Raw genomic sequence first — 115343 nt, 5'->3', positions numbered from 1 at the left:
ACCTTGTTACTCCCGGCACCGCTGCCATAAAGCTAGGATCGGCCGTATGAAACGGACACCAGCAGAAATCCTTCGCGAATATGGCCCCTTCGCCGGGGTCGAAGCCGTACACGGGGTCAGCTTCGATGGCGAGAACGTCTGGTTCGCCTCCGGCGACAAGCTGAATGCGCTCGATCCCGACAGCGGCAAGACGGTGAAGGCTCTCGACGTCCCCGCGCATGCCGGCACCGCCTTTGACGGCCGGCATCTGTTCCAGATTGCGGAGGATCGCATCCAGAAGATCGATCCGGCCACCGGCACGGTGCTCGCCACCATTCCAGCGCCCGGCGGCGGCAAGGATTCGGGCCTGGCCTGGGCCGAGGGTGCTCTCTGGGTCGGCCAGTATCAGGACCGCAAGATTCACCAGATCGATCCCGAGACTGGCGCCACCTTGCGCACCATCGAATCCAACCGTTTCGTCACCGGCGTGACCTGGGTCGACGGGGAACTCTGGCATGCCACCTGGGAAAATGACGAAAGCGAATTGCGGCATGTCGATCCGGCCACCGGCACGGTCCTCGACAGCCTTGCGATGCCGGCCGGCCTGGTCGTCTCCGGGCTCGAAGCCGATGGGGGCGAGCGTTTCTTCTGCGGTGGCGGCGAAAGCGGAAAAGTCAGGGCCGTCCGCCGGCCTACAAAGGCAAAGCGCGCTCGTGGCTGAACGCCTGTGTGCTCAGACGAGCACGGGCCGCTCGGGCAGGAACAAGTCGGCGAGAACGCCCAGCGCCTGGTCGAGCTGAGCCATCGCGGGAGCGCCGAGGCTTATCCGCACTCCACCGTCCGGTGCTGAGGGATCGGCCATGGCTGCGCGCGCCGGCATCAGGGCGACACCGCGCAGCGCGGCACGGGCGACGAAACGATCCGCCGCTTCGGCCGGCATCGGCAGCCAGGCGTGAAAACCGTCATTGATCCTGAGCGCCGCTTGCTTGGGCAGGCGATCGGCAGCGAAGGCCGAGCGCCGGACGGCATCTGCGCGGATCGAGGAGGCAACGGCTTCCGCCGTTCCGTCCGTCAGCCACATCCCCATGATCTCGGCCTGGAGCGCCGAGGCCATGGTGCTGCTCGCCTGCAGCCTCGCCTCCGCCTCGGCCACGCGATCGGACGGGACGACGAGCGCACCCATGCGAAGCCCCGGGCTCAAGGCCTTGGAGAGGCTGGTGACATGGAAGGTGCGTTCGGGTGCAAGGCAGGCCAGGGGGCGAACGCCGGCTGGCGCGAAAATGCCGTAGACGTCGTCCTCGATGATGATGACGTCGTGGGCACGGCAGAGGCGGACCACGTCCTGGCGGCGTTCGGCGCCCATCGTCGCCGTCGTCGGATTGTGCAGGGTGGGCGTCACATAGAGCACCCGGTGCCGGCCGTGATCGGCGCCGAGCGCCTCGGCCAGGGCACCGGGCGTAAGGCCCTCCCGGTCCATCGCGAGGCCAATGGTCTCGAGGCCGGCCTGCCGCGCCACCAGCAGGGCGCCCGGATAGGTCAATGCCTCGGTCAGCAGATGGGTTCCCGGCGGACAGGCCATGGCCATCGCAATGGCGAGGGCGTGCTGGGCACCATGGGTCAGCACTATACGGTCCGGTCCGGCGTCGACGCCCCATCTGGCCAGCCAGCGTGCCATCAGGCGGCGATGCTCCGGGCGCCCCGCAGGATGGGAATAAGCCCCGAACGTTTCGGCATCGAGGCGCTTTGCCAGTGTCGACAATGTCGCCTGCAGCAACCTGTCGCTCAACATCTGCGGCGGAGCATTGATGCCGAGGTCGATGCTTCCGGTCGCCATGGCCGATATGCCTGCCACGAACATGCCGCGGCCGTGGAGGGATCTGACCAGGCCGCGCTGCTCCAGCTTGACATAGGCCTTGGTGACGGTGCCGACGCCGATGCCGAGGCGCCAGGCAAGATCGCGATGGGCCGGCAGCCGGTCGCCGGCGCCGATCAGGCCGGCGGCGATGTCGTCGGCAAGCGCCGCGGCGAGCCGCTCGAATGGCGGGTCGTCGCCTGGTGTCAGGCGTGGCTCCCAGGGCGACGCAAGCTTCACGATAAACTCGTTAATTGTGTCACATGACACTATTATGCATTTCGAAAATGTGTCACGCCTCTATGGTGCCGTCAATTCCCTGCGGAACCGACGGCCCTTGCCATGACATCCGACCTGCTGACCGCCTTCATCCTCTATGCCTTCGTCACTTCGATCACGCCGGGGCCGAACAACACGATGCTGCTGGCCTCCGGCGCCAATTACGGTCTCTGGGCCACCATGCCTCACCTTCTCGGCATCAATCTGGGCTTCTGCATCCTGGTGCTCGCCGCTGGCTTCGGCATAGGCGGCTTGTTCACGGCCTTCCCGTTCCTTCACACACTGCTGCGCTATGGGGGCGCGGTCTATCTCCTTTATCTCGCCTGGAAGATCGCGAGAGCGGGCGGGCCGGATTCGGAGGGTGGCCGGGATCGACCGATGACTTTCTTCCAGGCAGCGGCCTTCCAATGGGTCAATCCAAAGGCCTGGATCATGGCGATCGGAGCGATTGCGACCTACACGCCGGTCGACGGCTTCTTCGGTTATGTCCTGGTGGTGGCGGCCATTTACGTTCTGGCCAATGGCCCCTGCCTGCTGGTCTGGGCGGCAGCGGGGACCGCTTTGCGCGGTTTCCTGTCGGAACCTGTGCGGCTGCGCGTCTTCAACATGGTGATGGCGTTGGCGCTGGTCGCCTCACTCTATCCGATCCTGGCTGAAGCGGGGCGTTGATCGACGGGAGCATCGACCTCCCTTCAGAGGTCGAAGGTGAGATAATAGGTCACGAAGGAGAACAGCAAGGCAAGCAGCACACTTTCGAGCATCGGCTTGGCTCCGGTGAAAGAGGCCACCAGCATGCCCGTGCTGCCTTAACCTGCGATTTCCGTTTGTTTCGGCGCGGTGGCGATATCGCGGCATTTCGGCGCCTCTCGTCCAGCGGAGCCTGGCCCATCTCGGCCCGTCTCGGTCCGGCAAATCACGAAGGACTGTAAGTCGCGAAGGTGGGTGTTCCAGCCTTCTCGTAGACCTGGATCGTGAGGCCGGCCGGCGTCACCTCGGCCTTCAACGGCCTGAAGCCGAGAGGCTGCCCGCCATCTCTGAAGAGCTTGCGGCCCTGTCCCAGTACGACGGGAGCAACCATGAGCCTTAGCTCGTCCACCAATCCGGCTGCCAATAGCGAGTAGGCGAGCCGCCCGCTGCCATGGATCTGCAACTCGCGACCGGGCTTGGCCTTCAAGGCGGCGATGCCGTCGAAAATGTCGCCAGACAGGATGGTCGATGGAGCCCATGAGGCACGTTCGAGCGATGTCGAGGCCACATATTTCGGAGCGCCATTCAGCTTGCTGGCGATCGGATCGTTCGGATCATCCATTTTCGGCCAATCGCGCGCGAAATTCTCATAGGTTCGGCGCCCGAACAGGAAGCCATCGGCCTCGGCGACCCAGGCGATCACCGAACGCATCAAGGCATCATCGATGAAGGGCACGAACCAGCCGCCGCGGGTGAAACCGTCGGTCGTGTCTTCATCGGGGCTTCCCGGCCCCTGATACACGCCATCGAGGGACAAGAATTCCATCAAGACCAGCTTCATGACATCACCTTTCGCAGCTCGACCCCGGTTTTTCGGGATGTGGGTGAAAACCCATTACCTATCCTCAAGGCTAACTATCAGCCTTCAAAACTTAGCGCAAGGGCTTAGTTTATATCGGCGATGGAACATTCTGTCGGGCGGGCAGGGGAGCGAACGACTCCCACCGAAGGCACGTAGCGGCGCGGGCGCGGCATGCAGTGGCGGGCAGCAGGCCGAGATGAAGGCCATTCTTTCGGATCATAGGTCAATCAAGATAAAACGCCGTGGAAGCTGGTGCTCCACGGCGTCATGGACCGGTGGTCGATCGCGGCTGGGTGAAAGAGCTCGCGGTTCTCGCACCCACCCCAGCGGGACTTTCTATTGGGCGTCGATGCGCTGGCCGATATGGGCGATAGCCTGCTGATAGACGGAGGCGGCATTCCAGGCCTGGATAGCCCCGAAATTCGGCTCGCCCGGCTGGTAGCCCTGGCCGGCACTCCAGCCATGGGCCTTCAGGTAGTTGGCGGTCGAATCGAGGGCACCCGCAGCGGTGTCGAGATTGCCGACGCCATATTGCAGTACGGTCTTGGGCATGAACTGGGTCTGGCCCACTTCGCCATGCATGGAACCGCGGGTCTGCGCCGTGAAGCGGCCGCTGTCGACGAGCTTGAGCGCAGCGTAGAGCTGGTCGGTAAAGAATTCGGGGCGGCGGCAGTCATAAGCCAGCGTTGCCACCGAGGAGAGCATGTTCTGGTTGCCCTTGACGGCACCAAAGCCCGACTCCATGCCCCAGATCGCCAGCAGCGGTCCCGGCGGCACGCCGTAACGGCGCTCGATAGTGGCAAACAACGCACCCTGGGATTTCTTGAGCTGGCGTCCGCGCGCAACGATCGTGTTGCCACCGCGCTTGGCAAGGAACTGGTCCAGGGACAGCCGGAAACTCTTCAAGCCGCGATCGGCGTTGATGGTGGCTGTGGCGTAATGGGTGCTCATCAGCGCGGCGATGCCGGCCTGACCGACGCCCTTGGCGCGTGCCTCGGCGGAAAATTCCTGCTTCCATGCTTCATAGCCGGCTGCAGTCTTGCCGCATTGGGCTGCATAGGCTCCGCCTGAAAGCTGGAACAGGCTCAAGACCGCTCCGGCCAGCGCCGCTACATGTATCCTCGTGCTCATCCAAATCCCTTTTTTGAGAACATCCAGGCTGCCGGCGACTACAGCAGTGACGCCCGGTCAAGTCAATCGATGCAGAACGGTGCCCACATCATGCTTTCGATTTTGGGTTTACGAAGCAGGCCAAAGCTTGTGCCTGTTGTCACCGCATGAGCATTGGGCGAGCGCAGTTGCGCCATCGCATGCTTCTGCGGCGAGCGGCCTTGCCGGATCGCATGCCGTCGACATGGTGGGCTCCCCCCGCCATGGTTGAGCGCGGTGATTTGGCGCAAAACGGTCCGCACGGATACGACCTGCCATTTCCTTACATTGGGATCTATCAATAACCAATTGTTCTAACGATATTTTTTATGTTGAGGGATGGCTGTCAACTTTTCCGGAAAATGCTTTAGATTGCAGCCATGCCGGATTTGTTCAGCCTTCAGAGAATCGAGACCTTCAGACAGGAGGTCAAGAAAAGCCGCTTTCTGGCGACGGCCGCTCCCGTGTCGGGAGAAGAGGCCGCCAAGGCCTTCATCAGGGATCATTCCGACATGGCGGCCAATCACAATTGCTGGGCCTGGCGAGTCGGCCCCCTCTACCGCTTCAACGATGATGGCGAGCCCAGCGGCACCGCCGGCAAGCCGATCCTGCAGGCGATCGATGGCCAGGCCCTGGATGGTGTCGCCGTCGTGGTCACGCGCTGGTTCGGCGGCGTGCTGCTCGGCAGCGGCGGCTTGATCCGGGCCTACGGCGGCACGGCTGCCGCCTGCCTGCGCGCTGCCGAAAAGCTGCCGATCGTCATACGGGTCGAGGCACGCATCTCCTGCGCCTTTACCGACCTGGCGCTGGTACAGGCCCGCTTGTCCGCCCATAAGGCGGTGCAGATCCTGACGCAGGATTATACTGCGACGGGAAGCGAGTTTGTCGCCGCGATCCGCGAACAGGATCTGGTCGATGTTCGGCAGATGGTCGCGGATGTCACGAGCGGTCGCGCAGTCATGTCTATTGCGACGCCAGACGAGCCTCCGGCCTAGCTTGGCTCTGCTTGCCGCTCTCCGGCCTTGCGCTTGCTCTCGGCCTTTTCCTTGCGGGGTTCTGCCGGACTTTCCCGCTCGACGCTGACGGACAGCTTTTGATAGACGCCAAGGCCCACGATCATCGCGGTGCCGCCGAAGAGCAGGAGCGCCGGATAGAGCAATTGCTCCGGGCTTTGCTTGGCTACCTTGAACACCGTTACCAAAGCCTCGAGGAAAACTGCGATCACGATGGCTGACATGAACTTCGTCAAGCTGCGGCGAGCTTCCACAGCATTGCGCATTTCGCGGGCGCGCAGCACCTCCTCTTCGAGGAAATAGCGCGCCACGTCGAAGACCGCGACGCCGACCACCACGAAGCCGATTGAATCGAGTAGCGTATTGTCGAACTGGCCATCGTAATAGGCGGCATGAAAGACCCGAAATCCGGCTATCGCGACAAGACCGCCCGCCAACATCATCAGGCAGATGCTGGCTACGGTGAACACCACCCGGGACAGGACCTCCATGCGACTCCTGCAAAATCTGACCACTCGAGTCCGGCAGCACCCGGAACGCGCTCGAAATCAGCCCCTGCCTCACGAGCCGAGGCGATACGCACGGGCAGGACAAGGGCTCGGCTACCATTTCGTTGGTCAGGGCGGGAAACCGGAAAAACCATCCCTGTTCCCTCTACTGCCAGGTCCGGTTGACGCGTGCGCATCTTGCAATCAAACGCCTGTCGAAGCCGATCGTTCCCAAGCGGTGCAACCGACCACCCGTGCAAGTTCCCGGCTGATCACCCAGCCGGGTCTCGCGATTGTTCGCGTCAATCCGCAACCAGGAACCAGGAGCGGCGGGCGAAGCTAAGACCCACCGTGTAGATGCAGAACGCTGCCACGGCCGTTGCCGGTGCCGACAGCTCCGCATAGGCGCCACCGAACAGATGCAGGCCGATGCCGATGGCCGCGCCGGCAAACCAGGCGGCTAGGCCGAGTGGGTTGAAGGCGGGCACGTGACTGGAGCGATATTCGATCGTATCGCCGGCTAGGCGCCGATAGCGGTCGCTGAGAATGTGGGCCATGGCCACGGCGACCCAGGCCACCACGAAGATGCCCTGATAGGCAAGGGCCTGCAGCAGATAGGCGAAGACATCGGCCAGCATCAGGAGATAGACGATCAGGCCGACGACCACGGCCCAGCCGATGCGCCCGAAGGGCAGCTTGCCGAAGAGCTGGACCAGGGCCTCCATATTGACGGCGGCGAGATAATAATTGGCCGTGTTGATGCGCGTCTGCGTAACCCAGACGAAGAGCAGGCCCCAAACGCCCATCAGCTTGAGCAAAGCGAGCAGGACGGTCACTTCGCTGACGGTGCCGAGATCGGGAACGGTGCCGATCATGAACATGCCGAACAGGCCGCTGACCAGGAACACCATGACATAGAAGGGCATGCCGAAATTGAAGAAGGCGTGATAGCCGGCGTCCTCCTGCCGCCCGAAGCGGGCATAGTCGAAGGTGAACATCATGAGCACCCACACGCCCATGTAATAGACGAAGCACGACCACCAGCCGCCAGCCGGCGCGCCGCCGGCCGGGCCGAGATTGAGCCATTTGTCGCTATAACCATACTCGGCAATGGCCAGACCGACGGCGACCACGAGGCCGAGGATATAGAAGGGCAGCAGCACGCCGTTGAACTTGTCGAGCCAGGTCTGGATGCTGCCGAAGATCAACGGCACCGAATAGAGCACCACGATCAGGGCGGCGATCGCATAGGACACGCCGGGAAAGATGGTGTGGATGCCGACCGCGATGACCGATCCTTCGAACACGGCATAGTAGATAGCGGTTGCGCAGAAGATCAGGGTGGCCAGCCCCGCGCCGACATTGCCGAACAGCACGCGCGAGAACAGGGCGACGGACAGGCCGGTGCGAATGGCAAAGCGGCTGAGCACGGCGTTGATCACGCCATAGGCGATCACCGACATGACCATGCCGATGATGGCGTTGCGGGTGCCGAAGCCCAGCGCCAGGGCCGCGCCGACGACGATATAGAATACGGCGCTGCACACGGCCCACCAGGCCATGGTCAGGGCCATTCTGGGCATGCGGGCATCGGGCGGAACGGCCCGGTTGGAATAGTCGAGCGTGTCGGCTTCGGCGGCCGTGACGGTGCCTGCCATGATGGTTCCCCTCTCACTGATTGTGGAGCGATGTCGTGCTTGGATGGTGATGTTTTTGGATGTTCTTGGGTCGGCGGCCTTTTTGGCCGCTTCGACCGGGAGCTGGAGCAAAGGGTTCTAGCTGGAGGCCAGCACGGCCCGGATACAGGCCAGCAGCGTTGCGCGTTCGGCGCGTGCCGCCAGGGCCGTGGCCATGTCGACCTCGACGAATTGCGTCGGCGTGTTGGGCTGCATCTGGCCGATCAGGTCCATGTCGGCCGAGATCACGGTGCCGAGCATGAAATAGCCGCCGCCGGACACGGCGTCGCGATGCAGGATGATCGGCTCGGTGCCGCTCGGCACCTGGATCGAGCCATAGGGATAGCAGCTGTCGACGATGTTGGAGGGATCCGATCCCGCGCCGAAGGGCGGCTCCCGCTCGACGAAGTGCAGTGGACGCCCGCCCCGGAAGCGATAGCCCATGCGGTCGGCTTCCGGCGCGACCTTCCATTGGTCTTCGAAAAAGGCGCGTCCCGACTGCTCCTGGACGCGGTGCCAATAGAGGCCCGGCAGGACGCGAAGCTGCGCCGGTGTGCCAGGACGGCGGCGCAAGGGCTCGGGCACGCTACGCCCTTCCTTGACCGCGCCCGCTTCGCCGATGGCGAGTTCGTCGCCCTTGGCCAAGGCGCGGCCCTTATAACCGCCGAGAGCACCGATCACGTAGGTAGAACGGCTGCCGAGCGCCAGGGGAACGTCGAAGCCGCCGGCGACGGCGATATAGATGCGTGCGCCCGCCTTGAGGAAGCCGAAGCTGAGCGTCTGGCCGGCCTTGACGCTGAGGGCGGTCCAGGAGGGTTGCTCGACTCCGCCGATCTTGATCGGCATCTCGCCGCCGGTGATGGCGATCGTCGCATCCTTGGTGAATTCGAGTTCGGGGCCGAGGAACACGGCCTCCAGGCAGGCTGCCCCCTCATCATTGCCGACCAGGAGATTGGCGGCACGCAGGGCCAGCCGGTCCATTGCCCCGCCGACGGGAATGCCGAGATGGAAATAACCCGGCCGGCCAAGGTCCTGGATGGTGGTGGACAGGCCTGGATTGAGGACCTTAACGCCCATGGATCATGCCCTCCAGCCTGGCGTTGTAGCCGTCGATATCCTTCTGGAATTCCCGGAGGTCGAAGGTGACCTCATGCATCTGCGGCGCATAGCGGCCGGAAGCGACGTCGGCCGCGATCGCGTCATGCTCGTCGCGCCCGATCGGCTTGAACTTGACGATGTCGCCCGGCCGGAAGAACACCATGAAGTCGCGCAGATAGCCGGTCTTCTGCTCGGGATCGAAGATCGGCATCGGCGTGATGCCGAACATCTGGTAGCCGCCGGCGCCACGCACCGAATAGATGCAGGAAAAACAGCCGCCATGGCCGACCGTCAGCTTCGGCGTGTCGGTGCGGGGCCTCAGATATTTGGGGACCTGGAGCTGTCTTTGCCGCTCGACCATCTGATACATGAAGGGCAGCCCCGCCACGAAGCCGACCATCGAGACGAACCAGGGCGAGCCGCTATGGGCGGTGACGAAATCCTCGACCGAGGCGAGATCGTTGATGCGGGCGGCATATTCGAGATCGGTGACCCCAGGGTCCTGGTGGCGCTCGCGAAACCGCATCAGCGTCTCATGCGTCCAGGGATCCTGATAGAACACCGGGATCTCGATGATGCGGGTGCCGATCACCGGCTCGGCCTTCGCGGCGGCCTCTTCGATGCTCTTCACTTCCGCCAGGATGTCGTCCGGCTTGATGCGATCGGGATCGAAGCGGATCTGGAAGGAGGCATTGGCCGGGCAGATCTCGGTGACGCCGGCAATGCCGGCCTCCCTGATGGCGCGGGTCATGGACAGGCTCTTGAAGAAGGCCTCCAGCGACATGCTCTCGTCGCATTCGACGAACAGGTGCTCATCGCCGCCAAAGGAATATCGGCTTTTCATCGGGCGGCCTCCTTCGCCGGTTCGACTGGCGGCGGCGCAAAACGGTTCTCCAGCCAGCCCTCGAGAAAGCGTGTGTGGAAACGCCCCGCTGCGACGTCGCCGTCGGCGGCCAGGGCCTTGTGCAGGGGAATGGTGGTGGGAATGCCCTCGATCTTCAGGCCGGCCAGTGCCTGCCGAAGCATGGCCAGGCAGGCCGTGCGGTCCTCGCCATGCACGACGAGCTTGCCCAGCAGGGAGTCGTAGAAGGGCGGCACCGCATAGCCCGCAAAGAGCATGGTGTCGAAACGGATGTCCTCCGCCTCTGGCACCGACAATTCCGAGACCACGCCAGGCCAGGGCATGAAGTTCTTGAACGGATCCTCGGCGTTGATGCGGCATTCGATGGCGTGGCCGGCGACGGCGATGTCCTCCTGGCGGACGGAGAGCGGCTCGCCGCCGGCAATGCGCAGCATCTCTTGGACCAGGTCGAGACCGGTGACCATCTCCGTCACCGGATGTTCGACTTGTATGCGCGTGTTTACTTCGATGAAATAGAAGTCCTGGCTGGCTTCGTCATAGAGATATTCCACCGTGCCGGCGCCGCTATAGCCGACCGAGCGGGCGAGGGCGACTGCACTCCGGCACAGGCGTTCGCGCACCTCGGGCGACAGGCCGACGGCGGGTGCTTCCTCCCATACTTTCTGGCGCCGGCGCTGCAGCGAGCATTCGCGCTCATGGCAATGCACGAAGTTCCGGCCGTCGCCGAGGATCTGCACCTCGACATGGCGCGCCTTTTCGATGGCCTTCTCGATATAGAGACCGCCATCGCCGAAGGCAGCGGCCGCCTCGGCGGAAGCCTGGGGGAACTGCCGGCGGAACTCGTCCAGATCGGCGGCGACGCGAATGCCGCGCCCGCCACCGCCGGCCGCGGCCTTGATCATCACCGGAAAGCCGATGCGCGCGACGATGGCCTCGGCGGCTTCCAGATCGGCGACGCGCCCGCCACTGCCCGGCACGGTGGGCACGCCCGCCTTCTCGGCTTCGGCCCGCGCCGCGACCTTGTCGCCGAGCAGGCGGATCGCGGAGCCGGCGGGGCCGACGAATTTCATGCCCGCCGCCACCACGGCATCGGCGAAATCGGCGTTCTCGGCCAGGAAGCCATAGCCCGGATGCACGGCATCGACTTTGGCCGCCCTGGCGGCAGCAAGCACGGCCTCGATGTCGAGATAGGATTTCTTGGCGGCCGGGGGGCCTATCTCGATGGCTTCGTCGGCAAGCCGTACGGCGAGGGAGTCCTTGTCCGCGGCGCTGTAGACTTGCACGGTGCGCAGTCCCAGCGCCTTGGCCGCGCGATTGATGCGTACGGCGATTTCGCCGCGATTGGCGATAAGGACGGAACGGATGTTCATGCCTCCACCTCGGCGAGAACCTGCCCGGCCATCACGGCATCGCCATCGTCGACCAGGAAGCGGATATTGCTGCCGCCGATGCCCGCATTGACCTCGTGGAAGGATTTCATCACCTCGATCAGGCCGATGACATCGGAGGCCGCGACGGACTCCCCGTCCTCCTTGAAGAACGGGCTGTCAGGGGAGGGGCGTCTGTAGAAGACACCGGGCAAGGGTGACATGATCTGCGAAATTGCCATTCTTCATCCCCTCGTGATGGCTCTGGGCAGGTGGGCGAGTTCGCTCGCCGGCATGATCTTGATGCCATCGGCGATCAGGGCCGCGCGCATGGCGCGGGCGATGGCAAGGCTGCCGGGCGTATCGGAGTGAAAGCAGATGGAATCGAAGGCGATGTCGATGTCGTCGCCCTCGACGGTCCGTACCCGCTGTTCCCGGCAGGCTCGCACCACCTTGTCGGCGATCGCCGCCGGATCGAGCTTGCCGGTGCGGCGGGTGAACACGATGGAGCCCGAACGGCCATAGTCGCGGTCGGCATAGAATTCGCGGATCACCGGCTGGCCGGCCTCGACGGCGACGCGATGGGTCAGCGAGACATCCATGCAATAGATGAAAGCGTTGGGAGCGGTGGCCTGCATTGCATGGACGAAGGAGCGCGACAGTTCCTCATTGACAGCCAGCTCCATGTAGAGCGCGCCATGCGGCTTCACATGTTGCAGGCTGGCGCCGTGGCGGCGGGCGAATTCCCGCAACGCTCCGGTCTGGTAGACGATGTCGTTGACGATCTCTTCGGGCGCTCCCTCGATGCGGCGGCGGCCGAAGCCCTGGAGATCGCGATAGCCGGGATGGGCGCCGATGCCAACGCCGTGCTGGGCCGCCAGCCGCACGGTGGCGTCCATCAGCGAGGGGTCCCCGGCATGAAAGCCGGTGGCGATGTTGGCGGAACTGATGAGTTCCATCAAGGCGGTGTCGTCCGCCTCCGCCAGGCGCCATTGGCCGAAGCCTTCGCCCATGTCGCAATTGATGTCGACCGCAGCCAGCGCCAAGCCAGCCTCCCTCTGTGAAATTCATCCTGGGCCGGCATCACGGCCGGTCTTGCTCTGACGTTACGGCGAGACGGTTCGATTGAAAAATTCTATATTCAGATGCCTATTATCTGATTTTCAGAAATAGGCGATTTCCTGACTTCCTCCTAATTCCTCGCATGTGGGGCAGATTTTCCAAAGATTGGGGGCGAAGCATGAAATTCGATGAAGCCTGAATCGGCCGTCTATCGATTTTTCAAATACTGATGTAGATATCGATCTGAAACGCGAAGGGAGTCGCTCATGCCGGTCAGTCTGCGCCAGATCCGCTATTTCGTGGCGACGGCCGAGCATGGCCAGGTGTCCCAGGCTGCGGGCGAGCTCGGCATCTCGCAATCGGCCATCACCACCGCCATCAAGGAGCTGGAACAGATCGTCGGCGTCGAGCTGTTCACCCGCTCCACCCAGGGCATGGACATGACGCCCGCGGGCCGGCAATTCCTGTTCCACGCCTATGAGATCCTGAACAAGGTCGAGGAGGCCACCAGCCTGCTCCTGCCCGCCAATGATTTCGCCGGCCGGCTGACGGTTGCGGCCACCTATACGGTCATCGGCTATTTCCTGCCCAACCATCTCGGCCGCCTGCGCCGCGCCTGGCCCAATCTCGACATCCAGCTCTTCGAGCTCAACCGCGAGGCGATCGAGGACGGGTTGCTGGCCAATCGCTACGACATGGCGGTGCTGTTGACCTCCAACGTGATCAATCCCGATCTGACCACCGAGACGCTGATGAGCTCGCGCCGGCGGCTGTGGGTGCCGGCCCGCCACCGGCTGCTGGCGCAGGGCGCCGTCAGTCTCAAGGAGGTCGCCGAAGAGCCCTATATCATGCTGACCGTGGACGAAGCCGCCCACACGGCGCTGCGTTATTGGAGCCTGTCCTCCTTCCGGCCGAACGTGACGCTGCGCACCTCCTCGGTCGAGGCCGTGCGCTCGCTGGTGGCGGACGGGCAAGGGGTGGCGATCCTGTCGGACATGGTGCTCAGGCCCTGGTCGCTGGAGGGCAAGCGCATCGAGACGATCGTGCCGACCGAGCCGATCCCCTCGATGGATGTCGGCCTGGCCTGGCGGCGGGACGCGGCGTTCACCCCCGCCATGGAAGCCTTCCGCTCCTATTTCCGCCAGGCCTTCTTCCTGCCGCCCAATCGCTAGCGGAGACAGGGCCGCAAACGGGAGGAGCGCAGGAAGAGCGGGCATCGCCGGTCAATCCTTGCAGGTCAGCAGATAGCTGCCGCTTTCGTGTAAGGCTGCAGTCCAGCCGGGCTCGATGACGATGGTGGTGGTGACCTCCTCTATGATGGCCGGCCCGGCAACGGAGACCCCCACGCCCAGCTTCGAGCCGTCATAGACAGGTGTCGACGTTGCCTCGCCTGAGGCCTGGAAGATTGCGGGCCGCTTGCCCTTGAGCGCGAGTTCCAGACTGCCGGTTCCCTCCAGCCTGGGAGGCCTCGGTTTCTCGATCAGCCCGTACAAGGTGGATTCGATGTTTACCACTTCGACAGGATTGTGCCGCTCGCTATAGGTGTAGAGTTCCTCGTGGCGGGCGTGGAAGGCATCCTTGACCTTGTCGATCGTGGTTTCGTCGATCCTGAAATTGTCGATGTCGACGGTGCACTCATGCACCTGGCCGACATAGCGCATTTCCAGGCTGCGCTTGATGGCGATGCGGTCGGCAGCAAAGCCGTCCACCTCCAGGTGGCGGACGCCCTGTGCCTCGATCTCGGCGAAGAGCGTGTCGATCTTCTCGCAGGCGCCTGCAGTGTCCAGGCGCAGGGGCGCTGTCGCCATATAATTGTATTTGACGTCCGAGATGATCTGCCCGAAGGCGCACAGGCCCGAGGCAAGCTTGGGCAGGATGATGGTGTCGATGCCCATCTCGCGCGCCAGAGCGGTGATGTGGGCGGCGGTGGCGCCGCCGGCCCCGACCAAAACGAAGTCGCGCGGATCGTAGCCGCGCTCGACCGACACGCGCCGGATGCCGTTGACCATGCCGCTATTTACGATCGTAAACATGCCATAGGCGGCCTGTTCGATACTGATGCCGAGCGGCTCCGCGACCCTGGCGACGGCTTCACGGGCCTTGGCGACGTCGAGCGGCAACTTGCCGCCGAGCAGGCCCTCGGGATTGAGATAGCCGAGCACGAGATTGGCATCGGAGGTCGTTGGATCGGTTCCGCCGCGCCCGTAGCAGGCCGGGCCGGGTTCCGAGCCGGCCGATTGCGGGCCGACCTGCAGCAGGCCCAGGCTGTCGATCCAGCCGATCGAGCCGCCGCCGGCCCCGAGCGTCTCGACCTGGATCATGGGAACACCGACACGGTAGCGCAGGAAGTCGACGTTCTTGTTGAGGTTGGTCTGGCCGTTGCGCGTCAGTGTGATGTCGAAGGAGGTGCCGCCCATGTCGACGGTGATGACATTCTCCTTGCCGAAGGGCGCGCCGACATAGAGGCCGGCCTGCGGGGCGGAGGCCGGGCCTGAATTGATGGCGTAGACGGAGCGGTCGGTCATCACCTGCCCGACGGCGAGGCCACCATTGGACTGGAAATAGCGTACGGGCTGCCTGGCGCCGAGATCGCGGAAATAGCGATCGACCGCCGTCACGTAGCGCCGCATCACCGGGGCCAGATAGGCATTGGTCACCGCGGTGGAGGTGCGGGTATATTCGCGGATCTGCGGATAGAGTTCGCTGCCGACGGTGAGGATCGCCTCGGGCATCATCTCCCGCACGATCTCGGCGGCGCGGCGCTCATGCCCGGGATTGAGCACGGACCAGACGAAGGAGATCGCTACCGTCTCCACCTTCTCTGCGAGGAACAGGCGGCAGGCCTGGCGCACATCCTCTTCCTGCATCGGGGTGCGCACCGAACCGTCCGAGAGAACACGTTCGCGCACGCCACGCCTGAGATAGCGCGGCACCAGCATGGTGGCCGCCGGATATTCCGGATCGTAGCGAAAGCCGTCTTCCTTGTGGCCGTTGCGGATCTCGATGGAATCCTCGTGGCCCGCCGTGCAGATCAGCCCGGTCTTGCCGCCCCGGTGGGTGATCAGGGCATTGAGGCCGACGGTGGTGCCGTTGATGCACAGGTCGCAGTCGGACACGATGGCAGAAGGCGTCGTGCCCAGGTTCTCGGCGATCTGCCTGAGGCCGTTCTCGATCGCCCTGGTCGGGTCGGAAGGCGTGGAAAGGGCCTTGAACAGTTTGACGTCGCCGCTGGCGCGATTGGCGATGACGAAATCGGTGAAGGTGCCGCCGGCGTCGATGCCGAGACGAAAAGCATGTTCCATGATCGTGTCTTTCAGGCCGCGCGGAGCCGGCGGGTTTCGGCGAGGTCGACTTCCAGCGTCTCGGCATCCTTGATGGCCACGCCGTAGTCGGCGCGGGCGCCCTCGAGGGAGACGAGGCCGTTGCGCACGTCCCAGACCACGTTGTCGACAGGGCGTTCGAACGGGTTGCCATAGCCGCCGCCGCCGGGATTGAGATTGGTGATGGTCTGGCCGGGCCTGATGGTCTCGATGATGTTCTTGCGCTCGACCGTGACCTCACCGCCGCGCCGCAGCTCGACGCGGCCGACCTTCTTGTCGACGAGGGCGGATTTGGCCCCGGCCGCGCCCATGGCCGGAATGCGCCGTCCCTCACCGAAGCCGATGCACAGCATGTCGCCGGTCAGGGGCTCGACCTCCCAGGCCGTACCCGAGCCGCCGCGGAACTTCCCGGCGCCGCCTGAATCGGTCATCAGCGCATAACGATGGATGATGATGGGATAGGAATATTCCAGAAGCTCGACGTCGCCCGAGGTGAGGGCGCCGAAGCAGCATTCCGGGCCGACGGCGTGCCAACCGTCCTGTTGGGGTGTGGCGCCGCCGCCTGAAATGATGGTGGCGAGCACCATGGTCACGAATTCCTCGCCGGTGCGGCCATCCTTGCCTGCGATGTTGAGCCCGTTGGCATGGCCCCAGGAGGCCGCGACCTTGGAGGGCATCGCCTTCTCGAAGGCGAGGCGCACCGCATCGGTCAGCGTCTCCATCGGCGTGGTGGTGCAGTTCATGTGAGGGGCGGGTTCCTGTGCGTTGCACAGCGTGCCCTTCGGCCCGAAATCGACGCTCACGCAGCGATAGAGCCCCTCATTATAGGGCGGGGGCAAGGCGGCGAACATCATCAGGCCGAGATAGACGCCCGAATGGGAATTGCCCTCGTAGGAATTGATGAAATAGGGCACCTGGGGCGGGCTGGAGATGGCGATATGGCAGGCATCGCCTGTGATGGTGACCTTGGCGCCGATCTCGAAGTCGCCGAAACCGTGCCCGGCATCCTCCAGGATGGCCTTGCCCTCATAGGTGCCGTCGGGAACGCTCGCGATCAGCGAGCGCATATGCCGGTCGGCCATGTCGAGCAGCGTGTCGATGCAGGCATCGACGGTCGGCTTGCCATATTTGTCGAGCAGGGCGATCAGGCGCCGCTCGCCGACCTGGCAGGCGCCGATCAGGGCGCGGAAATCGCCTTCCTGGTCGCGCCGTGCCCGCATGTTGGAGAAGATCAGGTTGAGCACATCCTCGCGCGGCTTGCCGCGATCCCAGATCTTCACCGGCGGAATGCGCAGGCATTCGGCATAGATCTCGGTGGCGTTGGGGTTGTAGCCGGCCGGAACGGGGCCACCGATATCGGTGAGGTGGCCCTTGCACACGGTCCAGTAGACCAGTTCGCCCCGATAGAACACCGGCTTGTACATGCAGGTGTCGATGGCGTGGCTGCCGCCGAAGGCCGGATCGTTGTGCAGGAAGAGATCGCCCTCATGGATGTCGTCGCCGAAGAATTTGGCGACCGCCTTCATGGCCGGGATCAGCGAGCCCAGATGGATGGGAATGTCCTGGCCCTGCAGGATCATCTCCGGGCGGGCATTGAAGAGCGCCGTCGAATAGTCATGCGCCAGGTTGAAGACGGAGGAGCGCGCCGTCTTCTCCAGCGCCAGCGTCATTTCGCGCTGGGTGGTCTCCAGGACCCCACGCACCACCGACAGCGTGATCGGATCTACTTTTGCTCGCTCGGTCGACATCCATCCTCCCCAGAGCAAAGCGCGTTCAGGCGTGAACGCTTGCTTGCTCGCACTCTTCGGTTCGACGCGTCTTTGCGATTCTTGGCGATGCCGCCAAAATCGCGAAACGCTCCGGCCGGCCGCCGGTAATGCGGGAGAAGAGTTCGTCTCCCGCCTAATCCCCTGCAGCGGCGTCTGCGCACCGTCGTCACCATCAGCCAAGCAGGTTTGAGGGCAGCCGTCTTTGCAGGGAGAGAGCAATGGTTTGACGCTGAGTGCACAATCGGCCGGGCGGTGGGGCCAGGCGATTGCCATCCCCGTCTCCTACGCCTAGTCTCGGCAGCCGTTCTGCGGAGCTGTCATGAAGACTTCCGTCACCACGAGCGCGACCCGCACCATGGACCGGAGCCGGCACTGGCATCAGGCCATTGCCGGAGCCTATTTTCCGCTCGACCTGACGTTCCGCCATCCGGATCATTTCTTCGGCGACCTCACCATCTGGCAGTTCGGCGACGTGTCGATCTCGCGTCTGTCGTCGGATGGGTTGCAATATCTACGCCTGCCGCATCATTTTCGCGGCGCCCGCAAGGAAGAGTTCCTGGTGACGGTACCCACCCGCTCCCAGGTTTCTTTCTCCCAATGCGGCAGCGAGGTGCGCTGTTCGCCCGGCGGCTTCTTCCTCGAACGCAGCCACGAGCCCTATGAGTTCAGCCACGCAGACCCCGCCGATCTCTGGGTGCTGAAGGTGGCCTCGCAGGCACTGTCGGAGCGCATCCGCAGTCCAGACAGGTTGTGCTCGCTGCAATTCGACGCGGCCAATGGGGCAGGCGGCCTCTTCGCCGACATGCTGCATCTCCTGCCCCAGCGCTTCGAGGCGCTGGACGAAGAGGCGCGCAACGCCGTGGGGCGCCAGCTCATCGACCTCCTGGTGCTGGCCGTCAAGGCGGATGAGCGCATCCTGACATCGGGCAGTTCGACGGTGCGCGAGGCCCATCTCGCCCGGATCGAGGCCTATATCCGGGGTCATCTCAACGATTGGCGCCTCGATCCCGAGATGATCGCACGGGCCTGCGGGGTTTCCATCCGTTATCTGCATGATCTGTTCCGCGACACCGACCAGACGGTGGCGGGCTGGATCCGGGATCAAAGGCTGGCGGCCTGCCGCGCCGCGCTCGAAAATCCCGCCAACGGTCAGACCGCTGCCGAGATCGCCTATCAATGGGGTTTCACCGACCAGGCCCAGTTTTCGCGGAGCTTCAGGGCGCGTTTCGGCCTGCCGCCCGGTGAATATCGCCGGTTGAACCGCCACATTGGCACGTCAGAGGTGCCGCCGGACATGTCCGGCACCGCTTAGCCGGAACACGCCATCCGATTTCTGCCCCCTTGCAGGTTTATAAGCGTGACTCCGCCTGTTCTTCCGATGTTGAACACAGGAGGCCGCCGTGCCGATCAACCGGATTTTGGCGGATGGCCTGGTTTTCGTTTTCCTGGCGTCCGCGACCGCCTTGCTCCTCGATCAACCGAGCGATGCAGAGGCAACTGCCGCCATGCGGGCAATACCCGCGCTGGCCGCCAAGCAGCAACAGACTGCCCATATCAACACTTGTGTGCCGGCCGTCGGTCGTCCGGGCGTCACCTGCACAGCCATGGTGAAGGACGTGCCCCAGGCGCAGGCGAACCAGATCCGTATCTATTTTGCCCGTGGCCCGGACAGCGCCTGGGTCGCCGAGATCATGCACTGAAGCTGGGGTACCGCGCGCCTGGGCGTTTGCTCCCGGGCAATAGTCTTATCTGCGATTGCGATGATGCATGCCCAATGTCCCGCCAAATCACGACTATAGTGCTAAGCGGAAGCACTTTTTTGCTGCCGGCTTGTTGGCGGCAGCGGACACAGGCTGCCGCAATCCTCTACGCCGGGGAGTAGATAGCGCAGGCAGCAGACTTTCCGTCGACGCACAGGCTGCCCCTGTTCCAGGGGATAGCATATCGCTCCGCAGATCGGATTGGGCCGGCCGTCGCCGCCGCAGCGCCGCCGCAGCAAGACGCGGCCTTCCTCCAGGGCGGCGGGGCAGGGAGCCCCCACCTCCAGTACCTGCTGCAACGTCCACTCAAAAATGGCAGCCGCATTGGTCCACAGCAGGCGCTTGGACACGCCGAATTGTCCGGCAAAACTGCGGATCAGGGGTTCGACATGTCCCTCGAACAAGCGCGAAAAGCGTTCGGTGGCACTGCCGGGATGCGGCTTGCCGTCATCGGGAATAACCAGCGCGGCCGTACGCCCGCTTTCGTGCGGAACGATGCCGATCGCATCGAGATCCACGGGTAGTTCCCGGTCGAGCAGCAGGATTGCAGCCGTCGCTGGGATGACTAGCGCTCCGAAATGCCATTGCGTCCACATCGAGACGAGGGCGTTGCGGTCGCCACCTGGATAGGTGCCGGCAAATCGCGACATCAGTTCTTCCGCCACGCCCTTTTCGAGCAGTCGACGACCGGCAATGGCGCCGCTATGTGTGCCCGGGAGCGCCAAGGTCTCCTTGTACCAGTGGAGATTTCCGGCAAAGCAGGGCGCGAGGGATGCGATCATTGGCCGGATGGAACTCCGGCCAGCGCCTCCCGCTGGCCCTTTCGGATATCGGACCGTGCAGCGACGCGATGGCTGAGCATCGCGGCGATCGGTGCGGCGGCCAAAGCGAGCAACGCCGCCAGGCCGAAATAGAGCCCATAGCCCCAATGCTGGGCAATCCAGCCCGATCCCATGCCGCCGGCCATGCTGACCAATGCGTCCATGCATTGTAGCAGCGTGAAGTCGATCCCGGCCTGACGTGGATCCGAGACCGCCATGAACTGGGCATAGAGCGCGACGAAGCCCAGTGCCATAATGCCGGACGAACTCGCCAGGGCGAGGACGAGCAGGAGGGGCTGGCCGACATCACCCTTCCAGGCGGCGTAGGCCAGGCCCGACAGTGCCAGGGCCTGCAGGACGAGAGCCAGCGCCAAGACGACCCGCGCACTCCACAGCCGCACGAGGGCACCACCGATCAGGGCGCAGACGAAGCCGACGGCCATGCCGCCAACGCCATTGACGATGCCGAGCGAGGTGAGGTCGAGGCCACTATCGATCAGGAAGGGGCCCTGCATGCTGACACCCCATTTCTGGGCGATCACATTGACCGCTGCCAATGCCAGGCCCAGATGCATGTCCTTGCGCCGCAGCGCCTGGCGCAAGGAAGGCCGATGGTCGCGCCCGGGGGAAGGCGACGCCGGCGACAGCACGAAGAGCAGGCCGAGCACGATCAGCAGAGCCGCCATGGCAAAGCAGGCGATGCCCCAGCCATATTGGGCGACCAGCACCAGGAAGAGCCCCGACCCGATCGCCGACCCAAGATAGGCGCCTCCGACTTGCGCCGCATTGCCCCAGCCATGATGGCGCTCGGACAGGGTTTCCACCGCATGTCCGTCGCAGGCGATGTCGCTGGTCGAGGTGGCGAAGGCGATCAGCAGCAGCACGGCGAGCAGGGGCATGAAGCCGGTCGGCCCGATCAGCCCTGACAGGATGAGGCCGACGGCCGATATCAGGCCCCCGACCAGCACGATCGAGCGGGAGCGGCTATGCCCCGTGGGCGGCAACCGATAGCGCTCCACCGCCGGGGCCCAGAGGAACTTGAAGGCCCAGGGCAGCACGGCCAGATAGAGCAGGCCGATCTGGTCGAGCGGCAGGTTGCGCTCGCGCAGCACGCTCGGCAGGGCGATGAAGCTCAGCCCGCCAACGATGCTCTGGCCGACATAGAGGCCGCCGACACCGAGCACGACCGCAAGCGGGGAAGACAATGCGCGCCTTGCCGACCTGCCCGGCTTGATGTCGTTCACCAGCGATAGCGCAGGCTGGCGATGACCTTGCGTCCCTCATCGAAATAGCAATAACCGACCGTGCAGACCTGCTTGACCTCGTTGAGCAGATTGGTGGCACTGACCTGCACGCGCATGCCCGCCAGCTTGGGATTGATGTTCTCGAGATCGTAGCGGACCGAGGCATCGACGAAGGTGCGCGGCTTGTTTTCGAGTATCGCGCGATTGAGATTGTCGCCCAGGCTCGAGCCGACATAGCGTACGCCGCCGCCAATGCCGAGACCGGTGGCAGGCCCCTCCTGGAAGGCATAGTCGAGCCAGAGCGAGGCCATGTGATAGGGCACGCTCGAGAGCCGGTTCCCCTCCGTATCGGGCGTGAGCTTGAGGATGCGGGCATCGTTGTAGGAATACGAAGCCTGGACGCTCAGCCCGTTGGTCAGCGAGGCCACACCCTCGATCTCGACGCCGCGCGAGCGCACGTCGAGCTGGACCTGCTTGTTGAGACCATCGACGACCTCATAGACCACGGCGTTGTTCTGACGCATGTCGAAAACGGCGGCGCGCAGCGAGGCGTTCATGTTGGGAATATCGTATTTGACGCCGATTTCCGTCTGTTCACCAGTAGTGGGTGTGGCCACGCTGCCATTGAGCACCGTCCCCGGATTGGGCGTAAAGGAGGTGCCATAGGCAACATAGGGGGCGAGGCCGAAATCGGTGACATAGCTCAAGGCCGCCCGGCCGGTGAACTTGGTGTCGCGGCTCTTGCTTTGCGTCATGCCGCTGCCGACGGTGCCCGTGCTGAAGCGACTGTAAAGCCAGTCATGTCGGCCACCGAGTGTCAGGCGCCAGTTCTGCCATTTGACCTGGTCCTGGATGTAGATGCCGGTCATCGCCAGTGTCTGCTTGGACTGGGTGGTGAGCGGCGGGTCGACCCCGAGCGGCACCCCGCCATATCCTTCTCCTGAGCGGTAGTGCAGGTAGCTGGTATCCAGGCCCGTCAGCAGCGTGTGTTCTACCGGGCCGGTGGCAAAGTGGCTTTCCAGGCTGGTATCGCTGGCGAAGCCGGCGGTGCTCTCGCGTGTCAGGCCGGGACCAAAATAGTAGTATTCCTGGTTGGTGCCGAGCTGCGAATAGCGGGCATTCTGGCGCAGGATCAGCGCGTCGCTGAATTTGTGCTCGAACTCGTAGCCGACGCGCCCCTGCTGCTGGCGAAAGTCGTTGTAGCGCCGGTCGCCCACGAACTGCTTGGTGGCACCGGTCGACTTGTCGGTGACATTGCCCTGGCCGTCGACATAGGGCGCATAGGTGTTGAGATAGGCCTGGGTGCCGCCGACGGTGGAATCCATGTATTCGCCGAGCACCGTGAGCTTGGTCTTGTCGTTCGGCTTCCAGGTGATAGCCGGCGCGATGAAGACCCGGTCGTCCCGGCCGGCGCTGATTTCGGCGCTCGCATTGCGAATGACGCCAGTCAGCCGATAGAACACGGTGTTCTCGGCATCGAGAGGCCCGGACAGGTCGAAATTGCCCTGGAGCCGGCCGAAGGACCCTGTCTGCAATTCGATCTCGCGGAACGGCGTCTCGGTCGGGCGCTTGGAGATGATGTCGACGATACCGCCCGTGCTGCTGGCGCCGTAGATGGAGGCGGCGGGGCCGCGCAGGATGGAGATTGCCTCCACCCCGTAAGGTTCGAGCCGGAACAGACCATTCGGGCTGTTGAGTTGCCTGAGCCCGTCGCGGAACACGCCGGTGTTGGTCATGTCGATGCCGCGGATCATGAACCCGTCATAGCGGGAGTCGAAGCCGTACATGCCCACAACGGCGCCAGGGGTGTAGGCGATCGCCTCGAGCAGATTTTGCGGCTTGCGCTCCTCGAGCTGGGGTTGCGTCACGGTGGAGACGGACTGCGGTACCTCCAGCAGGGGGGTATCGGTCTTGGTGGCACTCCGGCCGGACGTCGCGACATAGCCGGTGGTGTTGATCACGCCCGGTATTCCGCCGCGGCCCTTGCCCTCGACCACCACCGGATCGAGCTCGATCGGTGCAGCGCCGTTGGATTGTGCGTGGACGGCACCGGGCGCCAGAACAAGTGACACGGATGCCAGGAGGAGGGATTTGAGATTCACGGGCCCCAAGCTTTCTTTAGAAAAAGTCGGCCCCGCCTAACAATATCTGTTAACTCAAGTCAACGAGCGCATATTTTAATTATTCTAATTTTAAATTCATCGATATGAGTTTCAAAATATTCAAATTTTAATTCTAATTATTACTATATTACACTGAAGAAATAAAACCAAAAAAATCTTTAAATTTGAAATAGCGAAGAAACGTATATTATATATGTAATTTTATCTCATTTATCAGAGGACGGCACTAACGGGGTAAGGGCAGGGGGGATGTTCCCGCTATCAGGAGTTACGGCTGGCATCGCCGCACACAGATCTGACGAGGAGGGCATCGGGACAATGGGTCCTCGAGCCAGGTCGACGGCACTGGAAGCCTTCGATGTGCCCAGCTATCACACGGCCCCCTGAACGAAGCCTCGCCGGAACGTGTCGCATCCGTCAGGCATGCATGGGGCGCCTTCCTTCGCAAAAGCATGTTTTGGAAGTAAGTCATTCATTATGAAGCGATTAATGTTTTTCCGGCATATCTTGCCACATGTACGCATCGATAGCGAATGACGAGCATGATCAAAGGTCGCAAGGGGCAATTTTGCTCCCGCCGCGTTGCCTGACTCGACCGATGATCGCCGGAGCGAATCCGGGAATCCGTCGCTTCGAATGAGGGCGTCGCCAGGAGATCGCTCGGGTGGGGGATGAATCATGTATGGCGTCGGCGCCAGCGTCCGTTGGTCCGGCATGCTTCCATTTGCGGATCTGACCTTACTTATCGTGGATTTCGATGTAACCTTCCCTACGGATTTCGTCGTACGGTCGAGCCATATTACCATGCTCGACGTGCTGATCGTTGCAAGACTGAGATGATGCGGCTATTTCCATGAAGCAAGTGACTATCCGTGCACGTATAATGCTGAGTTTCGGCATTATCCTCCTGGTCGTTTTGGCGATCGGACTGTTTGCCTATTGGCAGCTCAAGTCGATCGACGACCACGTCACCAGCCTCAAGTCGGACTCCGTGGCCGGGCTACGACAGGCCGCTTTCGTCAAGGACGGGCTTTTTCAAGACTATCTTGCCTTCGTCATGTCGCGCGAGGCGACAGCCAAGCCCTTGACCGAAGATCAGCTTGCCGATGGCCGAACCAAGATGGTTCAGCTTTTCAAGGGCTATGAGGATACGATCATTGCGGACGCCGATCGGCAGCTCTTCTCGCGCTTCAAGGACTCGGTCGATTCTTATCAGAGCTTGAAGGAGGGCTTTCTCAAACAGGCCGGTGGGAATGGGGAGGCCAGGGCCTCTGCCGCTTCGGGCGTCGATGCAGCCTTCAACACGGCCTTCAAGAACCTTACCGACGTGATCGCATTCAACCAGCAACGCGCCTTCGCCATGCCGGACATTGTCGGCAACGAGATCCTGTCCCTGCTGAGCGCCATGATAGTGGCCTTCGCATTGGCCTTGGTGGTCGCCGCCGTCGCGGGCTTTTCGCTGCTGCGCGCCATCACCAGGCCCCTGCTGCAGTTGAAGACATTGATGGACACCATGCGCAAGGGTGACTTCACCCAGCGCATGCAGATCGTTCGACAGGACGAGTTGGGCGATCTCGGCGAAGGCTATAACCGCATGGCCGACGAAGTGATGGAACTCGTCGGCCAGGTCCAGCGCTCGGGCATCCGCGTCAGCACCTCGATGACCGAGATTGCGGCGACGTCCAAGCAGCAGCAAGCCACGGCTTCGGAGGTCGCCGCGACCACCACGGAGATCGGGGCGACCTCGCGCGAGATCGCTGCAACCTCCAGGGAACTGGTCCGGACGATGTCCGACGTCGTGACGGTCTCCGAGCATACCGCCAATCTGGCGTCCGGGGGCAAGGTCGAGCTGGCCCATATGGAAGACACGATGAACCAGGTGATGGGCGCCGCCAGCTCCATCACCGCCAAGCTCGCCGTGCTGAACGAAAAGGCCAGCGACATCAACCAGGTGGTCACGGCGATTACCAAAGTGGCCGACCAGACCAATCTGTTGTCGCTCAACGCCGCGATTGAAGCGGAAAAGGCCGGTGAATACGGGCGTGGCTTTGCCGTGGTGTCCTCGGAAATTCGGCGCCTGGCCGACCAGACCGCCGTCGCCACCTACGACATCGAGCAGATGGTCAAGGAGATCCAGTCCGCCGTATCGGCCAGCGTCATGGGCATGGACAAGTTCTCGGAGGAAGTGCGGCGCGGCCTCCAGGATGTCCATGAGATCGGTGCCAAGCTTTCCGAAATCATCACGCAAGTGCAGGCGCTGACACCGCGCTATGAATCCGTCAGCGAAGGCATGCAGGCGCAGGCGACGGGCGCCGAGCAGATCAGCGAGGCGCTCATCCAGCTGACCGAAGCGACGCAGCAGACAGTGGAATCCCTGCGCCAGTCCAGTTCGGCCATCGATGAACTCAACCATGTCGCCAGCAATCTGAGCGGGAGCATCGCACGCTTCAAGCTCGAGATGGCCTGAGGCAATAAGCGGTTTGCGGCGAGACAGAATTCGTCGCAATCGCAAAGGCGCGCGGAAACAAGGAGTTGGAGCTGCCATGCGCTTTCGCCAAAGCGCACCTTGCTCCAGGAACGACGGAACCGAGAATGCTCTTCCTCTACTTCCGGATCGGCGATGAAGGCTTTGCGATGGCGATCGAGCGGATCGTCGAAGTCGTGCCGTTGACGGAATTGAAGAAGGTGCGTGGGGCGCCGGACGCGGTGGCCGGCTCCTTCGAATATCGCGGCCGCTTCGTACCGGTCATCGATCTGTGTACCCTCGAACTCGGCCGCTCGGCGCGCCGGCGCCTGAGCACCCGCATCATCGTCATGCGCCACCCCCAGGACGATACAGTGCTGCTGGGTCTGATCGCAGAAAAAGCCACGGAGATGCTGCGGCTGGATCCGGCGGAATTCGCCCCTTTCGCCCCGGGTCCGCATGGCCTGGTTCAGCGTGTGGAACTGGAAGACCTGCTTCCTGTCGCGCTTCTGGCGGCCATTCGCGGCCAGCCGGTCACCAGCCAATGAGCGACCCGCGCTTCGAACAATTCCTTGGACGCGCCATCGGGCTGAACGCGGCCTCGATTGGGTCGTCGGCGATCGAGCGCGCCGTGGCGGCGCGCTGCAAGGCATGCAAGCTCGGCGACATCCAGGCCTATTGGGAACTGCTGCAGAATTCCGATGAGGAAGTGCAGGAGTTGATCGAGGCGGTCATCGTTCCCGAAACCTGGTTCTTTCGCGATGCCCAGGCCTTTGCAGCCCTGGCACGGCTGGTGATGCGCGGCCTCCCCCAAGCGGATGCCATTCGCCCCTTGCGGCTCCTCAGCCTGCCTTGTTCGAGCGGAGAGGAACCCTATACGATCGCCATGGCGCTGCTCGACGCGGGCCTGACTGCCGAGCAATTCCGCATCGATGCCATCGATCTCAGCGCTCGTTCGCTCGCTCTTGCCAGGCAGGGCATCTATGGCCGCAACTCGTTCCGGGGGCAAAACCTGGCTTTCCGCGACCGCTATTTTGACGCTACGAAGGATGGGCATAGGCTTCGGGACGCCGTTCGTGCTCCCGTGGAATTCAGCCAGGGCAATATCGTCGCCCCGAATTTCCATGCCGATCCGGCAGGCTACGATTTCGTCTTTTGTCGCAACCTGCTGATCTATTTCGATGCCGCAACGCAAAAGCATGTCATCGGCGTGATCCGACGCTTGCTCGCGCCTGATGGCATTGCCTTTGTCGGCCATTCGGAGGCAGGGCTGATGGGAGCCAATGGCTTCACCTCGGCCAAGATTCCGATGGCGTTCGCCTTTCACAGGGAAAGTGCCAAGCCGGGAGTCACCCAAGCCCGGCCGGTGCCATCGCCGCCCATACACCGGCCGCGGCGGGAACCGCCGCCATTGCCGAAGTCAAGGCCCGTTCTGCCTCAATCCCCTCGGCACGAGGAGAAGAGGGAAGCAGCGCTGCCAAATCTCGAGGAACTGCGCCTCCTGGCGGATCGGGGGCGGCTGCAGGAGGCCGCACTGGGATGCGAAGCGCTGATCCGTCGGGACGGCGCAACCCCCGATGCTCTCGCGCTGCTGGGCTTGATCAGCGATGCCTCCAACGATCTTGGCGCGGCGGAGCGCTATTACCGCAAGGCCCTCTATCTGGATCCCGCCAATGCCGAGGCGCTCGGCCATCTCGCCCTCCTGCTCAAGAAACAGGGCGACCATGGCGGTGCCAAATTGCTTGATGAGCGCCTGCGGCGTCTGGACAAACGGAGAGTGCGATGACGAGCCTGGCCTTCGACGCCCCCTCTGCGGCGATTGACAATTGCTGGCAACGGATCGGCGTACGGGGCGACAAATCGTGCCCCGAACTTCGGCGTCATGCGCATTGCCACAATTGCGAGGTGTTTTCACGAGCGGCCTCTCAACTGCTCGATCGCGACATTCCCGAGGGAGGGGAAGCCGCCGTTACACCGGCCGGAGCGGGCATAATCGCGCGTTCGTCGCATTCCCAATCGGTGCTGGTCTTCCGCCTGGGCAGCGAATGGTTCGCTCTGCCCACATTGGTGCTGGACGAGGTGACCGGCCTACGCCCCATTCATTCGCTGCCACACCGGCGCAATCCCGCGCTGCTCGGCCTGGTCAATGTGCGGGGTGAACTGGTGATTTGCGTCTCGATCGCCCAGTTGCTCATCGGCGCGGAACAGAATTCGCCGCAGGGTCGGCTGATCGTCGCGCACCACGCCGGTTCGCGCTTTGCCTTTCCGGTCGACGAGGTTCAGTACACCCATCTCTATACGGAGGCGGATCTGAAGCCGGTACCGGCAACCGTGGCCCAGTCGAGCTCCGGCTTCACCCGGGGATTGCTGTCCTGGCGCGACAGGAGTGTCGGCCGGCTCGATGAGCATGCACTGTTTGAGGCTCTCGGTCGAGGATTGGCACGATGACCCAGGATCTCAGCCAATTCTCCATGCGAGACCTGTTCCGCATCGAAGCGGAAGGACAGGCCGAAGCCCTGACGACGGCCTTGCTGACGCTCGACAAGGACCCGATGCGGGCCGATCAGATCGAGGCCTGCATGCGAGCTGCGCACTCTCTCAAGGGGGCTGCCCGCATCGTCGAGATCCATGCCGCCGTGACGATTGCACACGCAATGGAAGATCTTTTCGTCCTGGCCCAGCAGCACGGCGCGCGACTGGATCATGACCGCATCGACGTGCTCCTGCGCGGCGTCGACCTGCTCCTGTCTTTTGCCAGATCGCCGGATCTCGAAAGTGGCTCGCGCGACGAGGCCTGGCAGGCCGAAGCCGACCAGTTCGTGCTGGAGCTCAACCAGCCACCGCACGCAGGCCCGCAAACGCCCGAGCCGGCGCCGGTATCCGAGCCCGCCCCCATGCCCGTGCCGGCAACCGACGACGCGGCCTCCGCATCGACCGACCGCGCCTTGCGGGTCAGTGCCGAAAATCTCAACCGGCTTCTCGACCTTGCCGGCGAGTCGCTGGTCGAGTCGCGGTGGTTGGGGCCCTTTGGCCAATCCCTGCAGCGTCTCAAGCGCCTTCAGCTCGAAGCCGCCACCGCCTTGGAGTCGCTGCGCGCCATCCTGCCGACCCACGCCTTGGACGAACGGGCAAGGATGGCTCTCGACAAGGCTCAGCAGCGCCTTCTGGAATGCCGGCAGCATCTGTCGCAACGCCTGGGGGAACTGGAAACCACCGACCATCAGGCCACCACGCTCGCCCACCGGCTCTACGACCAGGCGCTGGCGATACGCATGCGTCCCTTCTCCGACGGCATCGCTGCCTATCCTCGCATGGTGCGCGACATTGCGCGCGAACTCGACAAGAAAGTAAGGCTGGAGATCGTTGGCGAGCGCACGCTGGTGGATCGGGACATCCTGGACAGGCTCGACGCTCCGCTCGGCCATCTCCTGCGCAACGCCCTCGATCATGGCATCGAAAGCCCCCTTGAGAGGCTTGCCGCCGGCAAGGCGGAGGAAGGCGTGGTGCGTCTGGAAGCCTCGCATCGGGCAGGCACGCTGCAGATCACCGTCTCCGACGACGGGCGCGGCGTCGATCTCGAACGGATCCGGCAAACCGTGATTGCACGCAACCTCGCGAGCCCCGATACGGCAGGCAAACTCGGTGCCCAGGAGTTGCTGGAATTCCTGTTCCTGCCCGGCTTCTCCATGAAGGGAGAAGTCACCGTCATCTCAGGGCGGGGGGTAGGGCTGGACGTCGTGCAGGAGATGATCCGCCAGGTTCGCGGCCTGGTGCGGGTAACCTCCGAACTCGGCGAAGGCACACGCTTCAAGCTGGAATTGCCGCTCACGCTTTCGGTGGTTCGCTCTCTGATCGTGGAAATCGGCGGCGAACCCTACGCCTTTCCCTTCGCCCATATCGTACGCGCCATCAAGATCGCGAGCGATCAGGTGCAAACCCTGGAAGGACGGCAGCATTTCAGCCTGGATGGACAACTGGTCGGAGTGGTCGGCGCGGATCAGGTTCTCGGCTGCGCGCCGGCGGACAATGCGGACGGCGAATTGCGCATCGTCGTGGTCGGCAGCCCCGGCGCCATGTATGGCCTGGTGGTCGAGCGCTTCCTCGGCGGTCGCGAACTCGTGGTTCAGCCGCTCGATCCGCGCCTCGGCAAGATCAAGGATATCAGTGCCGCCGCCCTGATGGAGGACGGTTCGCCGCTCCTGATCATCGACGTCGAGGACATCATCCGCTCCATGGAGAAGCTCTCCTCCGCCGATCAGCTTGCCCAGGTCGGGCGGAAATTGGTAGGTCGGCAGGAGGAAAGGCGCAAGCGCGTGCTCGTGGTCGACGATTCCCTCACCGTGCGCGAATTACAGCGCAAATTGCTGGATCATCACGGCTATGAGGTCGAAGTGGCCGTCGACGGCATGGATGGCTGGAATGCCTTGCGCAATGGCCGCTTCGATCTGCTCATCAGCGACATCGACATGCCGCGTATCGACGGGATCGAACTGGTTCACCGCATCCGGCAGGACCCGGATCTCAAATCCTTGCCAGTGATGATCGTATCCTACAAGGATCGAGCGGAGGATCGCCAGCGTGGCCTGGATGCCGGAGCGGATTATTATCTTACCAAAGGCAGTTTCCAGGATGATACTTTGATCGATGCGGTAGTGGATCTGATTGGCGAGGCTGTTGCATGAGGATCGCGATCGTCAACGATTTGCCCCTGGCGGTGGAAGCGATGCGCCGGGTACTCGCCATGGCGCCCCAGCATCAGCTTGCCTGGGTCGCAGCCGACGGCGTGCAGGCGGTGGAGCTGTGCAGCCGGGACCGGCCCGATCTCGTGCTGATGGACTTGATCATGCCGCGCATGGACGGGATCGAAGCCACCCGTCGGATCATGGCCCAGTCGCCCTGCGCCATCCTGATCGTGACCGCCGATGTCGAGACCAATGCGGGCCGGGTTTTCGCGGCGATGGGGGAGGGAGCTCTCGATGCGGTCGACACGCCGCTGCTCGGCTCGCGCGAGACACGGTGGGGCGCGCGTCCTCTGCTGGCGAAAATCGATGTGATCGCCAATCTGGTCAATGAAGGCAATGCCAGGCAAAAGCCAGTCGACCATGCCCGCTCACAGGCCCAGCACCTTGTCGCGATCGGAGCGTCGGCCGGCGGCCCTACCGCGTTGGCGACCGTTCTGAAAGGACTGCCCGGCAATTTCGCCGCCAGCATCGTTATCGTTCAGCATGTCGATGCCCGCTTTGCGCCGGGGCTTGCCAATTGGCTCAGCCAGCATTCCCCCCTTCCAGTCCAGTTGGCAGGCGAGGGGGACCGGGCCTTGCCGGGGCAGGTCCTGGTTGCCGGCACCGACAATCATCTGGTTTTCAAGGTAAACCGACAATTGGGCTATACTCCCAATCCGATCGATCAGGTCTATCGGCCGTCCGTAGACGTCTTTTTCGACAGCGTCGCGCGTTTATGGGCTGGCCCCGTGACCGGCGTCTTGCTGACCGGTATGGGATCGGACGGGGCGCGTGGCCTGAAAGCGCTCCGCGAACTTGGACATCACACTATCGCGCAGGATCAGGCCACGAGCGCAGTCTACGGCATGCCGAAGGCGGCTGCCGCCCTGGATGCCGCGACGGACATTCTGCCGCTGGACAGAATCGCCCCGCGTCTGACCGAGCTGCTCGGCTCTCCGCGCCTGAGAAGAGGAATTGCCCCATGAGCCAGCCAGCAGACGTCAAATCCCACGGCACCGCGTCCCTCGACACCATCCAACAGTCGGTCATGGTCCTTCTGGTCGATGATCAGCTCATGGTCGGCGAAGCCATTCGCCGGGCGTTGATCGACGAGATCGAGATCGAATTGCACTATTGTTCGAACCCGCTGGAAGCCCTGGCCGTCGCCAAGCGGGTGAAGCCGACGGTGATCCTGCAGGATCTGGTGATGCCGAACGTGAACGGCCTGACGCTGGTCCGCCAGTATCGCTCCGATCCCGCCACCAAGGCCATTCCCGTGATCGTGCTCTCGACCGAGGAGGAGGCGACCGTCAAGAGCGAAGCCTTTCGCATCGGCGCCAATGACTACCTCGTCAAGCTGCCCGACCGGATCGAGCTGATTGCCCGTATCCGCTACCATTCGGCTGCCTATCTGACCCAGATCCAGCGCGACGAGGCCTATCGCGCCCTGCGTCGAAGCCAGCAGGAGCTGATGGAGACCAATCTCGAATTGCAGCGCCTGACCAATGTCGATGGCCTGACCGGCCTCAGCAACCGGCGCTATTTCGATCAATATCTCGATACCGAATGGCGCCAGGCCATGCGCGCGAGGGAGCCGATCTCGCTGCTGATCATCGATGTCGATCACTTCAAGCAATATAACGACACCTATGGCCACCTTGCCGGCGACGAGGTGCTGAAAACCGTGGCGACGGCGGTGAGGAGCGCCTTCCAGCGTCCGAAGGACCTGGCGGTACGCATGGGGGGCGAGGAATTCGCCGTGGTGCTGCCGCAAACCCCGGCTGGTGATCTTGCCTTTCTCGCGAAGAAGGTAGTGCAGGCGATCGAGGCGCTCGGGCTACCGCACGCAGCCTCGCCGATCGCTGACAAGGTCACCATCAGCGTTGGTGGGGCAACCCACATTCCCGCTGGCGACGACCAGCCCGAAAGACTGATCGAGGCCGCCGACAAGGCGATGTATGACGCCAAGAGGTCCGGCCGCAATCGAGCTGCCACGGCAACCGGCCTGTAAGAGAGCCGGCGCCCTTCGGCTCGATCGGAAGACGGAATGCGCTAATTGTCTAGTGGCTGGAGCATTTGCGCGCCAGGGCCTGGAGACCGGCGAGCGCGAATGTCTCCAGTGCACGGGACATTGGTTCGATCTCCCGTTCACGCTCCGCCAGGCTCGGGGCGATGGCTTCCAGCACACCGCGTTCCACCGTTGCCAGGACCATGAAAGGGGCGTTGAGCGCCAGTTCTGCCCTTCCAATGTCGGGGTGGTCCTGCGGACGATTGAGCATGCGCGCAAGCAGGTCGCGCAGCCAATGAACCTGGGGCGCCAGGAAGTCCTCGTCCACGATCAGCGCGGAAACCGTGGGCATCACCATCTCACGGGTGACCAGCCTAATCTGCCACGAGCGTTCGGCGGGTGACAACAATCGCCGGGCCATCAAGCCATAATAGGCCTTGAGCTGATCCAGGGGCTCTTCATGTTCCAGGATCGCTGCAAAGGCCTCGGGCGGGATGACGACCTCGCGCCGCGCCTCCGATACCGCCGCTTCATAGAGCGGCCGGATGCCGCCGAAATAATAGTTGACCGCCGCGGTATTGACGCCGGCCAGGTCGCAAATTTCCCGGCTCGTCGTCGCATGGTAGCCCTTGTCGGCAAAGACCCGCCCGGCCGTTTCGATCAGATTTTGGCGCGTCTTGACGCCACGTTCCTGGCTGTCTGACGAAACACGGCGGGCATGCAGGGATCTGGGCATGAAAGCTTGGATACTGTCTCTGAGAAGTAACTTTTTACCCACGGGCTTTAAAATGTCAATTTCATATTCGGATTTGACATTGCTCTGTCGTTCAAGCAACCTCACGCTCTGCTGAGGCGATGGCTGTGCGAAAGTGCACGGGCCGGCGATTCCGCTCTTCTTTGAGTCTCCACCAATCTGCTGGGACCGCGCTACATGACTCTATCCTCCTCAGCGTCCCGCAAACCGATTGAGCCGGTCGGCGACAAGCAGGACGTCGCTGTCGAACTCCCGCTCGATCATGGGGCGTCGGCGCCTGTCGCCCAGATCTATCGGGACGCCAGTGCCCATATCGTCGTGATCTGTGCCAATACCTTGACCCGAACCTGCCTCATGCACTGCCTCACAGGCTCAGAAACCGGCCTGGCCGTGGAGGGCTATGCCGACGTCGAACAGTGGGGCCGGCAGGGGCAGGGGGCCTCTGTCGCCCTATTGTGCGTCACGGGCGTGCGGGAGACCACGATCGCCGTCGAGCGAATGGTGAGGCGAGTGCTGGCCGCCGCACCCGGTATTCGGGTTGTGGTGATTTCCGATACGAGATCGGCCGGCGACGTTGCGAAGGCCCTGGAGCACGGGGCCAGTGGCTTCATTGCCATGGATTCCAATGTCGATGTCGCCATTGCAGCCATCCGCCTGGTGCGTAGCGGCGGCATGTTCGTGCCCTCCCACAGCGTGATGCAGTCTCGGACCCAGCCCGCACCCCTGTCTGACGGCAGGAGATCGCTGCGGGATCTGGTGACCGCAAAGCAACTTGAAGTCATCGGCCTGATCCGCAAGGGGCTGCCGAACAAGGCGATCGCGGCCGAACTCGAGATGAGCGAGTTCACGGTGAAGGTGCATGTCAGGAACATCATGAAGCGCCTGAATGCCCGCAACAGAACCGAGGTCGTGGCTCTGACCAATGCCTATTTTGGGCAAATGCCCGAGCAGGATGATCACACCTGAAGCATGGAGCAGTTGGTGAGGACGTCATTATATATTCTTGCGCGCTGGGAATAAGCGGAGCCATATGCGTAAATTTTCTGAAGCCGTTACATTTGCTTCGGATTAAGATATTTTCCTGGCAAGCAATTGATTTTTATCATTTATCCGGATCCTTCCCTGGTTCCTTCTCGCTATGTTCGAAGAAGCGATCGAGGAAGGCTGCTGCCTCGTCCGAGATGCCGACGATCTTGTTCGTCGCCTGCCGATAGAATTTGAAATTGAGCTCTGCGCCGGGCTGGCCATCCTGCCAGGTGCCGAAAGACTTGAGTTCGCGGCGTCCGAGCGGTCTTTGGGCGAACGCCGTGCAGCGCACGACAATGCTTACGCGAGGGGTTTGCCGCGGGACATTTTGTTTCCTCGCAATCGGTTCGGCAGAGATCACGATGCCGCGGGCGAACAGCCCCCGGCCACCCTCATTTTCGCTGGCAAACAGGAAGATGATATCGTCGGCAGCGATATGCTTGCCCCCATACATCGTCTTCTGCGCACCGAAGCTGAAGCTTGTCGCGTCCGGATCCCGTATCTCGGTTTTAATCGCAAATGCCATGCCAGTGTGCCTCCGGCCTGCAAGCCAATTAGCCTCGTCGAGCCTTGTCGCGCAACGCGGCAGCCGAGACTGGCCAAAGGGAACAGGGCAGGGGTGGCCCAGAAGTGAGAATATCTCTCGCCAGATGTCGGTAAAGCGCGCGCTGCTTCGTCTTCGAAACAAGCAATGGCGGAGAATGCGAAGATTTGTGCCCAGGATCGTTGCTGCGAGAGCAAGACGGGCTGGCTCGGATAACCACCGACGACCTTGGATCTTGAGGCGGTAGGTTTTCCGCTGTCATATGCATATTCTCAACACGGAGAAGAATGATGAAGGCATTGATTGCGGGAGCAGGCATCGGCGGGCTGACCACGGCCTTATTCCTTCATCGGGTTGGGATCGACGTTGAAATTTTCGAGGCTTCAAAGGAGGTTCGAGAGCTGGGCGTGGGCATCAACATGTTGCCGCATGCCGTTGAATTGTTGACGGAACTAGGGCTGATCGACGAACTTGATGCCGCCGGCGTCCGGACGCGCGAATTGATCTATGCGAACCGGTTCGGGCAGGTCGTCTGGCGTGAGTTGCGCGGTATCGAGGCGGGCCTTCCCGCGCCTCAGTTCAGCATTCATAGAGGCAGGCTGCTGGGCTTGATCCATCGAGCCGTGATCGAGCGGATGGGGGCGGGCGCAATCCGCACGGGATGTCGCGTGAACGGCTTCGAGCAGAACAGCGATACCGTCACGGTCCATCTGACGGACAGTGACGGCAGGCCGGCACAAGCGGTCGGCGACTTGCTGGTGGGTGCCGACGGCATTCATTCGGCGGTGCGCGCCGCGCTCCATCCCGGGGAGGGGCAGCCGATCTGGAGCGGCATCATGCTCTGGCGCGGGGCCACCCCCTGGCCGAAATGGCAGGACGGTCGCACCATGGCGATCGCTGGTGGCAACTTTGCGAAGTTCGTCTTCTATCCAATTGAAAAAGATAAACAAAATTCAGGAAATCTCCTCACCAACTGGGCGGTGATGGCTCGGGCAGGCCATGATCGGACGCAGGGTTTCTCCCTGGGGAACTGGAGCAGGCCGGGCTTGCTCGAAGAAGTGCTGTCATTCGTCCGTGACCGCTTCCACCTCGATTATGTCGATCCAGCCGCGATCATCCAGGGTACGGACGCATTCTACGAATATCCCAATTGTGATCGGGATCCGCTCCCACGCTGGTCGTTCGGGCGCGTCACCCTGTTGGGAGACGCTGCCCATCCGATGTATCCGGTGGGCTCGAACGGAGCGAGCCAGGCCATCCTCGATGCCCGCTCCTTGTCGCAACATCTCCGCGCCGCGGGTACGATCGAGGCGGCTTTGACAGCCTATGATGCAGAGCGGCGGCCCGTTACCGCCAAGATAGTCCTGGCGAACCGCAAGGGCGGCCCGGAAGGCGTGATCGACATGGTGGAAGCCAGGGCACCAGACGGCTTTGACGACATCGAAGCCGTCGCAACCCACGAGGAGCGCGAGCGCATCGTGCGCGGCTATGCGTCCCTGGCAGGATTTGCGCGCTAGGTGCAGCCCGATCCGCCAATTTCCTCAACTTTTTGAAATTGAGCTTGGTGCCGGGCTGGCCGAGGCACCCGTTGCTGAGGCATTTGAGCTCGCGGCTCGTTTGGGTAAACGCGACGCGGCGCTCCCGGATTTGTGGCTCCAATAGACCGTCGAGTTCGCAGCCGATCCATCTTCGCTGCTCCGGATTGGCCAAAACCTATCTGGCCGCACGCGAGACCTGCGTCAAATAGGTCAGACTATATTTTCACAGTCATACGCTGGGCCTCTGGACTGTTCGGGCGCCTCACGGCAGATAGTTCGAGCAATGTGTTGGAGGGAATCCCCCGTGTATTTGAAATGGTCCATTCCGAAATCGGTGCTGGTGCTTCTCGCCATGACCGGTGTTGCTCACGCTGAAGGCGAGCTCAACATCTATAATTGGGGAAACTACACCAACCCCAAGCTCATCAAGAAGTTTGAGGAGCAATACAAGGTTAAGGTCACCATCACCGACTATGACTCCAACGATACGGCTCTGGCCAAGGCTCGCCAAGGCGGCTCCGGCTTCGACATCGTCGTGCCCTCGCAGACATATCTGCCGATCTGGATCAAGGAGGGACTGCTGCTGGAAACCAATCCTGGCCAGATGGAGAATTTCAAGAACGTCACGCCGGAATGGGCCAATCCCGATTTCGATCCCGGCCGCAAATATTCCGTGCCCTGGGCCTGGGGCACGATCGGCGTCGTGGTCAACACCGACACATACAAGGGCGATATCAACACCTGGGATATCATCTTCAAGACGCCGGACGAGTTGAAGGGCAAGGTCAACGTCGTTCCAGAGATGAAGGACGTCGTTACGGCCGCCATCCGCTATGTCGGCGGCGAGCAATGCACCGGCGACAGGCAGGTATTGAAGAAAGCCCGTGACCTTCTGACGGCTGCCAAGCCGAACTGGATCGCCATGGAATACAATGCCATCGAAAAGATGGGGGCAGGCGACTTCAAGGCCTCGTTGACCTGGAACGGGGCGGCCCTGCGCACGCGCCTCGCGCATCCCGAGATCCATTACGGCTATCCCAAGGAAGGCTTTACCTACTGGTCCGACAATGTAGCGGTGCTGAAGGAGGCCAAGAATGTCGACAACGCCAAATTGTTCCAGAATTTCATCATGGATCCCGAGAACGCGGCGTTGAACTCGGTCTTCCACCATTATGCGAACGGCATCGCGGGCTCGGAAAAATTCATGCCGGCCGAGATGCAGGACGCCCCGGAGATCGTCGTTCCCGCGGAAGCCAAGGCGCACGGCACCGTGGCTTTGATATGCCCTCCGGAGGTCGATGTACTTTACAAGAAGATCTGGACCGAACTCCGCAAGTAAGCAGTCCAGGCGAGGGCGGCGACATCGACGCTGCCCGTTCTTGAAGCGGCACAGATCAAAGTGCGGTAGGAGCCAGTTGCCCCTGCGATATCAGTCATAGTACGAATTCACCCTCGCTCTTGCTCGAGGGGTCTCATGCGCGTTCATCCTGCCGTTGCGTGTCTTCTTATTACCACGGTTCTTGTTGCAACGAATCTTGGAGGCTGTGCAACTCCGATCCGAACTTCCCCAGGAACGGTAAAAACTTTGCCTGTTGCCGTCATAAGCAAGGGCCTCGGTGGAATTTTGCATGGATCTGTCCGTATAGAGCAAACCCAGGGCTCCTACTCGGTGAGCAATGGCAGGCTTTCGTGCTCCGGTACATATGCTCTGTCGGGAGTCAGGGAAAGGATCTATGTTCCGGTTCTTTGCAGCGATGGCCGCAAAGGCTATGCCGCCGTTCACAATGGGCCAAGTCTAATGAGCGGGTCTGGCTCCTTCACCTTGAGCGATGGAACCACGGGTGAGTTCGTGTTTGGCAAGGAGACCGGCAAATCCTAGACCTGTATCGCCTCGACGGTGATCGCTTCGCGAGCTGTCGCGCGCCGAGGCCGCGCCTCTGAAAAGATACCCCGTCCAATGAGGAGGGGGTGGCCCTTCCATCGTGGCGCTACCGACTTTATTCGCATAACATATCTTATGGAACATAAATCCATTCCCCAGCCTGGCCAAAAGCCCGATAAACCGGGCTTTTGGCGGCTATCTGCCAAGGCCGCGCAATTCGGCTCGCCTCGATCGACGGGCACCAATAATCAATATCTTGAGCCACTCAGCCATGAGCGATTCAAGAAAGGCGCTGGACCCCATATAGGCGGTTCGCAAGACTGCGGCATGTGCGATGACCCGCCCGCTATGCTTTGTCCTCAGTGAGCCGACCCGTCGCGCAACATGGCGCGCTTCTACGGCGTGTTCGTCCAGCCGACCTTGTTTGGCGCAGTCGCACTGTGGTCCGCAACTGGAGACGGATCGGCATGCTGGGACGGTTCAGGATTGAAACTTTCGACGACCTGCCGGCGCTCGAACGTGCCTGTCCGTATCGTCCGTAAGAAGCGCGCCTCGCTATGCCGACCTGGCTCGCAAGAACATGAGCCAATGCACGCGTCGCCCGAGATACGTCGCCCCAGGGCCTTGAATAAATTTTTAATTAATTTAAATTATTACAATATGTTACATAATATATCTAAAGTTAAACTATAGGCTGAGGGATTCAGCCATCCGTTGCAACAGGACGAGCGTGCGCTCGACATCGGGCTGTTCCGAGGTCGTTCGGCGGATATGGGGACAAGTGAGCACTGCCAGGGCGTGTCTTTCGGCCGAGAGGATCGGCACGCTGATATCATTCACGCCGAAGATCTGCTGGCTTTCGTCGATGCGGTACGCGGCTTTGCGATAGGAGGAGAGCTGCGCCTCGAGCCCCGCGTAGATCGTCGCCCTCTCGCTATCCTTCCAGCGAACCAGCAGCTCCTCTTTGGCCTGCGGGTCCTGGAAAGCCAGCAGAAGCTGGCCTGAGCCCGTGGTCAACAGATCGATCGGCGTGCCGACGCGAACCGTGAAAACCCAGTCCGAGGAAGCCGCCGCGTGGGCTACGACCACGGCCTCGTCGCGTTCCCGCATGACGAGATGACAGGACTGGCCAGACTCCTCGGCAAACCGGTCCATCAAGGGCACGGCCCGCGAAGTCAGCCGGCGTATGGGCGGATGATGTTGCGCCAGCACGAACAGCTTCATGCTCAAGGCGAAGCGATCCCCTTCCGCCGAGCGATAGACATAGCCGCGGGCAACCAGGCGTTCGAGCATGCGATAGATCTCGCTCGCGCCTCTGCCGAGCTCCTTGACGATTTCCGCCCGTGTCAGTGCATCGGAGCGGCTGGCCAGCAGTTCCAGGATGTCCAGGCCCTTGTCGAGCGCCGGTGCCCGATAAAGAGCCTCCCGGCTCGATCCCTCCTCCTGCTCCCTTGGTTGTCTTGGCAAAGCGCTTCCCTCTCTTTTGTTGACATATGAATATATTGTTCATATTTGGTCCGTCAACAATGAGCTGCACGCAGTGACACGAACTCGATGGGAGACCGCCTCATGCGCCTGGACGGCAAACGCATCCTGATCACGGCTGCCGGGCAAGGCATCGGCCGCGCTTCGGCCCTGGCCTGTGCAGCCGAGGGAGCCCGTGTCATCGCTACCGATCTCAACGACGAGGCGCTGGCAGCCCTCGCTGCGGCGGATGGCCGTATCGAAACGCGCCGGCTCGACGTGCTCGATCCCGCCGCCATCGCCGAATTGGGCCGGTCCCTGCCCGGCCTCGATGGGCTCTTCAATTGTGCCGGCTTCGTCCACAATGGCAGCATCTTCGAATGCAGCGACGAAGATTGGGACTTCAGCTTCGATCTCAACGTCAAGAGCATGTTCCGCCTGATCAAGGCCCTGCTGCCGGGCCTCCTGTATCGCGCGGGTGAAACGGGATCGAGTGCTGTCCTGAACATGGCCTCGATGGCATCCTCGGTGAAAGGCTTCCCGAACCGCCTGGCCTATGGCGCTTCGAAGGCTGCCGTCATCGGCCTGACCAAGGCCCTGGCCGCCGACCATGTCCGCCAGGGCCTTCGCTGCAACGCCATCTGCCCCGGCACGGTCGACACGCCTTCGCTGCGCGGGCGCATTGCCGCTGCAGCCGATCCGGTACAGGCCGAGAAGGACTTCATCGCCCGCCAGCCGATGGGCCGGCTCGCCAGTGTCGACGACATCGCCCCGATGGTGGTCTTCCTGCTCTCGGACGAATCCCGTTTCGTCACCGGCCAGACCGTCCTGGTGGATGGCGGCGTGACGATCTGAACAGAATAGAAGACAGTCGAGAGCTGCAATAGCGACCACAATCCGAGCGGAGGACACGCAATGACCGAGATCGTCGACATCGAAGTGCTCGACCTACGCTTTCCGACCTCCCAGCAGCTCGATGGATCGGATGCGATGAATCCCGATCCCGACTATTCGGCCGCCTATGTCATCCTGAAGACGGACCGGCCCGGTCTCGAAGGGCATGGGCTGACCTTTACCATCGGCCGTGGCAACGAGATCTGCTGCGCCGCGATCAAGGCCATGCGCCACCTCGTCGTCGGACTTTCCCTGGAGGAGGTCCAGGCCGATCTCGGTGCCTTCTGGCGCCACGTCACCTCGGACAGCCAGCTGCGCTGGATCGGCCCGGACAAGGGCGCCATTCACCTAGCCACGGGCGCGGTGGTCAATGCGGTCTGGGACCTGCTGGCCAAGATGGCCGGCAAGCCGGTCTGGCGCCTGGTTGCCGACATGTCGCCCGAGGAGTTCGTGCGCGCCATCGATTTTCGCTACCTGACCGACTGTATCACCCCGGACGAGGCTCTCGCCTTGCTGCGCGAGAAGGAAGCTGGAAAGGCCGAGCGCATCGCCGTCCTCGAGCGCGAAGGCTATCCCTGCTACACCACCTCGGCCGGCTGGCTCGGCTATGACGACGACAAGCTGCGTCGCCTGTGCCAGGAAGCCGTCGATGCCGGCTTCAACCATGTCAAGCTCAAGGTCGGCCGCGACATCGAACACGATATCCGCCGCCTGCGCATCGCCCGCGAGGTGATCGGTCCCGATCGCCAGCTGATGATCGACGCCAACCAGGTCTGGGAAGTCGACCAGGCGATCGACAGCGTGCGGAAGCTCGCCTTTGCCAAGCCCTGGTTCATCGAGGAGCCCACCAGCCCGGACGATGTCGAGGGCCACCGCAAGATCCGCGAAGGCGTCGCACCGGTCAAGGTCGCCACCGGCGAGATGTGCCAGAACCGCGTCCTGTTCAAGCAATTCATCATGCGCTGTGCCATCGACGTGGTGCAGATCGATGCCTGCCGCCTGGGCGGGGTCAACGAGATCCTGGCGATCCTGCTGATGGCCGCCAAGTACGATCTCCCCGTTTGTCCCCACGCCGGCGGCGTCGGCCTGTGCGAATATGTCCAGCACCTGTCGATGATCGATTTCGTCTGCGTATCGGGCACGCGCGAAGGCCGGGTGATCGAATATGTCGACCATCTGCATGAGCACTTCAAGGTGCCTTGCGTGGTCCGCGATGCCGCCTATATGCCTCCCCTCGCCCCGGGCTTTTCGATCGAGATGAAGCCGACATCCCTGCAGGACTATCGCTTTGCGGGCTGACGAAGCGGTCGAACGGCACCGGTTGGCTTCACGGGTCCATTGGGCCAGGAGCGCGGCCGTCCATCGATATCCTCAAGTCGGTGACGGGCTACCCACGCTGCGTGCCGTGCTCTCGCGCGCGACCAATTCATAGCCCAGATCGACCAGCCGCGGTTCGACATGCTTTCCATCGATCCTGTCAATCAGCATCCGCATGGCCTTTCTTCCCATCTGTTCGCGATGGGTCCGGACACTGGTGAGGCCGGGATTTGCAACTGCCATGATCTCGAGGTCGTTGAAACCGCAAATGCCGAATTGCTGGGGAACGGCAATGCGACGGCGCTGAGCCTCGAAGAGCACGCCAACCGCAAGGTCGTCATTGTTGCAGAACACAGCGTCGGCGTCGGGCGCGCGCGCCAGCAAGTCGGACATCAACTCGCAGCCCAGCGACACGGTGGAGGCTCGGGGCGTTGTGACGACGAGTTTTTCATCGAGCAGGCCGGCTTCGTCCAGCGCCTGGACGAAGCCTTGGAGACGCCTCTGAGTCCGCGGGTCCATGCGCGCGCCCAGAAAAGCGATGCGCCGATAGCCGCGCTCGACCAGATGCCTTGTGGCGGCGAAGGCGGCACGATGGTGCGAGAAGCCGACCATCATATCGACGGGATCGGGACCGACCTCCATGATCTGGACGATCGGGCATTCGGCCTGCAGGAGCTGGGCCCGGGCCGCCTCCGATTGATCGATACCGGCCACGACGAGGCCCGCTGGGCGCTGGCTGAGGAACACCCGCAGCAGCTTCTCCTCTTCGATCAGGGAATAGCGCGTGTTGCCCAACTGCACCCGAAAGGCGGTGGCCTCCGCCTCGGCATAGATCCCGCGCATCACATCCGCGAACACGTTGTTGGTCACCGACGGAATGAGCACGCCGATGACATTCGTTCGGGCCGAGGCCAGCGCACTTGCCGCCGGATCAGGCACATATCCAAGATCGTCGACGATCTGCTGGATGCGTTGCCTGAGCTCGTGCGAGACCGATTGCGGGTTGCGCAGAGCACGCGACACCGTGATAGCGCTAACTTCCGCAGCCTCGGCAATCTCGACCAATGTTATACGTTTCTTGCCCGGGCGTTTCTTGGGTTTTTTCATCTTGAAGCTCTGGTGGCGTTTCCCAGCAGAAAGATAGAACTTGCAAAATGATTGCGCAATCAATAAGAGTTCGGCCAAAGTTGGACGGGAGGAAAATGTGGCAAGGCCGGCATATAAGCTGGTTGTAGGCCTCTTCGGTGCCGGTCAGCAATTTGCGCGCGCCGTGAAGCGTGATCGCCTTTCAACACTCGTCTAGACATCCCCGCCCCTCTTCATCAGGGAGGCCGGTGGATCGTGCTTGATTTCATCTCCAGGACCTGGGTCCTGCTCGCGGCTCGCCGCCTAGGCGAACCGCCCTCGGAATGAATTGCGGCCACTCAGAAAGGTCGTGACGGACGCCACGAACAAACGCTCACGGGAGGAGGACCCCGATCATGCACACGACAGCCGCCAGCACGCCCGCGCGGGCCGGCAATCAGAAGGCCCCTTCCGGCGCCTCCCGCACCCGCTACATCATCCTGACGCTGTGTTTCGTCGGCCTGGTCATCAACTATCTCGACCGGGCCAATATGAGCGTCGCACTGCCCTATATCGACGCGGATCTCGGCCTCAATCTCACCAATACCCAGAAGGGGCTGATCCTCGGCGCCTTCTTCTGGGCCTATGACGGCATGATGCTGATCGCCGGCTGGTTCACCGACAAGGTGGGCTCGCGTCGGGCTTTCACCATCGCGGCGATCTGGTGGTCGATCTTCACGGCGCTCACCCCCCTCGCCCGCAGCTTCTGGGGCTTCTTCGCCTTCCGCTTCGCCTTGGGCGCCGGCGAGGCGCCGGCCTATCCGGCGGCGACCAAAGCAGCCTCACGCTGGTTTCCGGTGGGCGAGCGCGCCTTCTCCACCGCCGTGATCGATTCCGGCTCGCGGGTCGGCACGGTGCTCTCATTGCCCATCGTCACCAGCCTGCTCGTCGTCGCGACCTGGCACTATTCCTTCATCATACTCGGCGTGGTCGGCGTCGTCTGGGCGCTCGTCTGGTATTGGTATTATCGCGATCCCGTCGATCATCCCGGCGCCAACGACCTCGAGCGCCAATATATTGCCGACAATGGCGGACGCACCGAGGCCAATGACGACAGCGAAGCGACGAAGATCCGCTGGTCGCAACTGTTCGGCTACCGCACGGTCTGGGGCATGATGCTGGGCTTCTTCTGCCTCAACTTCGTGATCTATTTCTTCCTGACCTGGTTCCCCGACTATCTGAAGAATGCCCGCGGCCTCAACCTGAAGGAACTCGGTACTCTCGGCATGCTGCCCGGCCTTGCCGCGGTGGTCACGGCCTGGATTGCCGGCGCCTATGCCGACCGCCTGATCCGTCATGGCGCCGACGTCACCAAGGTGCGCAAGGTGGTGATGGTCGGCGGCCTGCTGGGCGGGGCTGCCATCCTGCCCGCTGCGTTCGCCTCCTCCATCTATCTGGCCCTGTTCTTCCTGGCGATTTCCTATTCCAGCCTGGCGATAGCCGCGACAGGGATCTGGTCCCTGCCCGCCGACGTGGCGCCCAGTTCGCGCCATGTTGCCTCGATCGGCGGCATCCAGAACTTCGCCTCCAACATTGCCGGCATCATCAGCCCCTTCATGTTCGGCTTCCTGCTCGACATGTTCCACGGCGACTACACGCCGGCTTTTGCCCTGGCCGCGGGCTTTGCCGTTCTGGGCGCCTTTTCCTATGCCTTCATCGTCGGCAAGGCCGAACCGCTCCCCCTGCCCGCCGGCACCGAGCACTGACCGGCGAACTATTCGGCAATTGACGTCAGGCAGCCGCCGTACATCTTCGGATCGTGCGGCGGTTTCTTTTTGCCGTTTCATCACTGCCAGATTGCCAGAAGGCTTCCGGTCGACTACGCACGTCATCGACAAGCGTTGGGGCGCCGAGGTTCGATTTTGCCTAAGTAAATACCGGTCTCTTCCTTTCCATCCCATCCGTTGGGCGGCCAGCCGGCAGCCCAACGGATGATCATGTTCACTGGGTGGTGGTCTGAGACCGGTCTGGCTTGTCCGACTGTGCCATGCGCACAGGCCGCTGCCCCAGCTCTTTCCCCAGCGAACATCGCCATGCCGTGCCCGTAACGGGCCTCTCCGATCGCCGTCCCGGTGGACTTCCTCACGGAAGACCGAGACGATATGTGCAATCTTCTCAAGGTCCGCTGGACCATCACACCTCAAATCCCTCCGCGACCCCTGCTCATTTGCGCCGGATGCGGTGTCATCAGGCCCTTTCAATGCAGCGGCAAGGCAAGGCTCAACGCCAATGGCCGCCGGCTCGATGCCTGGCTCATCTACAAATGCCCGGTTTGCGACAAGAGTTGGAACAGGCCGCTGTTCGAACGCCGGTCGGTGCGGGACATCCCGCCGGCAATGCTCGCCGCCCTGCAGACGAACGACCCGATCTGGATCCGTTGCCAGGCCTTCGATCTCGCAGCCTTGCGGTCGCATGCCTTCCATATCGAGGAATGCGACAAGATCGATATCGTCAGGCAGGTGCTCGATCGGCCGGATGTCTGGTCCATCCTGCATGTCGAACTCGTCGTCGACCTGCCGGCGGGGATCCGCCTGGATCGCCTCCTGGCACGCGAACTCGGCCTGTCGCGATCAAGGCTGCAATCGCTTCAACGCCGGGAGCGGCTGCGCCTGGGGTCCGGCCGCTCCGACGCCTTGCGCAAGCGCGTGTCGGACGGCACCAGCATCGTGCTCGACCTTGCAGGGGAGCCGAACCGTCAGATGATCGGCGACGCGGCCTCGGGACGTTCAAGGCCGTAAATAGCTGCTGCTTTCAGGGACAGCAGAGCCCCGTCTGCAGGAAGCTCGAACGAGATTCCCGCGCCGGTGTCTTGCGGCGCGGGATACCGGGCTCGTCAGATCGGCCGCGCCTGCGTCTTGCCGGCCGGCAGATCACTGCTCACCTCTTCGGCGACACCGTCGAAGAGCCGGCCGATGCGCCGGCGCTCGGCCTCGTCCTGCGGCAAGGCGTAGGACAGGGCGACATAGACCAGCGTGTTGACGATCAGGCCGACCACGCCCGAGGTCATCCCCGCCAGGGCCGGAATGGAGACGGGATAGAGGAACTGCAGCACCACCGCCACCGCAAAGCCGGCGATCATGCCGCTGGCGGCACCCGCGGCATTGCCCCGCCGCCAGAAGATGCCCAGATAGAGCGCCGGCGCCAGTTGCACGATGCCCTGATAGGAGGCCAGCGCCAGCGTAAGCAGCCCCGCGGTGACATTGGCGGTCGCCACCGCCCCGGCCACCGCCAGCAGGGTGGCGATGACGATGGTGATACGCGCGGTGCGGGTGTTGGTGGCCTCGTCCGCGCCGCCGACATGGATGATGTCCTGGGCGGTATGAGTACCGACGGCCGCCGTGATGGCATTCACATTGCCGACCGTGGCGGCGAACACGGCCACGCCCGCCAGCGCCAGCACGAACGGCCCGCCATGCCCGGCCGTCAGGAACCAGACATTGTCCGGCGCTTTCGCTACCTCCGGCAGCTGGGAGGCCAGCATGCTCATGGTCAGCATGATGGCGAGGAACACGAACATGAACGGCGCCGCCTTGAGGGCGGAATTGCGGACCGCCTGGGCGCTCCTGGCCGTGAACAACCGCACGAAGATATCGGGCCAGCACCACGAGCCCATCGCACCGGTGAACACCAGCGAGAAATAGTAGAGCGGGCCGAGTTCGCTGTTCAGGCCCGGCAGGCTGGCAAAGCTCTCCGGCAATCCGGCAAAGCCCAGGCCCTGCGACATCAGCCAGACGATCAGGCCGAGCGCCACCAGCCCGCCGACGCCATAGGCGAAGATACCCTGGATCATGTCCGAGATCACGATGCCGCGCATGCCGAGCCGCACCGTCCAGATCTGCCGGATAGCCAGCACGGCGATGCCGACGAAGACCGCCGTCGTCGGCGTAACTGCCCCGAAGGACAGATAGGAGAAGACCAGGCCGAGCGACTGGAAGGCGAGTACCAGCCAGGGAAAGGCCGAGACCACGCCGATCACGGCGGCGATCACCCGCACGCTGGTGGAATTGTAGCGCATGCCGACGAAATCGGCCTGGGTGCGCAGGTTGAAGGCTTTGCCCCAGTCGAACACGCGCTGCGCCATCAGGAACATGAACAGCACAGCCAGCAGCGAATAGGAGATCACGTAATAGCCGATTACCCCGGCTGAGGCGGAAAGCCCCGCGAAGGCGATGAAGATCGTCCCCGGCAGCCAGGTGTTGAGAAAGGCCATGGTCTGGAACCACGAACCGAACGAGCGCCCCGCCACCGCATAGTCGGTAAAGTCCCGGCCCTGCTGGCGGGTACGCTCCAGCACGGCGACGACACCGATGAAGAACAGGGCCAGCAGCCCGTAACCGATGAGGAAATCCATCGTCCTATTCCTCTTCCCGGTCCGGGCTCGCCCGGTGCAGATAGGTCAGGCTGACGACCAGGAACAGGCCACTGCCCATGAAGAAGAACATCGCCATGCCGAGATTGCCGCGCGCCATCGCCAGATGGATCGGCGGAAACAGCATGATGATCAGGTTGAGCCACAGCAACAGGCGGCGGACCCGGCTAAAGTCAGTCGCTTGCCTCTCCATTTCGTCCTCCCATCTCGACATTCTCCTCTGGGGTGGGAAGCGCCTCGCGAAAGCCCTGGTCAGGGCCTCCGACCGGCGCCGTTCTTCTTGTCTTTATCGTGCAGGATGCTCCGGCCAGCGCGTCACAGCCCGCAAGCCTGCACCACTGCATCGACCAAGGCCCTTTGATGTGGCTGCAGAGTCTGTCCGGGCAGGTCCCTCCAGAAGGTCTGGTAAGGATCTTCGACCCCGGTCTCGACGCCGCTGAGCGTTTCCACCACGGCCAGGCCACAGAAGGGCACGTAGAAGGGTGAGTAGCCGCCCTCATGGCTGATCACCAGCCGGCCCCCGCAGATCGAAGCGGCGAGATCCATCAGGCGGCGGGTCATGAGGCGATAGGAGCCGGAAACCAGCATCATGCGGCCGAGCGGATCGGCATTGGATGAATCGAAGCCGCTCGCCACCAGGATGACATCGGGTTTGAAGCGGGCGATCGCCGGCAGCACCACCCGGTCGAAGGCATCGAGATAAGCCCCCTCGCCCGAGCCGGCCGGCAGGGGAATGTTGATTGCCGCCCCCTTCCCGGCACCGACGCCGCGATCGGCGACCTTGCCGGTATCGGGCGGGAAATTGCCGTCCTGGTGCAGCGAAATGGTGAGGATGTCGGGATCGGCCTCGAAACAGGCCTCGGTGCCATTGCCGTGATGCACGTCCCAGTCGACCACCGCCACGCGCTCGATGCCGAGCTTGGCCCGCGCATGGGCGATCGCCACCGCGACATTGGCGAACATGCAAAACCCCATGCCCTTCTCCGGGCGGGCATGGTGGCCCGGCGGGCGCACCAGCGCATAGGCATTGGCGACCTCGCCCTCAACCACGGCCCGCAGGGCGCTGATGGTGCCGCCGGCGGCCAGGCAGGCCAGGTCCACGCCGGCAAAACCGAAGGGCGAGACGCCGTCGCCCATATCGCCGCCGCGAATATCGGCACTGAGCGCCTTCATCCTGTCGAGATGCTCGCTGGTGTGGATGCGCAGGATGTCCTCGTCGCTCGCCTTGGTGATCTCGATGCGCTTCAGCGCCTTCGCGATGCCGGAAACCTCCACCAGCGACGCGAAGCGAGCCTTGGATTCCGGCGACTCGACATGCTGCAGGGGCTGGATGAATTCGCCCTTCAGGAAGCCGGCCGCCGTGCCGGTGTCGTGCCAGCCGAAACGCTCATGCCACACCCATCCCGTGGTCATCACAATTCTCCCTCGTCTGCAGGTTTTCAGGCAGGCTAGAGCATGCAGACGAGGCGGGAATGGTGCAGATGCACTATGGGCGCGGGGGAGCAACCTTGTGACGAGCTTCGTCCACGGCTACTATCATCGAAAATACATAATCCTCCATCCGGGGCCAGTGCATGTGACCTCCAAACTGTCCATGTTCTCGCAATTCGTGGTCGATCTTCACCGGGCCGGCCGTCGCGCCGACAAGGATGCCGATCTCGACCTGGCCGCGCATGCCCTCGAGCTTTTGCGCCCCCTGCTCGGTTTCGACTGCGCCTGGTATGGCTGGGCTCGCTTCCTCAACGATCGCACCACCGTGCCGGCCTCCTCCACGCTCGGCCTTCCCGAGGGCTTTGCCCCGTTCTGGTCGACCATGGCCAGCCAGGACCTGGTCGCCACCGCCTTGCGCCGGGATCGTGGCCGCGTCTGCATCTATGATCGCGGACAACCCCGGCAGACCGACGAGATGGCCGAATTGTCGGAGCGCTACGGCATCCGCAAATGGGCCTCCGCCATGCATAACCGGCCGGGGGCTGCCACCACCTTCTTCGTCTCGGTCTACCGCACCCGCTGCCACGATCCGCATTGGGACGGGGAAGACCTGCAGCTCCTGCAATGCGCGGTCGACCACCTGTTCCTGGCCCTGCAGGCTACCTTCGAGCGGCGCAGTGCGGATGGACCAGGTGAACGGGCGACGCTGGTGGTCGACGAGGCCGGCTTCGCCCATCTCGGCCTGGATCAGGCCCAAAACTTCCTCAGGACCATCTGGCCCGGCTGGAGCGGCGATCGCCTGCCCCGGCCGCTGCGCCAGGTCGCGCTGCATCCCGGCATCCATCTGTTCGAGCGCGAGGGGGTGGCGGTGAACTGCCGCCGGGATAGCGAAGCAGGCCGGCAGTCGAGCCTCATAAGGCTGGAACTTTCGTTGCTGTCGAGGCTCGATCGCCTTTCCCCGCGCGAACGTGAAGTGGCGCAGTTGCTCGCCGGCGGAGCAACCCACAAGCAGGCGGCGCAGATGCTGGGCAGCGCGCCGGCCACCATCCGCAACCAGACCCAGGCCATCTATGACAAGCTCGGCGTTCGCTCGCGCGCGCAGCTTGCCAGCGCAGTGCTGCGCTGAGCGCAGGCATGATGTGCGATAGAGGCTATTACTGCCGGTGATGGGTGGACCCCGCGACCTGTTTTCAAGCGAACCGACGCCTCCTCATGTCTGGACCATATGGTCTAAAACCCGATTCGACAGACAAGAGGTATAATCAAACCCGGCCTGTCCAAGCGACGGCGGCCTGCCTGCGGCCAGCCCGTTCTAAGAAGAGTATCAGCAGCACCATCAACCGATCTGACGAAATGGCACTTTCTCTTTGCTTACCAAGAAGATGAGAAGGATTCTGTCGTTACGATTCCTCTTTCAGGCGAAGCGCCTGAAGGATATCCTAGTTGCGTCGGGCTTTTTGGTACGCCATGTATCGGCGTAGTTGCATCTCGACATTCGGAGGTATCGTAATACACCCTCCGAGGGGGCGCCTGGAATGTCTTTGCACATTCTTGGTGGGAGAGGGGAAAAAAATGCCGGTTTTGCCGGAACCCATGACTGTGGCGGATCTCATTGATCTGCTGCGAGAACAGGACCCGAAGGCGTTGGTAACCATCGGCAATCCAAATACCGGGCCCGATTGCGCCGGCGCCCTGTTCAACGGTTTTGTCCGGCCTCAGGGCAAGTCCTTCCGGCATATGCCATGGAGCCAGGTTCAACATGAAGGCTATCTGCCGGCGGTCGTACTGGAACGCTTCGTACGACGCAAATGAGCTTGGCTCCGCGCCCTGGTGACCATGGCGTGCCGGCGCCTCTCCGTTGCATCGAGGCTTTTTTTCTTGCCCTGGCCGCACTCCGCGCCTACCTAAAGGGCCATGTATGAGGAAAGAAACAGCCGGGACAGCCTCGGCAATTCGCCCTCGGCTGGTGAGACGGTCTTTGCATCAGCCCTATCTGAGCCCGATAAATGGGCGATTTTCCTGGATATTGATGGCACGCTGATCGATCTTGCCGCGACGCCGCTGTCGATCTTCGTGCCGCCGACTCTACCGGATGACCTCGCGGCCCTGTCACGGCATCTGGGTGGCGCCATGGCGCTGGTCACCGGCCGTAACATCGTGCTCGCCGACGAATTGTTTGCTCCCCATCTTTTCCCCATTGCCGGGCTGCATGGCGCCGAACGGCGCGATGCGTCCGGCGTGGTGGACAGCCTCTCCGTCCCTGCATCTTTCGAGCAGCTCAAGCGCGACATTGCCGACGAGGCCGGCGCGTGGCCTGGCGTCGTGTTCGAGGACAAGGGCGCGGCGGTGGGGGTGCATTACCGCCTTGCGGCCGACCGCAAGGACGATGTCGAGGCCTTGATGTCGCGTTTCGCGCCTGTTGCTCCCGGCTGGACGCTGCAGCACGGCAAGATGGTGGTCGAACTGCGCCCCGCGCGTGCCAGCAAAGGCAAGGCGCTGGAAGCCTTCCTGCAGGAAGCGCCGTTCAAAGGCAGGATGCCCCTGGCGATCGGTGACGATCTCACCGACGAGGCGATGTTCGAAACCGTCAACAGCCTCGGCGGCCAGTCGATCCGTGTCGGATCGGCGGGGACCCAAACAGGTGCTCGCGCGTTGATATCATCGCCAGCAGCTCTGCGGACCCTGATCGCCCGCACTGCAGCCTAATTCAATTCAATCATCAATATTCGAAAGTTCCCATGGGTCGACTTGTCGTTATTTCCAATCGAGTTCCCGTCCCCACGCGCAACGGCGATGCTCCCGCCGGCGGCCTGGCGGTTGCCCTCAATGCCGCCTTGCAGGAGCGTGGCGGCATCTGGTTCGGATGGTCCGGAAAATCCAGCCCTGGCGCGGAGCCCCCTCCCCCCCGATTCCAGCAGCAGGGCAATATCTCTTATGTGCTGACCGACCTGACCGAGACCGATGTCGAGGAATATTATCACGGCTTCGCCAACCGGGTGCTCTGGCCGATCTGCCACTATCGCCTCGATCTCGCCGAATATGGCCGCAAGGAAATGGCGGGATATTTTCGCGTCAACCGCCTGTTCGCCCATCGCCTGGCACCCTTGATCCAGCCGGACGACATCTTATGGGTCCATGACTATCACCTGATCCCCCTCGCCTTCGAACTGCGGCAGATGGGCATCAAGAACACCATCGGCTTCTTCCTGCATATTCCCTGGCCACCCTCCGATGTGATCGCCGCCATGCCCATGCACGAGGAGATCATTCGAGGCCTCTCCCACTACGATCTCATCGGCTTCCAGACCGACTACGATCTCGACAATTTCGCAGGCTATCTCGCTCGCGAAGGCATCGCCAGGAACCTGGGGGACGGCCGTTTCGAATATCATGGCCTGCATTTCAAGGCTGCCGTGCATGGCATCGGCATCGAAACCAAGTCGTTCGCCCAGATGGCGCAGGTCGCGATCGGCAACAGTGCCGTCCGCAAGGCGCGCCAGAGCGTGGAAAGCCGCGATCTCATCATCGGCGTCGACAGGCTCGACTATTCCAAGGGCCTGACCCAGCGCATCGATGCCTTCGAGCGCTTCCTGAGGGCTTATCCGGGTTACCACAACAAGGTCACCTATCTGCAGATCACACCGAAATCTCGTTCCGAGGTACCGGAATACGAGACGATGCAGAAAATGGTGGCTGAGGAGGCCGGCCGTGTGAACGGTGCCATGGGCACGCTGGATTGGGTTCCCATCCGCTATGTCAATCGCTCAGTCGGACGCCACATCCTGGCCGGACTCTACCGGATTGCCAGGGTCGGGCTGGTCACGCCGCTACGCGACGGTATGAACCTGGTTGCCAAGGAGTTCATCGCCGCCCAGGATCCCGATAATCCGGGCGTCCTCGTTTTGTCGCGCTTTGCCGGCGCCGCGCGTGAACTGAAAGGCGCGGTGCTCGTCAATCCCTACGATACCGAGGGAACGGCCAATGCGATTGCCCGTGCCTTGAGCATGTCGCTGCAGGAGCGACGCGAGCGCTGGCAGAACATGATGAATTTCCTGCTCGAGCATGACGTCTCGCACTGGTGCGACGCTTTCCTCAAGGATCTGACTCAGGACAAAGAGATGCAGGCGGCCCCGATCGTGACCAAGGCCAGTGCCTGACTGCGCCCTGATACCGGAATCTCCCAGGAAATATAGGATTTCCACATAGGGCACTGAGATCAGGCTATGATCTTGGCCAGAAGGGTCGAGGGAGCAATGACACTCCCTCCCCTGCCCGACAAAAGCAATTTTCTGCCCAGCAACCTCGGCACTCGTGCGGGGGCGGCATGCTGCCTTGTGCGACCAGCACGCTGGACCATTCCAAACTGGAATGGCCTCTTGCCCAATCGTCGATATCGGGGCCCGAAAGAAAGCGATAGGGCTAGCCCTCGGGCCGCAGCGAATGACATTGCCTGTGTCGGCCACCGCATCTCTTGGCGAGACCTACCGTGCTGAATGATCCGCGCTCCCACGGCCTCTGGGAAAAGACCGCTCCCCGCGCCCCGCAAACCGAACCGCTCCGCCGATCCCTTACCGCTGATGTCGCCGTCATCGGCGGTGGCTATACGGGGCTGTCGGCCGCCCTGCATCTGGCGCAGGCCGGTGCATGCGTGCATCTGCTGGAGGCCGTCGAGATCGGTTTTGGTGGCTCCGGCCGCAATGTCGGCCTGATCAATGCCGGCATGTGGGTCATGCCGCAGGATCTGCCCGGGGAACTGGGCCCTGTCTATGGCGAGCGCCTTTTGCAGATGCTCGGCGACGCGCCGGCTGTGGTCAAGGACCTGATCGCCCGTCACGATATCGCCTGCGAACTCAGGACGAACGGCACGCTGCACTGCGCCGTCGGGCGCAAGGGGCTGCAGGAAATCGAAGAACGTACCCGTCAGTGGCGCAAGCGGGGGGCTCCGGTCGAGCTTCTCGACGCCGGGGAAACCGCAAGGCGGGTTGGCACGCAGGCCTATGCCGGCGCCCTTCTCGACAGAAGAGCCGGCACGCTACAGCCCTTGGCTTATGCAAGGGGCCTTGCCGATGCGGTGCTGCGCCAGGGCGGCCACATTCACACGGGCAGCCCTGTTATCGAGGTCGAGCATCGCGACGCCCGTTGGGTGGTAACCACCCCGCAGGGGCAGGTGACGGCGGCCTGGATCGTGGTGGGGACCGACGCCTATGGTCAGGGACCCTGGGAAAAGGTGCGCAACGAGCAGGTGCATCTGCCCTATTTCAATCTGGCCACCGCTCCCCTCGCGCCGGAACTGCGCAAGCAGATCCTGCCGGGTGGCGAGGGCGTCTGGGACACCCGCACCGTGCTCTCGTCTTTCCGCATGGATCAGTCCGGGCGACTGGTCTTCGGCAGCGTGGGCGCGCTGAGCAAAACCGGCGCCGCCATCCACAAGAACTGGGCGAAGCGCGCCTTGCGGAAATTGTTCCCGGGCCTCGCGCATGTGGAATTCGAGCATGAATGGTTCGGCAAGATCGGCATGACCGGCAATGCCCTGCCCCGCTTCCACAGCTACGGACCGCAAGCTATCGGTTTTTCCGGCTATAATGGCCGCGGCATTGCCCCGGGCACCGTTTTCGGCCGGGCGTTGGCGGATCATATCCTCGGCACGATAAGCGAAGCCGAGTTGCCGCTGGCAAGAACCGACCTCATGCCGGCCGCCTTCCGGTCCTTGAAGGAAACCGGCTATGAAGTGGGCGCCCAGTTTGCCCACATGGTTGACAGGCGCCTCTAATTTCATGAATGATATATAAATCAGATAGTTATATATATTTTTTAAGTTAATATACTGAAACTGATCGCCAAGACGATTGTCTATTCGCCTTCGGGCGAGGCCTGTGTACGGAGCCATTGCCGAAAGGCCAGCAGGGGCGGATGCATGGCACGGTCGGCGGGCCAGACCAGATAATAGGCTTCCGCACTCACCATCGGCAGATCGAGGGCTCGGACCAGCCGGCCCGTCTCGAGCTCCTCGAGGATGAGGAATTCGGGCAGCAGGGCGACCCCGAGCCCTGCGATCGCAGCCTGGGCGGCCGTGGCAAATTGGTCGAACAGCATGCCCCGCACCGATTGGGCCGGCGCACCATGCAGGGCGAACCAGCGCTCCCAGGCATCGGGCCTGGTGGTCAGATGCAACAGCGAGGCATTGCGGAGATCGGCGGCGGACTGGAATCCGTGCTGATCGCGCAAGGCCGGGCTGCAGGCGGGGACCACGGTCTCGGAGCGGATCTTTTCCATTTCGCCGCCGGGCCAGTCCGAACCACCGAAATGGATGGCGGCATCGACCGGGTCCTGGCGGAAATCGAAATAGGACAGGCGCGTCACCAGATTGATGGTGATGCCGGGGTTGTGCGACAGGAATTGCGGCAGCCTCGGTGCCAGCCAGCGCGTGCCGAAGGTCGGCAGGATCGCCAGGGTGAGCGTTCCCCCCAGCGGATTGGCCCGAAGCATCAGCGAGGCGGTGCCGATCTTGCGGAGGGCATCGCGGATTTCACGCGCATAGGCTTCCCCGCCGGGCGTGACGCTGATGGTCTGCTTTTCGCGGTGGAACAGTTCGACCTCGAGTTGCTCCTCGAGAAGCTTGATCTGACGGCTGACGGCGCTTTGTGTCAGGTTGAGTTCCCTGGCTGCGGCTGTCACGCTGCCTGTGCGCGCCGCCGCCTCGAAGGCACAGAGCAGGGAAATCGAAGGCAGAAAACGGCGTGGCCCTTGCATCGCCTCACCCGCGAACAGGCATGAGCCGTCCCGGAGGCCGGGCTATCGATGGGCACTTCCGCCAGCAACGTCGTTTCATTGGGCTCCCGCTTGGCTCGCAACCACGCTCATTCCCGTTCGGTATGAACTGTTGAAATAACATTGGTATCCAACCTGTGTCTACCGGCGCATGAAGCTCGATAACATGACGATTGCGAATGAGATCGTCACCCAATCGAGACGCAACGGGAGCCCGGGACATGGCCAACCAGACCTTCTTGCATCCGGACGAGATCCGGACCCTGTTCTCGACGGCCATGTCGAGGATGTATCGTAGCGAGGTGCCGCAATATGGCACGCTCATGGAGTTGGTCGCCGACGTCAACGAGGCCACCCTCGCCGAGGACGGCGCGTTGCGGGAGACCTTGACGCGCCATGACGAACTCGCCCGCCTGAGCGTCGAGCGTCATGGCGCCATCCGCCTTGGTACAGCCAAGGAACTGTTCGACATTCGCCGCGTCTTCGCCGTGATGGGCATGTTTCCCGTTGGCTATTACGATCTTTCGGTCGCCGGCGTTCCCGTCCACTCCACCGCCTTCCGCCCGATCGACGATGCCAGCCTGCGCCGCAACCCCTTCCGCGTCTTCACCTCGCTGCTCCGGCTTGAGCTGATCGAGGACGAGGCGTTGCGCGCCGAGGCGGCCCGCATCCTGGCGGGGCGGCGCATCTTCACGGTGCGCGCGCTGGAACTGGCCGCCCGCTTCGAAATGCTGGGCGGCCTGACGCCGGACGAAGCGCAGGAGTTCGTCGCCGAAGCGCTCGAGACCTTCCGCTGGCACGCCAAGGCCACGGTCTCGCTCGGCACCTATGAGAAGCTGCACGATGCCCATCGCCTGATCGCCGACGTCGTCAGCTTCAAGGGCCCGCATATAAACCACCTGACGCCGCGCACCCTCGATATCGACGCCGTGCAGGCCGGCATGCCCGCCCGCGGCATCACGCCCAAGGCCGTCATCGAAGGCCCGCCCCGGCGCAACTGCGCCATTCTGCTGCGCCAGACCAGTTTCAAGGCACTGGAGGAGTCGATCGAGTTCCGGACCGAGAACGGTGATGACCGTGACGGCACGCACACCGCCCGTTTCGGCGAGATCGAGCAGCGTGGCATCGCGCTCACCGCCAAAGGGCGCCGGCTCTACGACACGCTGCTCGCCGGCGTACGGGCCGAAGCCCGGGTCGGCCAGGGCGGCGCTGGCGCCGGCGACTATCAGGCGGAACTGTCCGAGCGCTTCGCCGCCTTCCCCGACGAGTGGGCGGAACTGCGCGCTCAGGGCCTTGCCTTCTTCCGTTATTCAACGACCGAGCACGGCCTCGCCGCTCGGCAGCGCAAGCGGCTTCCCGCAAGCGTCGACGAACTGGTCCAGGCCGGCTTCCTGCGCTTCGACCCAATCGTCTACGAGGACTTTCTGCCTGTCAGTGCCGCCGGCATCTTCCAATCGAACCTCGGCACCGACGAGCAGCAGAATTATGGCGAACGCTCCAACCGCATCGAGTTCGAACGCGCCCTTGGCGCCCCCGTCCAGGACGAACTCGCCCTCTATGCCGCCACCGAAAAGCGATCGCTGGATCTGGCCCTCGCACAGCTCGGCGATCCCCATTTGACGATGATGGCCATCGCGTAGGGATCGGCGCGGCCATGAATATGAGAGTGCAGGTCGAGGACAAGGCCGTCCCGTCGGGCCTCGATGCTTTCCTGTCCGCGCTGGTGTCTGCCGGCTATGCCGGCGACATCGCGCGCGATCGCGCGACCCGCATCGTTCATGCCACGGACAACAGCATCTACCAGGTCGAGCCGACTGCGGTGCTGTTTACGCGCGATAGCGAGGATATCGCCCGCGTCGTCCGGCTGGCGGCTGATCATCGCATTCCGCTCTCGCCGCGCGGTGGCGGCACCGGCACCAACGGCCAGTCGCTGACGCGCGGGGTGCTGGTCGACACTTCCCGTCATATGAACCGCATCCTCGAATTCGACCTCGAACGGCAAAAGGTAACGGTCGAGCCGGGCGTGGTGCTCAACCAGCTCAACGCCTATCTGCAGCCTCACGGCTTGTTCTTTCCGCCCACCGTCTCCACCGCCTCGCGGGCCACGCTTGGCGGCATGGTTGCGACCGATGCCTCCGGCAAAGGCTCGCGCATCTATGGCAAGATCTCCGACTATATCGAGGCGATGGAGATCATTCTCGCCAATGGTGAGACCGTCCAGGTCGCGGCGATGCCGATTGCGGAAGCCCGCGAACTGGCCCGGCGCGAGGACGCTGCCGGCCGCATCCATCGCGAAGTCCTGCGGGTCGTCGATGAAAACGCCGAGCTGATTGCCTCGACCTTTCCGCAGATGAACCGGGGCCTGACCGGCTACAATCTCAAGCAGGTGCTCGGCGAGGATGGGCTGTTCCGCCTGTCCTATCTCCTGGCCGGCTCGGAAGGCACCCTCGCCTTCACCACCCGGCTGACCCTGCGGCTGCGCAGGCGCCCGGCCTGCCGGGCCCTGGTGCCGGTTCGCTACGCCACGTTCCAGGCGGCCCTCGTCGACGTCCAGCGCCTGCTGCAGGCCGAGCCGGCGGCGATCGAAATTCTGGACGACACTATCTTGTCCCTCGCCAGGCAGGACGTGGTGTGGGGAGAGATCGAAAGCGTTCTGGGACGCGATGACGGCAGCCCGGTGGGTGGGCTGAACTTCGTGGAGTTCGTCGGCGAGGCCCAGAGCGATATCGACGCGGCTTTGGCCCGCTTGTCGAACCTGCTCGCAGCCGAGCCGGACGCCGTTCTCGACTGGAAGGTCGTCACCGACCCCAAGACCATCGCCGGCCTGTGGTCCCTGCGCGAAAAGGCCGTCGGGCTGCTCGGTCGTCTTGGCGGAGGCAAGCAAGGCACGCCTTTCGTCGAGGATACCGCCGTTCCGCCCGAGAAACTGGCGCCCTATGTGGAAGAGCTCCGCGCCATCCTTGATCGTCACGGCCTCGCCTATGGCATGTTCGGCCATGCCGATGTCGGCTGCCTGCATGTGCGCCCGGCCCTTGACATGCGCCTGCCTGAGGATGCCGCTCTGATCCGGCCGGTCAGCGATGCCGTCGCCGCCCTGACCAAGAAATATGGCGGCCTGCTCTGGGGTGAGCATGGCCGCGGCTATCGCGGCGAATATTCGCCCTTTTTCTTCGGTGGCAAACTCTATGAGGAGCTGTGTGCCCTGAAGAGGGCCTTCGACCCGTTGAATCTGCTCAATCCCGGCAAGCTCGCCAGCGCTGATGCCGTCCTTCATCCGGTCGAGCGCATCGATGCCGTGCCGCTGCGCGGCGAGAAGGACCGAGCCATCGCCGCGCCGCTGCAGCGCGATTACGACAAGGCGATCGCCTGCAACGGCAATGGCGCCTGCTTCAATTGGGACAAGCACGATCCGATGTGCCCGTCCTACAAGTTCACCCGCGACCGCCGCCATTCGCCCAAGGGCCGGGCGGCGATGCTGCGTGAATGGGCGCGTTCGACCTCGGTCATCGAAACTCAACCGGCCGAAGCCCGGGACGCCGCCGAGATCGAGGACGAGCTCAAGGCTTCGCTGGATCTTTGCCTGGCCTGCAAGGCCTGTTCCAGCCAATGTCCGGTAAAGGTCGATATTCCCGCCATGAAGGCGCGTTTCCTCCAGCGCTACTTCACGCGCCGCCGCAGGCCGCTGCGCCATCGCGTCGTCGCTGCGATGGAGCCCGGCCTGGCTCTGGCCCGGCGCTTTCCCGGAATCGCCAATCTCGGCCTGCGCCTGATGGCGACGCCGCGCCTGGCGCGCTGGACCGGCCTCACCGACCTGCCGCGCCTGTCGGTGCCTGCACCGGCACCTCGCCTTCAGCCGCGCGACCTCGGCGGGCTTGCCGCCGGCGCCGGGCCGAACGCCGTCATCCTGATGGAAGACAGTTTCACCAGTTCCTTCGACGGCGGCGTGGTCGATGCCGTCGCCGGCCTGCTGGCGCGGCTCGGCTTTGAGGTGCACCGGGCGTCTCCTGCCGCCAACGGCAAGGCGCTGCATGCCCTTGGCATGCTCGACGCGTTCAACAAGGTCGCCGGCGCGGCCCGGGCCCATCAAAACGCATTGCTGGCCACGGGATTGCCGGTGGTCGGCATCGAACCCGTCGCCGTGCTGATGGGCCGGCATGAATATGTCGGACCCGGATTGGGGGAGCCTCTCGCCGTGCTCGGCCTCGACGAATTCCTGGCGCAGGCGCTCGAAAGCGGCCGGCTGGGACAGGCCCTCCCCGCTTCCGGGACCGCAGGCTTTCACCTTCTACCCCATTGCACCGAGAAGACGGCCAGGCCCGGCACCGGCCAGGCCTGGACCCGGATCTTCAAGCATTTCGGCCTCGAGCTCACCGTGCCGGCCACGGGTTGCTGCGGCATGGCCGGCCTGTTCGGGCACGAAGCCGAGCATGTTGAGATGTCGAAGGGCCTGTTCGCCATGAGCTGGGCACCGCGTCTTGACGGCCTTGCGCCCTCCGCGGTGCTCGCCACCGGCTTTTCCTGCCGCTGCCAGACCGAGCGCTGCCAGGGCTATGCCCCCCGCCATCCGGCGCAGGCCCTCCTCACGCATCTGGAGAGCCTTGCCCCACCGTCCCAGCCCCAGTTTCGCCAATCCAGACTTCACCAATCCAGACTTCACCAATCCAGACTTGGAGACACCCGATGAACGCCCCGCTTCGCAGCTCTGCCGTGCCTTTGTCCGTCACCGCCGATACCATCGCGCTGCTCGACCAGATCGGCGTCAGGCCTGAACTCTATACCGGCGGCAGCCTCCCGGCCCGCTCGCCGATCACCGGCGAGACCCTGGCCGGCGTGCCGGCCATCGGCACCGAGGAGGCGCTGGCGCGCATCGAAGCCGCCCATCGGGCCTTCCGCACCTGGCGCAACGTGCCCGCTCCCCGTCGCGGCGAGTTCGTACGCCTGCTCGGCGAGGAGTTGCGCGCCCACAAGGCTTCGCTCGGCCGGCTGATCTCGATCGAGGTCGGCAAGACCGCCTCCGAGGGCCTGGGTGAAGTCCAGGAGATGATCGACATCTGCGACTTCGCCGTCGGCCTGTCGCGCCAGCTCTACGGCCTCACCATCGCCACCGAGCGCGGCGACCATCGCATGATGGAGACTTGGCACCCCCTCGGCGTCGCTGGGGTGATCTCGGCCTTCAATTTCCCGGCGGCGGTCTGGTCGTGGAACGCGGCCCTCGCTCTGGTCTGCGGCAATGCCGTGGTGTGGAAACCCTCCGAGAAGACCCTGCTGGTCGCCCTGGCGACGCAGGCGCTGGTCGAGCGCGCCCTGGCCCGCTTCGCGGCCGAAGGCGATGCCGCGCCGGAAGGCCTCATCAGCGTACTCGCCGGCGACCGTAGCATCGGCGAACTCCTGGTCGACCACCCCAAGGTTCCCCTGGTTTCGGCCACCGGATCCACCGCGATGGGCCGGGCGGTCGGGCCGCGCCTGTCCCAGCGCTTCGCCCGCTCCATCCTGGAGCTCGGCGGCAACAATGCCGCCATCGTCTGCCCTTCGGCCGATCTCGACCTCACCTTGCGCGGCGTCGCCTTCGCGGCCATGGGCACGGCCGGCCAGCGCTGCACCAGCCTGCGCCGCCTCTTCGTGCATGACAGCGTCTATGAGGCCCTGGTGCCGCGCCTCAAGCGTGCCTATGCCTCGGTCTCGATCGGCAGCCCGCTCGAAGCCGGCACGTTGATCGGGCCGCTGATCGACGAAGCCGCCTTCAAGGCCATGCAGAAGGCTCTCGTCGCCGCGAAGGAAGCGGGCGGCAGCGTGCATGGCGGCGATCGCGTTGATCTCGGCCTGGCGGATGCCTATTACGTCGCGCCGGCCCTGGTGGAAATGCCCGGACAGCGCGGCCCCGTGCTGGAAGAGACCTTCGCCCCCATCCTCTATGTGATGAAATACAGCGATCTCGACACGGTGCTGGAGCTCCATAACGACGTGCCGCAGGGCCTGTCCTCCTCCATCTTCACCAACGACCTGCGCGAGGCCGAGACCTTCCTGTCGGCGCGCGGCTCCGATTGCGGCATCGCCAATGTCAATATCGGCCCCTCCGGGGCCGAGATCGGCGGTGCCTTCGGCGGCGAGAAGGAAACCGGCGGCGGGCGCGAGTCCGGTTCGGACGCCTGGAAGGCCTATATGCGCCGGGCCACCAACACCATCAATTACGGCCGCACCCTGCCGCTCGCCCAGGGCGTGAAGTTCGACGTCGAGTGAGACTGCCATGAACAGGGATGTGCGGATGTCACGGGGCTTTCGTCTCGCGCGCCGGATCACGGTTCCGCCCCGGCAATGGCTGCCTCCTCTCCTGGTTCGGTTGCGGTTTGACGGAATCGGTGGGAATCGCGAAGACGCCTGAGACAAGGTGCAAGAGCGCAGGCAAGGCTTGCGCTCGAACGCATCTGCTCCAGGGTTGGCGAGAGCAACCCGCCCCAATGATCGTTCCAGACGGGGGGATCGCGTGCCGATCGACGTCATCATCCGCGATTTCAGCGCCACCGACCGCGAGCCTTGCACCCGAATCTTGTCCAAGGCCGGCCGCCAGGCCTTCTACTGGGCCGATTGGCCCGTCTTCGACGGCCCTGGTTTCGATGAGGTCACGAAGGGCGAAAGAATATTGGTGGCCGAGGCGCGCAACCAGGTCGCCGGCTTTGCCGCCGTCTACACGCCTGAGAATTTCCTGCATCACCTCTATGTCGATCCCGACCTCGCCGGCTGCGGCGTCGGGGTTGCCTTGCTCGGCGAGGCCGTCAGGCAATACGGCCCGGCCCTGTCGCTGAAATGCCAGACCCGCAACCAGGTGGCGCGAAACTTCTATCGCAAATGCGGCTGGCTGGAGGACGAACAAGGCGGTGGGACCGACGGGATCGGCTCCTGGCTCTTCATCCGCAGTCCCCAGGCTGCCTTGCAGGCCGGCGCCTCTCGCGGGGACTGATCGGCCCCAATGGCCGTCTTGCGGGGCGCTTCGCGATGCTGGAACCCGTGAGCATCCCCGTGGACGCACGCTCAGTCGCCGATCGAACGAATGACCCTGGCCGGATTGCCTGCGACGAGCGTATTCGGGGGCACGTCCCTTGTGACCACGGAACCCGCCGCAACAACCGAGTTTTCTCCGATCGTCACCCCGCCGATGATCGTCACGCTGCCAGCGATCCAGACATTTCTCTCAATCGCAACGGGCTTTGCGATGACGGAGGCGCGCCGTTGCGAAGGCTCGAGGGGATGGCTGGACGTGAGAATGCTTACATTCGGGCCGATCATCACATCATCGGCAATATCCAGACCGCCAAGGTCGTAGAACGTACAGTTCTGATTGATGAAAACGTTGCGCCCGACGCGGGTGTCCGTCCCGCCGGTCGTGTAGAATGGCGGGATCAGCACGAAGCTGTCGTCCACCTTCCGGCCGATGAGGTCGCCGAACAGCGTCCGGACCTCATCCGCATCGTTGAACGTCAAGCGGTTGAGAGCCGCCGTGATCGCCATCGCCCGCTGGACGCTTGCCAGCATGGCCGCTGATTCAGGCGTTCTCCTGGGAATGATCTTGGTGCGATCATCGTGCGCCATTGGCTGTTTTCCTTCGGACACGGTCGAGTGAGCGTTCGACACATGGCGGCCGCGCCACGATTCGATGACGATAACGCCAGGGTTCTTGCGGCCGGTTTAAGCGAGAGCCCGTATGGATTTGGCCCTCTCCCATAAACCGGCCCTGCCCTGGCGGGCGCCGATAGGTTATCGTTCACGCAGCCTCATCCCGAGCGAACTCTGACAAAGAACCATGCCGATAGATCGCAGCCCCCCGCTTCCCGCGCGCTTTCCCGAAAGGCGCGACCAGACCTCGGGCCTCAATCTGGTGCAGGCAGCCGATCACAATCTGCGCGTTACTCTGGAGGCATTGCGGCGCGGCGGGGCGATGACGCGGCTCGAACTCGCCCAGGTCACCGGCCTCACCGTGCCGGGCATCGCCAACATCCTGCGCCGCCTGACCGGCGAAGGCCTGATCGAGACCAACAGCTCGGCGCGCTCGGACCGCTTTGCCATTCGCCGGGGCAGCGCCGTGTCGATCGGGGTCGATCTTGCCGGCGCACGGGCGAGGCTGATCGCCGCCGATCTTGCCGGCACGCCGCTCTTTGCCGAGGAAGCGCCGGCCGCGGAGAGCGAGCCGGCCGAGGCTACCGCCTGGATCCGGCGGGCGATCTCCCGGCTCTCGGCGACGGCACCGGGCGGCCGTCTGTTCGGCATCGGCGTGACGGCAGGCGAACATGCCGAGGCGATCCGGGCCGCGCTTGCTCCCTACCGGGCCATCGTCGAACGCGATACGGTCGCTGCGGCGATCAGCGAGAGGCAATCCGGCATTGCAACGGCAGATGACAGTTTCGTCTTCATCCTGCTCGGCGCCGCCGTGCGCGCCGGCATGATCATCGGCGGCACCGTCTTCGACGGCGCCGAGCACAAGGCCGGCCTGGTCGGATTGATGCGCACCGGCCGCGACGGGCGCTATCTCGACCAGGTAGCGGCGACCAGCCGCCTGCCAAGCCATGATTTGTCGGACCCTGCCGTGCAGCAATGGCTCGACGATGCCGCCGAGCATCTGACCGACATGATCATCGCCATGGCAGCCTTCATCGGGCCGCGCCTGATCGTGGTGGGCGGCCGCTTGCCGACGCTGCTTCTGGAAGCGCTTGCCGCACGCCTGCAGGTGCTGCGCCGGAGCCGGATGATCGACCCGACACACCCGTTCTGGCTGCCGGAAATCCGCTGCAGTACGCTCTCCGAGCAGGGCGTGGCACAAGGGATCGCGGCGATCCCCTTCCTCGATATCCTGCTGCCGGACATGCGCCGAACCGTCCTTGTCCGCCAGAGCCTCAGCGAAGATCGCGGGCCCGCAAGGGCGAACGCGTCCGCTGGGCCGGATCGGCCGCCTCCAGCCTGAGGGCATGGGCGAGCGGCATGGTTGCCGCCCCCAGCGCCGCGGCATCTTCCGAGCCCCCGGCACGATAGACCGGCGGTATCGGCCTTGGATCGCGTGCAAGTTCCTCGTGGACGAAGAGCAGCAGCTTGTCCATCAAGGTCACCGGCAGGCGGCCGCCGATCAACACCGCATCGGGATTGATCAGGAGGCCGATATCGATGGCCGCCTCGGCCAGATGCCGGGCCGCCATGCGCAGCCAGATCAACACCAGATCCTTGCCACGCTCGTCGAGCCCCAGCAATTGCTGGGGCTGTGTGACGGCGATGCCGTGCCGGGCCAGAAAGTCGTAGAGCTGCAGCAGCGAGACGAGCTGGCCGAGCGGCTGCACACCGTCGCCTTCCCGGCCCCCCGCAGGCGACAGCGGCAGCCAGCCGATTTCCCCGCTGATACCGCTGGACCCGTGATAGCAGGCGCCGTCGAGCACGATGCCCCCGCCCAGCCCCGCGCCGATGAAGATGTAGAAAAAGCTGCGGATCTCCACGCCGAGCCCATAGGTGAGCTCGCCGATCGCTGCGGCCGTCGCGTCATTGTCGATGAAGACAGGCTGTTCCGTGAAGGCGGCAAAGCGGGCGCGGATATCCGTCTCTTCCCAGATGGAATAGGCCTCGGGCATGCCGATGAAGGGAATCTCGCCCAGGAGGTCGGGAATGGCGAGGCCGATGCCGACCAGCTTGTTCTCGTCGATGGCATGGCGACGCCGGAAGGTCTTGAGAGCCTCCTTCACCTCGGCGAAGAAGGCGTCGGGCAGGAGATAGCGCACCTCCCGATGCAGCCGGTCACGCACCGTGCCGAGCGCATCGACGGCGACGATCGTGAGATGGTCGCGCCCGAGGCCGATGCCCACCGAAAAGCAGCCCTCGGGATTGATCTCCAGCTCGATCGCCGGCTGCCCGCGCATGCCGTAGCGCCGGCGTGCCTCGATGATCAGCCCGTCATCGAGCAGCTTTTCGGTGATGCGGGCGACCGCCTGCTTGCTGAGGCCGGAACGGCGCGCCAGCTCGGTGCGCGAAATCGGCTGGCTCCAGCGGATGGTGCGCAGGATCACGGCCTGGTTGTGGCTGGCGGCGTGGCCGGAATTGGAGCCGGCAAGCTCGCCCGGCAGGAGGGAGGATTTCATATCCGGACCGATCAAGCCGCACGCTATCCCATCTTGTCAACCGTGGCGCTCGGCGCGGGCATTCTCCTGGGAGCGCGGGCGTCGTCGCCCGCTCTTGAAAACGGGACGCTCGATGAAGAGAAGGCGGATCGTCAGACACTCACTTGAGTATCGTAGGGACGTCCGCCCTCCCGGAAAGTTACTCCCTCTTCAGCACCCAGCTGCGCACCTCGAAGGGCTTGAGATCCGGGCCATCGGCCCGCAACACCGCCTCTTCGAGGATGTCGACGGCCTCGCCGAGCCGCCAGCCCGCGGCCGGTTTGACGGCGAAGGCACCGCGGGCGCCGGCGGGCTCATAGACGCGCAGGATGAGCCCCCCGCCCTGTTCCGCCCGCTTGAGACCGCCAAGCCCGGCCGCGATGCCCTCGACGGCGAGCGGCCGATGCGACCCCGGATGCAGGCCGGTGGCAGCGAGTGCCAGCACCGGCTGGTTCAAATCGAGCGCCTCCTCGCGTACGCCGCCCTCATGCCAGCTGCCCTGGTGCGGCAGGAGCGCATAGGTGAAGCTCTGCTCGCCCTCATCGGCCAGCGGATCGGGATAGATGGGCGCACGCACCAGGCTCAGCCCGAGCACATTGCCCTTTACGCTATGGCCATATTTGGCGTCGTTCAGGATGGCGACGCCGAAACCGGGCTCCGACAGATCGGCAAAACGATGGGCCGGCACCTCATATTGGGCGCTCTCCCAAGAGGTGTTGTCGCGGGTCGAACGCCCTACGACACCGAAGGCACATTCGAAGGTGGCGAAGTCCGAGCGTACCGCCACCGGCGTCAGGGTCCTGAGCAGCACGCGGCGATCATGCCAGTCGAGATCGGTCCTGATCTCCAGGCGCGGCGAGTTGGCCCACAGCCGCAGGGTCTGGCTAATGGTGGAGTCGCGGAAGCGCCTGACGATCCTGACGGCAACGCGATGCGGACCGGTCTCGACGATTTCGATCGCCTCCACCGCCGTCAGTTCCTGGCCATTGGCGGTGTAGTCGTCCTCGATGTCCCAGGCATCCCAGTTGCGCGGTTTGTCCATGGCATAGGCCCAGAGCTGGTTGCCGCGGCCGGCCAGCGCCTCGCGCGCGGCACGCTTGTCGTAAAGGCTAGCGAGCGTGCCGTCGCCATTGAGTGCAACCCGCACGAAGCGGTTTTCGAGGCCGGTCTTCGAGACCATGAGGCCCGAGGTCGGCACCAGTCCAGCACGATCGAGCACAGCGATGCCCAGAGGAGGCAGCGTCCCTTCCGGCGCCAGGGGAGCGCCGTCGATTTCGCAGCGGATGGGCCGCGCATGAAGGTCGGGATTGACCACCACCAGCACATCCGCCGACCCGCTTTTGGGAAGCTGCGCCGCCACGGCGGCGAGCCCGGCTTTCTGCACTTCCCGGCCCGTCGCCAGCGCCTCGCCGAGCTCACGCTCGGCATCCTCGTAGATCTCGCGAATGCCCGAGCCCGGCAGGATGTCGTGAAACTCGTTCTTGAGCACCTTGTGCCAGGCCGGCTCCAGGCTGTCGGGCAGAGGGCCGCCGAGCAGTGCCGCCAGCGAGGCGACGGTCTCTGCCGTGATCAGGGCCCTCTCGGCGTGGCGGTGCAGCTTTTTGGTGTGACTTTGCGTGGTCAGCGTGGCCCGGTGCAGTTCGAGATAGATTTCGCCCGACCAGACCGGGATTTTCTCCGCCGGCACTTCGTTGTGTATACGAGCGTAGAAATCTTCGACCCGGACCGGCCTGAGCGCCGGGATCGCCGGGAAATCGGCGAGCTGGGCCTGACGCTCCAGCATTTCCGGCGTGGTGCCGCCGCCGCCATCGCCATAGCCGACAGCGAGCAGGCTTTCGTCATGGATGTCCTTGCGGCGGAAATTCTTCCAGGTCGGGATGACGGCCGCCGGTTCGGTCGAGCCATTATAGCCGTGCAGCGGATTGTCGAAGGTGTGGGCGATCACCCGGCTGCCATCGAGACCCTCCCAGAAGAAGAGGTCATGCGGGAAGCGATTGGTCTCCGACCAGTTCACCTTGATGGTGAAGAAGGAATCCATGCCGCCCTGCCTGAGCAGTTGCGGCAGGGCCGGCGAGAAGCCGAAGCAATCCGGCAGCCAGCAGACGCGATGGCGCACGCCGAACTGGCGCTGGAAGTAGCGCTGGCCGTAGAGAATCTGGCGCACGAAGCTCTCGCCCGTCGGCATGTTGGTGTCGGGCTCGACCCACATGCCGCCGATGGTTTCCCATTGGCCCTTCTTCACCGCCGCGGCGATATCGGCGAACAGCGCCGGATCGTCCTCCTCGATCTGGGCGTAATAGGCAGCCGTGGACTGATTGAAGACGAAGCTCGGGAACTGCTCCATCAGGCGCAGGGCCGTGTGGAAGGTGCGGCGCGCCTTGCGCCGCGTCTCGTCATAGGGCCAGAGCCAGGCGAGATCGATATGGGCATGGCCGGTGATACCGAGCTTGCCTTGCTGGGGAAAGCGGACCTTGAGGGCGCGCAATTCGGCGACGAGCGCATCATGCGCCGCCGCCACGCTGGCGCGATGGTCCTGCCGCAGGCCGTCGGGGTTCGATTTCAGGGCCGGCAACTGCCAGATCGAGCGCTGCTGGGTGTAGTCGCCCATGCGCGCGACATAGTCCGAGGTGGCCGAAGGCCAGTCGAGCGCGGCATGAGTGCGCTCGGCCGCGCCGACGAGATGGGGCACCACCTCATGCTCGCCCAGCAGCCGCGCTACCTCGGCCACCTGCTTGAGCAGCAGGCGCAGCCGATGCACGGATGGTTCGATGCGCGCCAGGCGTGCCGCCACCAGGCGTGGCTCGGGCACCGGCTCGCCGAAGGGGAGCCGGGCGACGCTGTCGGTCTCGATCGAGAAGCGCCGGCCGGGTACCGGATATTCCTGGTGGTAGGGATCGTGGCCGTAGCGCTTCTGCCCGGCCTCGCTCGTCAGCGTGACCAGGCTCTCGCCGCCGAGATCGAGGATCAGGCGGACCTCCTCCAAAGGCCAGGACTGGGGCACCTCGGCCTTGGCGGCGAAATGCACGACGCCGTCGCGCCTCGGCCAGTCGGCGCCGAGGGTGATCGGTTCGCCATTGAAGGTCCAGCCTTCGACGGCGACCTTTTCGTGCTCTCGCCAGAAACCGAGCTCGAGCACGCGGACATTCAGGCGATCGATCCGCTGCTGGATCGTAAGTGACATCTTAAACTCCTAGATAAAACAATATGTTATGATCTAACCTTTAACTGCTCCGGCAGTCAGCGCTCCCACCACCATGCGCTGCAGCGCCACGAAGGCGATGATGGCCGGGACGACCGCCACCAGGCAGGCGGCTGCCAGCACCTGGGTGGTGGAGGCATTGGAGGTGCCGGCGAAATTGAAGATCGCCACCGCGATCGGCAGTTGCGGATCCTTGTTGAGTAGCAGGAAGGGGATCAGGAACTGCGACCAGTTGAGGATCATGATCAGGATGAAGGCGGAAGCGATGCCGGGCGTGATCAGCGGCAAAGTGATGCGCCAGAAGATGCCGAAGCGGCTGCAGCCATCGATGGCGGCCGCCTCCTCCAATTCGCGCGGGATGGCGTCGATGGCGCTCTTGAGCAGCCAGGTGCACATGGGAATGCCCACGGCGATATAGACCATGATCACGCCGAAATGGCTGTTGAGCAGGCCGAGATCGCTCATATAGCGATAGAGCGGTACGAGGATGACGAGGGGCGAGACCATCTGGAAGGCGAGGATCGCCATCATCAGGGCCGAGCGGCCGGTGAACCAGAAGCGTGAAAAGGCATAGGCGGCCGGCGCTGCCACTGCGAGGCAGCCGAGCCCCCCGAGCGCCGAGAGTTTCAACCCGTTCCACAGGTAGACCAGGAAGGCGGGGTCGCTCAGCACCTGCTCGAAATTGGCGAGCGTCGGGCGCTTGGGGATGAAGCGGGCTGCCCCCAGAAACACCTCCTGGCGCGAGCGCAGCGCCAGCGACAGCAGCCACAGGAGCGGCGTCAGGAAGAAGGCGGCGATCAGCACGGCCAGTATATAGGTGGCGACATCGCCCCATTTCTCGCGGCGCTCGCCCTTCATGTCCGATCCTCCCAGCGTGGCAGGAAAGCGGCGTAAAACAGGGCCAACGCCAGGCTGATCGCCAGCATCAGCACGGAGAGCATGCTGCCGCCGGCGAGGTCGTAATTGCGGAAGACGGTGTTGTAGGTGAAGAGCGAGAGCACTTCCGTCGCCCGCCCGGGCCCGCCACCGGTGAGGGAGATGATGGCGTCGAAGGTATTGAGCGTCTGGATGGTGATCAGGATCGAATTGACCAGGATGGCGCTGCGCATCATCGGCAGGGTGACGAAGCGGAATTTCTGCCAGCCATTGGCGCCGTCGACATTGGCCGCCTCGTAGAGCGTAGGATCGATGCCCTTGAGCGCGGCGTAGAACACGATCATCGAAAAGGCCGTGCCGCGCCAGACATTGGAGATGATGGCCGAAATCATGGCGTTGCCCGGATCGGACAGCCAGGCCACCGGGGCGATATGCAGCATGCGAAGCACGCTGTTGATCGCCCCGAAAGGCGCCTCCGAGAACAGCATCTGCCAGATCAAGCCGTTGGCGATGCCGGGAATGACCCAGGCGATCAGCACGATGGTGCGGATCACCGTCATGCCGGGCAGGCGGCGGCGCTCGCCGCGGACCACCACCAAAGCGATGCCGAAGCCGACCGCCTGCTGGCCGATCACGCTCGCCGCGCAGAAGACGAAGGTGGTGAGGAGGATATCGCCGAGCGCCGCATTGCCGAGCATGGCGTAGAGGGTGTCGAGCGTATAGCGCTCCTCGGAACTGAGCAGCGTCGCATTGGTCAGGGACAGGCGGAAGACGTCGACGATCGGATAGAGATAGAAGGCGGCGAGCAGCAGCACGGCCGGCGCCAGCCAGGAGAAGGGATTGGTGTCGATCCGCCCGGCCAGGCCGAGCCCGCGCTGGCGGCGCGGCACGGCGGCAATGGCGGCCCTGGTCGTCGACATGGCGTCCCCCTCCTGTCTGGCCCCAATCTGCGGGTTCGGCTGTCCTTCCCTTATTTCTGCCGGGTATAGGCCGCCTGCACGGCGGCATTGGCGGCATCGAGGGCTGCTTCCGGCGTCTTGGTGCCGGCCAGCACCTCGCCCATCATCACCTGGATCTGGTTGGAGATCTCGGCATAGATCGGTACGCCCGGCCTGGCCTGGCCATGGGTGAGTGCCGCCGCAAAGGCCTTGTTCGCCTCGGTCTTGAAGACGTCGAACTTGTCATATTGCGCCTTGGAGGTCGGCAGTTGCTGCTGCAGGGCGTTGCCCAGCCCCGAATAGACCTCCTTGGCGATCGCCGCGCACATGGCGACCTTCTCCGGATCGTTGGCAAAGGCTCCGACCGTCCAGCCGCCGGTACCGGTGGCATTCTGCCCGGCGGTCGGTCCCGGAATCTCCGAGAAGGTCCATTGCTCGAAGGCTTCCGGCTCGAGAATGGTCTTGAGCTGGCCATATTGCCAGTTGCCGCCGATGAACAAGGCTGTCGTCCCGGCTGCAGCGGCGGCGTTCAGCTCGTCATAGTTCATGATGGTGGTGACGCGCTTGGGCGCCGCGCCGGAATCAACGAGATCCTTGAAGTATTTGACGGCCTTGAGGAATTTCTCGCGGTTCTCGCCCTCCGCGAAAACGGGCTTGCCGCTGTCGTCGACGAGTTTGCCGCCCTGGCTCCAGAAATTGGCGAGCCAGTCGAAGGTGGTGGCCTCCCAGCGCCCGGCATTGAAGAGCAGGCCCTCCATGCCCTTCTCCTTGGAAGCGAGAGCTGCCGCCTTCAATTCGTCCCAGGTCTTGGGGGCGTCCGGCACCACGTCCTTCTTGCGGTAGAGCACGCGCAGATCGGTATCCCACCACCAGGCATAGATCTTGCCGTCCTTGCCGGTGATGCCCTGGCGCACGAAGGGGAAGAGATCGTTGACCTCGTCCTTGGTGAAATAGGCGTCGAGCGGCTTGAGCACGCCGGCACCGATGAACAGGGCCAGCACGAAGGAATCCACCGCGGCGCAATCGGGGCCCCGCCCGGCTTTGGCCTGTTCGAGCATGCGGGCCTGCTCCTGGCCGATATTGTCGGACATGCGTTCGAGCTCGATCTTCCAGCCAGGATGGCGCTGGATGAAGTCGCCGAACAGCTTCTTGTAACCCTCCGCCCAGACCGGGTCGGTGCTGTCAGGCCCGTCGCCCGTGAGCCGGAAGGTCAGTGATTTCGGAGCATCGGCCGGCCCGATCCGGCTCTTGGTGACGAGGTCTTCGGCCTGTGACGAGGCGGTTGCGAAGGCAACGGCCGAGGCGAGCAACGCGGCAACCAGACGCTTGCGCATCTTGTTTCTCCCTGGGGTGTTTCCTCGATCGGGCGGATCGGTTCCGCCTCATGGTGGCGCAGTGACGCCACGCGAATAAATCACATCGATTTTATTGAGGCAAGCTTGTTCGGGAAATCGCGCAACGTGGTGCAGGCCATCGGCGTCGGGTGGTTGAAAAGCTGGTGGAAAGAGAGGTGCGATCGAGATCGGCTGGCTGTGGAGAAGCACTGTGCCCCGATCGCGGGCATGGCGATCCCGTGCCACCTTGCCTATGGTGCGCGACTCATTGTCGAGCGAGGAGCGCATGAACGGCAAGCAACACGCCACCGGAGCCAGCCTGCGCCTGGCCACGATCATTGCAGCCGAGATCGGCGCCAAGCCGCAGCAGGTCACGGCTGCCGTTGCCCTGCTCGACGAAGGCGCCACCGTCCCCTTCGTCGCCCGCTACCGCAAGGAGGTGACCGGCGGGCTCGACGACACGCAGTTGCGCGATCTCGCCGAACGCCTCGCCTATCTGCGCGAGCTCGAGGCCCGGCGCGAGACCATCCTTGCCTCCATCCGCGAGCAGGGCAAGCTCGACGACGCGCTCGAGGCCAAGATCGCCGCTGCCGCCACCAAGGCGGAACTTGAAGACATCTATCTGCCCTACAAGCCCAAGCGGCGCACCAAGGCCGAGATCGCCCGCGAGCGCGGGCTGGGGCCGCTCGCCGAGGCCATCCTGGCCGACCGGGCGGCTGTGCCCGCGGAGCTTGCGGCGGCCTATCTCGGCGACGAGGTCCCCGACGCCAAGGTGGCCCTGGAAGGCGCGCGTGACATCCTGGTCGAGCGCTTCAGCGAGAATGCCGAACTGGTCGGACGACTGCGCAGCTATATGAAGGAGCAGGCCTTCCTGCGCGCCCGCGTCATTGACGGCAAGCAGGCGGCCGGCGCAAAGTTCTCCGATTATTTCGACCATATCGAGAAATGGTCGGGCGTGCCCAGCCACCGCGCCCTCGCCATGCTGCGCGGCCGCAACGAGGAGGTGCTGTCGCTCGACATCGAGGTCGACGCCGACAATGCCTCGGCGGTGAAGCCGGTGGAGCGCATGATCGCCCAGACCTATGCGATCGCGGGCAGCCTTCCGGGTGACCGCTGGTTGCTGGAGGTCGTCGGTTGGGCCTGGCGCGTCAAACTCTCACTGCACCTTTATGTCGACCTGATGGGCGATCTGCGCGAACGGGCCGAGGAGGAGGCGATCCGGGTCTTCGCGCGCAACCTCAAGGACCTGCTCCTCGCGGCGCCGGCCGGCTCCCGCGCCACCATGGGCCTCGATCCCGGCATCCGCACGGGCGTGAAGGTCGCGATCGTCGACGGCACCGGCAAGCTTCTGGCCACCACCACCGTCTACCCCTTCCCACCCAAGAACAATGTGCGCGGCACCCAGGCCGAACTCGCCGCCCTCGTCCGCCGCCACAATGTCGAATTGATCGCCATCGGCAACGGTACCGGCAGCCGCGAGACGGAAAAGCTGGTGGTCGAGATGCTCGCCGCCCTGCCGGCGCCCAAGCCGCTCAAGGTCATCGTCAGCGAGGCCGGCGCCTCGGTCTATTCGGCTTCGGCGACGGCGGCCGCCGAATTTCCCGATCTCGACGTCTCGCTGCGCGGGGCGGTGTCGATCGCCCGGCGGCTGCAGGACCCGCTGGCCGAACTCGTCAAGATCGAGCCGAAATCGATTGGCGTCGGGCAATATCAGCACGATGTCGACCAATATCGCCTGGCCCGCTCGCTGGACGGGGTGGTGGAGGACGCGGTCAATGCCGTCGGCGTCGACCTCAACACCGCTTCGGCCTCGCTGCTCGCCCGCGTCTCCGGCCTCGGCGCCTCGCTCGCCGAAGGCATCGTGGTGCATCGCAATGCCAACGGTCCCTTCGCCAGCCGCAAGGATCTGCTCAAGGTCTCCCGCCTCGGCCCGCGGGCCTTCGAGCAATGCGCCGGCTTCCTGCGCATCCCCAATGGCAGCGAGCCACTGGATGCCTCTTCCGTGCATCCGGAAGCCTATGGCGTGGCCAAGAAGATCGTCGCCGCCTGCGGGCGTGACGTGCGTGCGCTGATGGGCGACAGCGCCGTCCTCAGAAAGCTCGATCCGCAAGCTTTCGTAGACGAACGCTTCGGCCTGCCGACGGTGCGTGACATCATCGCCGAGCTGGACAAGCCCGGCCGCGATCCCCGCCCCGAATTCAAGACGGCGACCTTCGCCGACGGCATCGATGACATCAAGGACCTCAGGCCCGGCATGCTCCTGGAAGGCACGGTCACCAATGTCGCCGCCTTTGGCGCATTCGTCGACATCGGCGTGCACCAGGACGGCCTCGTCCATGTCTCGCAACTGGCCGATCGTTTCATCAAGGATGCGCATGAGGTGGTGAAGGCCGGTGACGTCGTGAAGGTGCGCGTGGTCGAAGTCGACATCCCGCGCAAGCGCATTGCCCTCTCGATGCGGCGGGACGGCAACGCCAGCTCCGACAAGCCAGCCAGGCGCGACGACAAGGCCAAGCCAGCGCCGCTCCGCCCCAGTCAGGGCCGGCCCGACAAGCCGGCTGCGCAGGGCGCTTTCGGTGCAGCCTTGGCCGAGGCGCTGAAGAAGCGTTGAGGGTTCCTCTTGCTGGGAGAACGCAAGCACCCCTGCTCATAGGTGCCAGCATGAGCTGTGAGGGAATGCCAACTCTTACCCTCCCCCTCCAGGGAAGGGTAAGAGTCGGCGCTTTCTACCCGGCCTTGGCGATCGGCATGGCCTCGCCATAGAGCTCTCCCGCCGGGCGGGACCGTGCCTGCGGCGCCAGGGCCTGGCGGAGAAAGACCGGCAGCTGGAAGCGATGGCGTTCGAAAGCATCACGGCCGGTGATGGCTGAATCCGCATCGAGTTCGAGTATGAGCGCACCGGCATCGTCCTCGGCCCGATAGGTCACGCTGAAGCCCTCCCCGGTGCCGCTGGCCAGCACGTGGCGCCTTGTCCGGCAGCCGAAGAATTCAGGCTGGTCGAATGGCAACACGTTGACGAGCGGCGCAAAGAAGAAGCGCGAGCCCGCGGGCAGGCCACAATCGATGGCAATATGCTCGATACGGTAGCGCCCATGCGCGCGCTGGCGGCGCAGGTCCTTGGCTCCTCTCTTCAGCAGGACCGCCAGCGGCTCCTCCCCGCCGACGGCGAGGCGGAACGGCAGGATGTTCAAGAGCATGGCCGGTATGTTGGCGCCCACGCTACCCCAGCGGCTCATGAAGGGCAGCCATAGCGTCATCCGCCCTTTGCCGCCCCTTTCCTGCTCCGAGCCATGGCGCAGGAGATACAGGCCGGTCAGCAGGACCAGCAGATCCGGCCAGGCGATGCCCAGTTCGGTCGCGCTCTGCCGCAGGATACGGCCGAGATCGTCCGGCAGCCTGTCATGCGATTGCAGGCCCTCCGCTCCGTAGCCCTCGCCGGCCTTGTCCACCACCGGCAGCGAACCGGGACCGGCGAGATAGTCCTGCCAGAACCGACGATCCTCGGCGAAGCGCGGACCGGTGCGATAGGCCTCTTCCTCGGCCAGGAAACTGGCAAAGCGATCGAAGGGGCGCCCGGCGTCGGTATGACCCAACAAATGGGCATAGAGCTGCGCGCATCTTTGCTCGATCAAGGTGAGGCCGAAGCCATCGAGGATGATGTGATGGGCCCGGATGTACCAGTAATAGCGGTTCTCGCCGATGCGCAGGAGCCATTGCGCCGAAAGCGGGTGACGCGTGAGGTCGAGCTTGGCGCGAATGTCGGCCTGCATCAGCCCCATGGCCGCCCGCGCCGGATCCGGGCGATCGGTGAGGTCGATCTGCTTGACCTCGGGCAGGCGCCGCGGGTCGAGGCGCTGGCGCGGCAACCCGTCACTCCGGGCAACCGCAAAGCTCGCCGCGAGGATATCGGCTTCGTGCACGGTGCGGGCAATGGCCCGGCAAAGGGCCGAAACGTCGACTGCCCCCTCAATGTCGAGATAATGGGCGACGGTGGAGAGCGGCTGGTCGGGATGGAAGCTGAACTCTTCCCAGAAATCCAACTGCGGCGGTGTCAGCTTCATCCAGTCGAGGGGTGTGTCTTCTATCGGCATCGAAAAAATCCAGAATATTGGAAGGGGGTGTCGGGTGTCGGGACGGCCATCCGGGATCTCGGCGCATTCATCGAGCCAGCAACGCTTCGACCTGCCTTGCATTGCGGCAGCGCAGCAGGTGCGCCGGGGTCAGGCTCACGCCGAACTCGCCGCTGATACGGCCGGCGACGGTCTTCAGATGCGACGGCAGCAGGCCCATCGACACGAAATCCGCTCCCTCGTCGTGGCCATCCTGACGCGCTTTACCGAGCACGCTGAGATAGATGTCGAGGATGCGCCCGCTGGAGGACAGCGATGCCGGAACCGGGCGAATTGCACCGTTCCCGCCACCTTCGGCTGCGTCCGATCCGAGCAGGATCTGCCTGGCGCGGTTGCGGTCCGGCTTGCCATTGGCCGAGAGCGGCAGGGCCTCCACGCGAAGGAAGCGGATGGGAATATGGGTCTCGGGCAGGCGCTGGCGCGCGAAGGCGCGCAGCTCCCCGACGGGAAGCCCGGATCCCGCCTCGCTCACATAGATCGCTGCCAGCGCCAGTTCGCCAGCGTCGCCGACGGGATAGTCGACGACCAGGACATGCTTGATCGAGCCATGGGCTGCGAGCTCATTCTCGATGTCGGGCAGCGAAACCCGGACACCGCGTATCTTGACATAGCCATTGACCCGGCCGGCGAAAATCAAGGTGCCATCAGGCCGGTAAAAGCCGCGGTCGCCCGTCTTGAAGGCCCGAACCTGCCGCCCGTCCTCGGCGGAGATGGAGACGAAGTCGTTCTGGCTGAGCCTGCCGTCTTCCAGATAGCCGCGCGCGACGGCCACGCCGGCCGTATGGATGCGACCAACCACATGGGGCGGACAGTGTTCGCCCTGTTCGTCGAGCACGAAATAGCTCACGCCGGGCAAGGGACGCCCATAGGGAATGATGGCGGTATCATCGGGGCCGATCTCGTGCCAGATGCTCCAGATGGTCGTCTCGGTCGGGCCCCCCAGCGAGATCAGCCTGGTGGCGGGGTGGGTACGACGCAACTGCTCGATCACCGTCGGCTTGATGTAGTCACCGCCCTGCGCGATCAGCCTAAGCGACTTCAGCTGTTCGCCGCGCTGGCAGGCGAGCAGCATTTCCAGGATGGCGGGAACCGAGCACCACACCGAAACCCGATGCCGTTCAACCAGCCGGCTCCAGCCGATGGCGTCCTTCTCCTCGCCAACGGCCGGCATGACCAGGCTCGCGCCGGCGCACAGGGCGCCGTAGATATCGAACACCGACATGTCGTGATGCAGCGGCGTGACGGAGATGAAGACATCCTCGGTGCCGATGCCCCAGAATTGCAGCGTGTGGTCGATGACGTTCCAGGTCGCCCTGTTGGCGACAACCACGCATTTCGGCTTGCCGGTCGTGCCGGAGGTATAGAGATAATAGGCAGCGTCCTCGCTGGCTGACAGTTCGTTCAAGAATTCCGATGCGGCCCGCCCGTCTGCTGCCACCTCGGCTGAGAGCAGCGCCTCGACGGGCAAGGCCCCGATGCCGGGTGCGAGACTGAGGCCGACCACGAGCGCCGCCCGGCAGTTCTGCAGGAGATAGCCGACACGGTCCGGCGGCGATCCCACATCGATGGGGACCCAGACCAACCCCAGGAGGGAACAGGCGAGCGTGACCATGACATGCTCGGGGCTGCGCGGAAGGCAGACCGCCACCACCTCTCCCCGGCTGAGGCCGCGCTCGCGCAGGCCTGCCATGATGCGCGAAACATGGTCGCCGAGTTCGGCATAGGAGATCCGTCGTTCGCCGCAGATCAGGGCATCCTTGGCGATGGTGCCTCCGAACAGATGCGCGGCGATGCGGGCAAGGAAGCCGGCAGGCGCCAGGTTTGTCGGCTTGTCATTGTGGCTGTAATGGCTGAGGTCGAGGACATCGCCGGCCGGCAGGACGAGTTCGCCACGCCGGCCGACCGCTGCAATCGCCCTGGCCATGGCCTCCAGAATAGCCTCGACCACCGTACCGTCGATGGCTTCGCGGGCATGATCGATGCACAGGACCAGGTTCCTGTGTTCGTCCATCGACATCCGGATATCCATCGCCACTTGCGGTGTCTGCGTCAGGCCGCCATGCAGGCGCACCGGGCTGTCCTCGGCCAGCGTTTCCCAGGACAGTCCGTTGGTGACGACCACCGGCAGGGCCGGCCCTTCGGAATGGCGGTTGATCAGGACCCTGTTGATATCGACGCCCGAGAAGGCAAGGTGCTCCAGGCCTTCGAGCGTGTCGGCCTGCAGTCGCCGGGCACGGTCGTCGAAAGTGCCCTCCCCGGCCCGATAGTCGACAACGATGAAGGTGGAATCATTGCCCATCGGCCCCGTCGGCAGGGCAACGGGAACGCCGACGCAGAGCCCCCCCTCGCTTGTCCAATGCGCCAGGGTTTCAAGGATCACCGCCGTCAGGACGGAATGGCGGAAGAGCGTTCGGGCAGCGCCGACCTTGGTCAGCTTGACGAAATCGTCCCGCGGCACGGTCACGCTCCGGCGTTCGTAACGGGAGGCCCTGATCTCGGCCAGGGGACGCTTCCAGGGCAGCCGCGGCGGTTCGGAGGCGGTTTCCAGCTTGCGCGTCCAATAGGCCGCATCCGCCTCTCGCTCGGCTTGTGCCGCAAGCGTCCGGTCTGCCGCCGGCGCCAGGAGGGAGCTCGTTGCGAGGGGAGCCGAGCCAAACAGCTGACGCAGGATCGTAGCGATCGAGCGGCCGTCCACGACGAGGGCGTCGAAACGGGCGAACACCACATGGGAATCGTAACTCCCCTCCCCGGACTGCGGCTGGGGAAGGTGGAACACCAGCATGTGCCAGGGTGGCAGGCTGAGATCATGCAGATGGTGCGCGTAGCTCTCCCGCATGGCGTCGATCCTCTCCCAGGCCTTGGCCGCTGGCAGGCCGCGCAGGTCGATCTCATCGAGATTGAGCCTCGCCTCGTCATCGACGTGCTGGGCCAGGTTCTCGGCGTCGATGCGGTTGCGAAGGCAGGGCACAGTGCGCACGAGGGCGTGCAGGCGGGTCTTGAATTCGTCGATAGCCAGCTTGCCGCGATATTCGCGAAATTCCTGCATGGCGACGCCACCGAGTGGGAACTGGTCGCCGCGGCCGAGGAGATAGGCGCGCTGCAAGGGGGTGAGCGCCCTTTCGGGAGCTGAAGAATGAGCCATTGAACGAGGTTCCTCGGGAGCCGCGGGGCGGCCGGTGTGACGGATGGCGGCAGGCTTGCTTTCGACGCAGGCGGCCAACACAGCTTCGACGGGCTGGCTCAAGGCTTCGGGCACGGTTGCAACATGTCTCACGCAGGCGAGATAGGTCTCGAACATCGCCTTGACCCAGGCCTCGGGAATGGCGTCCAGGCGCACGTCCCAATTGATCAGGATACCGCCATAGGCCGAGACGACCTGTGCATCGAGCGCGACCTGGGGCCCCTGCGAAATCACAAAGCCCATGGCGCCGAAGGTCCGGGTGACCCGATCCGAGAACAGCTCGCCACGAAGATCGAGGCCTGCCGTGAAGACCACGGGCGCAAGCTGCACCTCGCCATTAAGGCGCGAGAGATCACGCATGATGCTCGGCCCCGGATAGGCGGCATGCGAGATCGCCTGGGTCATCTCGGCCCCGATGCACCGGCACAGATGTTCGACCGACTCACCTGCGACGCGGGTAACCGGCAGGATCAACGGATTAGAAAACTCGCCGATCATCTCATCCACGCCATCCGCATAGGGCAGGCGATGGAACATCGGCACGTTCAGGCGGAAGCGCCGGGATGGCGTGCTTGCCCCGAGCACGGCGGCGAAAAGCCCGAGCATCAGGGTTGAAAGGGTCAGGTGATGCCGCCGGGCCATCCGGGTCAGCGCCTCGCGCTCCGATGGACCGAGCTGCGCGGCAAGGCGATCGCTGCATATCCCTGCCTGTGGCTCCTCGGGAGAGGGCAAGGCGGGGGCAGGCGGCATCTCGGAGAGGCGGGAGCGCCACCATTCCCGGTCTCTCTCGCGCCGGGCCGCCAGCTCACCATCCGCCTCCATACGGGTCAGATAGTCGAAATAGGAGGCCTGCCGCGGCTGGCCCGGCATATCGCTATCCTCATAGAAGCGGGCCAGATCTTCCATCAGCCGGCGAAAGCTCTGGGGATCGACGGCGATCATGTCGGTGTCGACGTGCAGGCGGCAGCGGTCGCCCGGCAGCAGGCTCAGGCTGAGGTCGCAGACCCGGCCGAGATGAATGGGCAGGCTTTGGTTGGTCTTGGCCTGACGCTTGGCCGATAGCGCCTTGGCGACGGCCTCCTCCCCGAGGGTGCTGAGATCATCGACCTCCAGCACCGGGCCGTCGCCATCCACAGCCTGCAGGCCGTCGGCGCTGACGCGCAGGCGCAACATCGGATGCATTTCGCCGAGACGTTCCACCGCCCGCCGCAGCGTTCCCACGTCCAGCCCCTGGTGATCGAATTCCGCATAGAGATGCGCCGCGACGCCACCCATCGCGGCAGCGGATTGTCGCCCTACCCAGTAGGCGGCCTGCATTATGGTTAGTTCTCTCATCTCAAATTCGCGATATTGACAATCTACCTGAAATATAATCATGTAAATTTAATGGTCAATCGCACACATTGAAAATATAGTGTGCAGTAAAGAACCATTCAAAAGAGCGCAAATCCTGATTATAGGAATTACAATAAGGGCAGTAGTTATGCAGGCTGGGGCCGTTGCAATGTATGCTGATGAGAAAACTATCTCCTCGGCAAGCGGTAGCAATTTACTATTCAGTACCGGAAGCAGAGAACTGCGCTCCTTCGGGCCGCGTCGGCTGATCAGCATGCCTGCCCGCGGGGGCGAGGACTGGGGCAGCCAGTTCCAGCGCAGCGTGCGCCAGGCGCTGGACGAGGCGCGGGCCGAGGGCCAGGACAACCCTATCGTGATGGGGGCCATTCCCTTCGACATGCGCGAGCCATCCTGCCTCTATGTGCCGCAGGTCTATGAATGGCGGGAACGCCAAGCGCCCCGAACCGCTGGTAGCACGGACCGGCTGCCGGCCCTGCTCGACCAGCGCAGCATTCCCGACGAGCCCGGCTTCAAGAAGGCGGTCGAACAGGCGATCCTGAACTTTCGTCATGGCGACATTCGCAAGGTCGTGCTGTCGGTCATGCGCGAATTGCGGTTTGCCGGATCCGTGGACGTGGATGGCCTGCTCGACAGCCTGCGCATGCAGAACACCAGCGGCTATCAGTTCCGCGTGCCGCTGCCCGATGGCGGGGAATTGATCGGCGTCAGCCCGGAACTGCTGCTGCAGAAGGAGGGCGATCGCTTCGTCTCCAATCCGCTGGCCGGCTCGGCGCGGCGCCAGCCCTTCCCGGAAGCCGATCAGGCCGCCGCCGATGCCCTGCTGCGATCGCCGAAGGATCTCTACGAACACCGCGTGGTGATCGACGACATCCGCCGCGTGCTCGAACCGCATTGCGCCGAACTGGTGATTCCGGACTCCCCTTCCGTGATCAGCACCGCCGCGCTGTGGCACCTGTCCACGCGGCTGCATGGCCGGCTCATCGATCCGCAGATGAGCGCGCTGCAGTTGGCTTGCCGCCTGCACCCCACACCGGCCGTCTGCGGCACACCCACCGACCAGGCCCACAAGCTCATTCGTTTCGTGGAGCCTTTCGAGCGCGGCCTGTTCACCGGCATGGTGGGCTGGTGCGACAGCCGGGGCGACGGGGAATGGGTCGTCACCCTGCGTTGCGGTATCGTCGAGCGGGAAGTCGTTCGCCTGTTTGCCGGCGCCGGTATCGTCGAGGCGTCGCAGCCCGAGGCCGAATGGGCCGAGACCCAGACCAAACTGAAGACCATGCTCAACGCCTGCGGCCTGGCGGCATGACACGATCCCTTCAGACCCAACCAGGTTACGCTATGAACGTCGACTTCGTGCGCTGGCCGGAAAGTCTGGCGCAGCGCTACCGGGAACGCGGCCATTGGCTCGACCAGCCCCTGACCCGTATCGTCGACCAGCAATGCCGCGAACGCCCCGACGCCCTCGCACTCATCTGCGGCGAACGCCGGTTCAGCTATGCCGAGATCGACCGGCTGGCCTCGAACCTGGCCGCCCGCCTGAGCGCCCTCGGCCTCGGCCATGGCGACACTGCGCTGGTGCAATTGCCCAATGTCGCGGAATTCCACATCGTCTTCTTCGCGCTGCTCAAGATCGGTGTCGCGCCGGTCAACGCCCTCTACAGCCACCGGCGGCTGGAAATGAGTGCCTATGCGCGGCAGATCCAGCCCCGATTGCTGATCGCCGCTCGCCGGCACGAGCTTTTCAGCGACGAGACCTTTATGGGCGAACTGCGCTCCATTTCCCCGGCGCTCGCCCAGGTCCTGCTGCTGGGCGAAACATCGCCCGACACCAGCCTCGACCTCTGGCTCGCCGAGGGCGGGGCTCCCTCCCATGGCGGTACGCCCACCAGGGCGGACGAAGTCGCCTTCTTCCAGCTTTCCGGCGGCAGCACGGGCACGCCCAAGCTCATTCCCCGCACCCACAACGACTACGACTATTCCGTCCGCGCCAGTGCCGAGATCTGCCGTCTCTCGCCGCAGACACGCTTCTTGTGTGCCCTGCCGGCGGGTCATAATTACGTGCTCAGTTCGCCGGGCACGCTGGGCGTGTTCCACGCCGGCGGCTGTGTCGTCATGGCCCCCAATCCCGAGCCGCTCGGCTGTTTCGCACTGATCGAGCGGCACGGCATCGACATGGCGGCGCTGGTACCTTCGGCCGTGGCGCTCTGGCTGCAGGTCGTGCCGGGACATGAGGCGGCCCTGCGTTCCCTCAGGCTCATTCAGGTCGGCGGCGCCAGCTTCGCCGAGGCGCTGGCCCGGCAGGTGCCGGAAAAGCTCGGCTGTGCCCTGCAGCAGGTGTTCGGCATGGCCGAAGGCCTGGTCAACTACACCAGGCTCGACGACGCGGACGAACTCGTCTTCACCACGCAGGGGCGCCCGATCAGTCCCGATGACGAGGTCAAGGTCGTCGATGAAGAAGGACGGGACGTTCCCGACGGCGAGACCGGCATGCTTGCCACGCGCGGGCCCTACACGTTCCGGGGTTATTACCGCAGCCCCGAGCACAATGAAAAAGTGTTCGACGTCGACGGTTTCTACTATTCGGGCGATCTCGTTCAGCGCTCGGCGCAGGGCTATCTGCGCGTCGTCGGCCGCATCAAGGACCAGATCAACCGCGGCGGCGAGAAGATCGCCTCCGAGGAGGTCGAGAACCTGCTGCTGCTGCATCCGGAGGTGATGCAGGCCGCTCTGGTGGCGATGAGCGATCCGCTGCTGGGCGAAAAGAGCTGCGCCTTCCTGGTGGCCAGGAAGCCCGGCCTGCCGCCCTCGGCGCTACGCCAGCATCTCATCGCCCAGGGCGTGGCCGAATACAAGCTGCCGGACCGCTTCCGCTTCATCGATACCATGCCGCTGACCCCGGTCGGCAAGATCGACAAGAACCGGCTGCGCCAGCAGCTGCAAAACCCACCCGTTTCCCTATCGACCTGACGAAGGTGCCCCATGGCCATTCCCTCCATCACCGACTATCCCATGCCCACGCCGGAGGCGTTCCCCGCCAACCGCACGCAGTGGCAGCCCGATCCGGCCCGCGCGGTACTGCTGATCCATGACATGCAGCGCTATTTCCTGCGTTTCTACGATGCCGACGGCGCCCTGGTGCGCCAGCTCGTCGACAATCTCGTCGCCATCCGGCGATGGGCGCGGGAGCGGGGTGTTCCCGTGGTCTACACCGCCCAGCCGCACGAACAGCCGGCAGCGGACCGGGCCCTGCTCAACGACATGTGGGGGCCGGGCCTGACCACGGCCGACCCGGCCCTGCAGGCCATCGTGGCGCCCCTTGCACCGGAAGAGGGCGACACAGTGCTGACCAAATGGCGCTACAGCGCCTTCCAGCGCTCGGAATTGCTTTCCCTTCTGCGCCAATGGGGCCGCGACCAGCTGCTGGTCGGCGGCGTCTACGCCCATATCGGCTGCATGATCACCTCGGCAGATGCCTTCATGAACGACATCCAGCCCTTCCTGGTCGGCGATGCCGTCGCCGATTTCTCGCTGGACGATCATCTGATGGCGCTGCGCTACGTGGCGACGCGCTGCGGCAGCGTCGTCACCGCCAAAAGCCTCGTCGACATGGCCGCCCCCACCCTGAGCCGGGACTGGCTGGTCCAGCGTGTGCGTGCGCTCATCGAGGAGGAGGTCGACTTCGATCCGGACGAGAACCTGATCTATTACGGCCTCGATTCCGTTCAGGTCATGCTGCTGGCCTCGGAGCTGAAGGAGCGTGGCGTCGCCGTGCGCTTCGAGGAGCTCACGCGCATTCCCACACTCAATGCCTGGTGGTCCTTGATCGAGGGCAAGCAACCTCAGGCCATTGCGGCGTGACCGGATGAACGTGATGACGTCATGGAATTTCGCCGGCAAGCGCGTGCTGGTCACGGGCGCGGCCGGCGGCATCGGGCGATGTGTGGCCGAACGCTTTCGCGCTGAGGGCGCCAGGGTGGTCGGGCTCGACCTCGCCGCGCCCAACGCAGGCGGGAATGGCAATGCCGAAGCGGAGCTTATCGCGCTCGACATCACCGATCCCCGGCAGGTCGACGAAGTATGCGACCGCATACTTGGCGAGTCCGAAAGCCTCGACGTTCTCGTCAACGCCGCCGGCGTCCTGCGGCTCGGAGTGGCCGAGGACCTGACGCTCGACGACTGGCAGGCCTGTTTCGGTGTCAATGTCAGCGGCGCTTTCTACCTCATGCGCCGCTGCATCCCGCTGTTCAAACGCCAGCGTTCGGGCGTGATCGTCAACGTCGCCTCCAATGCCGCCCATGTGCCGCGGGTTGGCATGACCGCCTATTGCGCCTCGAAGGCGGCAATGGTCAGCCTCAGCCATTGCGTCGGGCTGGAACTCGCCCCTTTTGGCGTGCGTTGCAACGTGGTCTCGCCCGGTTCCACCGACACCCCGATGCTACGCGGCATGTTCAAGAACCCCTCGGATGGGCAGCGGCTGCTGGCCGGCCTGCCCGAGCATTTCAAGCTCGGCATTCCGCTCGGAAAGCTCGCCTCACCCGAGGAGATTGCCGACGTCGTCCTGTTCCTGGCCTCCGACCGCTCCAGCCATGTCACCTTGCAGGACGTGGTCGTGGACGGCGGCGCCACGCTGGGCGCCTGATCTCAAAGGATTTGCAACATCATGACCATTGCCACCGCCCCGGAGAGCGAAAAGGACCGCTCTCCCCAACGCGTCCGCCACGAAGTTCGCCTGCGCCAGCTCGAAGTGCGCCGGGTGACGCGGCTTGCTCCCTCGATGACGAGGATCACCCTGGCCGGCCCGGCACTGGAGGGCTTTACCAGCCTGGGTTTCGACGACCATGTGAAGATGTTCTTTCCTGCGCCCGGCGAGAGCCGCCCGAGCCTGCCCCATATCGGGCCGGAAGGCATGGAATTGCGGGAGGATCAGCCCAAACCCATCACCCGCGACTACACGCCCCGGCGCTATGATCCCGCCGCCGGCGAACTCGACATCGACTTCGTGCTGCACGACGAGGGCCCCGCCAGCACCTGGGCCGCCGGCGTGAAGGCCGGCGACGAAGCCTGGATCGCCGGGCCGCGTGGCTCTTTCGTCATCCCCTTCGCCTTCGACTGGTATCTGCTGATCGCTGATGAGACCGGCCTGCCCGCTCTCGCCAGAAGGCTCGATGAATTGCCGGGCGGAGCACGGGTGCTGGCCTTCATCGAGGTCGACGGCAGGCAGGATCGCCTGCCGCTCGATACGGCCGCCGACGCGACGGTCGTCTGGGCCCACCGCGGCGATGCCCATGCCGGGCAAACGGGCGCCCTGCTCCAAGCTGTGCAACAGGCGGAATTTCCGGCCGGCGACTACCATGCCTGGATCGCCTGCGAGTCGCTCCAGGCCAAGGAGCTGCGCCGTTTCCTGATTGGGGAACGCGGGGCCTTGCCCAAATGGGTGCGGGCATCAGGCTATTGGCGGCGCGGCGCCACCGCGGTGCATGACCATCATGACGACTGAGAACGCGCTGTCCGTTCGGATGCGGGAGGCCGCTCCCGAACGAATGCCATCGCTGGAACGGATCCGGCAGGAAGTGGCTGAGGTCCTCGATCTCGCGCCCGAAGATGTGCCCGAGGAGCTCAACCTGATCGAGATCGGCCTGCACTCCCTCGCCATCATGACTCTGATCGGGCCGATCTCGCGGCTGGCCGGCGTCAGGCTCGATTATGCCGATTTGGCTGCCATGCCGACGGTTCGGGCGTGGAACGCCCTCATCGAGCGCAAACGAGCAGCAGCCCTTTGACAACGAAGATGAATTGTTCCGGCACACGCCGGACGTATGGAGATTGAGATGGCGGAAAGATCAGCCCGCTTGCTGTCGGTCGAAGAAATGCCGCGTTTCGACAGCGTGGTCCAGAATGGGCCAGATCGGTCGGCGATGGCGCTGACCCAGGCGGAAGAAGCCCTGTGGCTGCGCCAGCAGCAGGATCCCGATACCGTGCTGAAGCATGTGATCGCCTTCAGGTTGGATGGCGCACCCGATCTGCCCCGACTGGTCGCGGCCCTTTACCGCGCCTTCGAGGCCTTGCCGGAGCTGAATGTACGCTATCGTTTCAGCCCCGACGGTGAATTGGAGAAGACTGCCGGCAGTGAAGTTTCGTCCTGCCTCCACATCCGCCGCGTCGAGACGACCGCTGAAGCGGTCAATACGCTGCTGGCCGAGCAGGGCGCGACCTGGGATCTCGAACGGGATCCCCCGATCCGTGCCCTGGTCCTGCTGAGTGGCGAAGCGACGATCCTCGGCTTCGCGGTTCACCGCATCCTGGGCGGGGTCATCCGCTGGAGAACCCTGCTGCAAGCGGTCTCCCATGCCTACAATGGCACCTCGTCCGCAATGGGGGGCTCGGCCGGCGGCGAGGCCACACCGGAGGTCGCGGAGATGGAGCCGGCGATGGACGCCGAAATCAGCGCGCCGCCAGTGCCCTGGCTGCTGAGGACCGACGGCAACGAAGCGCCGGGCCTGATTGATTTTGCCCGGGCGCCGCTGCTGGAACGAAGCCTGATGGCCCGCGCGGCGGGTCGCTGCGGTACCCTCATAGAGACGGCCAGCCTCTCGGCGCTGGCCGGACCACAACCTACACCATCGGCCTTGATCGCCGCCGTGGCCCTGCAGTTCGGACGGTTCCTGGCTCAGCTCGGCGATAGCGCCGCCGTGGATCTGAGCCTGCCTCGCCGGCCGGCGACCGACATGCTCGACCTGTCCCTGCCCTTCTGCGCGCAGCGCTTCCTGCGGATCATCTTGCCGCGGGACGTGGCTGATACCAAGGACGCGATGGCGCGGATCCTCGCCGGCATGGCGAGCCCGGATGTCGGTACGCTCGACCTGCGTCCGCAAGCCGAACGAAACGATGCACCACGCCCCCACGCCTATGTGACCTGGCTGACCGACCCCGCGCTCGTCCTTCCGCTCGAAGGGATATCGGTCGAACGCCTGCCCCTGCCCTCCCTCGCAGCGCGGCCGGATCTGGCCCTGGGCCTGGGGCGGGCCGCGAGGGAAGACCGGCTGGCGCTCGAGCTCATGGCCGGCCAAGCCCTTTCGCCGGCGGCCGGTGCCTTTGTCCTGGAGCGCTTTGCCGGCATGCTTGCAAGCACGGCGCCGTTGCTTGGGGCACCAGGTTTTGGACATGCCGTTTTCGATTCCCAGCCTGATATATCCGCATCGCCTGCATCGGCCGCGCCCGACGAGGGGGCCAATGCGATCGAAGAGATCATCCTGGCCGAGTTCCGCCAGGCCCTCTCCTCGCCGGCAATGACGGCCGACGACGATTTCTTCGATCATGGCGGCCACTCCCTGATCGCCACCCGCGTCATCGGCCGCCTGCTGGGCTCGCATGGCATCGAGGTCAATTTCAACGATCTCTTCCGCCACCCTACGGCGGCCGGCCTCGCCGGGCTCGCCCAACGCCACGATGTCGAGCAAGAGGCAAGCGTCCCCACGGAGGCAGACAGCTCCGCCCTCATGGCCCCCTTGTCGCTGGCCCAGCACTCGCTGTGGAAGATCTACGCCGCCCTCGGTTTCGGCGAGATCTTCAACCTGCCCTTTGCGCTGCGTTTCCTCGACCGCGTCGACGAAACCATCTTCGCCAGGGCGTTCCAGGACGTGCTGGAGCGGCATTCGGGTCTGCGCACCCTTTTCCGTCAGCAGGAAGACGGGACAGTGGGCCAGCTCATCGTGGCACCGGAAGATCTGGGAGCCTACAAATGGTTCTGGCATTCGCATGAAAGCCAGGCTGGCGATCGCAACCAGGAAGCCGCTTACCGCTTCGACCTGTCCCACGAATTGCCGCTGCGGCTGCGTTTCCTGATCGAGGAGGAGAGTGGCCAGCAGGTTCTATCGCTGTTGTTCCATCACATGGTGCTCGACGAATGGTCGGTGAACCTGATGATGGACGAGCTCGGCCATGCCTATCGCCAGCGGGCGGCGGGCAAGGCGCCCATCTGGGCCGAGCAGCCGGCGCCGTTCCATGAATTCGCGCGTCTCCAGCATGGAGCCGGTCTGAACCAGGCGCATCTCGCCTATTGGACCGACATGCTGCGCGATTCACCGCGCAACCAGCAGATCCTGCCACGGCCTGCAGCCAGCGATGATGCGTCCCGCTCCCCGTCCAACGCTGGTGGCTGGGTGGAGCTCAAGCTCGAAAGCGCTGTGACCGAGGGGCTCTATGCCCTCGCCAAGGCGAACGGCGCCTCGCTGTTCAACGTGGTCTATGCGGCCATCGCCAGTTCCCTGCATCTTCTCGGTTCCCTGGACGAGCTGGTGGTGGGAACCTCGGCCTCGGGCCGGAACGAGCCCGATTACTTCGACACCATCGGCTATTTCACCACGGTGGTGGCGCATCGGGTCGGCTTTTCGCCCGAAAGCACGGTGGCCGAATTGATCGACCAGGTGAAGAGCACCATCAACGGCTCCCTGCCCAATACCGACATCCCCATCGACCTGGTCGAGGAGGCGCTGGGCATCGTGCGCGAGCAGGAACATCTGTTCGAGGTCTTCATCCAGCTTCATGCCAAGAACAAGTTCAACGGCGCTTTCACGCTGGAGGACGAGAGCAGGATCGAGTTCCGCCAGGTGGATCCCGAACGGCATGAATCCGTGCTCGGCCTGCAATTCGAGGTGATGGAAGAAAAACTCGGCGAAGAGCGCTGCATCCGCGTGATGATGACCTACCGCTCCGAGCATTACGACCCGCAGCAGGTCGAATTGATCCGCCAGACCGTCCTGAAGATCTTCCACCACTTCGCCGAACCTGGCGGTGCCAGTACGCGGCTTGTCGACCTGCGGCCTGCCATCGACGTGTTTCAGGCGCCGGCCTGACGGGCTCGCTCCGTCCCTGAAAGAGCAGGGATCGCCAGAACCATGCCACAGCGACAGAGGCGGGGGAACGCAGCGTCTGCGTTCCCCCGCCTTTCCTTCGACAGGGCTTACCCGCTCCAAATTACGTACAATTTTGAATTCTTATAATTCATGCAATCATAACGCTACAATAATACTCTAATTAAAATCTAGAATTTTACCAAACTGCACAATAAATTGTGTCATTATTATCACATATCTTCGTCAATCAATATAATATACTTCCATTACATTGACTGCGCCTGCACTTCGCCTCCTAGATTGCACATCGAGGCTGCGCATTGCGCGGCATGCGTTTGTTTGGGCTGTGGAGGGCTGCCGTGGTTACAGGTTTGACAAGTCGTTTTCTGTGCGGCGCGAGTGCGATGGTGTTGTCTGCCATGCTGACGATGCCGGCCTCTGCGCAAAATCGTCCGGCGGGCAACGAGGAGCCGATCGAGCTCGATCCAGTCTATGTCACCGGCGAGAAGATCCGGCGCAGCCTCGATGAGACCGCATCCTCGGTGAGCGTGCTGACCGACAAGGACCTCGCCGAGAAGACGGGCGAAAACTCCCTGTCGGAGGCGCTCAACGATGTGCCGAACCTCGTGCCGATCGGCACGACCGGCGCGCCATCCATTCGCGGCCAGGATACCCAGGGGCCCAATGCCGGCTCGATCGCCTTTCTGTCCGGCACCGTGCCGCGCGCCAGCATCAATGTGGATGGCCACTATCTGAGCTTCTACGAGTATCTCTACGGCGGCACCTCGATCTGGGATGTCGACAGTGTCGAGGTCTTCCGCGGGCCGCAGACCACGTCGCAGGGTGCCAATGCCATCGCCGGTGCTATCCTAGTCAAGACCAAGGATCCGACCTTCAAGCCCGAAGCAGCCTATCAGATGGAATATGGCAGCTACGACACCAGGCGCGGTTCCTTCATGCTGTCGGGACCGCTCAGCCAGGATTTTGCGGCGCGCATCGCCGTGGATTATTGGGGTCGCAACACCTTCATCGACTACATTGCCCCCACCTTCGCCAAGGGCAAGACGGACCAATCCTTCGACGAATTGAACCTGCGCGCCAAGCTGCTCTGGCAGCCCCAGGCCATTCCCGGCCTTAAGGCCAAGCTGACGCTTGCCCATACCGACACGAACCGGCCGACCCTGGAAGCAGCCTTTCTGCCCTATGACGATCTCAAGAGCGGCACGCTGCAGATGCCGAGCTTCCGCCAGCGCACCAATACGGTGATCTTCGATCTGGAATACGACTTCCAGAACGGCATGAAGCTCTCCAACCAGACCCAATATTCGCAGTCACGCTATGATCGCTTCGGCGTACCGCGCTCAAACGGCAGCGCCGACATTGCCCAGAAGAACATCTCCAACGAATTGAAGCTCAATTTCGGCGAGGATAAGGACGTCTGGCACGGCGTCGTCGGGCTTTACTATGCTCACACCACCTCGGATGAATCGCTCGTCCTTCGCAATCGGCTGCTGCAACCGGGATTGTCGAGCTTCGACGACACCAAGGACAATGTCGGCGTGTTTGCCGAGGTCAATCGCAGGCTCGGTGAGCGCTGGCTCCTGACGGGCGGCCTGCGCTACGAGCACGACAGCGTCAAGCGCAACGGCTTCACCAGCCTGAATGCCATACCCATCGATTACAGCAAGAGCTTCGATGCCGTGCTGCCGAAGCTGTCGCTGGCCTATAAATTGACCGACAAGATCACCGTCGGCGCGCTGGTGAGCCGCGGTTACAACCCCGGTGGCGTTTCGTTCAACACGGCCGCGCTCGCGGGGGAAGATCCATGGAAACGCTTCAAGGCTGAGAAATTGTGGAACTACGAGCTGTTCACGCGCGCCCATTTTCTCGACGACAAGCTCTTCGTCACCGGCAATCTCTTCTACAATGATTTCAAGGATGCTCAGCGCTACGTCAGCGTTGCGGTCCCCGGTACCAGTCTCACCCAGCTCTATACGGTGAACGCCGAGAAAGCACATGCTTATGGCGCCGAACTCGGCTTCGACTACCGCATCCTCGACAATGTCAGGCTCAAGGCCGGGTTTGGGGCGCTCGTCTCCAACATCGACAAGATAACGAGCAAGCCCGAATATCAGGGCAACGAGTTCCAGAAGGCTCCCGGTTACATGCTCAGCCTCGGCGTGAGCTGGGATGTCACTCCCAAGCTCAACGTCTCGGCGGACCTGCGTCATCTCGACGGCTATTATTCGGATGATGCCAACTCGGCGACCCTCTCCGTCAAGCCCTATACCATCGCCGATGCCCGTGTGAGCTATCAGCTTAGCGAGCATGCCCAGATCTATGGTTATGTGAAGAACATCTTCGACGAGCGCGCGGCGACCTTCAGGCAGGTAAACCGCTCGACGAGCAGTGGCGCCGCTCAAATCGAAGCCGCCATGACCGCCCCGCGCATGGTCGGTATCGGGTTGCGCGGAACGTTCTGAGCAGGCTGCGCAAACCCACTCCATGGCCGATCCGGGGCTGCTTCGGATCGGCCGTTTCTATTCCGACGGGGGCAAGGATCGCGCCCGCCCGCCCCCGCCCCGCCCGAGCTCGGTGTCGGCGAAGCTCTCGGCAATGTAGTCCTCGAGGCGGATGATCGCCTCGCTCGAATTGCCGGCGAGCCGGTGCAGCCTGAGTTCGAGATGGCCAAGCGGCGGGAAATCGTCGCGCTCGCCGAGCATGCGCACCCCTGACGGCGCGGCGCTCTCGGCCATCACCGTCACGCCCAGCCCCGCCCGCACGGCGGCGGAAATGCCGTCATAGCTCGAGCTGAGATAGGCGATCCGGCAGGGCCTGCCGAGCCCGTTCAGCGTATCAAGGATGCGGTGCCGGTAGATGCAGGGCGGCGGTGCCACCACCAGGGGCAAAGGGCTCTGGGTGTGGCGCTCATGGTCGGCGCTCGTCATCCATACCAGCGGCTCGGTGAAGATCTGGCGTCCCTCCGTCAGGTTCGGCTCGTCATGCAAGGCAATCACGAGATCGAGGTCGCCATCGGCCTGGCGGCTGAGCAGGTTCTTGCTGAGGTCGCTCGTCACTTCCAGCATCACATTCGGATGGGACTGGGCGAACTTGCCCAGGAAGTCAGGCAGCAGCGAAGCCGTATATTCATGCGGGGCACCCAGCCGGATGCGCCCGGCGACCTTGGGCTGGCGCATGCTGGCAAGCGCCTCGTCATTCAAGGCCAGGATGCGGCGCGCGAACTGGGCGAGCAACGTTCCCTCCTGGGTGAGCTGCAGCTTGTGCGCATCCCTTTGAAAGAGCTGCGCAGCCACGATTTCCTCAAGCCGGCGGACCTGGAGGCTCACCGCCGACTGGCTGCGGCCGACCAATGCACCGGCGCGCGTAAAGCTGCCGGAATCGATGGCCTTCACGAAGGTGCGCAGGAGTTCCGTGGGAATGTTCTGCATGGCTTTATCATGAGAAATATCAATTCTAGCATTTGAACTATGAATTTCTGCAATGTCAAACGATCTGGCATATCCAGGTCATCCGGAGAGGTTGGCGCAGCCGGCGCCCCGGGATGCCAAGCCTACGCATAGACCAGCATTTGCGATACTTGATCTGACAAGAACACCACCGAGGACATGCCCATGGACGACCGGAATGAAGCTGACCGGAATGACCTTGGAAAGACGCCACTGACCGCGCTCAATGTCGCGCTCGGCGGCAGAATGGTGGAATTTGCAGGCTACGACATGCCCGTGCAGTTTCCCGAAGGCGTAGCGAAGGAACACCTCCATACCCGTGCCCTGGCTGGGCTGTTCGATGTCGGCCATATGGGCCAGGTCGTGCTCCGCGCGAAATCCGGGAAATACGAAGATGCGGCGCTGGCACTGGAGCGGCTGGTGCCGGTCGATGTGCTCGGGCTGAAGCCGGGGCGACAGCGCTACGGGCTTTTCACAGATGCCAAGGGCGGCATTCTCGACGATCTGATGTTCGCCAATCGCGGCGACCATCTCTTCCTGGTCGTCAACGCGGCCTGCAAGAGCCAAGACATCGCCCATCTGCGTGCCCATCTGTCCGAGGACTGCGAGATCGAGGAACTCACGGACCGCGGGCTCATTGCCCTCCAGGGGCCTGCCGCGGAGGCCGCGCTGGCCAAGCTTGCGCCGCTGGCCGCCGCCATGGCTTTCATGGACGTGAGGGAGCTGACCATTCTCGGCGTGTCCTGCCTGGTTTCCCGCTCGGGCTATTCGGGCGAGGACGGCTACGAAATCTCGGTACCCTCAGCCCAGGCGGAAGAGCTGGCCAAGGCCCTGCTCGCCGATCCCGATGTGCATCCCATCGGGCTTGGCGCACGCGATAGCCTTCGGCTCGAAGCGGGGCTCTGCCTCTACGGCAACGATATCGACACCTCCACGACGCCTGTCGCGGCGGCGCTCGAATGGGCCGTGCAGAAGGTGCGGCGCACCGGCGGCGCCCGGGAAGGCGGCTTTCCGGGAGCCGAAGTGATCCTACCCGAATTCGAGCATGGCGCACCACGCCGGCGCGTCGGCCTCGCCGCCGAAGGCCGCGCACCGATCCGAGCTGGTGCAGAACTCTTCATCGATGAAACCGCGCCGGCGCCGATCGGCCGCGTCACATCCGGCGGTTTCGGCCCCACCCTCGGCGCTCCCGTTGCGATGGGCTATGTTCCCACGGCCAGCGCCGAACCGGGCACCCGGCTCTTCGCCGAGGTGCGCGGCAAGCGCCTGCCGGTCGTCGTCGCCACCCTTCCCTTCATCACCCCGCGCTACAAGCGCAGCTGAGAGGCCCACCATGACGAAATTCACCGAAGACCATGAATGGCTCGACATCGCCGACGGCATCGCCACGGTCGGCATTACCGGTCATGCCGCCGAGCAGCTCGGCGACCTCGTCTTCGTCGAGTTGCCCGGTGTCGGCAAGCGCCTGTCGAAGGGCGATGTCGCGGCAACGGTCGAGTCCGTCAAGGCCGCCTCTGACGTCTATTGCCCGCTCGACGGCGAGATCGTCGAGGTAAACGAGGCCATCGTCAATGACCCGTCCCTCGTCAACTCCGATCCGCAGGCCGGCGGCTGGTTCTTCCGTCTCAAGCTCGCCAATGCCGGCGACGCGGCTGGCCTGATGGACGAAGCCGCCTACAAGGCCCATATCGGCTAGAGCATTTTGTGATCTGACGAAATCGTCAAGGATCGCAAAGACGCTCGAGCCAATTCTTTGAATTGGCTTGGAAACAAGGAGTTGGAGCAAACAAGCGTTCGGTCTCGAACGCACTTTGCTCTGAGAGGGCACGATGTCTCACACCGAAACCACCTACGATCCCTATGATTTTGCCAACAGGCGCCATATCGGCCCCTCCCCGGCTGAAATGACCGAGATGCTGAAGGCTGTCGGCGCAGACAGCCTCGATGGACTGATCGATGCCATCGTGCCGGCAGGCATCCGCCAGAAGGCGCCGCTCGCCTGGGGGCCAGCGCTGTCCGAGCACGGCGTGCTCAACCGCCTGCGCGAGGTCGCCGACAAGAACCGCGTGATGATCTCGCTGATCGGCCAGGGCTATTACGGCACCGTCACGCCGCCGGCGATCCAGCGCAACATCTTCGAGAACCCCGCCTGGTACACGGCCTACACGCCCTATCAGCCGGAGATCAGCCAGGGACGCCTCGAGGCCCTGCTGAACTTCCAGACGATGATCTCGGATCTGACCGCCCTCGACGTCGCCAATGCCTCGCTGCTGGACGAAGGCACCGCGGCCGCCGAGGCGATGGCGCTGTGCCGGCGTTCCGCCAAGTCCAAGGCGAACGCCTTCTTCGTCGACCACCATTGCCATCCCCAGACCATTGCGGTGATCCAGACCCGCGCCGCCGCGCTCGGCTGGGACGTCGTGGTCGGCGACCCCTTCGCCGATCTCGATCCGGCCGGCGTGTTCGGCGCGATCTTCCAATATCCCGGCACCTATGGCCATGTGCATGACTTCACTGGCGTGATCGAGGCGCTGCACGGCGCCGAGGCCCTGGCCTGCGTCGCCGCCGACCCGCTCGCCCTGACCATTCTCAAGGCGCCCGGCGAGATGGGGGCCGACATCGCAATCGGCTCGACCCAGCGCTTCGGCGTACCGATGGGCTATGGTGGCCCGCATGCCGCCTATATGGCGGTGCGCGACGCGCTCAAGCGCAGCATGCCCGGCCGCATCGTCGGCGTTTCGATCGACGCGCGCGGCAACCGCGCCTATCGCCTGTCGCTGCAGACGCGCGAGCAGCATATCCGCCGCGAAAAGGCGACTTCGAATGTCTGCACCGCCCAGGCGCTGCTGGCGGTGATGGCTTCGATGTATGCGGTGTTCCATGGCCCGACCGGGCTCAGGGCGATCGCCGAGCGTGTCCATCGCAAGATGGTGCGGCTGGTCAAGGGCCTGGAAAGCCAGGGCTATAAGGTCGAGCCGTCGACCTTCTTCGACACGGTGACGGTCGAGGTCGGTGCAGTCCAGGGCGCTATCCTGAAATCGGCCGAAGCCGAAGGCATCAACCTGCGCCGGGTCGGCACCAGCAAGATCGGCATAGCCTATGACGAGCGCACCCGCCGCGGCCATACCGAAGCCATCTGGCGCGCCTTCGGCATCGACCGCAAGGACGATGACCTCACCCATGACTATCGGCTGCCCGACGCCCTGGAGCGGACGTCTCCCTATCTGACCCATCCGATCTTTCATCTGAACCGCGCCGAAGCGGAAATGACGCGCTACATGCGCCGCCTCGCCGATCGCGATCTCGCACTCGACCGTTCGATGATCCCGCTCGGCTCCTGCACCATGAAGCTGAACGCCACTGCCGAGATGGCAGCACTGAGCTGGCCAGAGTTCGCCGACGTGCATCCCTTCGCCCCCGATAGCCAGACCAAGGGCTATGCCGAGGCGATCACCGATCTGGAGGCCAAGCTCTGCCAGATCACCGGCTATGACGCCTTCTCGATGCAGCCCAATTCCGGCGCACAGGGCGAATATGCCGGCCTCCTGACCATCCAGGCCTATCACCAGGCGCGCGGCGACCATCATCGCGACGTCTGCCTGATCCCGACCTCGGCCCATGGCACCAATCCCGCCTCCGCGCAGATGTGCGGCATGAAGGTGGTCGTCGTCGGCGTCGCGCCGAACGGGGACATCGACGTGGCCGACTTCCGCGCCAAGGCGGAGGCCCATTCGGCCAATCTCGCCGCCTGCATGATCACCTATCCCTCGACCCATGGCGTGTTCGAGGAGACGGTGCGCGAGATCTGCGAGATCACCCACGCCCATGGCGGCCAGGTCTATCTCGACGGCGCCAACATGAATGCCATGGTCGGGCTCGCCCGCCCCGGCGACATCGGCTCCGACGTCAGCCATCTCAACCTGCACAAGACCTTTGCCATCCCGCATGGCGGCGGCGGTCCGGGCATGGGGCCGATCGGCGTCAAGGCCCACCTGGCGCCCTATCTGCCGACCCTGCCACAAAGCGGCGAGAAGGGCGCGGTATCCTCGGCGCCCTATGGCTCGGCCTCGATCCTGCTGATCTCTTGGGCCTATTGCCTGCTGATGGGCGGCGAGGGCCTGACCCAGGCGACCAAGGTGGCGATCCTCAACGCCAACTACATCGCCAGCCGTCTCGCGTCTTCCTATCCGATCCTCTATTCGGCCAGGGGCCGGGTGGCGCATGAGTGTATCCTCGACACCCGCGTGCTCAAGGACCGCGCCGGCGTGAGCGTCGACGACATCGCCAAGCGGCTGATCGATTGCGGCTTCCATGCCCCGACCATGAGCTGGCCGGTGGCGGGTACGCTGATGGTGGAACCGACGGAGAGCGAACCCAAGGCCGAACTCGACCGCTTCATCGCGGCCATGCTCGGCATCGCGGCGGAGGCCGAGGCGATCGTGGCGGGCAAGCTCGATCCCGAAGACAACCCGCTCAAACATGCCCCACACACCGTGGAAGATCTGGTGGGCGAGTGGAACCGCTCCTACAGCCGCGAGATCGCCTGCTATCCGGCCGGCGCCTTCCGGGTCGACAAATATTGGTCGCCGGTCAACCGCGTCGACAATGTCTATGGCGACCGTAACCTGGTCTGTTCCTGCCCGCCGCTCGAAAGCTATGTCGAGGCGGCCGAATAAGGGCTAGAGCAAAGTGCGATTTCTCTGAATCGCACTTTATCTCTAACTCTTTGTTTTGACGCGTTTTCTTAATCGAAAAGTCTATCAGCTTTTCTGGAAAACGCTTCAATGACCACGCTGGATGCAGGCGATCTTCGGGATCGCCTGCCTTGAGTAGAGAGCCAGGCATGTTTCTGTCGATTTTCGACATCTTCAAGATCGGCATCGGGCCGTCCTCGTCTCACACGATGGGACCGATGGTGGCGGCGGGACGCTTCCTGGACGAATTGAAGGCTCTGGTGGAGCATAAATCCGCCATGGCGGACCTGCGGCTCAAGGTCAGCCTGCACGGTTCGCTCGCCTTCACCGGCCACGGCCATGCCACCGACCGGGCCGTCATCCTCGGACTGATGGGATTCCTGCCTGCCACCATCGACCCGGACCTGGCACAGGAAAAGGAAGCCGAGCTCCGCCAGGCGGGCGTGATCAGGCTTCCCGGCCTGCCGCCGCTCACCTTTGTCCCCGACACCGACCTCGTCTTCGACTATGGTCCGCCTCTGCCCGGCCATGCCAATGGCCTGGTCCTCGCCGCCACGGATGCGAATAGCGAGCTGCTTCTCAGCCGGACCTATTATTCGATCGGCGGCGGCTTCGTCCTGTCGGCCGAAGAGCTCGAAGCCCAGCGCAACAGGGATGCGGCCTCATCCGACGAACCGGGGGCGCTCGGCTTTCCCTATCCCTTCAGCACGGCTGCCGAAATGCTGGCGATGGGGGCTTCCTCCAATCTCAGCATCGCCGAGATGAAGCGGGCCAACGAGCACCTCGTCTATGGCGACACGCTGGACGACAGGCTCGATACGATCTGGGCTGCGATGGATGGTTGCATCGATCGCGGCTTGCGGCAGGACGGCATCCTCCCGGGGGGCCTGTCGGTGCGGCGCCGTGCGCACACCATTCACCAGCAGCTCCTGGCCGAACAGGGCCGCAATCTCGAACAGCCCCATGTCGTCAATGACTGGATCTCGATCTATGCCATGGCGGTCAACGAGGAGAACGCCGCCGGCGGGCGCGTCGTCACTTCGCCCACCAACGGGGCGGCCGGCGTGGTGCCGGCCGTGATCCGCTATTACCGCGACCATTGCCGCGGCTCGAGCCATGAAGGCATCCGCGATTTTCTGCTGGTCGCCGCCGCCATCGGCGGCATCATCAAGTACAACGCCTCGATCTCGGGGGCCGAAGTCGGCTGCCAGGGCGAGGTCGGATCGGCTTCGGCCATGGCGGCAGCAGGCCTCTGCGCCGCGCTCGGCGGCTCCAACGAACAGGTGGAGAACGCGGCCGAAATCGCGCTGGAACACCATCTGGGCATGACCTGCGATCCGGCCAAGGGCCTCGTACAGGTGCCGTGCATCGAGCGCAATGGGCTCGGCGCGATCAAGGCGGTGAGCGCCGCCAGCCTGGCCTTGCGCGGTGACGGCAAGCATTTCATGCCGCTCGACAATTGCATCGAGACGATGCGCCAGACCGGCATCGACATGAATCTCAAATACAAGGAGACCTCGACCGGCGGGCTTGCCGTCAACCTGCCGGAGTGCTGAGAGCCGGCGAGGCGAGTTGCGATCGGAACGAAGGCGTTGCTCTCTACGCCCCACCCTGCCGCCGCTGCGGAGCCTGGCTCACTCCTTCCTGGCGGCGAAGGCGTCGAGCGTGTGTTCGGCGCTGGCGATGGTGGGGGTGGCGACCTCCCCGGAGTCGAGATAGAGAATGCGCCCTTCCCGCGCCGGCTTGAGGAACTTGTCCCAGCCCGGCATGATCTTGCCGAGCCGGGCGCGTATCGCCGCTTCCGAGCGGTCCTTCTCGGCATAGCTGTTCATGATCACCAGCAGGTCGGGATCGACCCGCCCGAAGATCTCCGGGCTCAGCGGCGTGGCGAAGATCGAGCCGAGGCCCTTGCCTGCCCCCATGCCCTCCACCTTGGCCGGGTGATAGCCGAGATCCTCCAGGGCCTGGATCGCGCCCGAGATCTCACCGACCAGATTGACCTGGTCATGCACGATGACGGCCATATAGGTCCGCTCCCGCTCTCTGGGCGGCAGCTTGGCCTTGAGGGCGGCGACCCGGTCGAGATAGGCCTTTTTGCGCGCAGCGAATGCATCCTGCCGGCCAAGAAGCCTGGCCAGATCCTCCTCGACGCCGATACCGCGCGTCCTGCCGGTGCTGGCCTTCTGCAGATAGACCGGCGCGATCGCCGAAAGCTGGCCGGCCTTGTCGACATCGCGCTCGGTGCCGATGATCAGGTCCGGATCGAGCTTGCGCACCTTTTCCAGATCGATCTGGCCGACAGCGCCGATGCCGGTCGGCTTGGGGCCTTTTCTCGCCAGCACCGTATCGATGAAATCGACGGCGGTCAGCATCCGCCCGTCTTCGGAGCGGCCGTAGCTGCCGGCGATGTCGACGCCGAGGTCCAGAAGCGGTAGCCCCAGAAGGGGTTCATGCAGCACGATGATCCGTTTCGGATCCTGGGGAATGGTGACGGAGCGCCCGGTATCGTCGGTCACGGCGCGGTCCGCAGCCAAAGCCATCTGTGCCGCCAACATGGCCGGGATCAAAACGGCCCATCGCATGGTCTTGCGCATGGTCTTGCCTTTCAGTGTGTCCGAAACAGTTTGAGCGCCCTCAGGCGCAGGGAGAGGATGAAGAGCGGCACACCGACCAGAGTGAGGCTCAGCCCGAGCGGCATGGCGATCTCGCCAGCCACCGCCCTCGTCAACCCGTCGGCCGATATCACCAGGACCCCGCCCATCAGCCCGGCCAGGAACAGCCTCGCCCGGGCCAGCGCGGGTGAGAGGAAGCCGACGAGCTGGGGAGCCAGCACACCCAGGAACATCAGCGGGCCCACAGCGGTGACGGCGGCCGCGCCCAGCAGCACTGCGAGCACGAGTACGATCGGCCTCGACCAGCCGATCGGCTCGCCCAGAGCAAGCGCCATCTCCTCGCCGAGCTCGTAGGGGCCGAGCGCGTGCCCGGCCAGGAAGGCGACGGGCAGGCTGAGCAGGAACCAGGGAGCCAGGGCGGCGATCCCCGCCCAGCTCGCCTGGAACAGCGATCCCGCCAACCAGCTCGACAGGGCGTAGGATGTCTCGCTCGGCGTGTAGAGGATGAGCAGGGAAGCGATGGAGGACAGAACGGTCTCGATCGCGATGCCCATCAGCAGGATGGCGAGGCCGTTCGAACGCTCGCGCCCGACCAGGATAAGCAGGGCCAGGGCCACGCCGAGCCCTCCGCCCAGCGCCGCCAGCGGGATCAGGGCCTTCGATGCAGTCGGAGCATAGATCAGGAGCAGCATGATCATGATCATCGAGCCCTGGCTGAGTCCCAGCAGGCCGGGATCGGCCAGAGGATTGCGCGTGAGTGACTGCAGCATCGAAGCCGCCATCGCCACCAGCCAGCCGGCGAGAAAACCTGTGAGGATGCGGGGCAGCCGGACATCCCACAAGGCATAGGCCTTGTCGGGATCGAGCGGGGCGGCGCCGAGAGCAGCGGCGAGGTCCCCCAGCCCCGCTTTGATCGATCCCATGCCCAGGGACAATGCCGCCAGGGCGACAGCGGCCACGATCAGGAAGAAGCCGGCATAGAGATTGCCAAGCCGGATCTGCAGGCCACCAGGCCAACGCAGCACGGCCTTGCCGTCGACAGCCCGCGCCAGCTTCACGACGGGCTCCTTGCGGCCGTGCCGAGATAATAGCGCCGGACGATCAGGGCGAAGACCACGCCGCCCATCAGGTCCAGGAGCACGCCGGTGTGCAGGACATAGGGTTTGAAGGCCTCGCGCGCGGCAAGGTCAGCGAGCAGGCACAGGGCAGCGCCACAGACGGCGCAGGCCGGCAGGCCAAACTTGAATCCCCCGCCGACGAAGGGACGGACGAGATGCGGCACCACCAGGCCGACGAAGCCGATCGGCCCGCAGATCGCCACGGCGGAACCGGCGGCGCAGGCCACGGCCGTCAAGGCGAGGCGGGAAACGAGGGTGACGTCGACACCGAGCGAGGCCGCCTTGCCGTCGCCCAGGGCAATCAAGGTGAGCGGCCGTGCCAGCAATTGCAGCCCGATCAGGGCGATCGGGCCGATCCACCAGAAGCGCAGAAGGCGGTCGGCATAGACATGGTTGATGTTGCCGTTCACCCAGCCGAGGAAATCCATGCGCCGGGCCGGATCGGAGAGCAGGAAGGCATTGGCAATGCCGATGAAGAACATCGAGACCAGCGCGCCGGCCAGGATGAGCGCCAGGCCGCGCGGATCATGCGAGAGTCCGGCGAGCCGTGCCACCGTGAGGCTGGCGGCAAAGCCGACGACGGCACCGGTCAGGGCGGCGAGGCCCTGCGCATCGAGGCCGAAATCGAACAGATAGGCCCCGGCGACGACAAAGGCCGTGGCGCCGGCATTGATGCCCAGGGTCGAGGGGGAAGCGAGCGGGTTGCGGGTCAGGCCTTGGAGCACCAGGCCGCCGCAAGCCGTTGCAGCGCCGGCATAGAGGGCAATCAAGGCGCGTGGCAGCCTCTGATAGATGACGACATAGTCGTCATAGCTCGCCGGCTCGAAACGCAGGACCGCCGCGACAACCTCAGCTGGCGGAATCGCCTCCGCCCCGAAGCTCAGATTGGCGACGACGAGCAGCACGAGCACCGCGCATGCCGCGCCGAGAAGGAGCCAGCGCCGGATCATGCTGCGACCGGCTTTTCCGCTTGCACACGCGGCAGGCAGACGAGCCTGCCCTGCCGCTCGAAGATGTCGACGTCGAGATCGAAGACCTGCTCGACATTGCTGGAGGTCATCACCTGCCCGGCGGGTCCCTTGGCCACGACCTGCCCGTCATGCAGCATGATCACTTCATCGGCGAAGGTCGTCGCCAGATTGATGTCGTGCAGCACCATGACGATGGTCTTGCCTTGCTCGAGGGCGAGGCTCTGCACCAGTTCCAGCACGGCATATTGATATTTCAGGTCGAGATGGTTCACCGGCTCGTCCATCAGGATGATGGGCGTGTCCTGGGCCAGCACCATGGCGATCCAGGCGCGCTGCCTTTGGCCGCCGGAGAGCGAGGTGAGCGGCCGATGTGCCATGTCGGCAAGGCCTACTCTCTCGAGGGCCTGTCGAAACAGCAGCCGGTCACGCACGCTCGGGCCCGCCATCGCCGATGTCCGGGCATAGCCGGCCAATTCGATCAGCTCGCCCAGCGTCATATAGTCGGGACAGTGGCTGTCCTGCGGCAGATAGGCAATTTCGCGAGCGAGCGTCTTGCGCCCAATGACCCGGATCGACTGTCCCGCCAGGGTGATCTCGCCGGCGCTCAGGGGCAAAAAGCCCATGATCGCTTTCAGCAGGGTCGATTTTCCGCAACCATTCGGGCCGATCAGGACATTCAGGCGCCCAGGCTCGAAATCGACCGACACTCCCCGCAAGACGGGCTGCCTGCCATAGCCGGCCACCACATTGTTCGTCCTGAGCACCGTGTAATCACCCAACGCAAATCACGCTTGAATACAGATTAAGTTACGGTAAATCATCACGCAATTCTAAAATTGAAGCCAAGATACTTTATAACAATTCAACATTGCACCAATTGGAGGTCTGGTAATAGAATATGACAACCAAAAGAAGACTGCACATCGGCCTTTCTCTGGCTCCGACCTGGCTAAGTGGCGATGGCTGGCGGCGCCTAGACAGCAATATCGAGAATATTTACTCTGAAGGATTCTATCTGGACATTGCTCGGCGGGCGGAGACGGCCAGGCTGGATTTCGTGTTCCGGCCCGACACCCTCTTTCTCGATCCCCAGGCGCTTGAAACCGGCCCCGGCTTCGGCAGTCTCGATCCCACCATCCTGCTGGCGGCCATGGCGCGCGAAACCAGCCATGTCGGCCTGCTCACCACCATCTCCACCACCTTCAATTCGCCCTATGTGGTGGCGCGCCAGTTGCAATCCCTCAACTGGCTGAGCAAGGGTCGGGTCGGCTGGAACATCGTCACGGCACTGGACGGCAACGAGAATTTCGGCCTGCCGGCCATGCCCTCGGCCGGGGAACGCTATGAGCGTGCCGCCGAGTTCACGCAAATCGTGCGCAGGCTCTGGGCGAGCTATCCGCAGGACGCCCTGAAGCAGGATCGCGAGAGCGGCCGCTATGCCGTTTCGGCCCTCGTACAGCCGATCGATCACGTGGGCGTCCGTTTCAGCGTCAAGGGGCCGCTCAATCTGCCGGCCTATGGCACATCCTCGATTCCGCTGATCCAGGCCGGCGCCTCGCCGACGGGGCGCGATTTCGCCGCTTCGGTCGCCGACGCCATCTTCGCCTCGACCCCCGACATGGCAGCCGCGCTGGAGTTGCGCAACGATCTCAGGCAGCGTGCACTTGGCCATGGCCGCAGAGCCGAGGACATTCGCGTGCTGCCGGGCCTCAGCCTCTATCTCGCTTCCAATCGAAGCGAGGCGCGGGCACTCTTTGCACAGACCCATGCCCGCGCCGATACGGGGCGCAGGTTCAAGGCCATCCGGGACATGACGGGCCTCGACCTCTCGCGCTGGCCCGACGACCGCCGCGTCACCGCAGCCGATCTGCCCGAGGTGGTCCCGGCACTGCGCAGCCGCACCCATGCCGACCTCCTGCTTCGCCTGATCCGCAACGAACAGCCGACGGTCGCCGAACTTCTGACGCGGCCCGAGGTGATCGGCTCGGCGCATTGGCGCGTCATCGGAACGGCGCAGGAGGCAGCCAAGCAGGTCCGGCAATGGGCAAGTGCCGGCGCGATCGACGGCTTCGTCATTCTGCCCGGCGGATCGGCCGAAGCACTCCGGCTGGCCCTCGAGTATCTCGTGCCGCAGCTGGCCGAGGCCGGATTGTTCCGGCAGGCGTATCGCGGATCGACTTTCGCCGATCATCTCAGGGACGACGGCGATATCTGACGTGCGGCGTACCCTGGCCGCTCGCCTCAGCCATATTGCGCCAGGCCCCGGCCGAGGGACCAGTTCACCTTGGCAACCTCGACGAGGCTGACGAAGACGTCTTCGGACCGAATGCCCGGATTCTCCGCAAGGCGCTCTGCGATCCGTCGGAACAAGGCCCTTTTCTGCGCCTCGCTACGCGTATTGCTTACGGTGAGCTGGATCAGCACGAGGTCGTCGCTGCGGGCAACGTCGAAATAGTGGGCGCCATAGCGGAAATTATCAGCCTCGTGCTCGGTGATGGTCATGAACTGATCGTCCTCGGGCACGTCGAAGGTCTCGCGCATGGCCTGGTAGAGGCCATCGAAGATTGCCTGGCGATAGGCTCGCGGCTTTCCGGCACGCATCGCGATGTGTGTAAGCGGCATGGAGTCTCTCCTCTGTGATACGATCCGAGCCTAGATGCCGCTCCTTCATTTTGATATTCTATGGATACTGATATCAGTAATAAGCGATGAAAATGATGGAGCGTCCGCTCGACCTCGATGCCGTCAGGGCTTTTGTGCATATTGCCGACCTCGACAGCTTCACGCGGGCTGCCGAGGTCCTGCAAACGACGCAGGCCGCCGTCAGCCTGAAACTGAAGCGGCTGGAAGAAAGGCTCGGCTGCCGCCTGGTCGAGCGCACCCCTCGCTATGTGCAGCTTTCACCCCAGGGTACCGCCTTTCTCGAACCGGCCCGCGAGCTCCTGGCGGGGCACGAGCGCGCGCTCGCCGTCTTTGCGACCACGCGCCAGCGCCTCACCATCGGCCTCAGTGATCATGTCGCCGGGCCCGACCTGCCGGCGCTGATCGCGCGCATGAACGCCCAGGACCCGCAGCTTCTGATCGAGATCCGCATCGGGTCCTCGGGTGACCTTTTGCAGAGCTTCGACCGGCGCGAGCTCGACACCGTGATCGTGCGCCTGCATGCCGGCCGAAGCGATGGCGAGGTGATCGCCGAGGAGAGATTCGGCTGGTTTGCCGCACCCGACTGGCAGAAGCGGGCGGATGAACCCTTGCCCTTGGCGACGATGGCCGAGCCCTGCGGCGTACGCGCGATGGCCGGCCGTCTGCTTGATGACGCCGGCCTGCCCTGGCGCGAGAGTTTCGTTGGCGGCGGGGTGGCGGCGGTGACGGCAGCCGTGATGGCCGGGCTCGGCGTTGCCGCCCTGGCGCCGCGCATGCTGCCCCTCGGGGCCGTCGAGGTTGGTGCCAGGCTTGGCCTGCCCGAATTGCCGCGTCTGCCGGTGTTGCTGCACAGCCGAGTCAGACAAGACCGGCCACGCGAGGCACTCGCCGCACTCGCAGCTGCCTTCCGCGCTGCCGTACGAGGATAACTCACCTCACTTATATGATTAGATAATACACACAGTGCCTTGAAATATAATTGTTATCTCTGATTGTTTCTAGCCGCCACCTAACGCCGGACATCCCCGCCGGCTCTGCCGCGGTATCGCCCCTCATCGCGAAACGGTTGATCGCGTCCACGCCCGCCTTTATCCCTCTTGTCGACAAGAGGATTCCAGAATGAAGAAGAAAGCAGCGGGTGGTGCGGCCACGGAGAGCAAGGGCGGCTCCGCGGAGCGCAAGCGTGGCTCCGGCGTGAAGATGGTCTATGACCTCCTGCGCGACGAGATCCTTGATCTGGTGCTGCCGCCCGGCAGCCCGATCGACGAAGTCCAGTTGGCGGAACGCTTCAAGATGTCCCGCACGCCGATCCGCGAAGCCCTGGTAAGGCTGGCGGGCGAGGGATTGATCGACACCCTCCCCAACCGCTCGACCATGGTGTCGAGCATCGACTTCCTCAACATGTCGCCGTTCTTCGACGCCCTGGTGCTGATGTACAGGGTGACGACGAGGCTGGCGGCCGAGCATCACCGCGGGCAGGACCTGGAGGCGATCCGCGCACGCCAGGGCGAATTCGCCGCCGCCGTCACGGCCCAGGACGCGCTGGCGATGATCGCTACCAATGCCGCCTTTCATTCGGCCATCGCCGAAGCCGGCCGCAATCCCTATTTCACCGGCCTGTTCAAGCGGCTGCTCGACGAGAACCGGCGTTTCCTGCGCCTCTATTATCAATCCTTCGACGACCGACTGCCGCGGCGCTTCGTCGACGAGCATGAGGATATGATCGCGGCGATCGTGGCACGCGACGTCGACCTCTCCGACAAGCTCGCCAAGATCCATGCCGAGCAGATCGTCGAGCAGATCCGCAAATTGCTGGTCCGCGACCGCCGGCTCGAAATCGCCCTCTGAAACGCCTTGCGCAGCATCATGTCGATACAGATAAAGACATTTTGAAACAAGGCATTAGGATAAATTTCGTACCGGGACAGCCAGTTTCTTTGGCGCTCTTGTCGATTTCTTGTCGACAAATAAAATACAAAGGCGTATGAAGGTGCCGACGATAGGAATCGGCGCCCATCTGGAACTGCGATCGAGCCTATCCCCCCGGCCAACAGAGGAGCCCGAGATGAAGGCCAAGATTTTCTCCGGTGTCATTCCCGCGCTGATGACCCCGTGCAAGGCGGATCGCAGCCCGGATTTCGAGGCCCTCGTACGCAAGGGCAAGCAACTCATCGGAGAGGGCATGTCGGCCGTGGTCTATTGCGGCTCGATGGGTGACTGGCCCCTCCTCACCGATGCCCAGCGCATGGAAGGCGTCGAGCGCCTGGTCAAGGCCGGCGTCCCGGTGATCGTCGGCACCGGCGCGGTCAACACCGCTTCGGCCGTGGCCCATGCCGCCCACGCCCAGAAGGTCGGCGCCCAGGGCCTGATGGTGATCCCGCGCGTCCTGTCGCGCGGCTCGGTCGTCGCGGCCCAGAAAGAGCATTTCAAGGCCATCCTGACCGCTGCCCCCGATCTGCCGGCCGTGATCTACAACAGCCCCTACTACGGCTTTGCCACCCGCGCCGACCTGTTCTTCGCCCTCCGGGCCGAACACCCCAACCTGGTCGGCTTCAAGGAATTCGGCGGCCCGGCCGACATGCGCTATGCGGCCGAGAACATCACCAGCCGCGACGACGGCGTCTCCCTGATGATCGGCGTCGATACCGCCGTATTCCACGGCTTCGTCAATTGCGGCGCCACCGGCGCGATCACCGGCATCGGCAATGTCCTGCCCAAGGAAGTGATTCATCTGTGCAAGCTGTCCGAGGCCGCCGCTGCCGGTGACGTCGACGCCCGCCAGCGCGCCCAGGAGCTGGAGCAGGCCCTGGCCGTGCTGTCTTCCTTCGACGAAGGGCCGGACCTGGTCCTCTTCTTCAAGCACATGATGGTGGTGAAGGGCGACAAGGAATACGCCCTCAACTTCAACGAGACCGATGTGCTGTCCGACAGCCAGCGCGGCTATGCCGAAACGCAGCTCAAACTGTTCGATACTTGGTATGCCGCCTGGAGCCGCCTGCCCGGCGCCGTGCAGAAATGCGCCGCCTGACGGCATCGTGACAACGGCGAGACGATTGGTGGCGGGTCTTCGGGCCCGCCTCTTTTTTTGGCAGAAGGCTTGAAGGATTGGGACAGGCCACCGCACCCCCTCATCCGCTCCTTCGGGGCACCTTCCCCCGCAAGGGGAGAAGGCGATTGTCGAGCGCAGCGCCTTGAAAAATCATCCCCTTCTCCCCTTGCGGGAGAAGGTGCCGGCAGGCGGATGAGGGGTCGTGCTGCCCTATCCCAGCCTTTCCCGGTTCGTTCCAAACACCTTGAAAAGGCTGGTTCTGAAGACCAGCCCCCCTCAATCAACCGCGTCGAGGCCGAGCGCCAGTAGCCGGTCGAGCCCATCGACTTCGGCGGCGCTGAGGACGATGCCCTCCGCCTCCGACTGGGCACGCGCCGCAAAGCGACGCTGGGATGGCAGCCTGGCGCCCTGCCCGACGATGGTTTCGAACAGGATCTCGGCTCGGGCAAAGGGATCGCCTGGCCGCCCCGCAGCGAATTTCTCGGGCGAAAAGGCGAGGATCAATTCGCCATGGGCCGGCGCCAGGGTGGTAGTGCCCAGGGCTTCCAGCGCTTCGGGGCTGGTGAGATCCCCGATCATGATGCCGGCCAGGAGTTCGACCATCGTGCCGATCGCCGAGCCCTTATGACCACCGAAAGGCAGCATGGCGCCGGCAAGCGCCGCCACCGGATCGGTCGTCGGCTTGCCCTCGGCATCGATCGCCCAGCCCTCGGGCAGCGGCTTGCCGGCCCGACGGTGCAACTCGATCTCGCCGCGGGCTGCAACCGAGGTGGCGAAGTCGAAGACATAGGGTGGCTTGTTTTGGCGCGGCCAGCCGAAGCCGAAGGGGTTGGTGCCGAGTAGGGGCTTGTTGCCGCCGGTGGGCGCCACGGCCGAGTAGCTCGGGCACATCACGAGGGCGGCGAGGCCCTGCTCCGTCACGGCCTCCACTTCGGGCCAGAGCGCCGAGAAATGCGTGCAGTCATTGATCACCAGCGCGGCCAGGCCATAGAGGCGGGCGCGCTCGACCAGGAGGGGCAGGCCAAGCTCGAAGGCCGGATTGGCAAAGCCGCCTTTGGCATTGACCTTGACGACGGCGGAGGCGTCCTCTGCCGACAGGACAGGCTCGGCGTCGGGGCGAACCTTGCCGGCCCTCACCGTGCGCAAGGCGCCTTCGATGCGGTAGATGCCATGCGATTTGCAGGCGTCGCGCTCGCCGCCGACGATCACGCGCGTCACGGCGCCGGCCTGGGCTGCATTGAAGCCGGCCTTGCGGAAGATCGCTTCCACCTGCTCGCTCAGTTCCTTCGTCGTCAACACACGCCCGTCCGTCATAGCTCGCCTTTCCTCGTCATTCGCGTCGTCTCAGCCTATCACGGCTTGCCGATAAAAATACATAGTGTATACATATAATCGACAATCGCGTTTGAATTTCGCGTTTCCCTCGCAAGGTCTGGAAGGAATGGCATATGGGTTTCACTCCCACAGGCAAGCATCTTGTCGCAGGTGACTGGCTCGAAGGCGAAGGCTTCTTCGCATCCTCCCCCGCCCATGGGCCGGCGCACCGGTTTTCCGTCGGCACCGGCGCCCTGGTGGACCGAGCCTGCGAAGCGGCGGAGGAAGCATTCTGGCATTTCGGCTATGCCAAGCGCTGGGAGCGCGCCGCCTTCCTGCGCGTCATCGCCGAGGAGATCGAGGCCCGCGGCGAGGCGATCACCGAGATCGGCAGCCAGGAAACCGGCCTGCCTGCCGCGCGCCTGCAGGGAGAGCGGGCTCGCACCACCGGCCAGCTCCGGCTCTTTGCCGATCATATCGAGCTGGGCGGTTATCTCGATCGCCGTGTGGATGTGGCCTCGCCCGATCGCCAGCCAGCACCACGGCCCGAGATCCGCATGATGCAGCGCCCCATCGGCCCGGTCGCTGTGTTCGGCGCCTCCAACTTCCCCCTCGCCTTCTCGACCGCCGGCGGTGATACCGCCGCTGCACTTGCAGCAGGCTGTCCCGTGGTGGTCAAGGGCCACTCCGCTCACCCCGGAACGGGAGAAATCGTCGCCGAGGCCATCGATGCCGCGATCCGCAGAAGCGGTGTGCATCCGGGCGTGTTCTCCCTGATCCAGGGCAATAGTCGCGAGATCGGCCAGGCCATCGTGCAGCATCCCCTGATCAAGGCCGTCGGCTTCACCGGTTCGCTCGCCGGCGGCCGGGCGCTCTTCGATCTGTGCGCAGCCCGCCCCGAACCAATCCCCTTCTTCGGAGAGCTCGGATCGGTCAACCCGATGTTCCTGCTGCCCGAAGCGCTCAGGGCGCGACCCGAGGCTCTCGCCCAGGGCTGGGCCGCCTCCCTGACGATGGGAGCGGGCCAGTTCTGCACCAACCCCGGCATCGCCGTGGTGATCGAGGGTCCCGAGGCCGACCGCTTCACCGCCGCTGCGACCGAAGCACTCGGCAAGGTGGCACCGCAGACCATGCTGTCGGACGGCATTGCCCGCTCCTACCATGAAGGTCAGGCGCGCATGTCCGAGCGCAACGCTGTCCGTCCCCTGCTGGCGACGCCGATGTCGGGCCGCGAGGTCTCGCCGAGCCTATTCGAGACCTCCAGCAAGCGCTTCCTGGCCGACCACGCCCTCGGCGAGGAGGTATTCGGCCCGCTTGGCCTGGTGGTGCGAGCGTCGTCGGTTGAGGATATGGAGCGGCTGGCCCGCGCCTTCGTGGGCCAGCTGACCGTGACCATTCACATGGAGCCGGCGGATCTTGCCGCCGCCCGCCGCCTGCTACCCATCCTCGAACGTAAGGCCGGGCGCGTGCTCGTCAACGGCTTTCCCACCGGCGTCGAGGTCGTTGACGCCATGGTCCATGGCGGCCCCTATCCGGCCTCGACCAATTTCGGTGCGACCAGCGTCGGCACTCTGTCGATCCGGCGTTTCCTGCGTCCCGTGGCCTACCAGAACCTGCCGCAGGGCCTGCTGCCCGAGGACCTCGACGGCTGAACCTCGAGGCAGGACCCTCGATCGTTGCAAATGACGGCATCTGCCGTCCTCGGCCGGCCTCCGGTTGCGCCGGGAACGGCGGCACTGTCAGAATGTAATTGCTCACCGGGGGGCTACGCGACCTTGATGGCAGGGGGTGAGGAACCACGTCGGAATAATTTATGCCCACACATAAAATTCTTTTTGTATTCATGTTGTATTTTTAGTTGATTTCGCGCTCGAAAACGCAATAGTGGCTGCGCCGTGAAAAACACGAGCCAAAGCAAAGAGAGAGCGTGAGAATGAGGAAATCGGTCGCTGTCTTCGGCCTCATGGCCGCCATCGCCATGGCCAGCCCCGCCAAGGCGGACAAGCTGGACGACATCATCGCTTCGGGAACGCTGCGCTGCGCCGTGGTGCTCGACTTTCCGCCCATGGGCTCGCGCGATGCCAACAACAATCCGATCGGCTTCGACGTAGACTATTGCAACGATCTCGCCAAGGCCCTCGGCGTGAAGGCCGAGATCGTCGAGACCCCCTTCCCCGAGCGCATCCCGGCCCTGATGTCCGGCCGCGTCGATGTCGGTGTCGCCTCGACCTCCGACACGCTGGAGCGTGCCAAGACGGTGGGCATGACCATCCCCTATTTCGCCTTCGAAATGGCGGTGACGGCCAATGAAAAGTCGGGCGTGAAGTCCTTCGAGGGCATGAAGGGCAAGGTCGTGGGCGCCACCGCCGGCACCTATGAAGCCATCGCGCTCGAAAAGCAGGTCAAGGCCTGGGGCAGCGGTGAATTCCGCCCCTACCAGACCCAGGCCGACGTCTTCCTCGCCTTGAGCCAGGGCCAGCTCGACGCCACCGTCTCCACCTCCACGGTGGCCCAGGCCAATGTGAAGACCGGCAAGTTCCCCGGCATCGCCGTGGTCGGCAAGGCGCCCTTCGACATCGACTATGTCGCGCTGTTCGCGGCCCGCGACGAATACGGCCTGATCAACTACCTCAACCTGTTCATCAACCAGCAGGTCCGCACCGGCCGCTACGCCGAGCTCTACAAGAAGTGGGTGGACGAAAACGTTCCCAACCTCACCGTCAACGGCTCCTACCGCTGACCTGACCGTTTCACCGGCGGCGCGTCGCCAAGCCTCGCGCCGCCGATCCCGCTCGAGAGGTGAAACGGCATGTTCAAATATGCCTTCCATTGGAATCAGGCCCTGAAAGCGCTGCCGCAGCTGCTCGATGGCGCCCTGGTCACCTTGCAGATCGCCCTCCTGTCGATGGCGATCGGCCTTGCCATCGCCATCGTCCTCACCCTGTTCCGCCTGTCCGGCAACCGCCTTCTCGGCGGCTTCGCCACGGCCTGGGTCGAGGTGGCGCGCAACACGCCGGCGCTGTTCCAGATCTACATGGCGCATTTCGGCCTCGGCAATTTCGGCATTCACCTGACGCCCTTCACCGCGCTGCTCGTCGGCATCGCCTTCAACAATGCCGGCTACCTGGCCGAGAATTTCCGCGGCGCCCTCAAGGCCATTCCCGACACGCAGGCCCGCGCCGGCCGCTCGCTCGGCATGACCTCGCTGCAGGCGTTCCGTCTGATCATGCTGCCGCAGATGTTGCGCGTCGCCTTCCTGCCCGCCACCAACCAGATGGTCTGGGCCATCCTGATGACCTCGCTCGGCGTCACCGTGGGCATGAATACCGATCTGGCCGGCGTCACCCAGGAGCTGAATGCCCGCTCCTTCCGCACCTTCGAATTCTTCGCGCTGGCCGCGGTGATCTACTACCTGATCGCCAAGGCCGTCACTTTGGCGGCCCGGGCATTTGCCTGGCGCATGTTCCGGTATTGAGGGGGTCGATCATGTTCAACACCACCCTGACCTGGAGCGATCTCGCCTTCCTGGCCCAAGGCGCCGGCATGACACTGGCGGTCACCGCGGTCTCGGTCGCCGCCGGAACCGTACTCGGCATCCTCTTCGGCGTGATCCGCGTCCAGCTCGGTCCCTATTGGTCGGCGCCGCTGACCTTCCTGCTCGACATTTTCCGCTCGGTGCCGCTGCTCATCCAGCTCGTGCTGGTCAATGCCTTCCAGTCGATCGCCAAGCTGGGCTGGCCGCCCTTCACCACTTCCTGCGTGGTGCTGAGTTTATATACGGCCGCCTACTGCACCGAGATCGTGCGCGGCGGCATCGCCTCGGTGCCGACGACCACCCGCCGGGCCGCGCGTTCGCTCGGCATGAGCTGGTGGCAGGACATGCGCTACATCGTGGCGCCGCTGGCCATCCGCGTCAGCCTGCCCTCCTGGATCGGCCTGACGCTCGGCGTCATGAAGGATTCCGCCCTGGTGCTCTGGCTCGGCCTGATCGAGCTCCTGCGCGCCTCGCAGATCCTGGTCACCCGCCTGCAGGAACCGCTCTTCATCCTGATGATCTGCGGCGCCATCTATTTCCTCATCAGCTTTCCCATCGCCCGTCTCGGCGGCTATCTCGAAAGACGGTGGTCCCCCAATGATTGAGATCCAGAACGTCCGCAAATCCTTCGCTTCGCTCGAAGTGCTGAAGGGCATCAATCTCACCGTCGACAAGGGCGAGGTGGTCAGCATCATCGGCGGCTCCGGCTCGGGCAAATCGACGCTGCTGACCTGCATCAACGGCCTGGAGCCGATCAATGCGGGCAAGATCACCATCGACGGCACCGAGGTCCATGCCAAGAGCACCGACCTCAACAGACTGCGCCGGAAGGTCGGCATCGTCTTCCAGCAGTGGAATGCCTTTCCGCATCTGACCGTGCTGGAAAACGTCATGCTCGCCCCGCGCAAGGTGCTCGGCATGGCCAGGGCCAAGGCCGAGGAGATCGCGGTCAAGCAGCTGAGCCATGTCGGGCTGGCCGAGAAGCTCTCCGTTTATCCCACCCGGATGTCAGGCGGCCAGCAGCAGCGCATGGCGATCGCCCGGGCCCTTGCGATGTCGCCCGAATATATGCTGTTTGACGAGGTGACATCAGCGCTCGACCCGATGCTCGTCGGCGAAGTGCTCGACACGCTCAAGATGCTGGCCGAAGAGGGCATGACGATGATCTGCGTCACGCATGAAATGGCGTTCGCCCGCGACGTCTCCAACCGGGTAGCCTTCTTCCATCAGGGCGTGATGGCGGAGATCGGCACGCCGGACCAGCTCTTCGGTGCGCCGCAGAACCCCGAAACCCAGAAATTCCTGGCGAGTGTGCGGTGAGTTCGGATCTCGACGTCATCGTCATCGGGGCCGGCGTGGTGGGCCTGTCCTCCGCCATCGCCGCCAAGGAGCGCGGGCTCTCGGTCGCGGTGCTGGACCGGGAAGGCCCGGCCGCCGGCGCCTCCGCCGGCAATGCCGGCGCCTTTGCCTTCACCGATATCCTGCCGCTCGCCTCGCCCGGCATCCTGAGGAAGGCGCCGAAATGGCTGATGGACCCACTCGGGCCCCTCAGCGTGCCGCCGGCCTATGCGCTGCGGATCGCGCCCTGGATGTTCCGCTTCTGGCGGGCCTGCTCGGCCTCGCGCGTGGCACATGCGACGGCGGCCCAGACGGCTCTGATGGATCTGTCCAAGGCCGAGCTCGAGCCCTTCCTGGCTGAGACCGGCACGCTTCAGATGCTGCGCAAGGAAGGCAATCTGCAGGTCTACGAGAGCAAGGCGGAGCTGGAGGCCTCACTGCCGGGCTGGGATGCCCGGCAGGCCCATGGCATCGAATTCCGTCATCTCGACGCCACCGGCATGGCCGAGATTCAGCCGGGGCTGGCCCCGCGCTTCAGCCATGGCACCTTCACACCCGGCTGGTTCTCCATCGCCGATCCCAAACTTTATACGCTGGCACTGGCAGAGCACCTGCGCGCGAACGGCGGACTGGTCGAACGGGCGGAGGTCAAGGCTCTCACCCCCTTCGAAGGTGGCGTCGAAATCCTTGGCGCGGATGGCAGCGTGCGGCGGGCCGCCAAGGTGGTGCTCGCTGCAGGCGCCTTCTCGCACCGGATCGCCCGGACCATCGGCGAGGTCATCCCGCTGGAAACCGAGCGCGGCTACAACACCACGCTGCCGCCCGGTTCCCTCGATCTGCGCACCCAGATCACCTTTGGCGGCCATGGCTTCGTCGTTTCGCGTTTGTCGACGGGC

Annotated in this window: 92 protein-coding genes (2 of these 92 cut by a window edge); 54 read left to right on the top strand and 38 right to left on the bottom strand. The window is 63.9% G+C overall.

Annotation, left to right across the window (positions count from 1 at the left end; translation table 11 throughout):
* Both ACIGJE_RS29310 and ACIGJE_RS29305 read left to right on the top strand, forming a co-directional pair.
* Nucleotides 1-30 carry the 3' portion of a helix-turn-helix domain-containing protein gene (locus tag ACIGJE_RS29310; RefSeq protein ID WP_367624361.1) on the top strand. 1185 nt of this gene lie to the left of the window's left edge, so only the last 30 of its 1215 coding nucleotides appear in the window; the start codon falls outside the window, past its left edge; it ends in the stop codon at nucleotides 28-30.
* A gap of 16 nt (nucleotides 31-46) precedes the next feature.
* The gene (locus ACIGJE_RS29305) at nucleotides 47-700 is read left to right on the top strand and encodes a Vgb family protein (protein ID WP_415085933.1); all 654 of its coding nucleotides are present in this window, start codon (nucleotides 47-49) and stop codon (nucleotides 698-700) included.
* Between the two features lie 12 nt (nucleotides 701-712).
* On the opposite strand, the gene ACIGJE_RS29300 is transcribed toward ACIGJE_RS29305, so the two are convergent.
* Nucleotides 713-2071, bottom strand: coding sequence for an aminotransferase-like domain-containing protein (locus ACIGJE_RS29300; protein ID WP_415085931.1), 1359 nt, complete (start codon nucleotides 2069-2071; stop codon nucleotides 713-715).
* 102 nt (nucleotides 2072-2173) lie between these two features.
* On the opposite strand from ACIGJE_RS29300, the gene ACIGJE_RS29295 reads away from it, so the two are divergent.
* Nucleotides 2174-2779 (top strand): LysE family translocator, encoded by a 606-nt coding sequence (locus ACIGJE_RS29295; protein WP_415085929.1) that lies wholly within the window; start codon nucleotides 2174-2176, stop codon nucleotides 2777-2779.
* Between the two features lie 244 nt (nucleotides 2780-3023).
* Here ACIGJE_RS29295 and ACIGJE_RS29290 read toward each other — a convergent pair whose 3' ends face one another.
* On the bottom strand, nucleotides 3024-3623 hold the full coding sequence (locus ACIGJE_RS29290; protein WP_415085927.1) for a dihydrofolate reductase family protein: 600 nt from the start codon (nucleotides 3621-3623) through the stop codon (nucleotides 3024-3026).
* 372 nt (nucleotides 3624-3995) lie between these two features.
* Nucleotides 3996-4790: a lytic murein transglycosylase gene (locus tag ACIGJE_RS29285; protein ID WP_311941345.1), complete on the bottom strand. Its 795-nt coding sequence runs from the start codon at nucleotides 4788-4790 to the stop codon at nucleotides 3996-3998.
* Nucleotides 4791-5197: 407 nt separating this feature from the next.
* Here ACIGJE_RS29285 and ACIGJE_RS29280 point away from each other — a divergent pair, with 407 nt between their 5' ends.
* A complete protein-coding gene (locus ACIGJE_RS29280; RefSeq protein ID WP_483681201.1) occupies nucleotides 5198-5803 on the top strand; it encodes an IMPACT family protein in 606 nt (201 codons plus the stop codon).
* Here the strand turns inward: ACIGJE_RS29280 and ACIGJE_RS29275 are convergent.
* The 7 genes from ACIGJE_RS29275 to ACIGJE_RS29245 all read right to left on the bottom strand — a co-directional run bounded on the left by ACIGJE_RS29275 (nucleotide 5800) and on the right by ACIGJE_RS29245 (nucleotide 12358).
* The gene (locus ACIGJE_RS29275) at nucleotides 5800-6312 is read right to left on the bottom strand and encodes a GNAT family acetyltransferase (protein WP_311941343.1); all 513 of its coding nucleotides are present in this window, start codon (nucleotides 6310-6312) and stop codon (nucleotides 5800-5802) included. The two genes, ACIGJE_RS29280 and ACIGJE_RS29275, sit on opposite strands and share 4 nt — an antisense overlap.
* Before the next feature lie 299 nt (nucleotides 6313-6611).
* Complete coding sequence (locus ACIGJE_RS29270; RefSeq protein ID WP_311941340.1) at nucleotides 6612-7967, bottom strand: purine-cytosine permease family protein; 1356 nt, start codon at nucleotides 7965-7967, stop codon at nucleotides 6612-6614.
* A 117-nt stretch (nucleotides 7968-8084) separates the two neighbouring features.
* Entirely contained in the window at nucleotides 8085-9062 is a 978-nt protein-coding gene (locus tag ACIGJE_RS29265; RefSeq protein ID WP_367624367.1) for a 5-oxoprolinase subunit C family protein, read from the bottom strand.
* Nucleotides 9052-9927 carry a 5-oxoprolinase subunit B family protein gene (locus ACIGJE_RS29260; protein WP_415085924.1) on the bottom strand — a complete coding sequence of 292 codons (876 nt, stop codon included), beginning with the start codon at nucleotides 9925-9927 and terminating at the stop codon, nucleotides 9052-9054. Before ACIGJE_RS29260 ends, ACIGJE_RS29265 begins: the two co-directional genes overlap by 11 nt.
* The gene (locus tag ACIGJE_RS29255) at nucleotides 9924-11315 is read right to left on the bottom strand and encodes an acetyl-CoA carboxylase biotin carboxylase subunit (RefSeq protein WP_415085922.1); all 1392 of its coding nucleotides are present in this window, start codon (nucleotides 11313-11315) and stop codon (nucleotides 9924-9926) included. Before ACIGJE_RS29255 ends, ACIGJE_RS29260 begins: the two co-directional genes overlap by 4 nt.
* On the bottom strand, nucleotides 11312-11554 hold the full coding sequence (locus ACIGJE_RS29250; RefSeq protein ID WP_311941329.1) for an acetyl-CoA carboxylase: 243 nt from the start codon (nucleotides 11552-11554) through the stop codon (nucleotides 11312-11314). Before ACIGJE_RS29250 ends, ACIGJE_RS29255 begins: the two co-directional genes overlap by 4 nt.
* Before the next feature lie 3 nt (nucleotides 11555-11557).
* Entirely contained in the window at nucleotides 11558-12358 is an 801-nt protein-coding gene (locus tag ACIGJE_RS29245) for a 5-oxoprolinase subunit PxpA (protein WP_415085920.1), read from the bottom strand.
* Nucleotides 12359-12640: 282 nt separating this feature from the next.
* On the opposite strand from ACIGJE_RS29245, the gene ACIGJE_RS29240 reads away from it, so the two are divergent.
* Nucleotides 12641-13546 (top strand): LysR family transcriptional regulator, encoded by a 906-nt coding sequence (locus tag ACIGJE_RS29240; RefSeq protein ID WP_415085918.1) that lies wholly within the window; start codon nucleotides 12641-12643, stop codon nucleotides 13544-13546.
* Nucleotides 13547-13597: 51 nt separating this feature from the next.
* Here the strand turns inward: ACIGJE_RS29240 and capA are convergent, their stop codons facing one another.
* Together capA and capB are read right to left on the bottom strand one after the other, a co-directional pair.
* Nucleotides 13598-15676, bottom strand: a complete 2079-nt coding sequence (capA, locus tag ACIGJE_RS29235) for a caprolactamase subunit alpha (protein WP_483681175.1) — start codon at nucleotides 15674-15676, stop codon at nucleotides 13598-13600.
* An 11-nt stretch (nucleotides 15677-15687) separates the two neighbouring features.
* Nucleotides 15688-17442: a caprolactamase subunit beta gene (gene capB / locus ACIGJE_RS29230; protein WP_483681173.1), complete on the bottom strand. Its 1755-nt coding sequence runs from the start codon at nucleotides 17440-17442 to the stop codon at nucleotides 15688-15690.
* A gap of 340 nt (nucleotides 17443-17782) precedes the next feature.
* On the opposite strand from capB, the gene ACIGJE_RS29225 reads away from it, so the two are divergent.
* Both ACIGJE_RS29225 and ACIGJE_RS29220 read left to right on the top strand, forming a co-directional pair.
* Nucleotides 17783-18775 (top strand): AraC-like ligand-binding domain-containing protein, encoded by a 993-nt coding sequence (locus ACIGJE_RS29225; RefSeq protein WP_483681171.1) that lies wholly within the window; start codon nucleotides 17783-17785, stop codon nucleotides 18773-18775.
* A gap of 88 nt (nucleotides 18776-18863) precedes the next feature.
* The gene (locus ACIGJE_RS29220) at nucleotides 18864-19163 is read left to right on the top strand and encodes a hypothetical protein (RefSeq protein ID WP_311941312.1); all 300 of its coding nucleotides are present in this window, start codon (nucleotides 18864-18866) and stop codon (nucleotides 19161-19163) included.
* A 101-nt stretch (nucleotides 19164-19264) separates the two neighbouring features.
* On the opposite strand, the gene fhuF is transcribed toward ACIGJE_RS29220, so the two are convergent.
* The 3 genes from fhuF to ACIGJE_RS29205 are packed head-to-tail and all read right to left on the bottom strand — an operon-like array spanning nucleotide 19265 to nucleotide 23390.
* A complete protein-coding gene (gene fhuF, locus ACIGJE_RS29215) occupies nucleotides 19265-20005 on the bottom strand; it encodes a siderophore-iron reductase FhuF (protein ID WP_483681169.1) in 741 nt (246 codons plus the stop codon).
* Nucleotides 20002-21249: an MFS transporter gene (locus ACIGJE_RS29210; protein ID WP_483681167.1), complete on the bottom strand. Its 1248-nt coding sequence runs from the start codon at nucleotides 21247-21249 to the stop codon at nucleotides 20002-20004. The genes fhuF and ACIGJE_RS29210 overlap by 4 nt, the downstream gene beginning before the upstream one ends.
* Before the next feature lie 35 nt (nucleotides 21250-21284).
* Nucleotides 21285-23390, bottom strand: a complete 2106-nt coding sequence (locus ACIGJE_RS29205) for a TonB-dependent siderophore receptor (protein ID WP_483681165.1) — start codon at nucleotides 23388-23390, stop codon at nucleotides 21285-21287.
* 874 nt (nucleotides 23391-24264) lie between these two features.
* On the opposite strand from ACIGJE_RS29205, the gene ACIGJE_RS29200 reads away from it, so the two are divergent.
* From ACIGJE_RS29200 to ACIGJE_RS29170, 7 genes are all read left to right on the top strand, one after another.
* Entirely contained in the window at nucleotides 24265-25878 is a 1614-nt protein-coding gene (locus ACIGJE_RS29200) for a methyl-accepting chemotaxis protein (RefSeq protein ID WP_311941298.1), read from the top strand.
* A gap of 125 nt (nucleotides 25879-26003) precedes the next feature.
* Nucleotides 26004-26423, top strand: a complete 420-nt coding sequence (locus ACIGJE_RS29195; protein ID WP_367624378.1) for a chemotaxis protein CheW — start codon at nucleotides 26004-26006, stop codon at nucleotides 26421-26423.
* On the top strand, nucleotides 26420-27661 hold the full coding sequence (locus ACIGJE_RS29190) for a CheR family methyltransferase (RefSeq protein ID WP_483681163.1): 1242 nt from the start codon (nucleotides 26420-26422) through the stop codon (nucleotides 27659-27661). The genes ACIGJE_RS29195 and ACIGJE_RS29190 overlap by 4 nt, the downstream gene beginning before the upstream one ends.
* The gene (locus ACIGJE_RS29185; protein ID WP_311941290.1) at nucleotides 27658-28323 is read left to right on the top strand and encodes a chemotaxis protein CheW; all 666 of its coding nucleotides are present in this window, start codon (nucleotides 27658-27660) and stop codon (nucleotides 28321-28323) included. The genes ACIGJE_RS29190 and ACIGJE_RS29185 overlap by 4 nt, the downstream gene beginning before the upstream one ends.
* Nucleotides 28320-30557: a hybrid sensor histidine kinase/response regulator gene (locus ACIGJE_RS29180; RefSeq protein ID WP_415083627.1), complete on the top strand. Its 2238-nt coding sequence runs from the start codon at nucleotides 28320-28322 to the stop codon at nucleotides 30555-30557. Before ACIGJE_RS29185 ends, ACIGJE_RS29180 begins: the two co-directional genes overlap by 4 nt.
* Nucleotides 30554-31582 carry a chemotaxis response regulator protein-glutamate methylesterase gene (gene cheB, locus ACIGJE_RS29175; RefSeq protein WP_311941284.1) on the top strand — a complete coding sequence of 343 codons (1029 nt, stop codon included), beginning with the start codon at nucleotides 30554-30556 and terminating at the stop codon, nucleotides 31580-31582. The genes ACIGJE_RS29180 and cheB overlap by 4 nt, the downstream gene beginning before the upstream one ends.
* Nucleotides 31579-32607 carry a diguanylate cyclase domain-containing protein gene (locus ACIGJE_RS29170; protein WP_415083625.1) on the top strand — a complete coding sequence of 343 codons (1029 nt, stop codon included), beginning with the start codon at nucleotides 31579-31581 and terminating at the stop codon, nucleotides 32605-32607. Before cheB ends, ACIGJE_RS29170 begins: the two co-directional genes overlap by 4 nt.
* Before the next feature lie 49 nt (nucleotides 32608-32656).
* Here the strand turns inward: ACIGJE_RS29170 and ACIGJE_RS29165 are convergent, their stop codons facing one another.
* The gene (locus ACIGJE_RS29165) at nucleotides 32657-33340 is read right to left on the bottom strand and encodes a TetR/AcrR family transcriptional regulator (protein WP_367624381.1); all 684 of its coding nucleotides are present in this window, start codon (nucleotides 33338-33340) and stop codon (nucleotides 32657-32659) included.
* Nucleotides 33341-33535: 195 nt separating this feature from the next.
* On the opposite strand from ACIGJE_RS29165, the gene ACIGJE_RS29160 reads away from it, so the two are divergent.
* On the top strand, nucleotides 33536-34324 hold the full coding sequence (locus tag ACIGJE_RS29160; protein ID WP_311941275.1) for a response regulator transcription factor: 789 nt from the start codon (nucleotides 33536-33538) through the stop codon (nucleotides 34322-34324).
* Between the two features lie 136 nt (nucleotides 34325-34460).
* On the opposite strand, the gene ACIGJE_RS29155 is transcribed toward ACIGJE_RS29160, so the two are convergent.
* Entirely contained in the window at nucleotides 34461-34910 is a 450-nt protein-coding gene (locus ACIGJE_RS29155) for a hypothetical protein (RefSeq protein WP_415083622.1), read from the bottom strand.
* A gap of 308 nt (nucleotides 34911-35218) precedes the next feature.
* Between ACIGJE_RS29155 and ACIGJE_RS29150 the strand changes: the two genes are divergently transcribed.
* On the top strand, nucleotides 35219-36445 hold the full coding sequence (locus tag ACIGJE_RS29150) for a flavin-dependent oxidoreductase (protein WP_415083647.1): 1227 nt from the start codon (nucleotides 35219-35221) through the stop codon (nucleotides 36443-36445).
* A 373-nt stretch (nucleotides 36446-36818) separates the two neighbouring features.
* Nucleotides 36819-37805: an extracellular solute-binding protein gene (locus tag ACIGJE_RS29145; RefSeq protein ID WP_415083645.1), complete on the top strand. Its 987-nt coding sequence runs from the start codon at nucleotides 36819-36821 to the stop codon at nucleotides 37803-37805.
* A 1230-nt stretch (nucleotides 37806-39035) separates the two neighbouring features.
* On the opposite strand, the gene ACIGJE_RS29140 is transcribed toward ACIGJE_RS29145, so the two are convergent.
* On the bottom strand, nucleotides 39036-39815 hold the full coding sequence (locus tag ACIGJE_RS29140; RefSeq protein WP_311941266.1) for an IclR family transcriptional regulator: 780 nt from the start codon (nucleotides 39813-39815) through the stop codon (nucleotides 39036-39038).
* Between the two features lie 102 nt (nucleotides 39816-39917).
* On the opposite strand from ACIGJE_RS29140, the gene ACIGJE_RS29135 reads away from it, so the two are divergent.
* Both ACIGJE_RS29135 and ACIGJE_RS29130 read left to right on the top strand, forming a co-directional pair.
* Nucleotides 39918-40667, top strand: a complete 750-nt coding sequence (locus ACIGJE_RS29135) for an SDR family oxidoreductase (RefSeq protein ID WP_415083620.1) — start codon at nucleotides 39918-39920, stop codon at nucleotides 40665-40667.
* Nucleotides 40668-40727: 60 nt separating this feature from the next.
* Nucleotides 40728-42005 carry an L-fuconate dehydratase gene (locus ACIGJE_RS29130; protein WP_415083618.1) on the top strand — a complete coding sequence of 426 codons (1278 nt, stop codon included), beginning with the start codon at nucleotides 40728-40730 and terminating at the stop codon, nucleotides 42003-42005.
* A 72-nt stretch (nucleotides 42006-42077) separates the two neighbouring features.
* Here the strand turns inward: ACIGJE_RS29130 and gntR are convergent, their stop codons facing one another.
* Nucleotides 42078-43130, bottom strand: coding sequence for an HTH-type transcriptional regulator GntR (gntR, locus tag ACIGJE_RS29125; protein ID WP_415083616.1), 1053 nt, complete (start codon nucleotides 43128-43130; stop codon nucleotides 42078-42080).
* A 374-nt stretch (nucleotides 43131-43504) separates the two neighbouring features.
* On the opposite strand from gntR, the gene ACIGJE_RS29120 reads away from it, so the two are divergent.
* Nucleotides 43505-44854, top strand: a complete 1350-nt coding sequence (locus ACIGJE_RS29120) for an MFS transporter (RefSeq protein WP_415083614.1) — start codon at nucleotides 43505-43507, stop codon at nucleotides 44852-44854.
* A 396-nt stretch (nucleotides 44855-45250) separates the two neighbouring features.
* Nucleotides 45251-45886: a DUF1062 domain-containing protein gene (locus ACIGJE_RS29115; protein WP_415083612.1), complete on the top strand. Its 636-nt coding sequence runs from the start codon at nucleotides 45251-45253 to the stop codon at nucleotides 45884-45886.
* Nucleotides 45887-45981: 95 nt separating this feature from the next.
* Here the strand turns inward: ACIGJE_RS29115 and ACIGJE_RS29110 are convergent, their stop codons facing one another.
* From ACIGJE_RS29110 to ACIGJE_RS29100, 3 genes are all read right to left on the bottom strand, one after another.
* Nucleotides 45982-47499, bottom strand: coding sequence for a sodium:solute symporter family protein (locus ACIGJE_RS29110; RefSeq protein ID WP_415083610.1), 1518 nt, complete (start codon nucleotides 47497-47499; stop codon nucleotides 45982-45984).
* A gap of 4 nt (nucleotides 47500-47503) precedes the next feature.
* Nucleotides 47504-47710 (bottom strand): hypothetical protein, encoded by a 207-nt coding sequence (locus ACIGJE_RS29105; RefSeq protein WP_415083608.1) that lies wholly within the window; start codon nucleotides 47708-47710, stop codon nucleotides 47504-47506.
* A gap of 122 nt (nucleotides 47711-47832) precedes the next feature.
* Nucleotides 47833-48930 (bottom strand): class II histone deacetylase, encoded by a 1098-nt coding sequence (locus ACIGJE_RS29100; RefSeq protein WP_415083606.1) that lies wholly within the window; start codon nucleotides 48928-48930, stop codon nucleotides 47833-47835.
* Nucleotides 48931-49093: 163 nt separating this feature from the next.
* On the opposite strand from ACIGJE_RS29100, the gene ACIGJE_RS29095 reads away from it, so the two are divergent.
* The 5 genes from ACIGJE_RS29095 to ACIGJE_RS29075 all read left to right on the top strand — a co-directional run bounded on the left by ACIGJE_RS29095 (nucleotide 49094) and on the right by ACIGJE_RS29075 (nucleotide 54718).
* Nucleotides 49094-50074, top strand: a complete 981-nt coding sequence (locus ACIGJE_RS29095; RefSeq protein WP_415083604.1) for a helix-turn-helix transcriptional regulator — start codon at nucleotides 49094-49096, stop codon at nucleotides 50072-50074.
* Nucleotides 50075-50520: 446 nt separating this feature from the next.
* Nucleotides 50521-50760 carry a hypothetical protein gene (locus ACIGJE_RS29090; RefSeq protein WP_311941238.1) on the top strand — a complete coding sequence of 80 codons (240 nt, stop codon included), beginning with the start codon at nucleotides 50521-50523 and terminating at the stop codon, nucleotides 50758-50760.
* 102 nt (nucleotides 50761-50862) lie between these two features.
* Nucleotides 50863-51654 (top strand): trehalose-phosphatase, encoded by a 792-nt coding sequence (gene otsB, locus ACIGJE_RS29085; protein ID WP_311941235.1) that lies wholly within the window; start codon nucleotides 50863-50865, stop codon nucleotides 51652-51654.
* Nucleotides 51655-51686: 32 nt separating this feature from the next.
* Nucleotides 51687-53105 carry an alpha,alpha-trehalose-phosphate synthase (UDP-forming) gene (gene otsA, locus ACIGJE_RS29080; protein ID WP_311941232.1) on the top strand — a complete coding sequence of 473 codons (1419 nt, stop codon included), beginning with the start codon at nucleotides 51687-51689 and terminating at the stop codon, nucleotides 53103-53105.
* Nucleotides 53106-53434: 329 nt separating this feature from the next.
* Nucleotides 53435-54718 (top strand): NAD(P)/FAD-dependent oxidoreductase, encoded by a 1284-nt coding sequence (locus ACIGJE_RS29075; RefSeq protein WP_415083601.1) that lies wholly within the window; start codon nucleotides 53435-53437, stop codon nucleotides 54716-54718.
* A gap of 80 nt (nucleotides 54719-54798) precedes the next feature.
* On the opposite strand, the gene ACIGJE_RS29070 is transcribed toward ACIGJE_RS29075, so the two are convergent.
* Nucleotides 54799-55698 carry a LysR family transcriptional regulator gene (locus ACIGJE_RS29070; protein WP_311941225.1) on the bottom strand — a complete coding sequence of 300 codons (900 nt, stop codon included), beginning with the start codon at nucleotides 55696-55698 and terminating at the stop codon, nucleotides 54799-54801.
* Nucleotides 55699-55937: 239 nt separating this feature from the next.
* Between ACIGJE_RS29070 and hglS the strand changes: the two genes are divergently transcribed.
* From hglS to ACIGJE_RS29050, 4 genes are all read left to right on the top strand, one after another.
* A complete protein-coding gene (gene hglS, locus ACIGJE_RS29065; RefSeq protein ID WP_311941222.1) occupies nucleotides 55938-57356 on the top strand; it encodes a 2-oxoadipate dioxygenase/decarboxylase HglS in 1419 nt (472 codons plus the stop codon).
* Between the two features lie 14 nt (nucleotides 57357-57370).
* On the top strand, nucleotides 57371-60400 hold the full coding sequence (locus ACIGJE_RS29060) for an FAD-binding and (Fe-S)-binding domain-containing protein (RefSeq protein ID WP_415083598.1): 3030 nt from the start codon (nucleotides 57371-57373) through the stop codon (nucleotides 60398-60400).
* Nucleotides 60397-61953 (top strand): L-piperidine-6-carboxylate dehydrogenase, encoded by a 1557-nt coding sequence (gene amaB, locus ACIGJE_RS29055; protein WP_415083596.1) that lies wholly within the window; start codon nucleotides 60397-60399, stop codon nucleotides 61951-61953. Before ACIGJE_RS29060 ends, amaB begins: the two co-directional genes overlap by 4 nt.
* 244 nt (nucleotides 61954-62197) lie before the next feature.
* Nucleotides 62198-62671 (top strand): GNAT family N-acetyltransferase, encoded by a 474-nt coding sequence (locus ACIGJE_RS29050; RefSeq protein WP_415083594.1) that lies wholly within the window; start codon nucleotides 62198-62200, stop codon nucleotides 62669-62671.
* A gap of 71 nt (nucleotides 62672-62742) precedes the next feature.
* Here the strand turns inward: ACIGJE_RS29050 and ACIGJE_RS29045 are convergent, their stop codons facing one another.
* Nucleotides 62743-63300: a sugar O-acetyltransferase gene (locus ACIGJE_RS29045; protein ID WP_415083592.1), complete on the bottom strand. Its 558-nt coding sequence runs from the start codon at nucleotides 63298-63300 to the stop codon at nucleotides 62743-62745.
* A 211-nt stretch (nucleotides 63301-63511) separates the two neighbouring features.
* On the opposite strand from ACIGJE_RS29045, the gene ACIGJE_RS29040 reads away from it, so the two are divergent.
* Nucleotides 63512-64666 carry an ROK family transcriptional regulator gene (locus tag ACIGJE_RS29040; RefSeq protein ID WP_415083590.1) on the top strand — a complete coding sequence of 385 codons (1155 nt, stop codon included), beginning with the start codon at nucleotides 63512-63514 and terminating at the stop codon, nucleotides 64664-64666.
* Here the strand turns inward: ACIGJE_RS29040 and ACIGJE_RS29035 are convergent.
* The 5 genes from ACIGJE_RS29035 to ACIGJE_RS29015 form a co-directional block, all read right to left on the bottom strand.
* Nucleotides 64599-65822, bottom strand: coding sequence for an ROK family transcriptional regulator (locus ACIGJE_RS29035; protein ID WP_415083588.1), 1224 nt, complete (start codon nucleotides 65820-65822; stop codon nucleotides 64599-64601). The genes ACIGJE_RS29040 and ACIGJE_RS29035 overlap by 68 nt on opposite strands.
* A 178-nt stretch (nucleotides 65823-66000) precedes the next feature.
* Entirely contained in the window at nucleotides 66001-69021 is a 3021-nt protein-coding gene (locus ACIGJE_RS29030) for an alpha-mannosidase (RefSeq protein WP_415083585.1), read from the bottom strand.
* A gap of 33 nt (nucleotides 69022-69054) precedes the next feature.
* Nucleotides 69055-69897 (bottom strand): carbohydrate ABC transporter permease, encoded by an 843-nt coding sequence (locus tag ACIGJE_RS29025; protein WP_311941199.1) that lies wholly within the window; start codon nucleotides 69895-69897, stop codon nucleotides 69055-69057.
* Nucleotides 69894-70835, bottom strand: coding sequence for a carbohydrate ABC transporter permease (locus tag ACIGJE_RS29020; RefSeq protein WP_415083583.1), 942 nt, complete (start codon nucleotides 70833-70835; stop codon nucleotides 69894-69896). Before ACIGJE_RS29020 ends, ACIGJE_RS29025 begins: the two co-directional genes overlap by 4 nt.
* 50 nt (nucleotides 70836-70885) lie before the next feature.
* A complete protein-coding gene (locus ACIGJE_RS29015) occupies nucleotides 70886-72187 on the bottom strand; it encodes an extracellular solute-binding protein (protein ID WP_415083581.1) in 1302 nt (433 codons plus the stop codon).
* Between the two features lie 286 nt (nucleotides 72188-72473).
* On the opposite strand from ACIGJE_RS29015, the gene ACIGJE_RS29010 reads away from it, so the two are divergent.
* Nucleotides 72474-74798, top strand: coding sequence for a Tex family protein (locus tag ACIGJE_RS29010; protein ID WP_415083579.1), 2325 nt, complete (start codon nucleotides 72474-72476; stop codon nucleotides 74796-74798).
* Nucleotides 74799-74913: 115 nt separating this feature from the next.
* Here ACIGJE_RS29010 and ACIGJE_RS29005 read toward each other — a convergent pair whose 3' ends face one another.
* Both ACIGJE_RS29005 and ACIGJE_RS29000 read right to left on the bottom strand, forming a co-directional pair.
* Nucleotides 74914-76278 (bottom strand): condensation domain-containing protein, encoded by a 1365-nt coding sequence (locus tag ACIGJE_RS29005; RefSeq protein ID WP_415083577.1) that lies wholly within the window; start codon nucleotides 76276-76278, stop codon nucleotides 74914-74916.
* A 67-nt stretch (nucleotides 76279-76345) separates the two neighbouring features.
* A complete protein-coding gene (locus ACIGJE_RS29000; RefSeq protein ID WP_415083575.1) occupies nucleotides 76346-80833 on the bottom strand; it encodes an amino acid adenylation domain-containing protein in 4488 nt (1495 codons plus the stop codon).
* Nucleotides 80834-80981: 148 nt separating this feature from the next.
* Here ACIGJE_RS29000 and ACIGJE_RS28995 point away from each other — a divergent pair, with 148 nt between their 5' ends.
* The 8 genes from ACIGJE_RS28995 (at nucleotide 80982) to ACIGJE_RS28960 (ending at nucleotide 92189) form a co-directional block, all read left to right on the top strand.
* Nucleotides 80982-82160 carry an isochorismate synthase gene (locus tag ACIGJE_RS28995; RefSeq protein WP_376717741.1) on the top strand — a complete coding sequence of 393 codons (1179 nt, stop codon included), beginning with the start codon at nucleotides 80982-80984 and terminating at the stop codon, nucleotides 82158-82160.
* A gap of 32 nt (nucleotides 82161-82192) precedes the next feature.
* Nucleotides 82193-83821, top strand: a complete 1629-nt coding sequence (locus tag ACIGJE_RS28990; protein WP_415083573.1) for a (2,3-dihydroxybenzoyl)adenylate synthase — start codon at nucleotides 82193-82195, stop codon at nucleotides 83819-83821.
* A 12-nt stretch (nucleotides 83822-83833) separates the two neighbouring features.
* A complete protein-coding gene (locus ACIGJE_RS28985) occupies nucleotides 83834-84712 on the top strand; it encodes an isochorismatase (protein ID WP_483681156.1) in 879 nt (292 codons plus the stop codon).
* Nucleotides 84713-84725: 13 nt separating this feature from the next.
* Nucleotides 84726-85493 carry a 2,3-dihydro-2,3-dihydroxybenzoate dehydrogenase gene (gene dhbA / locus ACIGJE_RS28980; protein ID WP_311941171.1) on the top strand — a complete coding sequence of 256 codons (768 nt, stop codon included), beginning with the start codon at nucleotides 84726-84728 and terminating at the stop codon, nucleotides 85491-85493.
* Nucleotides 85494-85514: 21 nt separating this feature from the next.
* Entirely contained in the window at nucleotides 85515-86351 is an 837-nt protein-coding gene (locus tag ACIGJE_RS28975; RefSeq protein WP_483681155.1) for a siderophore-interacting protein, read from the top strand.
* Nucleotides 86341-86634 (top strand): phosphopantetheine-binding protein, encoded by a 294-nt coding sequence (locus tag ACIGJE_RS28970; protein ID WP_483681154.1) that lies wholly within the window; start codon nucleotides 86341-86343, stop codon nucleotides 86632-86634. The genes ACIGJE_RS28975 and ACIGJE_RS28970 overlap by 11 nt, the downstream gene beginning before the upstream one ends.
* A 48-nt stretch (nucleotides 86635-86682) precedes the next feature.
* Nucleotides 86683-89706, top strand: coding sequence for a condensation domain-containing protein (locus tag ACIGJE_RS28965; RefSeq protein ID WP_483681153.1), 3024 nt, complete (start codon nucleotides 86683-86685; stop codon nucleotides 89704-89706).
* Nucleotides 89707-90125: 419 nt separating this feature from the next.
* Nucleotides 90126-92189, top strand: a complete 2064-nt coding sequence (locus ACIGJE_RS28960; RefSeq protein WP_483681151.1) for a TonB-dependent receptor — start codon at nucleotides 90126-90128, stop codon at nucleotides 92187-92189.
* A gap of 57 nt (nucleotides 92190-92246) precedes the next feature.
* On the opposite strand, the gene ACIGJE_RS28955 is transcribed toward ACIGJE_RS28960, so the two are convergent.
* Complete coding sequence (locus ACIGJE_RS28955; protein WP_483681150.1) at nucleotides 92247-93155, bottom strand: LysR substrate-binding domain-containing protein; 909 nt, start codon at nucleotides 93153-93155, stop codon at nucleotides 92247-92249.
* A 183-nt stretch (nucleotides 93156-93338) separates the two neighbouring features.
* On the opposite strand from ACIGJE_RS28955, the gene gcvT reads away from it, so the two are divergent.
* From gcvT to ACIGJE_RS28935, 4 genes are all read left to right on the top strand, one after another.
* Nucleotides 93339-94496 carry a glycine cleavage system aminomethyltransferase GcvT gene (gcvT, locus tag ACIGJE_RS28950; RefSeq protein ID WP_483681148.1) on the top strand — a complete coding sequence of 386 codons (1158 nt, stop codon included), beginning with the start codon at nucleotides 93339-93341 and terminating at the stop codon, nucleotides 94494-94496.
* Nucleotides 94497-94506: 10 nt separating this feature from the next.
* Nucleotides 94507-94869 carry a glycine cleavage system protein GcvH gene (gene gcvH, locus ACIGJE_RS28945; RefSeq protein ID WP_483681147.1) on the top strand — a complete coding sequence of 121 codons (363 nt, stop codon included), beginning with the start codon at nucleotides 94507-94509 and terminating at the stop codon, nucleotides 94867-94869.
* 133 nt (nucleotides 94870-95002) lie between these two features.
* The gene (gene gcvP / locus ACIGJE_RS28940; protein ID WP_483681145.1) at nucleotides 95003-97849 is read left to right on the top strand and encodes an aminomethyl-transferring glycine dehydrogenase; all 2847 of its coding nucleotides are present in this window, start codon (nucleotides 95003-95005) and stop codon (nucleotides 97847-97849) included.
* Between the two features lie 167 nt (nucleotides 97850-98016).
* A complete protein-coding gene (locus ACIGJE_RS28935) occupies nucleotides 98017-99423 on the top strand; it encodes an L-serine ammonia-lyase (RefSeq protein ID WP_483681144.1) in 1407 nt (468 codons plus the stop codon).
* 78 nt (nucleotides 99424-99501) lie between these two features.
* Here the strand turns inward: ACIGJE_RS28935 and ACIGJE_RS28930 are convergent, their stop codons facing one another.
* From ACIGJE_RS28930 to ACIGJE_RS28915, 4 genes are all read right to left on the bottom strand, one after another.
* On the bottom strand, nucleotides 99502-100407 hold the full coding sequence (locus ACIGJE_RS28930) for an ABC transporter substrate-binding protein (RefSeq protein ID WP_483681142.1): 906 nt from the start codon (nucleotides 100405-100407) through the stop codon (nucleotides 99502-99504).
* Nucleotides 100408-100472: 65 nt separating this feature from the next.
* On the bottom strand, nucleotides 100473-101537 hold the full coding sequence (locus ACIGJE_RS28925; protein ID WP_483681140.1) for a FecCD family ABC transporter permease: 1065 nt from the start codon (nucleotides 101535-101537) through the stop codon (nucleotides 100473-100475).
* The gene (locus tag ACIGJE_RS28920) at nucleotides 101534-102547 is read right to left on the bottom strand and encodes a FecCD family ABC transporter permease (protein WP_483681138.1); all 1014 of its coding nucleotides are present in this window, start codon (nucleotides 102545-102547) and stop codon (nucleotides 101534-101536) included. Before ACIGJE_RS28920 ends, ACIGJE_RS28925 begins: the two co-directional genes overlap by 4 nt.
* Nucleotides 102544-103332 (bottom strand): ABC transporter ATP-binding protein, encoded by a 789-nt coding sequence (locus tag ACIGJE_RS28915; RefSeq protein WP_483681136.1) that lies wholly within the window; start codon nucleotides 103330-103332, stop codon nucleotides 102544-102546. Before ACIGJE_RS28915 ends, ACIGJE_RS28920 begins: the two co-directional genes overlap by 4 nt.
* Nucleotides 103333-103466: 134 nt before the next feature.
* On the opposite strand from ACIGJE_RS28915, the gene ACIGJE_RS28910 reads away from it, so the two are divergent.
* Nucleotides 103467-104783, top strand: coding sequence for an NtaA/DmoA family FMN-dependent monooxygenase (locus ACIGJE_RS28910; RefSeq protein ID WP_483681135.1), 1317 nt, complete (start codon nucleotides 103467-103469; stop codon nucleotides 104781-104783).
* Nucleotides 104784-104809: 26 nt separating this feature from the next.
* Here ACIGJE_RS28910 and ACIGJE_RS28905 read toward each other — a convergent pair whose 3' ends face one another.
* Nucleotides 104810-105190: a tautomerase family protein gene (locus ACIGJE_RS28905; RefSeq protein WP_367624422.1), complete on the bottom strand. Its 381-nt coding sequence runs from the start codon at nucleotides 105188-105190 to the stop codon at nucleotides 104810-104812.
* A 92-nt stretch (nucleotides 105191-105282) separates the two neighbouring features.
* Between ACIGJE_RS28905 and ACIGJE_RS28900 the strand changes: the two genes are divergently transcribed.
* From ACIGJE_RS28900 to ACIGJE_RS28890, 3 genes are all read left to right on the top strand, one after another.
* Nucleotides 105283-106140, top strand: coding sequence for a LysR family transcriptional regulator (locus ACIGJE_RS28900; protein ID WP_483681133.1), 858 nt, complete (start codon nucleotides 105283-105285; stop codon nucleotides 106138-106140).
* A 190-nt stretch (nucleotides 106141-106330) separates the two neighbouring features.
* Nucleotides 106331-107059, top strand: coding sequence for a GntR family transcriptional regulator (locus ACIGJE_RS28895; protein ID WP_311941122.1), 729 nt, complete (start codon nucleotides 106331-106333; stop codon nucleotides 107057-107059).
* Nucleotides 107060-107276: 217 nt separating this feature from the next.
* On the top strand, nucleotides 107277-108239 hold the full coding sequence (locus ACIGJE_RS28890; RefSeq protein WP_311941119.1) for a dihydrodipicolinate synthase family protein: 963 nt from the start codon (nucleotides 107277-107279) through the stop codon (nucleotides 108237-108239).
* Between the two features lie 297 nt (nucleotides 108240-108536).
* On the opposite strand, the gene ACIGJE_RS28885 is transcribed toward ACIGJE_RS28890, so the two are convergent.
* Nucleotides 108537-109574, bottom strand: coding sequence for an Ldh family oxidoreductase (locus tag ACIGJE_RS28885; protein WP_483681131.1), 1038 nt, complete (start codon nucleotides 109572-109574; stop codon nucleotides 108537-108539).
* Between the two features lie 134 nt (nucleotides 109575-109708).
* Between ACIGJE_RS28885 and ACIGJE_RS28880 the strand changes: the two genes are divergently transcribed.
* From ACIGJE_RS28880 to ACIGJE_RS28855, 6 genes are all read left to right on the top strand, one after another.
* A complete protein-coding gene (locus ACIGJE_RS28880) occupies nucleotides 109709-111226 on the top strand; it encodes an aldehyde dehydrogenase (NADP(+)) (RefSeq protein ID WP_483681129.1) in 1518 nt (505 codons plus the stop codon).
* Between the two features lie 281 nt (nucleotides 111227-111507).
* Nucleotides 111508-112314: an ABC transporter substrate-binding protein gene (locus tag ACIGJE_RS28875; RefSeq protein WP_415083534.1), complete on the top strand. Its 807-nt coding sequence runs from the start codon at nucleotides 111508-111510 to the stop codon at nucleotides 112312-112314.
* A gap of 69 nt (nucleotides 112315-112383) precedes the next feature.
* Nucleotides 112384-113049, top strand: a complete 666-nt coding sequence (locus ACIGJE_RS28870) for an amino acid ABC transporter permease (RefSeq protein ID WP_367624427.1) — start codon at nucleotides 112384-112386, stop codon at nucleotides 113047-113049.
* Between the two features lie 11 nt (nucleotides 113050-113060).
* Entirely contained in the window at nucleotides 113061-113714 is a 654-nt protein-coding gene (locus ACIGJE_RS28865; protein ID WP_367624428.1) for an amino acid ABC transporter permease, read from the top strand.
* Complete coding sequence (locus ACIGJE_RS28860; protein WP_415083531.1) at nucleotides 113707-114429, top strand: amino acid ABC transporter ATP-binding protein; 723 nt, start codon at nucleotides 113707-113709, stop codon at nucleotides 114427-114429. The genes ACIGJE_RS28865 and ACIGJE_RS28860 overlap by 8 nt, the downstream gene beginning before the upstream one ends.
* Nucleotides 114426-115343 carry the 5' portion of an NAD(P)/FAD-dependent oxidoreductase gene (locus tag ACIGJE_RS28855; protein WP_415083529.1) on the top strand. Its footprint extends 327 nt past the window's final position, so 918 of the gene's 1245 nt are visible here — the first part of the coding sequence; its start codon is at nucleotides 114426-114428; its stop codon lies beyond the right edge, outside the window. Before ACIGJE_RS28860 ends, ACIGJE_RS28855 begins: the two co-directional genes overlap by 4 nt.

The organism is Labrys sp. E2SS-1L (assembly GCF_057073705.1).
This window is presented reverse-complemented; position numbering and strand designations above follow the sequence as displayed.

Bases quoted from the DNA above. Each gene is read 5' to 3' on its own strand.
- cheB (WP_311941284.1), top strand. From the start codon at position 30,554: ATGAGGATCGCGATCGTCAACGATTTGCCCCTGGCGGTGGAAGCGATG.
- amaB (WP_415083596.1), top strand. From the start codon at position 60,397: ATGAACGCCCCGCTTCGCAGCTCTGCCGTGCCTTTGTCCGTCACCGCC.
- ACIGJE_RS28935 (WP_483681144.1), top strand. From the start codon at position 98,017: ATGTTTCTGTCGATTTTCGACATCTTCAAGATCGGCATCGGGCCGTCC.
- ACIGJE_RS29105 (WP_415083608.1), bottom strand. From the start codon at position 47,710: ATGGAGAGGCAAGCGACTGACTTTAGCCGGGTCCGCCGCCTGTTGCTG.
- ACIGJE_RS29145 (WP_415083645.1), top strand. From the start codon at position 36,819: ATGACCGGTGTTGCTCACGCTGAAGGCGAGCTCAACATCTATAATTGG.
- fhuF (WP_483681169.1), bottom strand. From the start codon at position 20,005: ATGATCGCATCCCTCGCGCCCTGCTTTGCCGGAAATCTCCACTGGTAC.
- ACIGJE_RS29135 (WP_415083620.1), top strand. From the start codon at position 39,918: ATGCGCCTGGACGGCAAACGCATCCTGATCACGGCTGCCGGGCAAGGC.
- ACIGJE_RS29100 (WP_415083606.1), bottom strand. From the start codon at position 48,930: ATGACCACGGGATGGGTGTGGCATGAGCGTTTCGGCTGGCACGACACC.
- ACIGJE_RS28990 (WP_415083573.1), top strand. From the start codon at position 82,193: ATGAACGTCGACTTCGTGCGCTGGCCGGAAAGTCTGGCGCAGCGCTAC.
- ACIGJE_RS29190 (WP_483681163.1), top strand. From the start codon at position 26,420: ATGAGCGACCCGCGCTTCGAACAATTCCTTGGACGCGCCATCGGGCTG.
- ACIGJE_RS29010 (WP_415083579.1), top strand. From the start codon at position 72,474: ATGAACGGCAAGCAACACGCCACCGGAGCCAGCCTGCGCCTGGCCACG.
- ACIGJE_RS28920 (WP_483681138.1), bottom strand. From the start codon at position 102,547: ATGATCCGGCGCTGGCTCCTTCTCGGCGCGGCATGCGCGGTGCTCGTG.
- ACIGJE_RS29060 (WP_415083598.1), top strand. From the start codon at position 57,371: ATGAATATGAGAGTGCAGGTCGAGGACAAGGCCGTCCCGTCGGGCCTC.
- capA (WP_483681175.1), bottom strand. From the start codon at position 15,676: ATGGAACATGCTTTTCGTCTCGGCATCGACGCCGGCGGCACCTTCACC.
- ACIGJE_RS29285 (WP_311941345.1), bottom strand. From the start codon at position 4,790: ATGAGCACGAGGATACATGTAGCGGCGCTGGCCGGAGCGGTCTTGAGC.
- ACIGJE_RS29120 (WP_415083614.1), top strand. From the start codon at position 43,505: ATGCACACGACAGCCGCCAGCACGCCCGCGCGGGCCGGCAATCAGAAG.
- ACIGJE_RS29040 (WP_415083590.1), top strand. From the start codon at position 63,512: ATGCCGATAGATCGCAGCCCCCCGCTTCCCGCGCGCTTTCCCGAAAGG.
- ACIGJE_RS28860 (WP_415083531.1), top strand. From the start codon at position 113,707: ATGATTGAGATCCAGAACGTCCGCAAATCCTTCGCTTCGCTCGAAGTG.
- ACIGJE_RS28995 (WP_376717741.1), top strand. From the start codon at position 80,982: ATGCAGGCTGGGGCCGTTGCAATGTATGCTGATGAGAAAACTATCTCC.
- ACIGJE_RS29155 (WP_415083622.1), bottom strand. From the start codon at position 34,910: ATGGCATTTGCGATTAAAACCGAGATACGGGATCCGGACGCGACAAGC.
- ACIGJE_RS29185 (WP_311941290.1), top strand. From the start codon at position 27,658: ATGACGAGCCTGGCCTTCGACGCCCCCTCTGCGGCGATTGACAATTGC.
- otsB (WP_311941235.1), top strand. From the start codon at position 50,863: ATGTATGAGGAAAGAAACAGCCGGGACAGCCTCGGCAATTCGCCCTCG.
- ACIGJE_RS29015 (WP_415083581.1), bottom strand. From the start codon at position 72,187: ATGCGCAAGCGTCTGGTTGCCGCGTTGCTCGCCTCGGCCGTTGCCTTC.
- ACIGJE_RS28885 (WP_483681131.1), bottom strand. From the start codon at position 109,574: ATGACGGACGGGCGTGTGTTGACGACGAAGGAACTGAGCGAGCAGGTG.
- ACIGJE_RS28890 (WP_311941119.1), top strand. From the start codon at position 107,277: ATGAAGGCCAAGATTTTCTCCGGTGTCATTCCCGCGCTGATGACCCCG.
- ACIGJE_RS29115 (WP_415083612.1), top strand. From the start codon at position 45,251: ATGTGCAATCTTCTCAAGGTCCGCTGGACCATCACACCTCAAATCCCT.
- ACIGJE_RS28900 (WP_483681133.1), top strand. From the start codon at position 105,283: ATGATGGAGCGTCCGCTCGACCTCGATGCCGTCAGGGCTTTTGTGCAT.
- ACIGJE_RS29255 (WP_415085922.1), bottom strand. From the start codon at position 11,315: ATGAACATCCGTTCCGTCCTTATCGCCAATCGCGGCGAAATCGCCGTA.
- capB (WP_483681173.1), bottom strand. From the start codon at position 17,442: ATGTCGACCGAGCGAGCAAAAGTAGATCCGATCACGCTGTCGGTGGTG.
- ACIGJE_RS28975 (WP_483681155.1), top strand. From the start codon at position 85,515: ATGACCATTGCCACCGCCCCGGAGAGCGAAAAGGACCGCTCTCCCCAA.
- ACIGJE_RS29110 (WP_415083610.1), bottom strand. From the start codon at position 47,499: ATGGATTTCCTCATCGGTTACGGGCTGCTGGCCCTGTTCTTCATCGGT.
- ACIGJE_RS29165 (WP_367624381.1), bottom strand. From the start codon at position 33,340: ATGCCCAGATCCCTGCATGCCCGCCGTGTTTCGTCAGACAGCCAGGAA.
- ACIGJE_RS29070 (WP_311941225.1), bottom strand. From the start codon at position 55,698: ATGCAAGGGCCACGCCGTTTTCTGCCTTCGATTTCCCTGCTCTGTGCC.
- ACIGJE_RS29275 (WP_311941343.1), bottom strand. From the start codon at position 6,312: ATGGAGGTCCTGTCCCGGGTGGTGTTCACCGTAGCCAGCATCTGCCTG.
- ACIGJE_RS29020 (WP_415083583.1), bottom strand. From the start codon at position 70,835: ATGTCGACGACCAGGGCCGCCATTGCCGCCGTGCCGCGCCGCCAGCGC.
- ACIGJE_RS28870 (WP_367624427.1), top strand. From the start codon at position 112,384: ATGTTCAAATATGCCTTCCATTGGAATCAGGCCCTGAAAGCGCTGCCG.
- hglS (WP_311941222.1), top strand. From the start codon at position 55,938: ATGGCCAACCAGACCTTCTTGCATCCGGACGAGATCCGGACCCTGTTC.
- ACIGJE_RS29240 (WP_415085918.1), top strand. From the start codon at position 12,641: ATGCCGGTCAGTCTGCGCCAGATCCGCTATTTCGTGGCGACGGCCGAG.
- ACIGJE_RS29200 (WP_311941298.1), top strand. From the start codon at position 24,265: ATGAAGCAAGTGACTATCCGTGCACGTATAATGCTGAGTTTCGGCATT.
- ACIGJE_RS29035 (WP_415083588.1), bottom strand. From the start codon at position 65,822: ATGAAATCCTCCCTCCTGCCGGGCGAGCTTGCCGGCTCCAATTCCGGC.
- ACIGJE_RS29295 (WP_415085929.1), top strand. From the start codon at position 2,174: ATGACATCCGACCTGCTGACCGCCTTCATCCTCTATGCCTTCGTCACT.
- ACIGJE_RS28875 (WP_415083534.1), top strand. From the start codon at position 111,508: ATGAGGAAATCGGTCGCTGTCTTCGGCCTCATGGCCGCCATCGCCATG.
- ACIGJE_RS28880 (WP_483681129.1), top strand. From the start codon at position 109,709: ATGGGTTTCACTCCCACAGGCAAGCATCTTGTCGCAGGTGACTGGCTC.
- ACIGJE_RS28960 (WP_483681151.1), top strand. From the start codon at position 90,126: ATGCTGACGATGCCGGCCTCTGCGCAAAATCGTCCGGCGGGCAACGAG.
- ACIGJE_RS28965 (WP_483681153.1), top strand. From the start codon at position 86,683: ATGGCGGAAAGATCAGCCCGCTTGCTGTCGGTCGAAGAAATGCCGCGT.
- ACIGJE_RS28985 (WP_483681156.1), top strand. From the start codon at position 83,834: ATGGCCATTCCCTCCATCACCGACTATCCCATGCCCACGCCGGAGGCG.
- otsA (WP_311941232.1), top strand. From the start codon at position 51,687: ATGGGTCGACTTGTCGTTATTTCCAATCGAGTTCCCGTCCCCACGCGC.
- ACIGJE_RS28970 (WP_483681154.1), top strand. From the start codon at position 86,341: ATGACGACTGAGAACGCGCTGTCCGTTCGGATGCGGGAGGCCGCTCCC.
- ACIGJE_RS29005 (WP_415083577.1), bottom strand. From the start codon at position 76,278: ATGCCGATAGAAGACACACCCCTCGACTGGATGAAGCTGACACCGCCG.
- ACIGJE_RS28910 (WP_483681135.1), top strand. From the start codon at position 103,467: ATGACAACCAAAAGAAGACTGCACATCGGCCTTTCTCTGGCTCCGACC.
- gntR (WP_415083616.1), bottom strand. From the start codon at position 43,130: ATGAAAAAACCCAAGAAACGCCCGGGCAAGAAACGTATAACATTGGTC.
- ACIGJE_RS29130 (WP_415083618.1), top strand. From the start codon at position 40,728: ATGACCGAGATCGTCGACATCGAAGTGCTCGACCTACGCTTTCCGACC.
- ACIGJE_RS28905 (WP_367624422.1), bottom strand. From the start codon at position 105,190: ATGCCGCTTACACACATCGCGATGCGTGCCGGAAAGCCGCGAGCCTAT.
- ACIGJE_RS29045 (WP_415083592.1), bottom strand. From the start codon at position 63,300: ATGGCGCACGATGATCGCACCAAGATCATTCCCAGGAGAACGCCTGAA.
- ACIGJE_RS29025 (WP_311941199.1), bottom strand. From the start codon at position 69,897: ATGAAGGGCGAGCGCCGCGAGAAATGGGGCGATGTCGCCACCTATATA.
- ACIGJE_RS29305 (WP_415085933.1), top strand. From the start codon at position 47: ATGAAACGGACACCAGCAGAAATCCTTCGCGAATATGGCCCCTTCGCC.
- ACIGJE_RS29265 (WP_367624367.1), bottom strand. From the start codon at position 9,062: ATGGGCGTTAAGGTCCTCAATCCAGGCCTGTCCACCACCATCCAGGAC.
- ACIGJE_RS28955 (WP_483681150.1), bottom strand. From the start codon at position 93,155: ATGCAGAACATTCCCACGGAACTCCTGCGCACCTTCGTGAAGGCCATC.
- ACIGJE_RS29270 (WP_311941340.1), bottom strand. From the start codon at position 7,967: ATGGCAGGCACCGTCACGGCCGCCGAAGCCGACACGCTCGACTATTCC.
- ACIGJE_RS28930 (WP_483681142.1), bottom strand. From the start codon at position 100,407: ATGGCTTTGGCTGCGGACCGCGCCGTGACCGACGATACCGGGCGCTCC.
- gcvT (WP_483681148.1), top strand. From the start codon at position 93,339: ATGGACGACCGGAATGAAGCTGACCGGAATGACCTTGGAAAGACGCCA.
- ACIGJE_RS29160 (WP_311941275.1), top strand. From the start codon at position 33,536: ATGACTCTATCCTCCTCAGCGTCCCGCAAACCGATTGAGCCGGTCGGC.
- ACIGJE_RS29195 (WP_367624378.1), top strand. From the start codon at position 26,004: ATGCTCTTCCTCTACTTCCGGATCGGCGATGAAGGCTTTGCGATGGCG.
- ACIGJE_RS29030 (WP_415083585.1), bottom strand. From the start codon at position 69,021: ATGTCACTTACGATCCAGCAGCGGATCGATCGCCTGAATGTCCGCGTG.
- ACIGJE_RS29000 (WP_415083575.1), bottom strand. From the start codon at position 80,833: ATGAGAGAACTAACCATAATGCAGGCCGCCTACTGGGTAGGGCGACAA.
- ACIGJE_RS29090 (WP_311941238.1), top strand. From the start codon at position 50,521: ATGCCGGTTTTGCCGGAACCCATGACTGTGGCGGATCTCATTGATCTG.
- dhbA (WP_311941171.1), top strand. From the start codon at position 84,726: ATGACGTCATGGAATTTCGCCGGCAAGCGCGTGCTGGTCACGGGCGCG.
- ACIGJE_RS29150 (WP_415083647.1), top strand. From the start codon at position 35,219: ATGAAGGCATTGATTGCGGGAGCAGGCATCGGCGGGCTGACCACGGCC.
- ACIGJE_RS29225 (WP_483681171.1), top strand. From the start codon at position 17,783: ATGAAGACTTCCGTCACCACGAGCGCGACCCGCACCATGGACCGGAGC.
- ACIGJE_RS28865 (WP_367624428.1), top strand. From the start codon at position 113,061: ATGTTCAACACCACCCTGACCTGGAGCGATCTCGCCTTCCTGGCCCAA.
- ACIGJE_RS29250 (WP_311941329.1), bottom strand. From the start codon at position 11,554: ATGGCAATTTCGCAGATCATGTCACCCTTGCCCGGTGTCTTCTACAGA.
- ACIGJE_RS29170 (WP_415083625.1), top strand. From the start codon at position 31,579: ATGAGCCAGCCAGCAGACGTCAAATCCCACGGCACCGCGTCCCTCGAC.
- ACIGJE_RS28895 (WP_311941122.1), top strand. From the start codon at position 106,331: ATGAAGAAGAAAGCAGCGGGTGGTGCGGCCACGGAGAGCAAGGGCGGC.
- ACIGJE_RS29260 (WP_415085924.1), bottom strand. From the start codon at position 9,927: ATGAAAAGCCGATATTCCTTTGGCGGCGATGAGCACCTGTTCGTCGAA.
- ACIGJE_RS29180 (WP_415083627.1), top strand. From the start codon at position 28,320: ATGACCCAGGATCTCAGCCAATTCTCCATGCGAGACCTGTTCCGCATC.
- gcvH (WP_483681147.1), top strand. From the start codon at position 94,507: ATGACGAAATTCACCGAAGACCATGAATGGCTCGACATCGCCGACGGC.
- gcvP (WP_483681145.1), top strand. From the start codon at position 95,003: ATGTCTCACACCGAAACCACCTACGATCCCTATGATTTTGCCAACAGG.
- ACIGJE_RS29290 (WP_415085927.1), bottom strand. From the start codon at position 3,623: ATGGAATTCTTGTCCCTCGATGGCGTGTATCAGGGGCCGGGAAGCCCC.